Here is a 115343-nt window from a genome sequence, read left to right on the forward strand (position 1 = left end):
ATGAGTGAATGGGATTATAAGATTTTTTGGGATGAGGCCGTCAATCAGTTTAAAGAAGAGCTGTCCTTTCCGGTATTTTCAATGTGGTTTATACCTGCAAAATATGAAAAATCGACGGAAAATTCGGTAGTTTTAACCGTACCGTCTCAGTTTTTTAGAGATCAACTCGTTACAAAGCACAAAAAAGCTATAGAAAAGAAACTTTTTGAACTGTCCGGTAAAAAATTGTCCATAGAATTTAATATCAATAAAGAAAATACTGCAAATCACGATGAAACGGAAGAAAATGCAGCTGTTTCCGGTCCCATATCAACCGAAAAAGAAACAAAAAAAAGGCAAAAGCCGGCCAAAACTGAGGATAATGGGAGGGGACAGCATCCGGACCTAAAAGCTGAATATAGTTTTGATGATTTTGTTGTCGGGCCGAACAACTCCTTTGCCGTAAATGCGGGGATTGCAGTTTCAACAAATCCCGGAACGGCTTATAATCCGATGTTGATTTATGGAGGCGTAGGTTTGGGAAAAACCCATCTTATGCAGGCAATCGGAAATAAAATATGGAATAATACGAATTTAAAAGTTATCTATGTAACGGCAGAAAATTTTACAAATGAATTTGTTGAGTGTATTAAAAAAGGAAAGATGTCCTCATTTAAAAATAAATACCGAAATGCCGACGTTCTTCTTATAGATGACATTCACTTTTTTCAGGGAAAGGTAGAAACTCAAGAAGAACTTTTTCATACATTTAATGAACTCTACGAAAAAAATAAGCAAATCGTGTTCACATGCGACCGTCCGCCTTCAGAGCTTAAAAATCTTTCACAGCGTTTAAAATCCAGATTTGAGAGGGGATTAAATGTTGACCTTCAGACACCTTCTTATGAAGTCCGCTATGCGATTCTTTTAAAGAAAATGGAAAAGCACAGTATAAAAATTCCTAATGAAGTTATCAACATGGTTGCAAAAAATATTTCTTCAAATGTCCGTGACTTGGAAGCGGCCTTAACAAAACTCATAGCCTATAAGGAGCTTACAAAAAAAACAATGGACGAGGCTACGGCAAAGAACGTTTTACGGGATATTTTCGGATCTACCCGCCAAAGGAATGTTACTATCGATCTTATTCAAAAAACCGTTGCCGATTATTTTAGTATTTCAATTTCAGACATTAAAGGCAAAAAGCGCACCAAGAGCTTTTCTTTCCCGCGTCAAATCGCCATGTTCCTTTGCAGGGAAATGACGGAGTGTTCTACAACCGAACTGGGTAATGACTTCGGAGGCCGCGATCATACTACTATTTTGCATGGCTGTAACAAGATTGAAGAACAAATTACTGCTGACCCCAGCATCGAAAAAGTTATTCACGAGCTTATGAATACTATAAAAGAAAATACGAATAAATAATTTATGAGATAAGAAACTTTTTTGTTGTAGATATTCTTTATTATAAAAATTATACTCTTTAATCGAAATATAAATTTGATTCCCTATCGACTTTTTCTTATCTTTTATGTATTATAGTAAAATAGGATAGACAATATTAGGAGAATGTATGAGTAAAAATAACGACGATAAAAACCAAAACGATCCGTTTAACTTTTTTAACTTCGGGCCGGATTCCGATGGAGATGATAAAAAAACTCCCAAGAAGCCGTTTTTTTCTTTATGGCTTTTAGCGCCGCTTTTAGTTATAATTTTTATCTTAATTAACCAAGTAATGATTCTCAACAGTTCCGCCTTAATTCCGTTTTCGGAATTTAAGGATAGGATTACTTCAGGGCAAATAAAAAAAGTTGTTTTAGGTCCCGTTTATTTTACAGGTTATACCAGTGTGCAAGATGATACTTCTTCAAACACTTCTTTATTTTCATTTTTGTCGGTGCAAAAAAATACTAATGAATATACGACTGTCGGGATATATACTTCGGAATTTTTACAGCTTTTGGATGAACATCATGTGGTTTATCATATAAAGCCCAAGGAAAGAAGTTATATTGTTGAGCTTCTTTTACAGTGGGTACTTCCCTTCCTTTTGATATTCCTTGTTTGGCGTGCCATTATGAGGAGGATGACGAAGGGAATGGGCGGTTTAGGAGGAAGTATTTTTTCTCCAGGGCAAGCCAGAAGTGCGGCAATAGACGAGGGAAAGGTTGAAACCCGTTTTAAGGATGTTGCAGGTGTCGATGAGGCTAAAGAAGAATTAATGGAAGTTGTTGACTTCTTAAAATATCCTCAAAAATATACCGAGATAGGCGGAAAAATTCCGCGAGGTGTTCTTTTGGTAGGCCCTCCCGGAACGGGAAAAACTCTTCTTGCAAGGGCTGTTGCAGGTGAAGCAGGAGTTCCTTTCTTTAGAATAAGCGGTTCCGACTTTGTTGAAATGTTTGTCGGCGTGGGAGCTTCCCGCGTGCGTGACCTATTCAGACAGGCCCGTGAAAAAGCCCCGTGTATTATCTTTATAGATGAATTGGATGCTATAGGAAAGTCCCGTCATAATTCTTATAGTTCAAATGATGAAAGAGAACAAACCTTGAACCAGCTTTTAGTTGAAATGGACGGTTTTGATAATAAGACGGGCTTGATTCTTTTGGCTGCTACCAACCGCCCGGATGTCTTGGATCCGGCATTGCTAAGACCCGGCCGCTTTGACCGGCAGGTCGTAGTTGACCGCCCCGATGTTAAGGGAAGAGAACAGATTCTCAAGCTCCATGCAGAAAGTGTTAAGCTGGATGCTTCAGCCGATTTGGCTGCGATAGCCCGTATTACGGCGGGATGTTCCGGTGCTGACCTTGCAAATATTATAAATGAGGCAGCTCTTTTAGCCGTCCGAGGCAAAAGAAAGACCGTAATTATGACGGATTTGGATGAGGCTGTTGAAAAGGCAATGATAGGCTTGCAGAAAAAGTCCCGCGTAATCCGCGAAGAAGAAAGAAGGGTAATAGCTTATCATGAAACAGGTCATGCCATCGTGGGCAGTTTTACCGATGGAGCCGATAAGGTACATAAGGTAACTATCGTTCCCCGCGGAACCTCAACCTTAGGTTATACCTTCCATATTCCCGAAGACGATAAGCACATTGTTACAGAAAAACAACTTTTAGCCGAGATAGATGTTCTTTTAGGCGGCCGTGCCGCTGAACAGGTAAAGTTCAATATGGTTTCTACCGGAGCGGCGAATGATTTAACCCGAGCTACCGATATTGCCCGAAGCCTTATAACCGATTACGGTATGAGCTCTAAATTTAAAAACGTAGCCTTGAGCAAGCGTGGTGCCGGATATCTTGGCGATAATGAACCTAGAATGGTGCGTGAATATGCCGAAACAACTCAGCAATACATTGATGAAGAAATAGCAAAAATAATCAATACACGCTATGAAGGTGTTGTGAAAATGCTGAATGAAAAAAAGCATCTTTTAGAAAAAATTGCTACAACTCTTTTAGAAAAAGAAACTATCGAAAACGAAGAATTTGATGCTATAATCGCAGAAGAAAAGGCTCCTAAACTTTTTGAAAAAGAGAATGAAGAGACGGCAGTATCCTAAAAAGCAGCTCGAGCTATGAACATACGTCTTATGCATTTGTCCGACTACGAAGCCGTGTACGGTTTATGGATATCTTGTGCGGGTATGGGACTTAACAATTTTGACGATTCAAAAGAGGGGATTGCCGCATTTTTAAAACGCAATCCGGAAACTTGTTTTGTTGCCAAAAGCGAAAACCCGAAAGAAATTGCGGGCGTTATATTGGCGGGAAACGACGGACGGAGGGGCTATATCTATCATACCGCCGTTCATCCGAATTACCGTAAGCGAGGGATCGGCTCCCGTTTGGTTGCCTCTGCACTGGACGCTTTAAAAAAGCTCGGCATACATAAGGCTGCTCTGGTTGTATTTGAAAAAAACAAAGACGGAAACGCTTTTTGGGAACAGCAGGGCTTTTCCGTTCGGGACGATTTGGTATACCGCAACAAAGCTCTTTCGGCAATAAAAAGAATAGATACTTAAGCCTGTCTAAAAACTGAAGTTTTTGTACAGGCTTTTGAGGTTGTTATCCTTTGTATTTAAAAATTTTTGAGAGATAAAAAACATCCGTATTGTAAATATAATAAAAAAATGGTAAAATACGCCCTACAAAGATAGGATTATTGGAGGTATGATATGACCAAATGGGGAGCTTTTGCACTCGGTGTTGCTGCAGGAGGAGCCGCGGTTCTCTTAGCCAAAAATGCCGGTTTTAAAAAGGCTTGTGCTAAAGTAGTAGGAGCAGGCCTAAAATTAAAAGAAGATGCCGCCGCCTTTGTCGAAACAGTAAAAGAAGACGCTCAGGATATAGTGGCGGAAGCTGCATATAACAAAGAAGCTGCAGAAGCAAAATAGATTTACCTATAAAATCTTTATGAATTTTTATATTGCTCACCGCCTTCCGGGACGTTTGCGTTTAAGATATAAACGGAAAGGCTTAAGCCGTAAACAAGCCGTTCTTGTAGAGACCCTTGTGTCTTTGCAAGAAGGCATAAGGTCTATAAGTGTAAATCCCGTTTCGGGAAGCATCTTACTTGAATACTCTGGGATAAGTGAAGACGAGTCTCTTTCGTACATCAAGGCTTTAAATTCCGCCTATCTTGAAAATGAAGAACTATTGTCAAGCGTCGAAGAACCTGTTGTAACGGAGAGCTTGGCGGTTTCTCTGATAAGCCTGCTTGCGGAATTCTTTATCCGAAGGCTATTACCTCTTCCCGTCCGCAGAATATTGGCTCTCTATACGATTATGCCCCGTGTAAAAGGCGGAATAAGAGCTTTAGCAGGCGGAAGACCCTTTTGTGCCGAAACCTTGGATGCGGCCGCGCTTTCTCTTTCTTATGGTACGGGAGATTTAAACACTGCCGGTACCATCGCAATGATGCTTGAAATGGGCGAAATATTGGAAGAATATACCAGACGGAAGTCTTATGAAAATTTAGCCCTCAGTTTTTTAAACACAAAAGAAACGGTTCACGTCCTAAGGAACGGAAACGAAACGGAAATATCCGCTAATCTTCTTCAAGCAGGCGATACGGTTATTCTTAGAATAGGTTCGGTTATTCCCGCAGACGGAACGGTTGTTTCAGGGGAGGCTTCCGTCAATCAGGCTTCGATGACGGGGGAAGGGCTTCCCATTCACAAGATACCGGGCGATACCGTCTTTGCTTCAACCATTGTTGAAGAAGGAGAAATCCGTGTCTGTGTAAAGGCTTGCGGCAGGGAAACGCGGGTCAGCAAGATAGCCGATATGATAGACCGCTCGCAATCGCTTAAGGCGGCTTCGCAGATAAAATCTGAGCGGACGGCGGACAAACTGGTGTTTTATAATTTTTTACTCGCAGGCTTAACCTATGCCTTTACCCGTAACTTTGCAAAGTCCGCCTCGACCCTTCTTGTCGACTATTCTTGTGCAATGAAGTTATCTGCCCCCGTCTGCGTGCTTTCAGCTATGAAAAACTGCGCCGAGCACGGCATTACCGTAAAGGGCGGCAAGTTTTTGGAAGACTTTGCCCGTGCGGACACAATCGTGTTCGATAAGACGGGAACACTGACGGAATCCCAGCCCTCGGTTAAAAAGATAATCACCTTCGGCGGCCGAGCCGAAAGAAACATATTGAAAATAGCAGCCTGTCTTGAAGAGCATTTTCCGCATTCGCTTGCACGGGCCGTGGTGCGGGAGGCCGAAAAAAGGGGCATTAAACACCGGGAAGAACATACAAAGGTTTCTTACATTTTAGCCCATGGCCTTGCTTCTACCCTAAAAGGGGAGGAGCTGAGAATAGGAAGCGCTCATTTTATATTCGATGATGAGGGCATTCCTAAAACGGAAGAAGCCGAAAAAGCTATTAAAGATTTGTCGAAAAGCGGCTGTTCTCAGTTATATTTATCGATAGGAAAAGAACTTGCCGGTATCATTGCGATAGAAGATCCGGTGCGGCCTGAGGCAAAAGAAGTTGTTTCAGAACTTCACAAACTCGGAATAAAAAATGTAATTATGCTTACCGGGGACGGCCCCCAAACCGCCCGCAGCATAGCTGAAAGGACGGGGATTGACCGCTATTATGCGCAGGCCCTGCCTGACACAAAGGCCGATTTTATAAAGACATTGAAAAAAGAAGGAAAAACCGTTGTAATGATAGGCGACGGGATAAATGATTCTCCTGCCCTTTCGGAAGCGGATGTGGGCATTGCAATGGGGCAGGCCTCTTCGATAGCGGGAGAAACGGCCGACATTCTTCTGCCAGATGATGGGCTAAGAGCCTTACCCATTTTAAGGCGTATAGCAACAGGCTTAATCAAAAGAATCAAGTCAAACAATGGGGCTATTATCGGTATTAACTCAGCCCTTATTGCAGGGGAACTTGCAGGCTCCATTCCTCCGGCTACGGCCGCTTTTATTCATAACGGATCGACGGTTGCCATAGGTATGTCTGCAATGAGAAGCTATGAGCCGCCTCTTTCATAAAAATTTTTATCGGAGATACGATAAACAGTTCGGCTGAAATTCAGCCTCACTGTTTATCTTCGAGTTTTGTGCTTCTCACAAAACATCGTTTATTCTATGTGCTTTTTCACTTCGTTGCAAAAGCACTACTAAAAACTTTTTTCGGAAGCTGATTCACTATCCGCTTTAGCGGATACGATGAAAAATTTCATTACAGAACAGAGCCGAAAGGCTCTGAGGCTTCCTGCAAAAAGTTTTTATTGGAGAAAGTAATGACTGTTTCAAGTTTTTTTCCCGGGCATATAAGGCTGCGGGGCGAGCTTATAAAAGATGACGATATTTTTAAAGCCTTTGAAAGGGCGGCTTCTTCTCATAAGGCTGTCCGCAAAATTGAAAGGAATGCGAGGATAGGAAGTCTTTGCATAGAGTATGATGCAGATGCCCTGCCTTTATCAAAGTTTGAAATCTTTAGAGAAGATTTACCCGAGCTAAAAAAACTTTCCGATGCTTATATTTTGGGCAAGGTAGAAAAGGAAGCACTTATCAAAAAAATCGCCGAGCTTTGGGAAAAGTTAAACACCGTATGAAAAGCACTTTTATGAAAAGCAACTTTTAGGAAAAGCCGTTGATGTTTTTTATATTTTGGAGTATAATAGTAGGTATGAAAGAAAAATCTTATCTAGGCTTAAAATTCAATTTTTCTCATTATAATTTTTTGTGTGCCGATTATGTGCCGAAAAATGTTAGCCTAAGCTACCCCTCCCATTTTCTCTATTAGGTAAAATATCTCTAATCAAAGCTAGTAATACTTATTTTTCTCATATAGGTCAATTCTTTTTTGAAAATAAACCGTTAAAGAATATATACCATTATATTCTATTTGATTTCACAAAGACAGTTTGTGTTTTTACTTCTTATTTATCAAAGCTAAAATATCTTAATTTAATATAAAAGGAAATTTATTTTATGGAAGTAGTATCTTTTTCGGTTGAAAATTTTAGAAGCATCACAAAGAAAAGTGTAATACCATTAAAAAAACTTTCTATTTTAATCGGTAAAAACAATGAGGGTAAGTCGAACCTCTTAAAGGCTCTTGGGCTTGCAATGGATATTATAAGTTCAGGCCGGTTTATAAAGAGACCTATTAGCAGCAGCCGATTGATATTTTCACGGACTAAGAATTATGACTGGGAAAGGGATTTTCCAATATCCCTCCAAGATGGTATAGGTGGAGAAACAAGACTTGGTCTTGAATTTGAGTTATCTCAGACAGAAAAGGAAGAATTTAATAAGAGGTTTAAAACTAAACTTTCATCCACTATTGTATTTGAAATAAGTATAGATTCAAATGCTAAGGGAGAGCTTGAGATAAGTGAACAAAACAAAAAGAACAAAAAAATAGTTGGAGATCAAAAACATGAGATATGTGAATTCGTAAAAGAAAAAATATATTTCAATTATATTCCTGCAGTCCGAACCGAGGAAGATGCTGCAAAAATTGTCTATGAGCTTATAAGCAATGAATTATTAGGAATCAAAGAAGATAAGAAATATAAACAAGCTTTGGAATCTATCAAAAAACTGGAAGCCCCTGTTTTAAAAAAGATTAGCAAGACCATTAAAGATTCGATAGTACAGCTTGTTCCTAATGTAAAGGATGTAATAATTGCAAACAACAGTGAGCCCTCATATATGAGCAGACATTTGTATTCAGGTCGTGAATATATCGAAATAGATGACGGCACAAAAACAGGTCTTGAGTTAAAGGGTGACGGAGTAAAAAGTTTGGTTACAATGGCCTTGTTAAAGGATATGACATTAAAAAAAGACCAAATTTCTTTTGTGGCAATAGAAGAACCTGAAAGTCATCTACATCCTGAAGCCGTACATCTTTTAAAAAATAAGATATATGAGATAGCCGAAAAAAATCAAGTAATCATCTCTACACATAGTCCTATCTTTGTAGATCGTGAAAATATAGATTCAAACATCATTATAAATGACGGTAAGGCAGCCCCTGCCGGAAATTTAAAAGTTATAAGAGAGGTTTTAGGTATAAAAACATCGGATAACTTAAAAAATGCCGAGCAAGTTTTGGTTGTTGAAGGAGAAAGCGACTTCATTATTTTGCAAGCTGTACTTCCCCTATTAAGTAAGGTATTAAAAGAAAAATTAAAGGAAAATTTTTTAATTATAGAAGAACTACGAGGTAGTTCAAAAATAAAATACAGAATAGGGGAGTTAAAATCTTCCTTTTGTTCTTATCATATTTTGCTTGATAATGATGAAGCAGGACGCAGAGCAAAGACTGATAACGAAATACCGGATAAGGATATTACCTTTGTAACTTGTAAAGGTATGAAGGAATCTGAGCAGGAGATACAACTGTAAAGGTCGATTTTGATTATGAGTTAAAGCTAAAAACACTTACAATTTTTGATGAAGATGCATCCCCCGGCAGTATGATTGTTAAAGGCAAAGAAAAAGTTACTCCTTCTGATGTAGTTGCAAAATTCGATTACGGATCACAGACCGATAAACAAATTCTCGTAACAGTAACAAACGGGACACTTAAATTTGGAGAAAATACGGTAAGCTTGTCGGTTGAAGGATCTGTAGGAAACTATGCAGGTTGGAGTAAGGATATTAAGGTTATAATAAAAGAATATATAACCTATGATATTGCAGGAGTCGAATTTACCATGAAAGGTATAGCCGCTGTGGATGCCCAGTTGGGCGATAATGATTACAATAATAATAGTTTCGATAAGAATCAGCCTCATACCGTAAGTTTAAGTGCCTATCTTATAGGGGAGACTGAGGTAACTCAGGAACTATGGGAAAAGGTGATGGGCAATAATCCCAGCGAGTTTGATGGAAGCTCCGGCAAAGAACCTGTTGCAGGCGAAACACAGGTAAAGCGTCCTGTAGAACGGGTAAACTGGTATCATGCAATAGCTTTTTGTAATAAACTCAGTATAAAACTAAATCTTGAACCCTGCTATACGGTAAATGTTGGAGGAACCCCCGTTGATTTTAAAACTCTTAGCTTTGCCGCAATCCCTACTACTGATAATGCAGATTGGAATAAGGCAGAGCTTGATATGAATAAAAGCGGTTTTAGACTTCCAACGGAGGCGGAATGGGAATGGGCAGCGAAGGGAGGAACTGATTATAAATGGGCAGGAACAAATACCGAGGCTGAACTTAAAAACTATGCTTGGTACACTTTAAACAGCGGAAGTAAAACTCATGAAGTAAAGAAAAAGTCTCCTAACGGCTACGGTTTATATGACATGACGGGAAATGTGAAGGAATTGTGCTGGGATTGGTATGGCTCTATACCGGCTTCTCCGGGGGCGGACTATGCGGGGCCTGCGTCAGGCCCGTACCGTGTTACTCGCGGTGGCGGCTGGACCTGGATGAGTGACGCGACGTACTGCCGTGTAGCCAGGCGGGGTACCTGCTTTACTCACGACGGGGACGAATCTATTGGCTTCCGCTTGGCTTGCCGGCCTTGAGCTCACACATTTTGCCGGAGAGGTACTCAAAATCGGACATCCGTGTCCGATTTTGAGCTTCGAGTTTTGCCTTTTCGGCAAAACATCGCAAGAATGTAACCACCGCTATTCATGGCGGTGAGCGGTAAAAAAAACGGTATGGATCTTATAAGGTACCGCGTCAGGCGCTAGGGAAAGGTAACAACCAACGAAGTTTCTAGATCAAGAAATCTTTTATCCGAAAAAGTTTCTTAGCCTCGAAGCTTCGCCGGCTGTACTTCCCCTAATCTACAGTTTTTCAATTTCGGATTCGGAAAGTCCCGTTATTTCTTTAATTAAAGCTATATCAAAGTTTTTTTGTTTCATAAGTTTAGCTGTTTCTATGGCTTTGCGGTAAATCCCTTTTTCTATAGCATCCATCTCAAAAGTGGACATTAATCTATATTCTTGCCTTGCTTGTTCGTTTTGTTTTACTGTTTGTATCATTTCTTCTATCCTCCTTGTAAATTCACTCTTTGTTTTACCTGTTTTAAGATATTCTAAAAATTCTTTTAATTCTTTGTTTTCAGTACTATTAAAAGCCTCTGAGTTTATTATAATCTTTTTTGTTCCATCTTGTAAAGATGTGTTTTTATCTTCAATACAGATGTTTTCAAAGGTATAAACAGATTTGTTTTTACCGATAGCATCAAAAGTGCAAATAAAAATTATAAAGCTATCGTTTAAATCGTTATAGAAATTCCCCTTATCCAAGAACGAAATATCTATGGCTGCTTGGTAAAACCTCATTCTTTTAGGTATGTTTTTCTCGTTGCTCACCTGCATTTCAACATCGTAAAATTTACCGTTTTCTGTTTGCACTAAAACATCAAATCTTACGGATTTGGCTTGTTCATAGGTGCTAATATTGTGCTGTACCGAAATATATGCAATTTTGCCTATTGTATCAGATAATATCATTTCAATAAGTGCTTTACATAAACCTTCATTTTGCATTCCGCCACGGATGGCGGTGGTTATAGCTGTGAGAGTTTTGCATCAGCAAAACTCTAAGATAAAAAATGTACAGGACGTACATTTTTTATTAGTCGTCCTGCAATGTTAAATCTTCAAACTTCTTAATCATTTGTTTTATCCTTGATTTTTTCACATTTCTCCTCTTCATTATATTTATAGGAATCATTTAAAAAAAATAGTAAATTATAAAAAGATTTTTATCATTCTCCTCTATTTTGTAAGCCCAAGCTCCTCACCCGCCCTTAACCTTGTTCTCATATTTTGAATTTTTGCATCCATAATTTCAAGGTCGGCGAGAATTGCTTTTTCTTTTTTTGAGGTTTCAATAACAGCGGCTATTCCTCCGTTTTTGATAACTATTCGCTTGTCTGCATAGAGGGCAAGGGCGGGGTCATGTGTGGCCATTAAAACAATCTTTTCCTTAGAAACCAAGAGCTCCAAAGCCTTTTTGCGGTCAATGCCTGCGTTTTCTATTTCGTCTATGAGGACGATGGGAGAAGAGCTTAGAATAGCCGTGTCTGCAATCATAAGTGCCCTCGACTGTCCTCCGCTCAAGGCCGTTATTGGCGTATCTAAGTTAAATTTTTCGCCTGCAAGATTGTTTGCCGCTTCTATGATATTTTTTACCGCACCTTCTTTGCCTTGGATAAGCCGGCATTCCGCATGAAGCTCGATAAATTCTTTTACGGATAAATCCATTACAAAGTTCATATTTTGTGAGAGCTGAGCTACAAGTTTATTGTTTACCGAAAAACGGATTGTCTTATCGGGTGTTTTGCCGTTGATCAAAATGCTGCGGTTTGTGGGCGTATCCTTTTGGGCTGTCCATTCGATGTCGGCAAGGAGCCTTGATTTTCCCGAACCTGTCGGGCCTACAATCGAAATAATTTGAGAGGTATAAAGGGTAAGCTCATCAAAGTTTTCGGTTTCGCCGGACTTGTTTGTTCCGGGAAGAATTGTAAGACTGTGGACATCGTTTGCATTTTCCAAATTAAGGAAGGCCTTCATTTGGATTATGTATTCAAAAAATGCAGAGTAGAGTTCTTCTTTGTTAATTGCTTTTTCTTCGCAAACTTCATCGGAAAGCGATTGTAAAAAATCTTTTAAAGTTTTCTCTTTGTTATTTAAAATACCTATTTCAATCAGACGGTTTTCAGTAATAAAATCCTCGATAAAAGGGTACTCGCTTAAAAGATTTTGAATTGATTTTTCAGAAAGTTTTTTAACTTCCGTATTTTCATCATTTAAATAAAATTCATTTTTCATTTTTTTATTCCTTGTTCTTCGGCAATTTTCATTTTGCGGATATTTCCCATTTGGAAATTTTCTCCTATTCTTGTTTCACCCAAACAATAAGAACAAAGAGCTGCCGGCATGGGAAAGCGGAGTTCCATTCCTTGCACCGTAGAAATATCTTCGGCTCTATCGGTTAAAAGGGTGCTGAGCTCAAATGCTCCTTGACCCGTAAGACCGTTTACATGCATGATAACTGCCCTAGGATTTACGGCGTTTACCCTTGCCGCAAAAACTTCGCGTTCGGCCTGAGAAACGATGTCTCCCTTTGTGATAACTACAATGTCGGCGGATTTTAAAAGGGGGCCTATCTTTTTTGGAGTATTTATTCCCGACAGGTTATCGATTACGCAGATGCCTAAAATATTTTTTATATAGGGGGAACAGCGGTTACAAAGCCCAGCTGATTCGCTTACCAAAATGTCAAGTCCTTCCTTGATTCCCCATTGCACGGCTTCTTCTATGTTTGACACAAAGAAGTGGTCGGGACATAGGGAACCGGAGATTCCTTTTTGTACCGGAACACCGGCCTTTTGATATAGAAGGTCATCATCAGTATAGAGGCAGTCGAATTTTACCGCTCCCGTTTTTATATTTTGCCTTTTTAAGGCATCTATCGTTTTTAAGATTACACTTGTTTTGCCCGACGACGGCGGGCCTGAAAATATTATTAAGTTCATAAATATAATATACCAAATCTATGGGAAAAAATCTGTAACGGATGTTACGCAGATATAAAATTTTTCCGGTCTATAACTTTTATAGTTTTTATAAATTCATCAAAGGATGAGCGTTATATGAACGGTCTATGAGAATCCTATGGACGGTGTATCTTCTTGTAAGTTTCTAATTTTTGTAGTACTATAATCTTTCTTTAATTAAAGAAGAACTTAACCTATGAAAGAACAGCAAGAAGAAAATAAAGACTTTCTTACTACACAGATAATCACGTATCTCGGCAATAAAAGGTCTTTAATATACAAAATAGAAGATGAAGTAAAATCAATTCGGAAAAATTTAAACAAAGAAAAACTTATCTGTGCAGACCTTTTTTCGGGTTCAGGTATAGTTGCCCGAATGTTAAAAAAATATTCTTCAAAAATAATTGTTAATGATTTGGAAAATTATTCTTATGTAATAAACGGCTGCTATCTTACAAATAAGGAAGAATATCCTAAAAAACTTTGTAATGAATTGAGAAATGAAATTATATCCTCTTGTTTAAAGGAAAAAATCCCCGGCATAATTACCAAAAACTATGCTCCTAAGGATGACAATAAAATCCAAAGAGGAGAAAGGGTTTTTTATACACATAAGAACGCTCTTTTAATCGACACATACAGAAATTTTATAGATAAAATTATATCGGAAGAAAATTTAAAAAGATTTTTTTTAGCTCCCTTAATTACCGAAGCTTCAATCCATGTAAATACGAGCGGAGTATTTAAAGGATTTTATAAAAATGAAAATACCGGAATAGGCTGCTTCGGTGCCAGCGGTAAAAATGCCCTAACAAGAATATTGGGAGAGGTGGAATTAAAAGAGCCTGTCTTTAGTAATTTTAATTCAGAGCTTGAAATTTTTACAAAAGATGCAGTTCTTCTTTCAAAAGAAATAAAGAATGTTGATATGGTTTATATCGACCCTCCTTATAATCAGCACCCCTACGGTTCAAATTATTTTATGCTTAATTTGATTCTTAAAAATAGACTGGATGTTCCTATAAGCCCCGTCAGTGGAATTACCCAAGGATGGAAACGCTCTGTTTTTAATAAAAGGCATTCGGCCTTAAAATCCCTTGAAGAAATAATATCGTCTCTCGATTCAAAGTACGCCATTATTTCGTACAATTCGGAAGGCTTTATTTCTTTTGAAGAGATGAGCAGTATGCTGCAAAAATACGGAGAGTTAAAAACCTCCAAAATAAAATATAACACTTTTCGAGGAAGCCGTAACCTTAACAATAGAAGTATACATGTTTCGGAATACTTGTTTGTTTTAAAAAAATAGATTAAAATAATACCGATGGAAGAACAATTATCTAATTTTAGAATAAAACAGGGCCGCAGTGTTTTTAATGCGTATAACGGAATCAATTCTTTTTCGTTTGCCCTTGTTACAGGAAATACAATTACTCTTTATGCCCTTGCTTTAAAAGCTAACAGCACCGTTATAGGCTTGCTTACAGCCTTTATGTACATGTGTTATTTTACCATTCCATTAGGGAAACTTATGGCACGGCGGTTTACGATTGTAAAAACTTTTGCCTATACTTGGTTTTTGCGCAATGCCTCTCTTTTACCTATTTTGTTTATTCCGTTTTTTTATTTTAGGGGAGAAAATGAAGCCGCTATCTTTATGCTTTTACTTGCGGTTGCCCTTTTTAATTTTTTTAGAGGAGCAGGGATAGTGGCTAACAATCCTGTCATAAGTCTTTTGGCTCCCGGCAGGGATAGAAATTCTTATATAGTTAAAATATCTTTAACAAATAATTCGGCCGCCCTTGCCGCCATAATATTTTTAACCGTTTTTTTATGGTTTTCTCCAAAGCTAGGAATCGATATAGTTTCTACATATAACATAACTGCAATTATAGGTATTATTACAGGTTTTGCAGCCTCGGCTCTTTTGCTTAAACTTCCGGATCCCGATTTTGAAAAAAGAATGGAAGCGGTGAAAGAGGCTAGAGCTGAAGGAAAAAGCCGAAAAGAAATAAGAAAACTAAAAAAAGGAAATCAAAGTCTTCAAAAAAGTTCTTTTTTTGATGCAGCTAAGGTAACTCTTGCAGATAAAAATTTTAGGCTTTATATTTTTTCGTTTTTTATAATTCAATTCGGAATAAGTTTAGCCCGCCCCTTTATAATTGTTTACGGTAAGGCCGTTTATTCTATCCCCGATAATTTGGTTATTATCTTTTCTCTTGCTTCAACCATGGGCTCTCTTTTGGTGGGGCTTTTAATGCGCCTTTTAATAGACAGGATGGGGGCAAAACCCATGTATGTTATTTTTACGGCTCTCAGTGTTGCGGCTCTTATTCCTGCAATTATAGCTCCGGCCAGAGAAATGCATTTGATTGCTTTTATCTTTTTGATTTTATTTTCGATCCTGACAAATATGGGATTTTCTGCGCAAATGGATGCATCGCAAGCCTACTTCTTCGGAATAGTTCCATCAAATTTTTTGATGGATTTAAGTATGCTTAACTTTTTTGTAATGGGAATTACCGGTGCTCTCGGTTCAATCTTAGGAGGCCGTATTTTGGATATTCTACAATTGGCAGGATTTTCCAATTTAAGCATGTACCGTTTATTTTTTTCGGGAGTTATAATCTGCATCCTGTTTGGAATGATTTTTCAGGTTAAGCTTTTAAACCTTGGAGGCAGATTGGTAAAAGATGCTCTTGCCGTTATTTTTTCGCCGAGAGACATGAAGGCATTAAACCTTTTATATAAGTTGGATTCAAGTGAAAACCTTCAAACGGAAGAAAAAATTTTGCATGAGCTTACGGCAACAGCTTCGCAAGAATCTGCCGACAAGTTAAATCAATATATGAAGTCGCCAAGGTTTTCAATAAGGTATTCTGCAATGCAGTCTTTAAATTCTTTAGAAAAACTTTCTGCAAAAAACAGGGAATCTCTTTTAGAAGAATTGAATAAGGGAGAATTTACTACGGCCGCTCTTGCTGCAAAAACTCTTGCGCATTTTAATATACATCAAGCTGTTGAACCTTTGAGAAATGCTCTTGAAAGTAAAGATTATCTTTTGGCCGCAGAAGCTATGGTTGCCCTTGCTCATTTTAAAGATGAGGCTTCTCAATTTAAAATTTCTCAAATCTTATCCGGAACACAAAACCCTAAAATATTGCTTGCAGGTATAAAAGCAATGGAGACTTATAAGTCGGTAAATTCCATTCCGTTTATAATCGATTTACTCCGCAGGGAAAGCCTTCCTTCCTTGGTAGAAGATGAGGCTTATTTAAGTTTAGCTTCGATGATGAAGGTTGAAGGCGGCTTTTATTTTGCTTATGATAGGTTTAAAAATGAGGCAAGGGATACAGGAGCAATTTTTACCGATATGCTCGATGAAGCTTTTGCAAAAAGAAAACATTCGGATATTGAATTTAAAAAGATAATTTTAACTTTTATAAGCGAAGCTTCAAATGATACTGAATTTATAAAATGGTTTTTGGACTTGGCTGAAGAATTTTTAGGAGTAAACACAGCTCTTCTTTTGAGTGTTATAATGGATGTTGATATGGTTACAAATAAATCTTTTAGATTTTTCTTGTGCTATTGGGCTGTCTCTATTTTTATGGAACCAAAGTTAGCTGCAATTTAAGATTTTATGGAGGTTAGATATGAATGAAATTATTCAAAACATGCTCACCCGTGTGAGCGTCCGTAAGTTTACGGCAGAGAGGGTCGAAGATGAAAAGCTTAAGACAATTGTAGAATGTGCTAAGGCTTCTCCGACGGGTAAAAACAGACAGATGAGGAAATTTACTGTTGTGCATAATCGGGAAAAAATACAGGAACTTGCAAGGGCTGTTTCTTCCGTACTTGATATTCCGAATTACCGAATCTATGACTGTGATGCTTTGATACTCATCAGCTTTGAAGAAGATGACCGATTCGGTTACTGCGATTCTTCGGTTGCAATTGAGAACATCTATCTTGCAGCTCATGCTCTGGGCTTGGGTTCCGTTTGGATAAACCAGTTGAGAGAAAAATGCAATTCGCCTGAGATAAGACGGGTTTTAGATTCTTTTAATATTCCTAAAAATCACGTAGTATGCGGAATATCGGCAATCGGTTATCCTGCAGAACACCCCGAACCTAAAAAACGCACAGAGCCTGTCGAGTTTATAAATTAAGTTTTATAGGCAGTTTTAAAAATTTCCTGCCGGTTTTACGTAAGGAAGATAATCGCCGTAACCCTCTTGTTCCATTTTATCGTAAGGGATAAAACGCAAGGCGGCTCCGTTAATGCAATAGCGTAAGCCGCCTGCATCGGCAGGTCCGTCGTCAAACACATGGCCGAGATGAGCTCCCCCCGTTTTTGAAACGACTTCAGTCCTATTCATGCCGTGGCTTTTATCCTCCAAGTATTGAAGAGCCTGAGTTGTAATAGCCTTTGTAAATGATGGCCAGCCGCAGCCTGCATCGTACTTATTTAATGAAGAAAAAAGAGGTTTCCCTGTAGTTATGTCAACATAAATTCCTTCAGAGTCGAATTTATCGTACTCGCTTGTAAATGGCCTTTCCGTTGCCTTTTCTTGTGTAACCGAAAACTGGATCGGTTTTAAGGATTTTTTTAATTCTTCTTTTGAAAGTACTTTAAATTTACTTTCATCATAGAGAGGCTTTAAAGCAAGGGTTAAGTCTATGTGGCAATATCCTCCCGGATTTTTTTGAAGATAGTCTTGATGATAGTCTTCTGCAAGGATAAAATGTCTAAGTTTTTCTACCTCAACAACAATGGGCCGCGAATATTTTTTTTGCATAAATTTTACAAAACTCTGTATTTCTTTAACCATAGAATCGTCTACATAATAAATACCTGTTCTGTATTGGCGGCCTGCATCGTTTCCTTGTTTGTTTAAAGATGTAGGATCGATTATTCTAAAATAATGGGCCAATAATTCTTGTAAACTTACTTTGGAAGCGTCATAAACTATCTTCACAGTTTCGGCATGGTCGCTATGATGCAAGCCTTTGTAGTTTGCAGAATCGCCTTTCCCGTTTGCATAACCTGTGTCCGTTTCTTTTACGCCCGGTATCTGTCTAAAATATCCTTCAACGCCCCAAAAGCAGCCGCCTGCAAGATATATTTCTTTAATCATTCCGTTTCCTCCAATGGGTAATTTTTGTTCTGCCTGAGCCTTTGTACATGATAGAAATAAAACTACCATCAGTAAAAAACTCAAGTGTACTAAAATGTTTTTATTTTTCATATCTAATTCCTCTCAAAAAAATATACATCTTTTTTTTATAAAAAACAAGGGGCTTTATCCTTAACTCATGATTTTTAGAACTTATTAATGCTTTATTTAATGATTCATGTACCCATTCAATAATTTCATAATTTTATCTTTTTGATTTATTGAAAGTAAAAATTTTGATTTATAGTAAAGTAAAATGTTTAAAATGTTGTTATTAAATTTTGTCATAAAAAAATATATGCTAAACAGTTCAGTTGATTTTTGAAAGCTTAATAATATCAGTTGCAATCTCATCATAAATTTCATTATGAGTTATCATTAAAATTAACTTTTTAGTCTTTAAGTCTTTCAGTATGTCAAACAAAGAACTGGCCGTTTCAGAATCCATAGCATTTTCTATTTCATCAAATAAAATAACTTCTGCATTTTGAATCAAGCATCGTGCCAATGCTAACCTTTGCATTTGTCCCTGTGATAGGAGTATATTTTTGCCGAGTTTCGTATTTAATCCATGTGGAAGGCTTTTTATAACTTTATCTAGTTTTGTTTGTATTAATACTTGGTATAGTTTTTGTTCGTTTATGTTCTGCAAAAAACTTATGTTTTCTAAAATTGTAGCTGAAAAAATAAAAGGTTTTTGTGTAACAAAACCAATTTTTTTATTTAAATTTATAAAACAAATGCTGCCGGTAAGGTGCATCCCATCAGTTTTAGTTAAATCTTTGGCGAGAATATTAAATAAAGTAGTTTTTCCACTTCCATTATCGCCTTTTATTAAATATAAGCCAGGATATGAAAAGTTTATATTTAAGGTTTCAAAAATCTTACTACCATTTGAATATGTAAAGCTTAAATCTTCAATAATTATTTCTTTGTTTGCATTATCTTTATCTTTATAGAAAACTATTGACATTTTATACTTTCTTGCATTAAATGAATCTTCTAAACGCTTTATTGAAACCTTAGAAATGATAATTTGCTTATATACTGATAAAATTGATGAAACAAGTGTACGAAATTTTTGTGAGTACATCAATGAAGCAGTAATTATACCAACAGTGTTTTTACCATCAAAAACACTTAAACCAACAATTATAAAAAACGAAATATTAATGATAAAATTTGATGCAAAAGCAGCAGTTGAGGATTTCATACCAACAAGCGTTATTTTCTTATAAATATTGTAGATGTTTTGAATTAAATGTTTAAATTTTTTCATAAAAAATTTTCTTGCAGAATAATTTTTTATTTCTTGCAAGCCTGAAATACTTTCATTTAAAAACTCCATATATGCATCTTCTTGTTGGTATTGTATTTTTGTTATTTTTGCTTGTTTCTTACCAAAAATTTTTGCCAATATAATTGGAATAACAGAAACTATTATTGTTAAAACAAAAAGCAAGCAGTCTATTTTTAATAATCTAAAAGTAATTACAAATATAATGACAATAGAATTTAAAATTGAAGGAACTTGTAAAGTATAGACGCTTATCAAAACAGAAAGATCTTGCTTAAATAGATTTAATAAAAAACCTTTGTTTTTGTCGGTATATGTTTTTGTCGGTAGATATAAAAAATTTAAATATAAGCATGATAAACAATATGTTCCAATTTTACGATTCAACAAAAATTGAAACCATGAAATTAACAGAGAAAAAATAAAACCTATAATTTGCAATATGATGAAAAAATTTATAAATTGGAAAAAGAGAGCTTTGTTTTGTTTCGTTAATGCATCGATGATTTTTCCTGTAAAAAAAGGTTCAAATGTTGAAATATAATTTGCAAGTAAAGAAAATAAAAAAATTAAAAAAATGCTTAGAAAAAACGGCTTCATAAATTTTATGCTCCATTTTTTTGTGTAGTTTTTCATTTTAAACCCTCATATAACCGGACATTGCAGTGCATTTTCTACTTCTTTGTCGATTTCAAAATATTTGACTATATACTTATCTAAATTACATTTTATATTGCCTAAAAATGGAACGCAGTTAAGCATCCTTCGAGATAAAGCCTTTATGGTTATTTCCCGTTGTTGAGCTGAAATATTTAGTAAACCAATTTCTATATCGTTAAATTCTTTTTGAATTTCTATTTTTTTTATTGGCTTTAATGTATTTATATTTATTTTTTCTATAGTCATTGACAAATTAAGAAAGTATTTTTTAAATTCAGGCGTTTTAAAATCTATAAAAAAAGATTTGTTTAATAAATGTTGCATAATTGCTTCTTCTATTGCTGATTTTAGTGCATTTACTGAATTCTTATCACCGGAAATACCGGAGCCAACGATTTGTTTTTTCGAATCAAAAATAAAAAAAGCGATCGTATGAATATTACTTATGTTTTGACTATAAAAAATTTCAACGGCATTAGTCTGTAGTCCATATTGAGTAATAATATCTTTAACAAGCTTAGTTTTAATTAGTTTTTTACAATATTTTTTATACCACATTAACATTAGCTCATTTTTTTCAATTAATTCCATAATTGCTTTTTCAATTATAAACGCTGACCTCAAACCGGAAGCTGTGCCGGTCGTATCTTTTTTACCATACGCCTTATCAATATCATAACCTAACATTGAACGGTTAATCTGCCTTGGTTTTAAGTTTTGCAATGAAATTAATTGAGTTTCTTGAGTATATCGTGAATTAGCTGACATTTTGAATCTTTCCAGGTATTCACTGTATAGTTTTCCTAATACAACCTGCTTGTTTTTACCGGCAGAAGTATGACCGTAAGGAAATATGGCTTTTTTATCTTTGGTCTTTTCAACTTTAAAAACAGCCATACTAATGATAGGATCATTTAAAAAAACGGTTTTATGTAAAAAAAATGATTTTTCTAAATAGTCAAACATATCTATTCCTTTATGTCAATTTGTGCAATTGCAAGTTGTTGTGTTTTATCGATGTCAAGCTCAAAGGCGATTTTGTTAAAATCTTTTATTTTTTTCAAACAATATTTTGACATGTGCTTACATAAATTTTCAACCTCTTTTATAATTCCTCCAATTTTTAATATCGATTGAATATATCCACTACTACCATACTTTGCAATACAGTTATTCAAGGAAACAAAAAAAGAGATTGAAAAAGAATACTCCCTATTTTTATTTTTTATTTCCATGTATTTCACTAATTTTTTTCCAGTAAAGTCATAGGCATAGTTACCATTTTTCAAGTATTTATCATTATAAAATGAATAAATAACAAAATATAAACATTTTTCGTTAGTTATATTATTTATAATTTTATCAAGTTCAATAATAAATTTATCTGTTTTTAGTACTTCATATTCTTCTAGTGAAATTTTTGAATAGTTTTCAATATTTTTTTGAAGCAAAACCTGATCAATATCTGCAGAAACATAATATTCTCTTATAGGGTTGCTTAATTGATGAAATTTTTTAATATAGTCTAAAAATAACTTATTCATTACAATCGCATATATCCCAGTGAGTTGCAACATCATAGTCCAGCTTATAAGTACTCATATTGAAGCACCGTATCAGCTTTATTCTATATTCATCCAAATCTTGTATATCATTGCTAATTTCATTTATTAGTTTTAAAGCTTTATAGTTGTTTAATATAATTTCTGTATTAAAATATGTAGTTTTTGCATAAATTAGATCAATTAATCCTTGGAAAGATTGCCTGGAATTTAGCTTTGCCTCCGAACGCAACGAACCTTCTAAATGAGAAAAAAAGCAGAGCGGGCAAGGATTATGCCACTCTTTTTTAAAATAATTTGTAAAATAAAAACAGTAATTATAATAAAATACAAATTTATGTATGATGTTTTTTTCTCGCAGTAGATTTGCAAGTTTTTGAAATGCAATATAATTAAACGAAGTTAAAACAATATAACAAATATCGTTTATTTCTACAGAATCAAATAATGCCATATTAATATCGTTATAGTTAAATTCATTTATATAAAAATTAGTTGAACTGCCTTGCATATTAAATTTCAATGATTTTATCAGCAAGGGAGAATCTATAAAAAAATAAATTTTATTTATTTTTGTATTTTTTTTTATATTTTCGCTAGCAAGTTTATTTTTTAATAAAAATTCTAACCAAAAATCAGCTTTATCATCATACAATTCAACTAAATCATTGAACGAAAATGACAGATCATATATACCATCATACTTGCCAAAAAAGTCAATTAATTTTTCATCCAGTAAAACAACAGTAACTTGCTCATTTTGAACAATAGTCATTTCTTCATCATGATATAACAAAAATGGGATTAGCTTATACTTCTTATTTTTTTTCTTTCGCATCATACTCTCGAATTGCTTCCATACACGCCTGCATAGGAACCTGTCCGTCTTTGACATGAATATCAGGTGCCGTACCAAATTCTGTATTTGACATTCCTTCCGTATTAAGCGCATAAGTGGAATCAAATAAAATTAAAGCTCCGCTTTTTGGAAGCGGTATCGGTAGCGGACCAATTACAGACATTCCTGCGCCTGCGGTGTTTTCTCCTACCACCGTTGCAAAACCGGTTTGACGGCAAAAACCGGCAAACTGATCTGCGGCAGAATGTGACTTACTGCTTACTAAAAGCCATATTTTTCGTTCATCTATCGAATTAGTAATGCCGTCTATTTTTTTTATGGTTTCACGTATTTTGCAGCCATTTTTATGTGCTGTGTTTGTATTTTTCACATTTGGAATTTTATCTTTATTTATTATTTCTATATTACCGATCTTAAATATGTATTCGAGCAGTTCTTTTGTATATTTGTTTTCGGTATACAAACCATACCTATAAAACGCTGCATTATCTTTTAAAAGAAGACCGGTAATGTACATCCAAAAATACCTATCGCCGCCGCCGTTTCTTGTAATGTCAATAATTAAATGCTTATGATCTTTTGTTTTTTCTAAAAAAACTTTTACATCATTTAAGAATTTTTTTCTTTTTTCTTGATCAGTAATCGAAAATGAATCAATTCTAAGACATGCTATTTTACCCTCTTCAACTATATATGTTGTAATACCTTCAATTCGCTGAACATCATTCCAGATAGTACGAACCCAAGCTCCTGACGGTTGGGCAGAATAAAAATCTTTAATGAGTTCATTTTCCGTGCCGTCTTTGTTCACACAGGGATAGTAAGTTTTGTACATTTTGTTATAGTATTGATAGTCAATGGGATACAAATGCCCTACGGGTTTATTTTGAGTTATTTCGGCACAAAGTTCACCGTAAAATGTTAAGTATTGGGATTTAGTTTCTATGTCTTTTAATTTCGGTTGCCATTCTTCTTTTATTTTTTTTAAATCAACCCCATTGCGTTCCAAGACTTCAGTAAATGGAAAACCTTCTTTTATAAAACCCCAAAAGAATTCGTAATCTTCATCTTTTTCTTTTTGGCTTAAATTTAATTTCTGAAGTTCATGAATGGTTTTAGGCTTTTCTTCTTTCTTGCAGGTCAAAAAAGTAAAAAGACAATACAAACATAATACACAAAAAACAATTTTCTTTCTCGTCATAAAAATACCTCACCATGATAGCAAAACACTGAGGAAACCATTGTTATAAAACTTTTTTAGTTTTCTTCAATTATATAACCGCTTCCCGCACCAGGTATGGGTATGCTTGGTGGTGGTGGAAAAATCCCCGGATTTGTTCCATTGTCATCCGGCATATCTGGCTTAGGCTCCGGTGCTCCATGAGGTGGTCTACTAGCGTCACCACCATCACCAGCTGCCATAATGTTAATGAGTCCTCCAAGAGGGGCTCCGTCCGAATCATTTCCATCTGTACTAAACCACTTATGTGTTTGATCATTAACCATATTTCTATTTCTCCTATTTAAAAAACATACGATCTTCCTCAGTTTTGATTATAGCATATAACATATTAGAGTTATTGTCAACTGTCGGGAAAATTATAGGGAATATAAAAATATTGTTTTTTAAAAGATACTCTTATTTTATCCTTTTTTACTGTTTGCTTTTTTCTTGACGGCTCTGATAAGGCGGGTTACCGATGCAGAAATAATTAAGCCTACGGATATCGCTATTGCGATAAAAGCGGCTTGAACACCCTCGCTCACCCCTTTTTCCAATTTGTCGGTAACAAAAAAAAGCATGGTCTTATAAACCTTAAATCCGGGAACTAAAGGAATCGTGCCTATAACGATAAAACATGTAACAGGTGTTTTTTGAAGTACTGCAAATAAATCCGCCAAGAGGCCTACGGCTAGAGCTCCGGCTAAGGTCGCAAATATATAATTTATACCGATGTTCTGAAAAAATATGAGGATTGTCCAAGAGACACTTCCGCACAGGCCGCTTAAACAGATGTTTCTTCTCGGAACCGAAAACAAAAAACAAAAACAAAAACTAGCAACAAAGGATGCGATTGTATGCACATAAAGCGGCATTATATTCCTCCTAAAAGAGAGTACCCGAAGAGAACCGATCCTATTCCGAAGGCTATTGCAATGGCTATCATAATAGCCTCACAGGTACGTGCAAGTCCCGAAACTAAATCTCCCAAAATAAAATCCCGTATACCTGAAGTAAAGGCTACCCCCGGCACAAGAGATAAAACTGCTCCTACTATTATCATGTCAAGATTTTTTACAAAACCTATATGGTAAAAAATAATGGTGGTTATACCGACTAAAAAGCCTGCTATAAAATTTCCTAAAAAGACTGTTTTTGAAAACTGTGCAATTTTATCATTTGAGAAAACGGCTACGAAGGTAGCAAGAAAAGTAACTATAAAATCATTTAATGTTCCGCCGAGCAAAATAGAAAAAAGTCCGCAGGCTATTCCGGAGGTAGTTAATACAAGCCAATACGGATAATTTTTTTCTGCATCAATATTTTTTAAAATATCGAGGGCATCACTTTCAGAAATTTTACCTTGAGTAAAGTTTCTTGAAAATTCGTTGACCAATGAAATTTTATGTATATTGCTGCCCCTGACTCTTATGTTTTTAATGTAAGTTGAGCCTTCCTTCTTGTCATTTCCTATTAATATTACTGTCGGAGTTATAAAAACGGCAATGCCTGTAATTCCGCGTGAGGCGCATATCCTTAAAATGGTTTCTTCCGTTCTGTGCATCTCGGCTCCGTTTTTTATTAGAAGCTCTCCTGCCGTCAGGGCTATCCTAAAAATTGATGAAGCATTTTTTTCTTCTTCCATTATTTTCCTCATTTAAGAATTATTTAAAATTCTAAAAAAGAATATAGCACAGGATATTTAAAAAAACAAGGTATCTAAGATATAACAAATTTGCAAGCAAGGATGACTACTTTATTTAATAAGATTTTTATGATACAATTAAATAAATATGGATTATTATGTAGTACAGGTTAGTACGGGCAAAGAAAAAAAATTTATTGAAGATGCCGAATTTAAAAATAAGTTTGATGAGATTCCTTATTCTATAGTTTTTCCTCAGAGAGTTTTAAAAATAAGAAAAGCCGGTAAAGTAACGGAAAAACAACTGGCTGTTTTTGCAGGTTATTTGTTTATAGGTACCGATGGAATTTCAAGAGAGCTGTATCAGCATATTAAAAAATGTAAGGGCTTCTATCGTTTTTTGCCTAATAATCAAGAGCCTAAATCTTTACAAGGAAGGGATCTGGAAATTCTTAATCAATTTATTTCATTCGGCGGTGTTGCAAAAATTTCACAAGTTATATTTGATGAAAATGATAGGATAAAGATTATTGAAGGCCCTTTAAGCGGACTGGAAGGTTATATTGTAAGAGTAAATAAGCGGAAGGAAAGGGCAACTATTTGTTTGGATATGTGCGAGACATCTTTTTCTATCGACTTAGGGTTTGAAGAAATATCAAAGGAGAAGAAAAAAAATGAGCCGTCCTATTAAACAAAAAGCTTCCATATACATAGTAGGAGCAGGCCTTGCCGGAACTATGATTGCACATGAAATTTCGGCAAAAAAAATATTCGGCAAGGTTGTCGCCTTTTTAGACGATGACTCTAAAAAAATCGGAACTAAGATTGACGGGATTCCGGTATTCGGGCCTATAAGTGAAACCGTTCATTTAATCAGAATAGATGCAGGGGATGAGGCTCTGATTGCAATTCCCAGCATACGCTCCGAGCGTTTACGTGAAATATATGAGCTTTTAAAATCGGCAGGGTTTTCAAAGATAAAACTTCTACCCGCAATTTCACAAATCATTGACGGTTCGGCTCATTTGGTTCAAGCCCGCGAAATAGACCCTCAGGATTTACTTACCCGCACCCCCGTTACAATTTCTTTAAAAAAAAGTTTGGCATATCTTCGCGGAAAGCGCGTTTTAGTTACGGGTGCCGGCGGTTCTATCGGGAGTGAACTTTGCCGTCAGCTTTTATCGGGCGGCGCCGAGCGTCTCTATCTTTTCGGCCATGGAGAGAATTCCATTTATCAAATTTACAAAGAGCTTAAAATATTACAGGCAGGAGGCGTCGGAGACAAGGCGACAATTGTTCCGGTTATAGGGGAATTAAAAGACCGCGAGTATATGCGCTACATTATTAAGCAATTAAAATGTGATGCCGTTTTTCATACGGCGGCTTATAAACATGTTCCCTTATATGGAGGAGAATCCTGTTGCCGTTATTGAAAACAATGTTTTCGGTACAAAAAATCTTTTGGATGCCTGTATTGAATTTAATGTAAAGCGTTTTGTTTTGATCTCGACCGATAAGGCTGTTGAGCCAGTTTCAGTTTACGGTGTTTCAAAACTATTAAGCGAAAAATTGGTATTGCAGGCTGCCGAAACCGTAAAAGAAAAAAAAGATTCAGCCTACATGTTTGTCCGTTTCGGAAATGTTCTGGGTTCACGAGGTTCTATCTTTCCTCTTTTTGTAGAACAGATACAAAACGGAGGACCTGTTACCGTAACCGATAAAAATATGATTCGTTTTTTTATGACAATTCCCGAAGCCTGTTCGCTGGTACTGCAAACCGGCGGTGTAGGCAAATCGGGTGAGTCCTATCTTCTCGATATGGGGGAACCTGTAAATATTTATGAAACTGCAAAACAGCTGATAAGCTATATGGGCTTTGAACCTGAAAAAGATATTAAGATAGAAATAATCGGCCCCAGAGAAGGAGAACGTTTGGAAGAACCTCTTTGGTCTTCAACCGAATATCTTGAAAAAACGGATTACGAAAAAATCATGTGTCTGCGCGATAAAAAAGAATTTGATTCTAAAAACTTAAACGAAATTTTAAATACTCTATATTCGTTTTGTTTTTATAATGAAGAAAAAAAAGATGATTTCCGCAATAAAGAGAAAATGCGTAATTTTTTGGAAGAAAACGATTTGTTAATTTATAAAAAGGAGTAATAAAAAAATACATAATTTATTGTTCATACATGAGATGATTAAAATAAGATTTCAGAAAAAGATAAAAAATATTAATATAAAAAAATTAATAATCGGTATTATAATATTTATTTTTATTTCAGTGTTTATTATAATGTCTATTTTTATCTCAAAAAAACATGATACAATATCCGGTTTTATTTCTGCCGAAGAAATGAAAGCCGACTATGAATATTTTTGGGATTTTATTTATAACGGGTACCCTTTTACCGAAGTATGTGAACGCAAAGGAATTGATTTAGAACAAATAAAACAGACAGGATATAGGTATTTATCGGATCCCATGATGCAACATGGATATTATTCTTTCTATAAGGATTTATGCAGAAAAATTACTATAAATAGGTACATAGGGCATCTTTATCCTTCAGATTATTTTGATTATTATTTTAATTATGAAAAGATATTTAAAAATGGTGCCCCTCAGACTTCATTAATTAAGAAGCGGGCTTTGATAGATAACTTTTATTTTCATATATATCAAGTAGAGGTTCTTAGTGATAAAAATATCGGCAGTTTTAGTAATAGAAATTCTTCATTAATAGGAACTCGTAAATATTCAAAGCCGTTTATACAGATTATTGAGACCGATCATATTGCATATATAGAAATCAAATCTTTTCTTACAACGAAAGCAGAAGAAAAACAAGAGTATCTAAAAGCCTTGGAAGATTTTTTTATTGAGACTGCAAATTATAAACACATAATAATAGATATACAAAATAACGGAGGCGGACATTCTGAAAATTACGAAGCAATAATATCTCCCAATATAAAACAAGATATGAATATAATTTCTTACGGACTTTATAACGAAAATAAATATACGAATACTTATTTGGATATGTTTTTTAAAAATTATAAATCAGAAAAAATAAATCGGCATGAAGTTCCTTATATAGAAAATTGCAGTACTGTAAAAAACGATAAGGCCTATAGATTGGAAGAGATAATTCAAGCTCGTCCTATTAACGGATACAAGCCTTGTGAAGATAAAAAATTTTGGCTTCTTGTAGATAGCGGCGTATATTTGGAAGCGGACAGGTTTGCTTATGTCTGTAAAAAAATCGGTTTTGCAACAGTTGTCGGGACTAATACGGGCGGTTCCGGAACAAACGGTAAATCGCCTATGTACATCGTTCTTCCCAACAGCGGCTTACTGATAAAGTTTGATTTTATGTACGGCCTAACCGAAGACGGATACTGTACTGATGAAACAGGTACTGCTCCTGATATTTATAATCTTCCCGGCAAAAGTGCCCTTGGAACCTGCTTGGAAATTATAAGAAAATTAGGGGAAAAGACAAATTAGGGGAAAAGACAAACTTTTGATGGAGCAAAAGTTTTTCTTCTCCCCTATAACCCCTCATCTTTTCAAAACGCCATTTAAGAGGGGAACATTTTTTAGCTCCCCCTCTTAAAAATCTCCCCTAATATAGCGGTATGGATTGTCATTAAGACAAACCTGCGGTTTTTCTTAATAATCTTTTCCCGTTGCGAAATTGAACGTTAGCTCAACGCTTGGCGTCCCTTGCGGTTATTAAAAATAAATAAAATTGTAAATTTATGTAAAAAAAATACTGTAAATCTTCCTTGACAAATAAGCAGGGCTGCCCTATACTTATAAGTGAAGCCGTAACAGTGTCATCACTTATTAACGGTAAGCATAAGCTTATCCGATTTTTAATATCATTATGGAGGAAATTTAATACCAACAAGAAAACAACTAATGAGGACGTGGGCTTTTTTTCTGTAGAAAACCCATCTATTATTGAACCGATTGCTTCGATTTGCAGCGGACGCCCAAATGATGCTCTTGCTCCGCCTCATGTAGACGGCGGCGGGAGCGGTGGAGGAGGAGGAGGAGGAGTTGATCCTTTCCCTTCGCCAGTAATAGAGCCATCTAAACCAAAAAATCGCCGCTGAGTTTAAAGACAGAACATACTAGTATGAAATTTTAATCAGTATCAAATGGTTCTCTGTTACGGCTGTTTTTTCTATGAGGAGTACTATTTTATGCCATATAACAAAAAGAAGGTTTTAGCTGTTTTTTATTGGTTTATATCGATTATAATTGAAGCCTTTATTGCATTTTTTATTCTTGATCTTATATATGTATATGTTTTTATGTATAAAGAAGAATACTGGTATATAATTCTGACTATTGTGTATACTGTACTGGGCATTGCAATCATAACATTTAAACGGTTTAAAGAAAACAAAAATCTTTTACAATTTAAGCCTTTTAAGTTTTCTACGGTTATAAAGATATACTTTATTGGTATCATTATAACTACACTTATAGCATGGATTTTTCGTGGTTTCGGTAATTTTAAAAATATGATAGAAAGTTCGGTTATTTATTTTTTAAACAGATTTACGGGAAAAGAAAGCTTTACCGTCCGTACCATATTTAATACTAATTTTATATACAAGCCATTAATTATTTATGAATTTATAGCGGCTCTTATCATAGCACCGATATATGAAGAACTTATATTTAGGGGAGTAATCTATGATGATACAAAAAAATTATTTAATGCAAAAATTGCCGCTCTTGTTTCTTCAATACTATTCGGCTTAATACATTTATATGGAGGCTATGCACAAGTGATTGGAGCCATTGTAAGCGGTTTACTATCAGCTTATTGTTATGAAAAAACAAAATCGCTTTATGCATGTATCTTTCTCCATTCTTTACACAATTTTATAGCCGTTGTTATGCGTAGATTATTAAATTGGCAAACATATGTTATACTTATCCTTATTTTTACGCCTGCCTGTGTAATTATGCTTATTGCCGAAGGGATTAGGTATTTCGGCAGAAGAAAGGCACTCATTATAAAGGAATGATTTTATGCCATATAACAAAAAGAAGAAAATAACGAAAGTCCTCTTATAAATCTAACCGGCTATTAGATTTTCTATAGGTTTTAATTACTAAACTATTAAATTAAGGAAAGAAAATGAAAGTTATTCAATCTAAAAAAATTATCACAAAAAAAATATTATCTATGAGTGTATTGATTTATATTTTTTGCTATGGTGATTTGCTTTTTGCTTTCGATTTTGCTCCCTCGTGGGATTTTGGACACATCAACATTGCAGGAAGTTTTTCAAAAGATTCACAAATTCTATATGGTTCTGGAACTTTATTTGATATAAATCTATCAGATGCTGACACAGGGGTAGCATTTTCTTTCTCGCCTTTAGAAATAGAATCAAATCAACAATTAGGGAAAACCAATCTGTTTTTTATAAATGCTGAATTTTCATATAACACATTTAATAATCTATATAAAATATTTCGCTTAGCAGTGTTTGCCAGGATAAATTGGCTTACAGAATCTAATATTTATAAATACGAAAAATCCGTCTTATTGCATAATTCTTAAAATTTTAGTATACTTTGACGTTAGTTTTATACAGCAAAGGACTAAGATGTATGCACGATGCTCAGGCAAAAAAAACAATTCCTTTTTTTACTCCTTCCTTTTCTGAAGAAGAAGAAAAAGCCTTGATAAGAATTTTACATTCCGGATGGCTTACTACGGGGAAGGAAACTCTTGAATTTGAAAAAGAATTTGCTGCTTTTACCGGATCTAAAACCGCTCTTGCCGTCAATTCGGCTTCGAGCGGGCTCATGCTTGCAATGGATGCCTGCGGCATAAAAAAAGGAACAAAAATCGTGACAAGTCCCTATACCTTTATTTCGACGGCAACCTCTGCCCTGCACTTAGGCGGCGATGTAGTTTATGCCGATATCGAAAAAAAATCTTACAGTATAGACCCCGAAAAAATCGAAACTATATTAAAAAAAGATAAGAGTGTAAGGGCTATTGTTCCGATTCATATTGCAGGAAATGTGTGTAATATGAAGGCTATAAATGACCTTGCAAAAAAATATTCCGTTGCCGTGATAGAAGATGCCGCCCATGCTTTTCCTTCAAGGACGGAAGAAGGTTATGCGGGAACTCTCGGCACCTGCGGTGTTTTTTCTTTTTATGCAACAAAAACAATTACTACAGGCGAGGGCGGAATGATTTGTACCAACGATGAGAAAATTGCAGAGCGTATAAAACTGATGCGTTCTCATGGTATAAACCGAACCATTTGGGATAGGTATACAGATACAAAGGCCTCATGGAAGTATGATGTTACGGCTGAGGGATGGAAGTGTAATCTTCCCGATATTCTTTCTGCAATAGGAAGGGTGCAGCTTAAAAAAGCTCAAACTTTTTTTGAGCATAGAAAAAAAATTGCCGAAAAATATAATGACGCATTTGCAGACAATGATTCTTTTATTCTTCCTCCGGACGGAGAAGGTAATGCTTGGCATCTTTATATTTTGCGGCTTAATCTTGAGTCTTTAAAAATAGGCCGAGATGAGTTTGCTCAAGCCTTACAGGAAAGGGGTCTTGGTATTTCGATGCACTTTATACCGCATTTTGAAATGACTTATATAAAAGAAAGATACGGTTTAGATAGTTCCGATTTTCCGGAATCGAATAAAAAATATTTGCAAAGTTTAAGTTTGCCCTTTTATCCTTCAATGAGTGAAGAGAATATAAATTATGTTATAGAAACGGTAATTAAACTTGCAGAACTTAATAGGCGTTAATTTATGGATAAAACTTTTGTTTCCGATTTGGAATTTAAAAATCAGGAATGGGCTCGGCTCATTCGGTGCACAGATGCCGGTGCTAAGATTATAGATATAGAGATTCCCGAACTTCCTGAAGGTTTTGCTTTTTTTTCCGCAAAAGATATTAGCGGCAAGAATTCAATAGATTTTTTAAAAATCGAAATGCCTGTTTTTGCTGATGAAAAAGCGGATTATACGGGGCAGGCTGTAGGCATTTTAACAGGACCCGATAAAAAAAAGCTTTTAGAGCTTTCATCTCTTTTTAAAATAAAAACTCAAGGACATTCCCGCCCTAAGGCTCAATTTACTTTTGAAGAGGAAGTGAAAAACTATTTCGATTATCCTATAATTGCGCATGAAAGTTTGAGTGCAGGAAATGCTGAAGAAGTTTTTGAGAAAAGTTCTAAGGTAGTTTATTCTACTTTTTCTTTTAACCAAAGATACCACTATCATGCAGAAACAGCCTGTGTTAAAACGAATTGGGTTGATGACAAACTTGAAATTCATCTTGCAACTCAGTGGCCTTATCAAGTTTTGAATTCCGTTTGTAATGTTTTAAATTTACCTAAAGAAAAAGTAAATGTTGTTTCACATGCAGAAGCGGAATCTCTTGACGGAAGGATATGGTTCCCTTCATTGCTTGCTGCTCAAGTTTCCATAGCCTCTTTTTTAACAAAGAAGAATATAACAATGGAATTTTCACGGCAAGAAGATTTTTTATATACGGCAAAGTCTCCTATTGTTTTAATTCAGCATAAAACAGCTGTTTCCGATTCAGGAAAAATTACTGCTATGAATGTTTCAATAATTGTGGATGCAGGTTCATTTAATCCTTTTATAGGTCAAATGCTTAAACAGATGGTTGTAACTGCCGCCGGTATTTATAATTTGCCTGTTTATATGATTAGTGCTGTTGCGATAAAAACTGAAAAAAGTTTGACAGGATTGTTTTCGGGTTGGGGCGATTCTTATGTAATATCCGCATTGGAAAAACATATTAATGAAATAGTAGATCAGCTTGATTTATGCCCAATTCAATTTAGACTTCAAAATAATTTGAAAGTAGGGCAAAAGACGATTACAGGAATAAAAAAAGAAGAAAACTTTATTTTTGAAAACATCTTAAAAGCTGTCTGCAATAATAGTGATTTTTATAGAAAATTTCATGCATATAGATTAATGAATAAGGGACGCACGAATCGTTATGATGGAAATTGGCGAGGGATAGGAATTGCCGTAGGATGTCAATATAACGGCTCCAACATTCTTGTAAAATCCGGGATGAATTATTCTGCCGAGATTACTATGACAAAGGATGATAAAGTTTTAGTCAAGGCTGAACCCACTTCAGAAGGATTGAAGCGTATTTTAAAAAAGCAAATCGCAAAAGAATTGGAAGTCGAAGAAAATCAAATTGTTTTTTTAGGAGCATCAACCGATGAGATGAGTCCTACAGGAGCTGCTACAGCTTCTTGCGGTATCAGCATATTACCTGATCTTATTGCAAAATGCTGCACAGGAATAAAAAATCAAAGGTTTAGAAAGCCTCTTCCTATTGCGATAACCAAAACCTATAAACTTTCCCGCTCTAAAGAGTGGGATAATGAATCCTTAATAGGACATCCTTTTATTTCCGAAACTCCCGGAGCTTGCGTTGTTGAACTTGAACTTGATCCGAGCACTTATCAAATTAATGTAAGAGGAATTTGGTTTGCATGTGATCCCGGAAAAATCTATTCAAAAAAAATGGTACATAGAAATATTCATAAAACCATTGCTAATGCTATTTCAAATATTTCGATTGAAGAAATAAAAGAAAATAATTTGCTCCCTTCTAATTATAAAATAATTGCAACCGGAGATATTCCTCCCATCAGAGATTTTATTTTAGAAAGTGAATTAAAAACTAGAGGACTTGGGGAATTAGCTGAAAGTATTGTTCCTGCAGCCTATATTTCTGCTTTAAATCAGATTATGCTTAATCATAAAAGGATCGATTTTTTGCCTGTTTTTACCGAAGATGTTTTTAATGCTGTTACAAAAAGTGAGGCTTTAGATGAAGATTAGTTTTAATTTAAATAAAACTGCGGTTCAAATTGAGGCTCCTGCAAATGAAAGACTTTTGTCGGTATTAAGGCGGGAGTTTAATCTTTTAAGTTTAAAGAGTTCTTGTTTAAGCGGTCAGTGCGGATCTTGCACTGTGTTAATGGATGATAAACCTGTTCCTGCATGTTTTATTCCCGTTTTTAAGGTTGAAGGCAAAAGTATAATAACCTTAGAGCATTTTAAAACAACAGAAGATTATAAAATAATTTCAACAGGTTTTGATCAAGCCGGAGTTGAAATGTGCGGATTTTGTGATGCAGGAAAAATATTTTTTACATATGCAATTTTAAATTCCCATCTCGATATTGAAGACCCTGATGCGGAACAAAAAATAAGAAAATATTATTCAAGCACTATGTGCCGATGTACAAGCTTTGAAGATTTATTTTCGGCTATTGAGAAAATAAATAAAAATCAACGGAGAAAATAAAACTTATGAGTGAATTGACAAAAAACAGTATTATTTATCGAGCTCGCCATATGCAGGAAATGCTGTCTATATTAAAAAACATTTCAAATGTAAGACCTATAGGAGGTTCAACAGGTTTTTTAAATTATCAAACCGATGAAATAGTTGATTTACCTGCGCATGTTTTGGATGTAAATTTTTTACCTGAGTTAAAAATTATTTCTAAAACCGAACGGTATTTTGAATTCGGAGCTGCAGTAACATTAAATGAAATTTTGGATTTAGGTAAAAAAAATATTCCGCCTTCCTTATATTATTCTATCGAAAAGATAGCAAACAATTCCATACGCTCACTTGCAACAATAGGCGGAAACATTGCGGCTGCCAATCCTCTTGCCGGAACGTTTTTACCGATGTTGGCTTTAGATGCAAAGCTGGAAATTAGGACAGCTGAAGATATTGAATGGGTTCCTTTTGCAAAGTACATTGATAAAAGTTATGCCGAAAAAAGAGCAGGGCAATATATTATAAGCCGCATAAGAATTCCGAATGAAACATGGACAAAAAGTTTCTATACAAGACTGGGCACTCCGGGATATATAGATAGTGATACGGCTTCATTTTTATTTTTAATTTTGGTTCAAAAAGATATCTTGTCTGATATGAGGCTGTTTTTTGCATCAGATAAGTTGGTTCGTAATAAAGAATTTGATAATTTACTTTTGGGTAGAACTCTTCCTATTTCACATGGAGAGGTTCCGTTAATAATGCAAAAAGCAAAACAGTTTTTTACACGAGAAGAATTTTCATCAGATTTTCATAACTCTTGTTTTTACAATTTACTTGAAGATAATTTATATAAACTAACCTAAGTTTTAAATATGTTCAAAGGAGTATTGTTCTATTTTTTTTCCTGATTTACAAATTATTTCATAAAGACATATTTCCATAGCTATGTTTTGAAGACCGGTGCCTAAAGACCTTAATTCTAAATCGGTTTCCGATAAGAGTGCTATTATTTTTACACACTGAATCTCATTCCATAGTTTTGCGGCTCTTCTATATTGTGCCAATGCAGTTTTTCCTGAAAAACCGAAACGCTTCAAAGCAAAATCATCCAAATATTCGTTTTCTCTGTGTATTTTGTGCCAATCTTGTAATCGTCTGAAACAATAAGTTAAGCCTGCGATGGTTTGTACCGGAGATGAGTTTTTAGAAAGTATTATTTTTTGATTTATAGATAGGGCTGTTTCTAATCCGCCTAATGTTAAAGCATTGAACAGAGTAAAAGGTGTTTCTTCCTTATTATGTGCAAAAAGTTTTTCGATATTCTCTTGACCGATATGTGAACCTTTTTGAAAATAGAGCACTAAATGTGAACAGGCTGTTTTTAAAGCCTCAGTATTGTTTTCAACCAATTCCAAAAGCTCATCGACTGCTTCATCTTCAATCTCAATGCCCTCTCTAAAAAGAAATGAACGTACCCATTCCTGTTTTTTGTTTTCAAAAAGTTCCCAAAATATTTTTTGTTGAGTTTTAGGAACGGTATCGCTTATTTTTTTTGCGACGGATGTTTCATCTGAAATTAAAATTAAAAAAGAGCTGCCTGCGTTATTTTTTGAAACCGATTGAATCCAGCCGGTAAGCAAATCTATGTCTTCTTTTTTTTTGATAAGCTCTGCGGATTTTAATATAAGTAGTTTTGCAGAAGAAAAAAGAGATGCATTTTGCAAGAGAGAAATTATATCTCCCATGCCGGTATCGCCTGCATATACCGTATGTGTTTCAATATCTCCGTATTGTTTTGAAAGAGTTTTTACTACTGTATCAATGGCTGAATTTCTTTCCCCTATTTCAGGTCCCATAAAAAGCCAAACAGGATTTTCCAATTGTTTCTCCTTAAAAAAACTCGTCGGGCATCTCTAAAAATCTAACAAAGTTTTTAGAAGATGCCAATTAGTATACAATAAATATAGAACTTTGTCAGCTGCTCTATTCGACGCATTCACTAAAGGCTAAGGCTATCGCCTTTGCTATAGCAACTGAGGCAGATCTTTGAGCATCGCTTTCGCTAAAACCTGCACCGCGTTTACTTATATTTTTTTTATAAAGGATTTCGTTTGTGCTTAGATTTTTTATTTCTATATCTGCGTTAAGTCTTACCAAAAATCCGTCAGCAGCTTTTAATACTTCATCTGTTTCTATCCTTGCATGAACAAAAAAGCCTTCAGATGAGTCTTCATTTTTTGTAAATAGTATTTTAAAATTCATGCTTTCTAAAATATCAAAAATTTTTTCTTCAATATTTGAGTTTTTTGGCTTGTCATGTTCTATAAAAAACGAAACGGTTCCTCTTTTTTCTTTTTTTATTTTATTTTCCGGTTTTGTAAATTCAAAATTTATGACTTGTTTAAAAACAATTTGCTGAAGTTCTTTAATAGCTTCTCGATATTCGTTAAAATCTTTTGATCCTAACATTTGTTTGATTTCGGAAATATCCAATTCTATTCTTACACGGCCTTCGGTTTCAATTTTTTCATCATTCAAAATAAAATTTGCGGTGCCGCTTTTGTCTGTTTCAATGCCTTCGATTATTATGGAGGTATTATTTTTTATTTTTGTTTTGTAGCTTATTAGTAAGGGAACATTTTCTTCAGATGTTCCAATGCTTACGGAAATTAAATGCCCGTTTAAAGAATCTTTAAGCTCTTCTTTTTCCAATTTCGGTTTAATTTTTTTTAAGCTTTCTTTTGCATTTGAAATATTTTGTCTAAATTTTATATCCCCGTTTTCGATTCCGGAACTCAAGGCTGCGGACGCTGCTTTAATGTAATTAAGGGCAGCAGAATAATATTTTTCGCCTGCAAAAAAAGCGTCTGCCTTTTTTTCGGGTTCACTCACCGATAAAATTTTTTCTTCTGCAATTTTTAATAAGCGGTTTCTTTCTTTGCGGAGTTCTTGTTTATCATATTCCGCTAAAAGATAAACGGTAACACTGTCTTTATTTTTTTCGGTATAGCGGTTTTTTATTTTTAATTTTTTTATATTAGCAGCCGAAGACTGAGAAATTTCCGATTTTAATATTTTTTCAAGGTTTTCGACGGAACCTAAAGCGGTTGTTGTCGTTTCGGTTTTTATTGAAACTCCTAAATACCGTATGATTTCGTTTATAAGATTATTTTTTGCATCCGCCTCTGCAAGAGTAAAATTTTTATTTGTTCCTGAGGCTGTAAAGTATTCGTAGTCTGCATCGCCGGCGGGCACATTTTCTATCCAAGCAGGCAGATCTTCCTCAGGGTTACTTTTATAACTTGCACATGAGAATAAGGTTAAGGTTAAAATCAATAATAGTAATTTTTTTAATAGTTGTTTTTTTTTCAGCATAGTATTTGTTTTTTATTATAGATGATTTTTAAGCGATAACGGAAGAAAGAAAATTTTATAACTTTTAATAAATGGCTTTCTTTCTTCCGTAGATTGAAAAGATTTATAAGCCTTCCGAAAGAGCTTCCTTTACTCTTTGACGGACAGCCTTCTCTTCTTCGCTCTTGGGCTTATCTTCATCTGCTCCGCTGATTGCATTCTGAATTAGTTTATCCAAGGTTTTTTTGGAGATGCTGTATAAGACTATGTATGTATAATCATCTCCCGTAGGATTTCCATCGGCATCGAAATATCTCATCTGAACCCAATAATCGGTTTCTTTTTTAAAGCCGGAAAGTTTTGTAGAGGTAATTGTTTTGACTATATCTTCAAGATAACCTTCAACCTTGTCCTTATCGCCTGCAGCGGCAGCAGCTGCCTTGCTTTCTACTCTTACCTTAACCATTCTGGCCATTTCGGAAGGGACCGAAAAATCTCTTGTCCATAACTCGGCGCCTTCCAAGCTCTTTGATCTGGGCGACTCGAATTTAAAAAGATAAACATCCTTGCCCTTATAATCATCAGTTTTTTCGATGACATTAGGCTCTTCTGCTACCCAGCCGGGAACAGGTCTATCCCATTTAAGGTTTTTGTGGTCGAGCATTTCAGGTTTTTTAATCTTGCTCGATACGGTTCCAAGCGGTTTTAATTTGTTTGCACAGCCCGATAGAATGAGGACTGCAACTGTTGCAAGGAACATAATTTTAATTGCTTTTTTCATATCTTGCCTCCTAAAATAATTGCAAATATATTTTTAAAATTAGGCGTAATCTACGTCCAATTAAAAGCCTGATTTAAATGTTAAAGTTTTACCTCTTAGCATTACCAGTTTTATATTTTCAAATCCCGGAACGGAATCTGAAGTTTCGTAAATAACGGCTTCAAGGTCATCAACCGTTCCGAAGAATGAGACGGCATATTTTGTTTGTGCCGAGGATTGATATAAAGTTTTTATATCATTGAGATTTTCGCTTAAAGCTTTTCTAAAACGCGCCATGCTCTTGCTGTCAGGAGTTTCGTTTATAATAATTTCATAGCGTATTCCGCGGGAATAGGCTTTAGCTAAAAGAATCTTTGCCTGATCGACAGCCATGGGCAGGGCCTTGTTTACTGCGGATTGAATTGCATTTGATTGAGCATCATAGCTGCTTACTCGGCTAAAAGTTTTTTGGCTTGTGTACGGAACAGAACCGAGTAACTCTCCTGTAGACGGATTGAATATCTTTAAGGTTATCTTTGCCGAACCGTAATAGCCGCTTGTTTCATAACCGCCTTCGGTTACCGCATCAATTTCCATATATACATCGGCGTTTAACTTTTGAGCTATCAACTGAATAGCCGACATTCCTTCATCGGTGCTTTCTTGGTAAATGAGGGCATTATCTTTTTTTAGCTTTTCGACCTCTTTTGAGTCTACGGCCCTATACCCCTGTTTTAAAAGAAAGGCATTTCCCGTTTCTACGGCAGCTTTAAGTAAAAATCTTTCGGTATCTGATTCTTCAGCATCAAAGACCATGTAGGTCATGTTTTCGATATAGTTATTTAAAAATTGAAGATTTTTTTTGCCTTCGGCAGAAGCTTGAGCTTCTTTTAAAATAAGGTCTGCATCTTTTGGTTTTTGTGCATCATTGAAACTTTCTTGAGTCTTGCCGTTTCCGAAAACTATATCATCCATTGATGTTCCGTTTGAGGGGTTACCGGAGCTTATACCTGCCGATGAAAGAGTTGTGGCTAGCTCATTCATTTTTACGGGGATTTTAATTTTAATTATGTATACTTCTCCGTTTTTGGATTTTTGTAGTACGTCTATTTTTTCGTTTACTACATATTCATTCGGATATTCGGTATCGTATATGATACTTTTAATTTTTTGGTAATTAGACTGTTCAGCTTGAAGGCCTATAATGTCGATAACTCCTTGCCGTATTGCTCCTACTTTTGCCTTATTTATGGCCTGCAAAAAAGAAGCATCCTCTCCCATAGAGGTATATTCTTTTGTTTCGGTATAAACCGGTTTTTTTACGTCTAATGCATCTTCAATACTCGCACAGGAAAAAAAGAAGAAAGATGCAGATAAAAGCAAAAAGAGTGAAATCTTTTTCATCATATGTCTCCTAAAGTTATAATTTAATTGTAAAGCCGACTCCGGCAGTAAATCTTAAGATTCCTCTTATTCTATCATAAAAGGTTGAACCTATTTTTACGCCCACGTCGCCTCCTATTTTAAAATTCTTTGTTACAAGAAAACTTGTATGCACAAAGGCTCTAAGCCCGGCTCCCGCAGGAATCGGAAATTTTTCTTTAGAACCGATTATAATCATTGTATAATAAAATTGAATTGTAGGCAAGATTTGTAAACGCCTAAAATATGTATTTCCTATCTCGGTACCCCCGAATATGGTCATAGGTGTTCCTATAGAAAGAATTTTAGCGGTGTTAGAGTCAAATGTCATCTCTGCCCCAAAACAGGGTCTAAAGCGGTAAAACCCCCTTGTTCCTGAAACATTAATACCGAAGGTTCCGCCTCCGTCATATAAACCTCTTTCGGCAACGAAAAAACCGAACTCGCCTAAGGCATAAACTCTGTATTCAAATGGCCCGTGAGGAACCTCTTTAATAGGATCTCCTAAATTTAAGCGCTTTTTTGAATAAAGTATTAATCCTTTGGAAAAATCGCTTTCCGTTTCGGTAACAACAATTAAGCCGGTTTCTTTCTTGCCGTCTTCATTTAAAACAACATATTCATCTCCAAGTTTCACGCCCATTTTTTTTCCAAGCTCAAAATGAACGGTGCCTTTTTCTGCCTTGATTATACCTGTTTTTATGGTAAAGGCTTCTATCTTACGCAGCTCAAGATCAAGTTTTTCCGATAGATTTTTAAGCGCTCTGCTGTATATTTTTTCATAGGTTTTGTCCACAGAGCTTATTTTTATATCAATTTTTTCTTTTAAATCTTCTTTTGAAGAATATATGTAGAATTCCAAAGCAATTTCTACCCTATATCCATCCGTTTCTCCCAAAAATAGATCATTGTATCGTTCCGTTGAAATTGAATAATCCGTAATTACAGGCATTACTACATAATAAGAATTGACCGTTTTTTCCCAGTCTGCTTTTGTAAAGGCTTCTAAACCCATTAAAACGGATTCGGGCAGTTCTGTGTTTTCTTCTCTTGATTGTTTTATAAGCTCGATAAATATGTCTACATCCGTTGAGGCAAGCCTGTATTCCAAGCCTATTATATTAAAACGTTCAAGGTTAAAAAAAACATTCATAACCGCTTCATCAATTCTATCAACTAATTCGTTTGGAATATGCCGGCCGTAATAGGAAGTTACAAAGACGGCAATATCCTTTTTTTCGCTGACCTTTTGAGCAAAAGAAATAGAGCAAAAAAATACAAGAAAAATAATATATAAAAACTTTCCTCTCACTTTGTTCATCGCCGTTTTTCTATTCTAAAATTGAGGTCAGTATATACCATTTGACTTAGATTTTCAAGTAACCCGATATGGACGGTTGCAGGGCTTACGCATGAGTGGTTGCGTTAAATAACATGTTGAACCTAAAGGAATCATCAAATGTACAAATTCATTTCCCTCCGGTCAGAGCTTGCTTTTTGCTTAAACACACCGCAAAAAGGGTTTGGCTGGAAGTTCGGCTTTGCCTCACTGCATGTAACGCTTCAATCGCTGTCCGAAAGAGATAGGTAGGATGTGAATAAATATAAAGTTTTGGGTTCATAAGTTTTATTTATGCCATATTTCAACTTCATCATTTCCAAAAAAGATTTTTTTTACATCATCAGAAATTTTTAGTTCATACAAAAATCTTCCTGTATCATTTTTTTTCTTAAAAATTGAAATTTTAATTTTTATTTTCAACTCATCATTTTTTTTCTGTAAATCAATTTTTTTGATTACATAATTACTGTGCATACACAGTCCTGATATTTTTATTGAAAGTTTATTACCATTTCTATATTCTGTTATTTCAAAATTATCAATATCATTATACTCTAAAACCATTTGTGATAAACAACTCCATAAGCAAATACTTAAAATAGTTAATAAGGTAAATCTAATTATTACTTTTTTCATAGTCATCTCCTCATTCTACTGATGAATCATAAATAGGATCCGATGATACATTAAATGTACTACCTACCCCATAATACTAAGAACCAGAACTTCTGCCAACAGAATTTGATCTCGTACTAGAAGCCCTGCTGCTTGAATTTGGAATTTCTAAAGTTCCATTAGCTTTAGTTATTGACTGTTTCAAAGTTTCGGGATTATTAATAATTATCCAAGTATTAGCATTTAGATATTCGCCTGTATCATAATCCCAAGCATCTTGTGTAAATTTTGAACATGGTCCAAACAATTTCCATACATCTTTACCTTTTTTTTATAATCATTAATTATTTTTAATAAAGCTCGTTCTTGGTTATCATTCAAGTGAACAGTTCTAGTTGCTTCGGCACCTCTATTTTGTTCAAGATTTTCAAATAAATCATTACCTTGTCCAGTAGGATTATTACCCCATGTTCCATATGTTGTCGTAACACCAGTACCATCTGGTGTATAAGAAATCCCAGCCTGCCCCCCATCAAAGAATTTCCAGTTGAATAAATAGTGAGTTTTCCACTCCTTCCATCTGGCTCGGTATATTTAATCGGATTATATAGCTCGAAGCTGCGCTGCATATACCCCGCGTAAATGATACACATGTAAGTTCACAACATTAAATACACCTCCCATTCCCGGCAGGTTTTCATTGTGTTTCTTTGCTTCATCATCTATCGGGGCTGCGTTTAGGGGAGGGAAGACACTTTTGGCAGATAAAAATTCGCCTTGAAGTTGCGCTGGCTGTACCTTTCCTTCCCTATAACCCTTCCTATCTTCAAAATAGCTGCTTAAGGGCTCCGCCCTTAAGAATCCTGAAGTCTCCTTATAGCTTTTAGTACTACACAAAATACAAAAATAAATAAGTACTAGCACCTCGCTTGCTTCGAAGCTGAGACTATCGGATCGCTGCACCAATATCCCTCCAATCGCTGCCCGAAAGATGAGATAGTCAGGCTGTGAATACAAATAAGGTTTTGTTTTCATAATATTTTTTATCTTTTAGTTATTATACTCTTATTTTAATAATATCACATTTCAGCCATTTATACAATTTAGTTTACGGGTTCCTTTTTTAAATATTGCATATACAGTATCAGTTTTTTGGGGAGGATAATCAATTCCACTATTTCCTATTCATATAGAAATCAATTTTGGAATAAAAAGCTTAAATCATATCTGCACTTTAAAAACTTTTTATAATAGTTTTTGTAAAAATAATCGATTTTTTTAAATTTTTTCTTGACATAATGAAATATGTGATTTATACTGTTAATAGAATGTTCTATTAACAGTATGTAATAGAAAAAAATAAAACTTATTAAAAAAAGGAGATTAAAATGGAATTCTTAAAATATGTTAAGAAAGAACCCTATCAGCTTTTTATTGATGGTAAGTATACTCCTTCTGAGGATGGTACTATTGTTGATGTAATTAACCCTGCCGATAACTTGCCTTTTGCTAAAGCCTATCGGGGTACAAAAACTGATTGCGAAAAAGCAATTGCTGCGGCAAGAAAAGCCTTTGATGAAGGCCCATACAGAAAAATGTCTGCAAAGGATCGTAGTAAATTATTATTAAAGGCTGCCCAAATTCTTGAAAGGCGTGCTGAAGAATTTGCAGTTATTGAAACACTTGAATGCGGTAAAAATTATAATGCATGCCGCTATTGGGAAGTTCCAATGGCCGTTGATTCCTTTGAATTTTTTGCAGGAAAGGCCAGGTGTTTGGATGGTAAGGTGGTGCCGAGTGAATATGGGACTCTTAATTATGTAACATGGAACCCTTGCGGAGTAGTAGGAGAAATTCTTCCATGGAACGGGCCATTTCTTATGGGATGTCAAAAAGTAAATGCAATTTTGGCAGCAGGCAATACCGTTATAATTAAGCCTCCAAGTTGGGGTGTGTTGTCAATGATTCTTATGGCAAGTGTTTATGAAGAAGCCGGCTTTCCTCCCGGTGTTGTTAATGTTGTAACCGGCTCAGGCGCTGAAGTAGGAAACTGTCTTGTCGAGAGTGAGCTTGTGGATATGGTATCTATGACGGGCGGGGTAGAAACAGGCCGCGAGATAATTACTCATTCTGCAAAATTAGTAAAAGATATTGCTCTGGAACTGGGCGGCAAAAGCCCTAACATTTTTTTTGAAGATGTTGATATTGATCAAGCTGCTCGTTTTGCTGTTTATGGTTTTACAAATCATGCGGGGCAGATATGTGTATCAGGTACAAGAATTTTAGTACAACGCCGTATATATGAACCTTTTATAAAAGCAATGGCCGATGTTGCTTCTAAATTAAAGCCTGGAGACGGTTTTGATCCGTCTGCAACTATGAATACCCTAATATCCCGAGAACATGCCGATACGGTATGGGGATACATTGAAAAAGGAAAAAAACAAAATGCAAGACTCGTTTGCGGCGGAAACCCATATTCGGAAGCTCTCTTAAAGAAGGGAAATTTTATTCCTCCGACTATTTTTGCAGATGTTACACCTGAAATGGATATATTCCAAAATGAAATCTTTGGGCCGGTTGCTTGTGTTACACCTTTTGATACGGAAGAAGAAGCTATTGCTTTGGCGAATGCAACTAAGTATGGTCTAGCCGGAGGCGTATTTACAAAAGATATAAAGAGAGCAATTCGTGTGGCAGACAGAATAAATAGCGGGCAGATTTATATAAACAATTACTTCAGTAAAGGTATGATTGAATCACCCGGCACCGGATGGAAAGAAAGCGGTATAGGGATAGCAGGAATACATAAATATATGATTTCAAAAACCGTATTCGTTGAAACTATTGATAATGTGTTACCCCCTATTTGATAACACTATTAAAAGGCAGATATTATGGGAGAAGATATTAAACAAAAAGAATCGGTGAATATTTCCATCGGTTCTAAAATTCGTGCCCTTAGAAAAGTGCGCAGTATTTCGTTACAACAAATGGCAAAAGATCTCGGCATGAGTTATTCTTACCTTTCAGGGTTAGAGAATGATAAGTATTCCGTTTCCATCACAAATTTACAAAAACTTGCAAATTATTTTAAGGTTAATCTTGTTTCTTTTCTTACTCCAAGCGGCCCTGTACCAAGAGTGTTCCGCAAAAAGGACTTGTACAGCAATGTCAATACCTACGATAACATTGCATATAAAGTTATTACTCCGGAAAGTTATACCCATTTACAGGTTAGCTATGCATATTTGCCGCCTAACGAACCGTCTGAACGAAACATTCACAAGCATGGTAAGGGACAAGAAATGATTTTAGTTTTAGACGGCTGTGTTTGTGTGATGGTTGAAGCCGAGAAATTTAAAATTGAACAAGGTGATTGTATTATTTTTGATGCTGACGTTGAGCACTTAATTTACACTGAGGAACAACCTGCTACTTTGGTGATAGTATCAAGCCCTCCTTACGGACAGCAAATTTTGCCTGAAAAAAAATAATAAAGTGATAGGAGAGTTATAGATGATATATAAGGCTATTCATTATATAAATCAATTTTATGCCGGTATAGGCGGTGAATCATCGGCAGAATCCGGTTTTATTGTTTTAAAAGAAAAAAAAGGGCCTGCTATAGGTTTAGAAGATTTATGGCAGGGAGAGATGATTGTGACAAAAGTTATTTGTTGCGGAGATAATTATATAAATGTTGATAATAACTTTGAAGAAGTCTGTAGACAGTTAAAAAAGATTGTAGAAGAAGAAAAACCGGATGTTTTAATTGCAGGCCCGGCATTTAACGCCGGAAGATACGGTATGGCTTGTGCTAAAATATGCGACTATGCTCGGCACCGTCTGAACATTCCGTCTGTTACGGCTATGTGGCATGAAAATCCTGCCGTAAAAATATATGTTAAAAATAATTATATAATAAGCAGCACTGAGACTGCCGCGGGAATGCACAAAACATTAGAGAACTTAGCAAAGCTGGCTTTAAAACTTGCTAAAAGAGAAAAAATAGGACCTGCCCGTATTGAAGGATATTTACCGACAGGGCACCGTTATAATGAATACAATCAAAAAACAGGTGCCCAAAGAGTGGTAGATATGTTATTGGATAAGTTAAACGGCAGACCCTATCAAACTGAAGTTCCTCTACGGGGCTTTGAGAGAGTTCCTCCTGCTCCGCCTATTCGTGAAATGAACAAAACAACTATAGCCTTATTTACTACAGGCGGATTAGTTCCTATTGGGAACCCTGATAAACTTAAACAAGCCTTTGCTGAAGACTTTAAAGTTTATGATATTTCTAATCGAAAAACTTTGCCGCAAGGAGTGTATGAATCCATTCATGGAGGATATGATACCACTGCAGCAAGTGCGGATCCTCATAGGTTAATTCCTTTAGATGCTTTAAGACAATGTGAAGCAGAAGGTATTATTGGAGGAGTATATCCTTACTTTGGAACTACATGCGGTGTAGGTACAAATGTGGCGATTAGTGAGTCCATGGGTAAAGCGTGGGCAAATAAACTTAAAGAAGAACATGTAGGAGCTGTAATTTTAACCAGTACGTGAGGAACCTGTACTCGTTGCGGTGCAACGATTTGCAAAGAATTGGATCGTGCGGGTATCCCGAATGTACATATAAACGCCTTTACTTCCATATCCGAAAGTGTCGGAGCAAACCGAATTGTTTTTGGCGGAGGCTTTACCGCTCCTGCCGGTGATCCTCTGCTGCCTCTTGAACGTGAAACGGCATATAGACGTAAAATTATTGATAAAGCTTTAGAAGCCTTGCAGACAGAAGTCTTATCACCTACGATTTTTACTGTAGATCATGGTAAGGAGGGTTAAATATGGATGATATGATTTTAACACGTCAGTATTTTGATGTTAAAGATGTTAAGTTTGGGGATAAATGTTCATTCTCCAATGGAGTTTTAACGGTTTGTGAAAATGAATTGAAAGAAATTACCCGAGATTTATTTAATGCCGTTAAAGGGTTTAGATTGGAGATTACCCATCCCGGCGAAGACGCCCGTATAATTCATGTGTTGGATACTCTTGCATCTATGGTAAAACTTAAAGGCGAGGGACAGCAATATTCCGGCTTTTTTGGAAATCCTTTTACTGTAGGCCGAGGTATAACAAATATCTTTTCAGGTTTTTCTGTTATGGAGAGTGCTGCTCTTCCATGGGATGAGACTAATGCATCAAGCGGTTTGTTGTATCCTCGTGATGCTATAATTGAAATAATCGGTGAGTATGCTCAATATACCCCATTTTCCGAAACGCATAACCTAGTGATAGTATATGATTTAAATGAGGGAAAATCTGCAATGGAATATGACAATGATATCCGCCTGATAGCTATAAAAATATCTACATATCTTGCAGAGCTTACTCGAACTCTTAAACCTGACCGTACCGAAACATTTCAAACTTTACAAAATAATGACTCCCTTCCAAATGTTGTTTTGGTATGGCAATGCCAAAATCAGGGGCCATATGCCGATACTTTTTTATATGGGTTGCCTATTGATGATATTGTGCCCACTATCCTGCATCCTAATGAGATGCTTGACGGATGTATAGTAAGCGGAAATTATGTATGGCCTGCCTTTAAGGTACCGACATACTTGCATGTCAATCATCCTATTTTGTTGGACTTATACCGCCGTCATGGTAAGGAATTATGGTTTAAAGGTGTTATTCTATGTCGAAGTCATAACCCAAGCAACTGGCATAAACAAAGATGTGCAAGCCATTGTATTAAACTTGCGCAAATGCTTGAGGCGGATGGATTGGTGATGGCTTGGGAAGGCGGCGGAAATGCCTGTGTAGACGGGATGCTTACTATTCAAACAGCAGAAAACCATGGAATAAGGGCTTCGACAATTACTTTTGAATTCGGAGGAAAAGACGGAACTGAAGGTGTTTTGCTTGTTGATCACTTCCCTGAAGCGGATGCAGTTTGTACAGGAGGTTCTATTGAAAAGCCTGTATATCTCAAGCAAGTTAAGCGTGTTGTAGGAGGAGATACATTCCGGCTTAATAAGGAATCCGGAGGCTTTTTTCCTCCATCAAAAAACGAATTGGTTTTGGAAAATACAACACATCTTTATCTAGGCGGAAATCAGTGCGGCTACAGCAAAATATTTGCTGAGGCTTACTGATACTATATATTTTATTCAAATTCATCTTTAAGATGAAAGGAGAGCTTATGAAGCGAAGAATGAACAATATTTTTCGAAGTGACGGAAAGGCTTTTGTGCTTGCGTTAGACCATGCTGCAATGATGCCGTCTCCGGATTTGCATGATGCCGGCCATGTTATACGGGAAGCTGTGGCCGGAGGTGCTGATGCTTTTTTGACGACTTATGGTATGATAAAAAATTTCCAAAAAGAGTTTGGAAACACCGGTCTTATCATGAGGGCTGATGGAGGCATTTCTTCATTACGGAAGCCGATGGAACGGCTTGATTTATTGTATTCGGCAGAAGACGCTGTAAGGGTTGGAGCAGATGCTATGTTATGTATGGGCTATCCGGGCTCTACTGATAATGAGCATACTCTCAAATACCTTGCAAAACTTTGTGCCGATGGAGAACGATTAGGGCTGCCCATAGGAGCTGAAATGCTTCCGTTTGGGTTTGAAAAACACGAAGGAGTTGATACTCGTTCAGTTGACAATATAAAGTTCGCTTGCCGCCAAGGAGCAGAACTTGGGGCCGACTTTATCAAAACAGAATTTGTAGGTAAGGATGATTTTATTGGAGTTACCGAAAGCTGCTTTGCACCTATTTTGGTGCTTGGAGGAAGTAAGGCAAAATCCGAAGAAGAGATCTTTTTGGATATTAAGTCTGCATTGGACGCAGGAGCAAAAGGCATAATTATGGGACGGAATATATACCGTAATCCCAATATTGCCCGTTTTTGTGAAGCAATATCGGCTGTGATACATGACAATGCTTCCGTTGCTCAAGCTCTTTCCATACTTAAATAGGAGGATATGGTATGTCAATAAAAATTAGAACTGCCGCAGTTACAGGCTCGCATAAAATAGAAATCTTAGAACTGAATACGCCTGATCTTAGAAGAGGCGAGGTACTTATCAAAGTGCACGCAGTTGCTCTTTGTACTTTGGAGCAGCGGATTTTCCGAGGTGAAATTCATATGCCTCTGCCTTGTACCGGCGGCCATGAGGTTTCAGGTGAAATAGTTTCCTTCGGCGATGGGGTAAATACAAAAAAATGGGCTGTAGGAGATAGGGTGGCTGTCCGCTTGCTTTATAATTGCGGTGAGTGCCATTACTGTCATAGCGGACATAATAATTTATGCGAGCGCGCACAAAAAAAACCTGTAAGAGAAAATTTATTGGTAGGCCCCGGCGGTTTATGTGATTACATCATTGTCAATACTTCCGATCTTTTCCCTTTTTCGGACAGACTCAGCTACGAGGAAGCTTGTCTTACAGAACCCTTAGCTTGCTGTGTTCACAGTATAGAAAGAGCAAATCTCCAACTGAGCGAAGATGTTGTTGTAATAGGAGGCGGCATCATGGGGCAATATCATATAATGTTGGCTAAATGCCGCGGGTGCAGGGTTATTTTAAGCGAAGTTGATCCGGAAAGACGTAAATTAGGAGAACAGTTGGGAGCGGACATAGTCTTTAATCCCTTGGAGAATGACCCTGTTACATTTGTACAGGGTGTAACAAATGGACGGGGAGCGGATGCCGTATTTAATACAACACCGATACCTGAAGTTGTTCCTCAAGCAATAGCAATGACCGGTAAATGCGGCAGAATGATCCAATACAGTTCAATGCATCCTGATTCTCCCACTCTTGTTAGTCCCCAAATGCTGCATGGAAGTGAAATTGTTTTAACCGGAGCAATCAGTCCCGATGAAAAAAACTTTTATACCGCAAATAGATTATTGTCTTCAGGTATTATTAATTGCAAACCCCTGATAGCTAAAAAATTTCCTTTTGAAGAAGCTCAAAAGGCTTTTGAAGCGGCTATTGTTCCGGGTACATTTCGTGTAATTATTACAGATTAAAAATTTTATTTTTATGGAGGTTTATATGAAAATAAAAGAAAATGAAAAATTGGGTTTAGGCTCATGTGTAACTATTCTTGTTGGAGGCTGTATCGGAAGCGCTATTTTTTCTCTTTCCGGAATGACTATGTATTATGCGGGTCCTGCAGCTCTGATTACATGGTTTGTTGCTGCCTTGATTTTAGGCTTGTATGGGATTCAGGTTGCTGAACTATCAATTCGATATCCTAAATCGGGAGGTGTATTTGTATTTCCTGCAAAAGCAATGGGTAAAAATGAGCGGGAAGGAAAAGTATGGGGATTTATTTCTGCTTGGGGCTATATTATTGCGAATATAATTGCAGTAGCTTTTGCTGCTATTTATGTATCTGTATACTTATCCGTCGGTTTTCAAGCTCTAGCCGGATTTAGAATTCCATTGGCAATTATTTCTATTGTTATATGTACGGCTCTTAACTTAATAAAAATTACAAGTGCAGGAAAGTACAATAATGTGTTGGTAGCTTTACTTGTGATAACCATGCTTATTTTTGCAAGCATTGCTCTGTTTGCCGGTAAATGGAATCCTCAAAACATGGTTCCATTTTTTACACAAGGTGCTAAAGGAGTAGCCGGTTTTATTCAAGCTATTCCTAATGCTATGGTTGGGTATGGCTCTGTAGTGGCTATCGCCTTCATGGTTGGAGAAGTAGAGAATCCGAATCGAACTGTTCCTAAATCATTGGCTATTTCTCTTATTCTTGTTGTTCTCTTGTATCAGCTTATGATTTTAGGGACTATGGGAAATATTACCGCAGAATTTTTAATTAAGAATCCCGGTATGAGATTTATACCTATGTTTGCTGCGGCTTTTACATCTCTTAATATGTTCCCATGGCTCTCAAAACTGATTTCTATTTCGGCCACGCTTGCCTTATTGACGACCATGCTTGTTGTCGGGTTCTTAAATGCCCGTGCCGTATGTTCAATGGCAAATGCAAAAATGCTGCCGGCATTTTTCGGTAAAGTCAATAAAAATGGGGTTCCATCCACAGCCTGTCTTACCTTGTCAGCATGTACAATTGTCCTAAGTTGTTTTCCAAGCATTACAGAGTTATTGATAAATCTGGGATCAATTTCGGCAGCAATCACTATAGTTATTGTGTGTTTTTCTTTAATAGCCTCTCGAAAAAAACTACCCCATGTAGAAGGTAATTATGCAGCTCCCGGAGGAAATATTGTTTCAGCATTGACGATTATTCTAATATTAGTTTGTTATATTCCGTCTATTTTTAATGGCAGTGTATATATGTGGTTATTCACGGTTATTTTATATGCTATCGGCGGAATTATTATGTTTATAATGATGAAACAAAATAAGGTCGATTAAGCCTTAAATTTGAAGCAGCGGTTTTCCGCTGCTTCTTTGACAGAGATTTGTCTGTTTTTTGTAGGAGGAAATAATGAAAATTACGGATAAGTTACAACCTATCACTAATGGAGCAAGCTGTGTTGCCATCGGTTTTTTTGATGGACTCCATATTGGACACAAGGCTGTTATTAATAAACTTTGTAAATGCGAGAATCTAAAGCCTGTATTAATTAGCTTGTTTAATAATGCCGGTTCTGTTATTTATACTGAAGAAGAAAAGTCCTATTTATTACAAAACAGTAAACTGGATACTATGTTCTCTCTATCTGAAGACCTAATTAAAAATATGACGGCTGAATCTTTTGCACATGATGTGTTGAATAAGATGCTAAATGCAAAAACCGTTGTAGCCGGAGAGAATGCCTTGTTTGGGTCTGATAAGATAGACGTAAATCACTTTCGTCCAATTGGAAAAAAATACGGTTTTATTGTCGAAACTGTTCCAATGGAATGTATCGGCGGGATTGAAGTTAGTTCCGATGTTATCAAACAAACAATTCAAGAAGGTGATTTTTCTAAGGTATCCTCAATGCTTGGTGCTCCTTACCTTCTACATGGTACTGTAGTTCACGGAAAGGGGGCCGGACATAAATTCGGTATGCCTACGGCAAACCTCTCAGTTGCACCGAATAAACTTTTTCCGCCCCACGGGGTCTATGGATCAATAAGCCATTTTCAAGGCCAAAATCATTTTGGAATGACAAATATAGGTTTACGGCCATCGGATGATAATATTCCAATTCCAACTATTGAAACTTTTTTATTGAATTTTGACCGTGATATATATGGGCAAAAAGTTTTTCTTGAATTATTGGTTTACATTAGAGGTATTCGTAAATTTGAAGGGGGACTTGCTGAAGTAAGACAACAAATAGACAAAGATATTCAGCAAATACATAGTTATATTGAAGAAACAAAAAAGAACCTTTAGTTTTATCCGAATTTCTTTGTACGCCTGATAGTTGCCAATCCTCCCGTTTTCTACTATAATGAATATAGTATGAAAAAACTTAACGGACTCATAGCCTCCGACGGTTTAGCCGCCGGACCGCTGTATTGTATAATTGACCAGCCCGAAACGGTGATTCCTTCTTATTCCATATCTGAAAATGAAATTGATTCGCAAAAATCAAGATTGACAGGGGCAGTGGAAAAGGCAAAAACCGAACTTTCGGAATTAATTTCTTCATCATCTGATGCGGAAAAAAATGAAAACGGCAAAACCGGAGAAGATATTATATCCACCCACATTCTCATGCTCTCGGATACGGCTTTTTTGGATTCCGTTTTTGCCGATATCGAAAAAACAAGGATGAATGCCGAGTTTGTTTTAAAACAAAAATTGGACGAGACCGTTGCAATGTTACAAACAGCCGGAGATGAATACCTTAGCGCAAGAGCTGTAGATATTCAGGATGCCTTTGAATCCGTTTTTGTTCATCTCCTTAAACAGGGAGCAAGGGATTCCCGATTTACAAAGGTTCCTAAGGGCGCAATTATTGCGGCTAAACTGATAAAACCCTCCGAAGCTCTATTGGTAAAAAATGCGGGAGTGAGCGGAATAATTATGGAAGAGGGCGGCGTTACCAGCCATATTTCGATTATGGCCCGTGCTTGGGATATTCCCATGCTTGTAGGTGTAAAAAACTGTATGGATTTTGCCCGAACCAATATGCCGGCTGCTCTCGATGCGGATGGGGGCTTTGTTTTATTTAACCCTCCCAAGCCCCTTATAAAAGAGTATGAGGAACGAATAAAAAAAAGAAATGCTGAAATTAAGGAACTTTTAGAAGCTCAAAAAAATTATACGGAACGTCTTTCAATTACAACAAAGGATGGAATTAAAGTTTCGGTAAATGCGAATATTGCCTTCCCTGAAGAAATTGAAAATAAATTCGTTACAGTATCAAACGGTATAGGCCTCTTCCGCTCCGAGTTTTTATTTTTAGAGGACGGTAAAATTCCGGATGAAGATACTCAGTTTGAAGCCTATAAAAAAGTTGTCGAAGCTATGGGCAAAAAGCCTGTAGTTATCCGAACCTTCGATGTGGGTGCCGACAAGATGATTGATGAGCAGGAAAATTTGCGTGAAAAAAATCCCTTGCTCGGCTGGAGGGCTGTCCGCTATTGCATAGAAAGAAAAGAAATTTTTAAAACTCAAATCAATGCTATCTTACGGGCAGGAGTATTCGGAAACGTTTTTCTTTTAATTCCGATGATTTCAAACGTTGAAGAGATTATCGAAGTTAAAAAAATAATTGAAGAATGTAAACTTGAATGTAATGCTGCCGGTAAAAAAATAATTGAAGAGGTTAATGTCGGAATTATGGTTGAAGTACCCTCGGCGGCTGTAGCAGCCGATCTCTATGCTCCGTATTTGGATTTCTTTTCTATCGGAACAAATGATCTTATTCAATACACGATGGCGGCAGACAGAGAAAACACAAAGGTTGCTTATCTTGCAAATTATTTTGAACCGGCCGTTTTGCGTCTTATCAAAAATGTTATCGATGCACAAAAGTTTATAAAAGAGCAGGAAGGCCATTTGGTTTCAATGTGCGGAGAAATGGCCTCGCATGAAGATGCTGCCTTTTTGCTTTTGGGAATGGGTTTGAGACATTTCAGTATGCCTGCCGGAAAAATTTTAAAAATGCAAAAATTTATGCAGTCCGTAAAAGTCAAGGATGCGGAAGTCTTATACGAAAAAATTAAAAAGTTAAATTCCGCATCGCAAATAAAAGCAGAGGTACAAAAAACATTGGAGCCCTATTATGCCGAAAAATAAAGAAGAAATTATTGATGAAGAAAATATAGATTCAGTGAACTCGGAATTTTCTCATCAAAAAAAATACCAAAATATTCCTTTGATAGCTATCGTAGGCCGCCCCAATGTCGGTAAGTCTACATTGTTTAACCGCTTTTTAAGAAAACGCCGTTCCATTACCGATCCGACTCCCGGCGTAACCCGCGATCCTGTTGAAGCTCAGGCAATTATAAACGGCCTTCCCGTTATGCTTGTAGATACGGGCGGCTTTAAACTTACGAGGAGCGGTGATAAGGCAGAAGATACTATAGATGAGCTTGTTATGGAAAAAACTATTTCCACTCTAAAAAAAGCCGACAGGATTTTACTTCTTCTCGATGCAGGTCTTGCAACTGCTGAGGACGAAGAGTTTATTCAATTTTTACGGCCATATTTTAATAAGCTGGTTGTTGCCGTAAATAAAACTGAGGGCGGAAGACTCATGGCAGAGGCTTGCAACTATTACTCTTACGGCTTTAAATCTTTGACCTGTATAAGTGCCGAACACGGAGACAATATTTCGGTCTTGGCTCAAGAATTGACAGCCGGTCTTGATTTTAGCAATATAAAAGAACTTGAAGAAGATGATACAATAAGAATAACGATTGTCGGTAAACCCAATACGGGAAAGTCAACTTTGGCAAACTATCTTACAGGTTCTTCCGCTTCGATAATTTCAAATGTTGCAGGCACTACCCGCGATATTGTTGAAGGAGAATTTTCTTATAAAAATAAAAAATTCGTTATTCAAGATACGGCGGGAATAAGGCGCAAAGCAAAGGTTAACGAAGATATAGAATATTATTCAGTAGTGCGTGCAATTAAAAGCATGGACAATGCCGATATAGTTTTTCATCTGATAGATGTTCAAGAAGGTTTAACCGAACAGGATAAAAAAATTATAGTGCAGGCAACTAACCGCGGACTCGGCGTTATCTTTGTTTTAAATAAATGGGATTTGATGGAGCAAACAAAAAAAGCTTTTAAGGACGAAGAAGAAAGAATAAAGGTTATGTTCGGCAAAATGGATTATGCCCCCGTACTCGCCATTTCGGCAAATGAAGGAACGGGCATCAAAGAGCTTTTAAATACGGCTATTAAAATGTTCGAGCAGCTAAATAAAAAAATAGAAACCTCGGCTCTAAACATTGCATTAAAAGATTGGCTTCAAGCCGCACCCCCTCCGCAAGGCCGTCAAACAGCTTTTACCTTTAAATACATTGTGCAGACAGGTTCCCGCCCGCCTGAGTTTTTGTTGTTTTCAAACAGACCCGACTATGTAACCGAATCTTATATGAGGTATATTCAAAATAAAATCAGAAGCGATTTAGGTTTTGAAATGATTCCTATCTTGCTCAAGGTTAAGGGAAGCCGAAAACGCTGGGAAGAAAGGCTTTAGGAATGAAAGGTTTTTCAATAGGTGAAGTTGAAAAAATTACAGGGATAAAATCTCATACTTTAAGATATTGGGAAGAAAATGTTCCTATCTTGCAGCCTAAAAAAGATTTAGGCGGAAGGAGAATTTATACCTCGCATGATGTGGGTATCATTTATCGGCTGGACTATTTAATAAATAAAAAGAAATACACGGTTGAAGGAGCGGCTGCCGAAATAATAAATCAAAGCGCCGCTCAGGGTTCCCTTACGGCTAAAATATCCGAACTTAGGGATCAACTTTTAAATATTTACGGAATTATACGGGAAGAAAAAAATGACGGAACAAAATAAACCATTCTATGAAAAATTTGTAAAGAAGAACGAAATAAAAATTCACCATCAAAAAAATAAAGAAAAAGAATTTGATGGAAATCTGAATAAAGAAAAAAATACCGAAAACAAAAATAATCGGCAAAAAATTCAGATAAAGAGTGTAAAGACAAAAAATACAGGAAAAAATATTTTTAAGGAAAATGATGAGGCTGCAAAGATTCTTTTAAATTCCTTTGACCTTATTATAAAAGATGCTTTAAAACTTTCTTCAAAACAGTCAGCCTCGGTTCCAAAGGATATCCGTATCTTATTCCATGAACTTACAAATGAAAGAGGCTCGCGAAAAGTAAATTACCTAAATAATCCCGTAAAATTAACGGCCTATATTTACCACTATATGTGGTGGAACTTGGTGCGTATTTCAAAATTGATAGGCAATCTTGATTTTGATTTAAAGGACGGAGATACGATTGCGGACTTCGGCTGCGGGCCTATGACCCTTATGTGTGCTTTTTGGATTGCTAAACCGGAATTGCGTTCAAAAAAACTTCATTGGTATTGTGCCGATATTTCAGGAAAGGCTTTGGCGGCAGGAGAGGCTTTGTTTAATTCTCTTTTTGCTTTTACAAATCAAAATGCCGGAATAGAGCAAGCACCGAATTGGAAACTTACAAAATTAAACGGCAGCTTCGGTCTTCCGTTAAAAGAAAAGGTAGATCTTTTTGTAAGTGCAAATATGTTCAATGAAATATTTTGGGATTCTTCAATTAAGATTGACGGAGAAGCTGAAAGAGCTGCAAAAACAATTCAGCATTATCTTCAAGAGGACGGTGCAGCTTTAATAATTGAACCTGGCATACCCCTTGCGGGGGAATTTGTTTCAGCCTTGCGTAAAAACTTTATCCAAAAAAAATATGAGATTATCTCGCCTTGCCCTCATATGGGAATCTGTCCAATCCCCGGAAAAAAAATAACTGAACCGAGAGATGTGAAATATCCGGTAGCTTCCGGTAAGTGGTGTCATTTTTATTTTTATGCCGATGATGCTCCTCCAAAACTTGTTGAGCTTTCTGAAGCTGCAAGGCTTGAAAAAACCAGAGCAAGTCTTTCTTTTATATATTGCAGAGGAGAAAAAAAACAAAAAGGGGTTGAGACTGAAAAGAAAAAAGAATTCCTTGCACGTATCAGTTCTGAAATAATAAAACTTTCCGACGGTCAAATAGGCCGCTATGCTTGCTCCGAAAAAGGCTTTTTGCTCTTAACCGAAAAAAAAGGAGCACGGTCAAAACTTAAAGAATATGTGGACGGCTCTCTTATAAAGATTGAAACCGAAAAAATAAACCGATTCTTCCATGACAGAAAAACCGGTGCTTTGATTGTTCAAGTTTAATTAGACCTTAAACTTATTAACTTCTGCCGACAGCTGGCTGATACTGTTTTTATTTTTTTGAGAAATATCGCTTACTTCTTTACTTGAGTCATTTATCTCGGAAGCGGCTGCCGACATTTCATTCATACTGTTGTTAATATTTTTGGTAAGCATATCAAGTTTTTGCATTTCTTCCGAAACCTTAATACCTCCGGAAAGCATTTCAATAGATCTGGTCTTTACTTCGTCTGTTATTGTAGTTATATTTTTTATCGCCTGTAAAACTTCATTGCTTCCGTTTTCTTGTTCTTTCATAGCCGCTACTATAAGCTCCTCTTGCTCTGAAATTTGATTTACCAATTCGTAAACGGTAATAAAAGATTTTTCGGCAGCATCTCCTACGACTGAAAGTTTTTCGATAATCTGGGTAGATTTTTTCATAACTTCGCCTATCTGCTTGCCCTGCATATTTGATTCCTCTGAAAGCTTTCTGATTTCGTCGGCTACAACGGCAAAGCCTTTTCCGCTCTCGCCTGCATGGGCCGCCTCAATTGCTGCATTCATAGCCAAAAGATTTGTCTGACTTGCAATATTTTGAATAATCTCACTCGTTTCAAGAAGAGATGCAGAAAGAGATGCTATTTGAGCAACGACATCATTTGCCGACTTTGCTCCGTCCTTACCGTTTTTTGTCTGTTCATATACCGTTTTAATTAGGGTATTATTTTTTTCAAGGTTTTTTGTGACCGAAGCGATATTTGCCGTCATTTGTTCAACCGCTGCAGAGGACTGCTCAATGCTTGAAGCCTGTACTTCAATATCGCTGTCCAATTCTCCAAGCCTGCTGATAACCTGTTCGATTGTTGCAGATGTTTCGGTTACACTGGAGCTCTGATTTTCTGTTTGGGCCTTTACTGATTCTATATTCTGGGTGATTTGATGTATTGCACTTACTCTTTCTGCTATGTTGTTTGCAAGGGCCTCACCGACCTCGCTCATTTCTTGTGAATTCATTAAAACCGCTTTTATCATATAGCTTATTTTTGCAATCGTGTCGGCAAAATATCCTGTCAGCTTTCCAATTTCATTGTTACCCGTTGCAGGAAGAGCAACCCGTAAGTCTCCTTCCGAAATGCTTTTAAGAGAGTCGATAACTTTATTAACAGGACGTATGATAATAAATTTTGTAAAAATTATAATTGTCAAAACAAATAGGATAAATATAAAAACTAAAACAGCTGTTGTCTTTACAAAAAAGTTTGTTTGACTTTTTTGAATTGCTTCAATAGAATATACAAATTTTGAGTATCCTATTATATTTCCTGAAAAATCATACATAGGATAATAAGCCGCTGCGTTGGTTCCATTAATTTTGATAAGATTCTCTTTGTTTCCTAATTCTTCCATAAGCGCAGCAGAGTCTTCGGAATTATCATTTTCAAAATTGGAGCCCATTATTTTATAAGTATTGTCTAAAGTGCGGGCACATATGCTTATATTTAAACCGCCTTCCAATACTTCCTGAGAACAGCTCTTAAGAAAATTTTGTATAAAGTCGCTGTTAACATCGCCCCCATATTCTACCGAACCTATGTGTTTATTGTTTTGATCAAAAAGAGGTTTTACTACTCTAAAACCCAAATCGCTTACTCCTACTTCAAGACCGTGTATTTCTTTTTTTTCGGAATTTGCTTGCAAAATTGTTTTTCTAAATCCTGAAAGATCATCATCGAATTTTTTAGGATTTTGAACGCGCAAAAATGAAATTGCAGGCGGTATATGAAAATGGAATTGTTTAGCTTTATAATTCTTTTTCATTTTATCAAAAAGGGGTAATGTAAGTTCGGTAAGAGTTTCTCTGTCTCTTTCGGCAAAGGCTTTGATTATTTTATCATCTTTTGAGATATTATCCAATATTATTTTCCCCATAATCTCATAAGTATTTAACTCATGGTTGAAGGCCGAATGTTTTAGATCCGCCATCATCTTTATTTGTTTTTCAGAAAATTTTCTAAGGCTTCGCCAATCCTTATATCCGATTATCAGATATTGTATTAAAAGCAGTATAACGGTAAAAATTAAAAGTTTACTACCTATGGAATGAAACCTCGTCTTTGCCGTCCGGGAAGTAATAGCTGAGGTACCTTTTGTTTCTGACATAAAAAATCTCCTTAGATCTAAATATAAATTTTTTGAAATATTACTTTTGTTTTCTTGCTTCAATCTTTACAGGGTCATAAAAGCCTTCTTTCCAGTTAAACCGTGAAGTATCTTCTATGAAGCTTCCATTTCTGCATGAACTTACAATGTATCTGTACTCACTACGCTCTATTTCCGTGTGAGAAAAATCAAGAAGGAATTTATCGAATCCTTTTTTTTCGAGAGCTCCAATGCGGTCGGTTATCGAAAACGGTTTTTCCGGCAGAACAAATGAAGCCGACGGTGTTGAAAAAGTTTTAAACGCCTCTCCTTGTTTATCGGAAAAATATAAGAAATCATAAGTTTTAGGGAGCGTAAATCTCATCCTAAATAGGGCAGGATAGGCAAAAACGGGAATCAGTACCTGTTTTCTCATGCCGGGAGTGTAAACCTCTTCAAGATTTTTTTGAGAGTTTTCGATGGGAGATATAAACTTTAAAATATTATTTTCTTGAAGCCATTTTACCGCCCATCGGTTAAAGCTGTAAAGATAGGGGCCGGCAACAAGGTTTAAATTTTTATTTTTCAGCATTGTAATATGAGCAGGATTGTTTATTACAAATTGAGTATATCCTTTTTCTATGAGGCCGAAAAGATATAGTTCAAGCTCATCGCTTTCTGCCTGCCCCATAAAAGGATCGAGGGAAATAAAGATTTCCCGCTTTGAGAAAGGAAGAGGTTTGCCGTTTTTTTGAGTACCGGCTAAGGCATCCTTTGTATCCTCGTTTAGGTTTATAATTACCCGCACAGGTTTATCGGAAAGAATTGTGTGGAGGCTGTTTACGGAGGACACTTGAACATAGAAACCGTCCGGGAAAATATCTATATTGGATTTAGTCAAAATATTCTTGCTCCGCTTATCCTCATGTCTTTTTTTGACTCCTGTTTTGGCAGAGGCTTTTGTATTCTCCTCAATGTTCCCGGCCGGATTTCCTTCGGGATAGAGCTTAAGCTCGGGAAGTTTGTCATCGCCGGGCCTTTTTCTAAATGGGCTTAGAGTTTTGGGAAGCACCGGAGGATAACGCTTGCTCATGCTTTTAGTCTGCAAAAGGTAAACGCTGTCTCCTATGCCGAAATCGGCAGGAACTTGAATCCATACTTTTTCAGCTGAACCTGCTTTTTGTGCGGCCGATTTTTCAACTCGGATATCTTGAATTTTCCAACTCTCTCTTCCGCGGTCATCCTTTGTATGGAGCCGAATCGAATCTCCGAAATCGGGAGTATAGGAGCCGCCCTTTAAAAGCACATAGTGAACCTTTCTCATTGGGTCTTCTTTTGTTTTTCCTTCAACTTCTTTAATCTTAAATTGGGCAGTTTTGTCTATAGTTCCTAAAAAAATACCCGTGCCCCCTGCCTGATTCGGGCTTAATATTTCCTCAGCCTTTGAAGAAACAAATAAAAAACTCGTCTTTTTTCGGGCAAAGTCTCCGGCTAAAATGCGGCGGCCTGTTTCGACGGCTTCTTTTTTATTCTTTTCCCAGTTATCGATTACATGGCGGTAGGCTGAAACTACCGTCCCTACATATTCCGCACTCTTCATTCTTCCTTCAATTTTAAAAGAGGAGACCCCTGCTCTTATAAGGTCGGGAACATAATCGATGAGCTGCAAGTCATGGGGTGAAAAATAATAGCCGTCCTTATCCCCTTGAGGTGTGTGGGCTGTGTACAGTCTTCGGCAGGCTTGGGCACACATTCCGCGGTTTGCCGATTTTCCTCCGAGGTATGAAGAAAACATACAAAGCCCCGATTGGCAGACGCAGAGAGCTCCGTGCACAAAAACCTCAAGCTCGCAGGAGGTGTTTAAGTTGACCGCTTCAATTTCTTTTAGTGAAAGCTCTCTGGCTAAAACGACCCTTGATATTCCGAACCGGCTTAAAGCATTTGCAGCCTTGGCCGAGGCTATATTCATCTGGGTTGAAGCGTGGAGCCTCAATCCCGGAAAATAGGTTTTAGCCATTTGGACTATACCTAAATCTTGGACAATGATTCCGTCAGGAGAAACGGAAGCAAGGTATTTTAAAAAGCGGTACATCTTTTCGGTTTCTTCTTCGGTTAAAACCGTATTAACGGTAACATAGACCTTTTTATTCCGCTTGTGAAGACTGTCTACGGCTGCTTCAAATTGGTTCCATGCAAAATTGGAGGAACGCATACGCGCATTAAAAGTTTTTAAGCCTAAATATACGGCATCTGCTCCTTCGTTTACGGCAGCATCAAGGGCCTCGGTATTCCCTGCCGGAGCTAAAAGTTCTACGTTCATTGTTTATACCTCATATTTAATTGTATCATATTTTACAAAAAAAATCAAAAAAATCCGGTAAGAAGGAATAAAAGATTTGTGATGTCAGAATGATAACTGTTCTTATTTTTAATTTAAGAGTTAATATACATTTCTGCTTGACTTGAATAAAGTTCATTGTAATAAGGACAGGTATTCATCAAGTCCTTGTGCGCCCCCTGGCCAACTAAAGAGCCTTCCTTTAATACTAAAATACGGTTAGCTTTGCGTATACTGCCGAGTCTGTGAGTTACTAAAATTGTCATTTCTTTTTTAGAAAGAAGAGTTTCATAAAGGTCTCTTTCTTGTATCGGGTCTATGGCCGCTGTAGGTTCATCAACCAATAAAAGAGAGTGGGGCTTATTTAAGCCGCGTGCAATTGCAAGCCTTTGCCATTGGCCTCCTGAAAGCTCAAGGCCTCCAAAAAAAGTTCCGACAAGAGTTTTCTCTTTATCGGGAAAAGAATCAATAAAATCTAAGCCGGCTTGATTAATAAGGTCTTTATTTTTATCTAAGTCACCTTTTAGCAAAATATTTTCAGCGGCAGATATATGGTACTTAACATAATCTTGAAATACGGCTGATATTGCTTTTTGATATTCATTTAAATCAAAATCTTTTAGGTCTACTCCGTTTACTAAAATAGAACCTTCATTAGGGTCGTAAAAACGGGCTATCAGTTTAATGATTGTAGTTTTTCCGGCACCGTTTTCACCGACGATGGCGGTAATATCGTCAGAGTTTAATTTAAAAGAAACCTTCTTTAAAACAAAATCTTTAGAATTATAAGAAAAACTTACATTTTTAAATTCTATCGACTCTATTTTTCCGGCAAAAACTTTCGGATTTTTACTCAGTACAAGTTTGTCTTTCATATCGAAAAAGGTAAAAAGCCTATCAAAAAATGCAATTGCCGAATCTTGATAAGCCCAAAATTCTATAATTGTAAGCATAGCTGAGGAAAAAGCAAAAACAGACTGAAGAAACATTGCCAAAAGTCCTGGGCTTAAAGTTCCATCAGATGCTTTTTGAGAAAGAATGAACATGATAACAGCAACCGCAATTATTCTTACACCTGTTCCGGCAAAATCAATAGCGGCAATTTTTCCTCTAAATTTGGAATTTTTTAAAATAAGTTCTTTTGATTTTGCTTTAAATTTTGAGTAGAATAAGTTTCCAAAATCAAATAACTTGATTTCTCGTGCCGTAGACGGGGCAATCAAAATGTTTCGATAGTAACCTGCTTCACGTTCAATATCATGGATAGTATCTTCCTGTTCAACTTGAATTTTTGCAATTTTTTTTGCCGCAAAAATACCGGGAATGATTGAAATAAATATTGCAAGCGGAATCCAGAATTCAAAATTTAAAAATAAAATAAATATCGATACAAATTCCACAATACTTTTAAACCAATATCTAAAATTATTTACAAAATTTTCAATCCGGTATTGAGAATCCGAAATGCGCTCATATATTGTTTGAAATTTAAGCTCTTCAAAAACAGCTACCCCGGCAAATTGAAGCCTTTTTTCAATTATTTTTTTACCTATCCTGTAAGAAGTTTTTACATTATAGGTATCTATCGAAAGGCGCAAAAATGTCGAAATAGCCTGCTGTATTACCATTGCAGCCATCCACATTGCAATTAATTTTGCAAAAAAATCTACCCCGCCAGATATTCCGCCTGTTACTGCATCGACTAAATTTCTCATAATTAATGCCAAAACGGCGGGTACTGCACCTTCAAGTAAGGTTAAACATACAAGAAAAAAAGTAGACAATGGACTTTGTTTAAAAATAAACCGAAATGCCGCAAAAAAAGTCTTTAATTTTTTCATAGACTTACCTCTGCAAACAAAAGAATATAAATTATATTACAAGATTTGTAAAAAAAATAAAAGCTCTTAAACTAAAACCATAGCTTTTATCTTATTTGTATCAGCTCTTAGTTTTTTTAAAGCCCGCAGTTGGGTTTGGCGGATGGATTCTGCAGAAATTGAATGTTTTTTTCCTAAGACTGCAAAAGTGGTCGAGGTCATAGTACCGTCAAGACCGTATCTGTGTTTTAAAACATCTTTTTCACGGTCATTAAGAATTTCCAAACACTTATTTAATTTTTGTTTGAATTCATTATCTATAAATTCTTCTTCAGGATTATAGGTATTACATGGAATAAAATCATATAGGTTTGTTGAACTTTCATTATCAATCGGGTCATCTAAACTACATATATCCGTATAATTGAAGGCCTTTATCTGAGCGATAACATCTACTTTTTCTTTTAGTATTTCTGCAAGCTGCCTATAAGAAGGTGAAATTCCGTATTTGATTCTATACTTTTCTTCTTCTTGGTGTACTTGCCTGATTAAAGCTTCTTTTCTTACAGGGATTTTTATAACTTTGTCGGACGAATTTAAGTATCTTATAAAAGATTGTTTTATCCACCAAGCTGCATAACTTGAAAAACGAACCTTAAACGATTTTGAAAATTTAGAGGCTGCCTTCATAAGCCCCATATTGCCTTCTTGAATGAGCTCCAAAATTTGGTTTTCATTTGAACTGAACTTTTTTGCCATTTTTATTACAAGCCTCAAGTTTGATGTAATAAGAGTCTCTATTGCCTTTTTATTACCTTTTTTTACTTCATCGGCTAATTCTGCTTCTTCTTGGGCTGATAGGAGAGGATATTTTTTAGTATCATGTATGTAGTGTAAAAGCAAATTTTCTGTCATAGTTTATACCTCATAATCTTTTAAGCAAAAACCGTGCTAAAATATGCTTCTTTTTTGTAAAATTTGTAAGAAGAATTGATTATTTTATCTATGTTTATTTATTTTTATAAGATAATAATAGAGTTATTAAAGCCTATAGATATTTTAAATTGCGTGTTCTAATTCTTAACAAGATATTGTATACTTTTGTATACATTAATATGTATACTTATGTATAATACCGTCCATACCAAGGGCTCTAAAACTTGAATCTTCTTTTTGCTCGATTATTTTTTTAGAATAAATCAATGCCGAAAGAGAAAATTTTCCTCCCCCTTCAGGCAGGTCTGCAGCAAATTGAGGACGGGATAGTCCCGAAAGTTTCGGTTCTACTTTTTCCCAAAGTTTTAGGGCTTTTTTTAAGGGAACACGGAAGTGAGAGGTTCCGGCTGCCGGATCTAATTGAAAAAGATAGCCGGGTTTTATGCCCATACAGGCAAGGCTATGAAAAAGTTTAATCAGAGTGTTTTCATCATCATTTACACCTTTTAGAAGAACAGTCTGGCTTTGAATGGGTATACCTGCCTCAATACAGGCCTTTAAGGCTCTTCTTTGCTCCTTTCCGAGCTCTGCAGGATGGTTTATGTGGGGAATCAGCCATAGCGGTTTTGTTTTTTTTAGCAGGTGCAAAAGTTCTTTAGTAAAAAGCTCGGGAGCAAAGATAGGGGCTCGTGTACAAAGCCTTATTAAAAGGTCATCCTTTATCGCCCTCAGGTTTTCTAAAACATTTTTAAGTTTTTCAAAACCTCCGCTTAAAGGATCGCCCCCTGAAACAAGAATTTCGGTAATGCACGGGTTCTTTTCTATATAGTCTATAACCGTTTTTAGCTCTTTATCGCTGATAAAATCTTGAGATCGGGCTATAAGCCCCCGCCTAAAACAATAGCGGCAATATGAAAGGCATTTCCCCGTAGTTATAAGAAGTACTCTGTTTTCGTATTGATGCACAAGATAATGGGTAATACAGTATTTTTTTTCTCCGAGAGGGTCGGAGGTTTCATAAGAAAATACGGTTTTTTCATCCGCTGAAGGTTCAACTTGCAGACGGAGAGCCTTTGAGTCTTCGGGCTCTGCTTCTTCTATCAGTTTTTGAAAGGCGGAGGAAATTAAGACGGGCTGCTTAAAATCCGCCGTTTCCTTAGCCGAAAATTCCCTCCAGTTTTTTTCATCCATATCTAATGTTTAAAGTTTTAAATATTTTCGACGCCGAACATCATGGCTGCCATAACCTTTGCATCGCTTATGATATTTTTTATAAAAGCATATTCGTTGGGCTGGTGGCAGCTTTCATCAAGGGAGCTCCAAACTACCGCGTTAAAGCCCTTAGAACGTAAACATGCTGCGACCGTTCCTCCTCCTATACCGATAACCGATGATTCAATTCCTTTTACCTTTTTTAGTGCGGATGAAAGGAGCTTTACAATTTTTGCATCTTTAGGTGTTGCAGGAGAGGTCTCCGGTTCGTCATATTCCAGTTTAATGCCGACCCCGTATTTTTTTTCAACCTCGCAGGCTCTTTTTTGCATTTCTTTTAAAACCTCGTTTACATCATAGGTGGGAAGAATGCGGCAGTCTACATAAAAAATGTCATCTCCCGGAATTGTGTTTACATTCGGTACGTTGGCTTCTTTTTTAGTCGGCTGAAAGGTTGAATAATCGGGCGAAAATAAATTGTCTTTTTTATTAAAATGGTTTTCCAAATCGTTTAAGCGGAGGGCAAGGTCGCAGGCTGCAACAAAGGCATTTTTGCCCGTGTTCGGCATTGAAGCATGGGTTTGAACACCCTTTGTAATAACCTTAAGCCAAAGGCTTGTTTTTTCGGCTATTTCTATAGTTTTTCCTTCAGGGTCGCCTCCATCGGGTACAAGAATCAAATCTTCTTTTGTAAAAAGATTGTGTTTATTAATGAGGTAAATTATACCGTATTGAGAGCCGACTTCTTCATCTGCAACAAATAAAAGCTTGATAGTGTGTTCGGGGGTGATTCCCAACTTGATAAAGGCCAAGGCTGCAAAAACCGAAGAAACAAGACCCTGCTGGTTGTCTTCAACCCCGCGTCCTATAAGTTTTCCGTCCTTTTCGATTACTGTCCAAGGATCGTTTTCCCACTTAGATAAGTCTCCAGGCGGAACAACGTCCAGATGGCTCATAATCCAGAGCCTTTCCTTATCGTTTTTACCGGAAATTGTAACTATCAGATTCGGACGTATTTTTGATGAAACCCGCTCATCAGGGGCATCAAGCCTTTCAAAATTGCTAAACCCTGCTTCTTTTAGATATTTTTCCAGGGCTTCGCATTTTTTTAATTCACCGTCACCCTCCGATTCCGGTGCCATTGCGGGAATTGAGCTTAAAAGCCTCTCCAATTCTATAATATTTTCCGTTTCGGATTCGATAAAATCCGTAATTTTTTTAAAGGTGCTCATTTGTTTATTTTATCAAAAAAGGGATAAAAATACAATCGGAAAAAAATAATTATATAAGTATTTTAGGCAAGTAGGTTGACAATTCGACTTTTTCAAAATATACTATAAGTGTATATTGTGTGTATTTTTAAGTGCACAAAGATATAAGAGGTTAAAACTTGTTACAACTGTCATTTTTGAATTTTAAAAAAGGCTCATATATTCTTATAGAAGGAAAGTCGGATACCGATCATTTTTATATTATACAAAGCGGAAAAGTGCAGGTTGCAAAAGAAGATGAGGTTGTTGTTGAAGAAGGAGGTAATGTCCTCGGCCCGGGAGATTTTTTAGGTGTTGTCTCCTGTATGTCGGGTCATAATCAAATTGAAACGGCTATTGCCTTAACGGATGCCCTTTTGATTTCCGTTCCCTATGATCAGTTTCCCCAGCTAATAGAAAAGAATACATCCGTTGCAATGAAGATTATCTATTCTTTTTCAAAAAAAATGCGTTATTTGGATGAGGCTTTAACCCGCATTACCTTAAAAAGGAATGTTGTAACGAGTATATCTCACCTTTTTACAATAGGCGAATATTACCTGAGGATGTCAAAGTTTGATTTAGCCCTCTATGCATATTATCATTATTTGAAAGCTCAGCCTAAGGGAGAATTCGCCGATGCAGCTCAAAAAAGAGTTATGGCTATCAAAGCAATGGGTGTAAAGCTTCCTATGGAAGTGCTTGAACCTCCTACAAATCAGATGATAAGAATCTATGATAAGGAGCACATGGTTTTCTGCGAGTGCCAATCCGGAACCGAGCTCTATATTATTCAAAAAGGCCATGTAAAAATAACAAAGATTTTAGATAATAACGAAGTTTTGTTAGCCGTATTAAAAGAGGGAGATATGTTCGGCGAAATGGCCCTTTTGGAAAATAAGCCCCGATCTGCCAGTGCGATTGTTACCGACGAGGGCTGTCAGCTTTTAGCCGTAAACCGCCAAAACTTTAATCAAATGGTTTCTACCCAGCCTCAACTGATTGCCCGTCTTACGACTACCTTTGCGGATAGAATTTGGGCAATGTACAAACAGCTTGCAAATACCCTTATAAAAGATCATGTCGAAAAAATGTACGATATGCTTGCAATTCAATTGGAAAAATTAAGGATTAAACCTGTAAAGGGCAAGTACCACACCTTTAACTTCGGTCCCGTCGAGTTGGCAAATATGTGCGGCATCCCTAAAGAAGAAGTATCCGAAGCCGTTACAAGATTTTTAAAGCAGCCCATAGTAAGATGTGACGGATCAAAGATTTCCATAACAGATGAGTTGGAGCTTTCAAAACAGGCTGCCTACTTTAAGAAAATGCAGGAAATTGAAAAGTCCCGTATGAATGCCCGTGCAAAAAGCGGCGGATATTGGTAGAACGGAAACGGATTATGAAAAGGCTGTTTTTTTGTGTGGTTTTTATTCTTATAGGTCTTACTTTTTGTGAAGAAGCCGAATCCGGTCAAGAAACGCCCAAAAATACCGGGGCCGAAAAAGCGGAAGAAAATTCTCCCGTATTTGCCGATCTTCCTGCCGGTTACAGAGACATAAACCTCGGAATGAATATGGAGGCCGTTAAAGAAGCTCTTTTAAAAGATTCCACATTCGGGTATCGGGGAGAAAGAGATATTTCTCTTTTACCCGGAAAAAACCGCAGTCTTATTGAAACAAATGGTTCAAGCAATATTAAAAGAGCTTGGTTTCAATTTTATGAAGAAAATTTATATATCATAATTATTCAGATGGATACGGACAGAATAGATTATTATTCGATGTATTCTGCTCTGACTTTAAAATACGGCGAACCTTTAAGTATAGACCCTAAAAGAGCTATTTGGAAAAGTGAAACCGTCTCAATGATTTTGGAGCGGCCTTTGGCAATAAAATATATTGACTTAAAAGTATTTAATGAGCTTTTGGAAAAAAGTCAAACCGATAAGGCCTATAGTGATATTTTGAGGGAGGAATTTATAAATGATTTTTAAAAATGGCTTGATTTTACTTTTTATGCTTTGTTTTTTTTCATGTTCTTCTCAAATTAAAATGGAAACGGAAGAAATTTTTATAGAAAAAATCTCAAATGAAGAGACTGCCGAAGACACAAAAACCGGTGATTCCGCTAAAAAAAATATCGAAAAAATAACCGTAGAGCTTGCAATTACGCCTTTACAGCAGCAAAAAGGATTTATGGAGCGTAAGGTAATTCCTGAAGGTACGGGAATGATTTTTTTATATAAAGAAGATACTAAATTACGATTTTGGATGAAAAACACTCCTCATCCTCTTTCAATAGCCTTTATTGACAGCTCCGGTATAATTAAGGAGATTTATGATATGACGCCTTACAGTCTGGAAACCATAGAAAGTACCTATTCCGTACGCTATGCTCTTGAGGTTCCTCAAGGTATGTTTAAAAGAATGGATATAAAAGAGGGCGATAAATTAACGCAAGAAACAATTTTTCTTTTAAAGAGAAAAATTCAATAAAAAGTAGGAGGTTATTATGAAAAAACCGGATTTTTCTATTAGTTCATTAGGAGAATGTAAAATACAGTCTCCGATTATGCTCTCCGAAACACACGGAGATTTGATTGCAAACTATGTTACGGATTCCGAATTTATAAGGTACAATTTATATGCTTCTTTGGGAGAAACGGGAGAGCCTTTAACCCACTCCGATATCATTGAAAAGGCAGGGCCGCGTCAAAAGATATATTTTAGTCCCAATTATGTGCATGCGGCAATCGCAACATGCGGGGGGCTATGTCCCGGTATAAATGATGTTATAAGGGCTATAGTCCGCTGCCTTTGGACGAGATACGGTGTCCGCCGAATCAGCGGAATAAAATTCGGGTATAAAGGATTTATCTCCGAATACGGATTTTCTCCGGTTACGTTGACACCTGAAGTTGTAAACGGAATACATAAGACAGGCGGGTCTTTCTTGGGCACTTCCCGCGGAGGGGGAACTAGAGTTTCGGAAATAGTAGACGGAATTGAACAGATGAATATCAATATGGTCTTTTTTATCGGGGGAGACGGAACCCAAAAAGGCTCTCTTGAGGTTTCAAAAGAGATTGAAAAACGTAAATTAAAGATTTCAGTAATAGGTATCCCTAAAACTATAGATAATGATCTTTCCTTTATACAAAAATCTTTCGGCTTTGATACGGCCATTGCAAAGGCTACCGAATCGGTAGCTGCCGCCAATATGGAAGCCAGCTCTCAAATTAACGGTATAGGTTTGGTAAAACTCATGGGAAGGGAATCAGGATTTATAGCAACCCATACGGCTATTGCCTGCCATGAAGCTCACTTTGTTCTTATTCCCGAAGTCCGCTTTGAATTAAAAGGCGAAAACGGCTTTTTAAAGCTTTTGGAAAAAAAGCTTATTGAAAACGGTTACGCCCTAATTGTTGCAGCCGAAGGTGCCGGACAGCATTTAATGAATATTGAAGAAGGCACTGATGCCTCCGGAAACAAAAAACTTGCGGATATAGGCTTGTTTTTAAAAAAAGAAATAACCGACTATTTTGAAAAGATAGGCATGCACATAAACTTAAAATACATCGACCCCAGTTATCAGATTCGCTCTTCAATTGCAGCTCCAATAGACTCGGTTTATTGTGAACGTTTAGGAAACAATGCCGTTCATGCTGCTATGGCAGGAAAAACCAGAACCCTAATCGGTCTTGTAAACAATAAATTCGTACACTTACCGATTGAACAAATTGTCGCAGAAAGAAAGCATGTAAACCCTGAAAGTTCATTGTGGCGTGATGCTCTGGACGCTACGGGGCAGCCTACAACTATGGTATAATGAAAAAACGAATTTTTAAAAGGTAAATAACCTTAAGAAAAAGCTCGAAAAGCTGAAGTTTTTCGAGCTTTTTTATTCTTTTTTGATAAAAAGCTGCATTAACATGATAAAGTCGTAGATTTTTTTGTAGGCTTCGACCAGCCATTCTCTTATGGGCCTTTCCGAATGCTGTTCAATTTCTTTCCAGTTTTGTATCAATTCGCGGCGGGGCTTGTCGTAATCGGCTATGATTGTCTTAAAGTTGTTGCCTATGACTATTATATGTTTTAATGAAATATTTATAAGTTTTAGAGCGGTTTCGTTTACATCGTTTAAAAGTTTTGCAGCTTGTCTTCCGGCTTCCTTTTCTCTTTCCATTCTGGAAAGGAGGGTTCTGAATTTTACGCCTATATCCGAGACTTCGGAAAGTTTATCATCAAATTCCACTGTTTTTGAGGCAACCTGTATAATTGCATGAAAGCTGTTTGAGAAGTCGGCTGTAGTTCCTGCAAAGCCGCCCCAGTTTCCTCTTACTAAAAAAAGATCGCACAGTGCCCGAATATCCGTCTTTACATATTCTATTAAAAAAGATTTTAGATAGCTCATTTCTTCGGCATAAATATATCCGGACAGGCCCCTTTTTAAAAAAGCCGTGTTTGCATCGATGGTGTAGTTTTTCATTCCTGAAATGACTTGCTCTCCGAATATTTTGGCTATTAAAACTGCAACCTTTGAAGACCGCTGCTCCTCTATGAGTTTTTTTATAACATTTTGAGTGTTTGCTTTAATTTGCGAAACATAGGTATCGGTTACTTTTTCGGTGAAAGGGGTTGTTTCAACCGTGTAAATTATGTCCTCAGTAATATGCTGAATAATATACTCGAGGGCTTTTGAACGGCGAAGATCGCCTAAGACCCCTAACAGTTTTTTCCATTGACCTGGGTGAACCGGCTGAATGTTTTTATAAGTTTTTATTATCTCAAAGATAATGTTCCAATCGGTATCTATACTTAGTTGGTAAAAAACCGATGCAAAATCTTTTAAGTCTTCGGCAATATATTCTCCTCTTATTGCCTGAAAATTGGGAGTATAGTTAAAATTATTTTCAATAAAGTTGGAATCGAATTTTCTAAGTAAAAAATAATAGTCAAAAAGCACAAAGTGAATAAAGGCATCAAGATGCTGGTAAATTAAATCTATTTTTTGTGTCTGATTGGAATCAAATTCCCCTATAAAGGTTTTCAGTTCATTTTTTACCTTTTCGGCAAGGGCATCCGCATTTGAGCTTTTTGATTGTTCTATGATTGACTCTTCGGAAAGATGTTCAAGAAGTTTTTTTTGTTTGTCCGAAAGAGAATTTTCTACGGTAACATTTTTTAGAACTTTTGAGGACGCCGCTCCTGCTAAAAGCGGACGGGCAGGGCCTACGACCTTATATATATTGTAAAAAAATTGTGCTGCCTGAGGCAGTACTTCTTGAGAGCCTGATTTATACCATTTACTGTATCTGGTTTTTCCTATTTGTTTTGCAATATCCTTTAGCTTGCGCCTTTTTAAGGCTTCAGGACTCTCCGAGGATATAAACAAACCTATTATTTTTTGGAAAAAACTCTCTTTTTTATCGGCCATGCTAATAATATGTGATAAATTCGTTAATTTGTCAACCGGTATAGAGATTCATGGACTAAAAAATAAGCTAAGCAAAAAATAACGGCCTGTGCAGAGCTCAGCACAGGCCATTCTTTAAAGCTCTTTAACCTGTTACTCTTCGTCGCTTTCCATTAAAAGCTTTATGACGGCTTTTTCATTTGCAGCACGTAAGAGTTCTTCTCTTTTTTCTGCACTTTTAAATAATAAGCTGATCTGTGCAAGGAACTGCAAGTGAGGACCTGTTTTATCAAGAGGAGAAAGAGTCATAATAAATATTCGGGCAGGTTCTTGATCCAAAGAATCAAAGTCTACGGGATTATCTGCAATACCTATGCAGGCTACGAGATCGCTTACAGAATCCGTCTTTCCGTGAGGTATAGCTATTCCGTGCTTCATACCGGTAGACATCTTACGTTCCCTATCTAAAACACAAGCCTTGGTAGCAACCTTGTCCTTTACTTTTCCGGCTTTTACAAGCGTATCAAGTAACTCGTCAATAATAGCTTCTTTTGTAGTCCCTTTTAAGTGCAGATTTATGGTTTCAGGAGTGATAACATCCTTTAAATCTACAGAATCGGGTTTTAATGCATCTTTAAATTCCATGCATACATTCTAAGCCTCTTTTGATTAAAAGTCAAGTTTTTTTTAACTTTTTTTCAAATTTATTTTTATTTCCCAAATAAAAGGCTTTTTCCTCAAAATACGCTTAACAATCTCCTAAAAATATGCTATAATTAGGCGAAAGAAAAAGAGGTAGGCGAATGAGAAGATTTAATTATGAAAATTTCGAAAGAGAAACATGGGATATTGAAATTATAAATCTTTTAACACAAATCCATGAGCATAAGGGAAAACAGGAGCTTTTTTTGAAACGCAAGCCCGCAGTTTTGGATAAATTAGTAGAAATTGCTAAAATTCAAAGTGTAGAAGACTCCAACAAAATAGAAGGGATTGTTACTACAGCCGTTAGGATAAAGGAGCTCATGAATCAAAAAACGGCACCTAAAAATAGAGATGAAGAAGAAATATTAGGTTATAGGGATGTGCTAAATACGATTCATGAAAGTTATGAATATATCTCCATAAACCATAATTACATTTTACAACTGCATCGAGATTTATATAAATATAGCGAAAAAGGAATTGGCGGCCGGTATAAAAATACACAAAACTCTATTGTGGAAAAGGATGAATTTGGGAATGTTGTAGAAAGATTTAAGCCTTTATCCCCATATGAAACTCCTGAAGCTGTTTTGCAAATTTGTGCTGAATTAAATAATGCCCTTGATAAAAAAGCGGTGGACGCCTTACTTTTAATTCCAATTTTTATCCATGATTTTCTTTGTATCCATCCTTTTAATGATGGGAACGGGAGAATGAGCCGATTATTAACCACTCTTTTACTATACAGACAAGGTTATGTCATTGGGAGATATATCAGTCTGGAAAGCAAAATAGAAAAAAATAAAGAGAGTTACTATATAGCTTTAGAAAAAAGCGGGATTGGTTGGCATGAAAACAAAGAAAATCCGGTACCGTTTATAAAATATCTTCTTAGAACAATATTAGCTGCATATATTGATTTTGAGGAACGAGTAGATTATGTAGATGAAAAGATGCCGACTCTTGAATTGGTAAGGGGTGCAGTAGACAGAAAAATAGGTAAATTTACAAAAAAAGAGATGACGGAATTAGTCCCAAGTGTCGGTAAGGCTACAATTGAAAATATGCTTAAACGATTAATAGAGGAGGGGTATATTGAGCGGTATGGAAAAGGTAAAGCGACTTTTTATGTAAGAAAATAGTAGATATACAAAAAATGCACAAGTTCAAGCAGAGATAGAAAGCTCTCCCATCTTGACAAGCAGTAATAGGAGAAGCCTCTAAAAATTTTTACACGTTTTTCCGATAAAAGAGTATGAATTCGCCCGGTTTTTTTTATGTTATAAAAAATGTTTTACTTTCGCCTACGGTCATCGGTGTAACCATTGTTTGCGGTCTTATCTTAAGTTTTATTTTTTATGTGATGAGTTATAAGAAAAAGCCTAGAAGTTTTAAAATAAAAAAGGAAAAATCTAAGCCTCAAAAAGATAAAACGCCGCCTCCTAAAGAAGAGGCTGAAGGTGAGGAAAGCGACGCTCAATAAGTTTTCCCTAAGTTTTTAATCTCTATGAGTGAGATAACTGCCTAAATGCTTAACAATCTCCTAAAAATATACTATAATTAGGAGAAAGAAAAAAAGTTTGACGATGGTTTTGTCTTATATGAGTTCGGATATAAGATTAAACTGTAAATATTCTTATAAATTTATGGTGGTAATAAAATGAAGCAATTACGAAAGCTGACCTTTCCGGCCATAATGTTTTTTACATTTGAGATAATAGCTGTTACGTTGTGGTTGGCAAAGGATAATATTTTTTACTTGATTAACTTTAGCTATATAGGTATATCAATTTCTCTGGGGCTTCTCCTAATGGCAGTTAAGTACAAATATGCAAGGAATATTGTTCAATTACTTGTGGGATTGTATATGCTTATCTATCTAGGGCTGCTATGTAATGAAAATATGCAGATTGAAGGATTTTGGTATTATCTTTTTACAGGGGTATTTGAAGCGGCAACGATTCATTATGCCGTAGCTAAGATATTCGGCCCGTTGATATTCGGGCGCGGCTGGTGTGGATATGCTTGTTGGACAGCAATGGTCTTAGATTTCCTACCATATAAAACACCTCGAGGAGCAAGAAAAAAAATAGAATGGATAAGGTATATAGTATTTATCTTATCTTTTATATTCGTATCACTACTATTCCTTGCGAAAGCGGGGAATATAGAGCGCATTATGTTTTGGGCTTTTATTGCCGGCAATGTGCTTTATTACTCCTTAGGAATTGCTCTTGCTTTTGCTTTTAAGGATAATCGTGCATTTTGCAAATACATTTGTCCGATAACAGTATTTTTGAAGCCAATGAGCTATTTTTCTCTCGTTAGAATAAAATGTAAAAAGGACAAATGTGTATCCTGTGATAAATGCAAACGAGTGTGTCCGATGGATGTTGATGTAACGGACAATTCAAGGAAGAGAAAAAATGGAACCGAGTGTATTTTGTGTATGGAATGTGTTAAAAACTGCCCAACGAATGCTCTTTGAAAAATCCGCAAATATCCTTATAAAGCCTTGATATTTCAGCCTTATCTTCTATAAAATAGCGGTGAACATCGGGGATTGTTTTAAAAAAGGTTTCTTGACGCTTGGCGTAGTGCTTGGTATTCCTTTTTATAAGGGCTGAGACTTCCTCCAAGTCCGATTCGGGTTTTAAGTGGTTATTTTCATCGAAAAATTCCCTGTAGCCTATGGCTTTAAGTCCGGAGCTTTCGCTTGTATATCCCATCTCATAAAGTTTTTTTACTTCATTATATAGGCCGTCTTCAAACATAGCATCGACCCTCTTTTCGATTCTTTCGTATAAGAGAGAGCGGGGTCTTTCTATGCTTAAGATAAAAAACTCGTATTGTTCTCTTGGGTTTTCGGGGAGGGTAAAAGAGCTTAAAGGCTTCCCTGAGGCGGCAAAAACTTCGTGAGCCCTTATTATTCTATATTCGTCATGGACATGGAGCCTTCCCGCCGTCTGGGGGTCTATTTTTTTTAGCTCTTCCAAAAGAACGCCGGCTCCTTCTTCTTTTGCCCGCGTTTGAAAATGCTCACGGATTTTAGGGTCGGCTGTGGGCGTAACGGGAAGGCCGTATAGAAAATTCTTTAAGAAAAAGGCCGTACCCCCCATTAAAACAGGAAGTTTTCCACGATTATATATTTCGGGGCAAAGTTTATCGGCCGACTTTACAAAATCGGCTGCAGAGAATTCTTCGGAAGGCTCTTTTATAGCGATCAAGTGATGAGGAAGGTCTTCCAATTCTTCTTTGGAAGGAGAAGCCGAGCCGATATGCAGGTGTTTATACACCTGAACCGAGTCGGCACTTATAATTTCGGCACAAGCTGAAAGAGCCGAAATTCCGCCTTCTTTTGAGAAATTCTTTGAATGTTTATAAGAAAATATTTCGGAGGCTAAGCTTGTCTTTCCCGAAGCCGTCGCTCCGAAAAAAATCAATACGGAAACCACGCAAACTTTTGAAGCAGAAATTTTAGTTGAATTCGGGGTGACGCTCTATCTGATAGTTTACTTCACCGGTAAAAATTTGCCTTGCTCCGGCCGAAACAACCTTATCTCCGCTTTTTTCGGCATTAGGCTCTTGGATTTTAGCCAGCTGATAGGCCCTTCTTGTCGATGCGCATGTAATCTCGTAAATATTGTCATCAAACTCGATGAGTTCTTCTAATGGAAATATCATAGACTCATTCTACTATTATTTAAGAAAAAAGTCAATCATTCGAATTGACATCATTCGAATTATAAGTTTTTTATCCGTTTACTAAAACTTTTAGTGCGAAAACTGGACAAGAGGCTTTTTTTGTGGTATTATTTTTAAAAGGGAGGTTTTATGAAAAAATCTACTATAATATGTTTGCTTATGTTTTTTGCGGTTTTTGGAATATTGACAGCCGAAAAGTCTTCTAAAAAAATGTATGTGAATATAAAAGAAACTTGGATAAAATCGGATGCAGGTTTTTTTGCTAAAAATGTTATGATGGTAAGGTATGGGGAACAAGTATATCTTTTAGAAGAAAAAGGAAAGTGGATGAAAGTTTCTCCCGTTTCAAACCCTGACCTTGTAGGATGGCTTCCAACGGCAAATCTTACAAGGAAAAAAATAGTAGGGTCTTTTGATAAAAAAACTTCGGCTGAAGCAAAGGAATTGGCTCTTGCAGGAAAGGGCTTGACTGAAGGCTCGGGTTCCGAATTTTCGGCATCAGGTAAAAAAAATTATGAGGCAGTTGACAGCGTTGAAGCTATAAAGATAAGCCAAAATGATTTGCAATTGTTTATTAAGGAAGGTTTATTGAAGGACGGTGAATAATGAAAAAGAAATTCGAATTATTTTTAATTATAAGTTTAATAACGGTAACGGTTCTATCTTGTGCCCTATTGGGAAGTCTAAATGATCCTGTTGCTTTTACAAAAAATGTTGTTGATGCTGCAGCCCCGATTGTAGAAGCCTCAAAACCTATTCAAAATGAAGAGGAATATTATATAGGCCGTGAAGTAGCTTCTATAATATTAAGCAACTATAAACTTTACAGAAATAAACAGCTGGAAAAATATCTTAACTTGATTTGTATGACCTTGGTTTTGAATTCCGATGTGCCTGAATCCTATAACGGCTATCATGTTGCGATATTGGATACGGACGAAATAAACGCCTTTGCAACGCCCGGCGGGCATATTCTGATTACCAAGGGGCTCTTGTCTTGTACGGATTCTGAAGATGCCCTTGCAGGTGTAATAGCCCATGAGCTTGGACACATTCAGTTAAAGCACGGTATAGGAGCCATTAAGACTAATAGAATTACTGCTGCCGCTGTAGAAAGTTCGGCAACAATGGCCGTAGGTGTCGAAAAAAAAGCAGACCTTAAATTCTTAGAAGATGCTTCAAAAGAAATCGTAACAACCTTGGTAAATTCAGGTTATTCTAAAAGTCAAGAATATGATGCTGACCGTTTTGCCGTAAACCTAATGGCAAAGGCCGGATATGATCCCAATGCTATGACCGAAATGCTTAGAATGATGAGTGAAAAACAAAAGAATGACCACAGAGGTTTTGGAAAAACTCATCCTTCAGCTGTTTCCCGTATAAAATCCGTAGGAAAGGAATCAAAAAAGCTTGCAGGCGACTATAACCGTTCCGAGAGGCTTAACCGTTATAAAAAAAATAAACTAAATTAAGCAAAAAGAAGAAATTTATGAAGAAAATACAAAGATTCTTTTTTATTTCCATTCCGATTTTTTTCATTTTACTTTTTTTTATTTATTTAGGAGTTTTTAAACAGGCAGAATATTTTTTTTATGATGATAGAATGAATAGGACTGCTTCTTATTTTTCTCCTTCCGATGAAATTGTTTTAGTTTTAGTAGATCAAAAAGGTTTAAACTATGCCGCTTCAGAAAGGGGCTGGAAGTGGCCTTGGCCGCGTGAAGCCTATGCCGAGATAGTCGATTTTTTTTCCAGCGGGGGAGCAAGGTCGGTAGCCTTTGATATGCTTTTTACCGAACCTTCTTCTTATGGGGCTGATGATGATAAAAAATTTGCAGACTCTTCAAAAGAAAGCGGCATAGTTATTCAAACCGTTTTTTTTGATAGCGTTCAAGGAAATACCGAAGACTGGCCTGGCGCTGCTCCTAAACCGGAACCGATAGATGAAACTTTTTTTAATAAAAGCGGATTCGCTTCTTCTGAGGACTTGCCAGGTATTTTTCCTATAGACGAAATTGCTTCATCTGCCGGCCTTATAGGAAATGTAAACAGTCTTCCCGATTCCGACGGAACTATCAGGCGGGCACGGCTCTTTTATCCATGGAAGAATTATAAGATCCCTACTTTGGGAGTTGCTTCTTATTTTGTAGGAGGGAATGAAGATGCGGAATTCCCTGCAACGCTTAATCTCCGCTTTACAAAAAGTATTGATGATTATATTCCATATAGTGCCGGAGATATTTTAAAGGCTCAAGCCGATATAAGGGCAGGAAGGGAAAGTGAATTAGATCCGGAAGACTTTAAAGACATGTATGTTTTTTTCGGACTCTATGCTCCGGGGCTTTTCGATATTTGTCAAACGCCGGTTTCAGCTTCCTATCCCGGGGTAGGTGTTCATATAACTCTTTTAGATAATATTCTTTCGGGTCAAACGATTATAGAAACATCTTATCCGATTAATATTTTAATTATTTTTATTTGTATTATTCTTGCCGCATTATTCGGGATTTTTGCAGAAAAAATAAAATCGAGAACTATTTCGATAATTGTGAATGCTGTGAGCTTTTTGCTTTTTGTTGCCCTCTATCTTTTTATCTCATATTATTTATTCCGTTTTGGAATTGCTATACCTATAGCCTCGGTGCTTACAGGTATTTCATTATCCTTTGTTGCCTCCCTTGCAGTAAGTTATATTGTCGAGGGAAAACAAAGACGTTATTTAAAAAACGCTTTTAAGCAATATTTAAGCCCTGCCGTTATTGAGCAGCTGATAGCAGACCCGTCTCAATTAAAGCTCGGCGGGGAGCGTAAAGAAATATCAATCTTTTTTTCGGATTTGCAAGGTTTTACTTCAATCTCGGAGAACTTAAGCCCCGAAGCCCTGACCGAACTTTTAAACGATTATCTTTCGGATATGAGTAAAATTATTTTGGATTCTGGCGGGACAATCGACAAGTATGAAGGGGATGCTATCATCGCTTTTTGGAATGCTCCTGCACGAGTGGAGTATCATGCCCGTTCTGCCTTAGAAGCGGCTTGGGCTTGTCAAAAGAAACTTGAAGAAAGGCGTGCCGATTTTGAAAAGAGGGCTCAAGGCAGACCGTTTAAAATGAGAATAGGGCTTAATACGGGGTTTGCTATCGTCGGCAACATGGGCTCGGTAAGCCGTTTCGATTATACAATGCTGGGTGATTCCGTAAACTTGGCCGCCCGTTTGGAAGGTTTAAATAAGCAATTCGGTTCTTACACAATGTGCGCGGAGGCAGCAAAAAAACAAGCCGAAGAAAGCGGCACTGTTCTAAAATTTAGAGAGCTTGCCCGTGCGGCAGTTGTAGGAAAATCCGAACCCGTAGTTGTTTATGAAGTCATGGACGAAAAAACTTATAACGAAAAAAAAGCCTTTATTGATTCCTTTGACAGGGGCTTAAAAGAATTCTATGCCGGAAATTTTAAAGAAGCTTTAAATATTTTTTCTCAAACGGAAGATTTAGATCCGCCTTCAAAGCACTATGCAGAAAAATGTAAGAGTCTTATTTTACAAAAACCGGAAGGTGAATGGACAGGCATTTGGAAGGCTGATACAAAATAAATTTTTAATTGGAATACAAAAATGATAACAGTGAATACTAAATCCAGCTCTGTTAAAGGCTTTAACGAATGGAAAGCAGAGATATACACATTTGTATGGAGTGAGGAGTTAAAAGAATATATTCTTTTTAAAAGGATATATGAATATAAAAAATACTAATTGAATATTTATTTAAATTTCAGTTAGAATATTTTAAGTTTATTATACGGAGGAAAAAATTGAACAGAAACAAACTAAAGTTACTGGCAGGCTTAATTTTTTTAGCTTTTTTATTTTCATGTAATAGCGAGAATACACAAAAACAAAAAAATTTTGCTAAGAATAAAACAACAGAAAGTGCATCTAAGGCAAAAGTTATACTGCCTGAACTTGAAAAAACGCCTGAGCAAATTATCGAAGAAAAAAAACAAAGCGAAATTAAAATTCATCAAGAAAAAATTGATAAGCTTATAGAAGAAATATATAATAAAAGAGAATCAATTTGGCCTAACCGTAATGTTAATATATTTTCTAATATAAAAATTGAGGATAATTTTTTTGACAAAGCTGGAATTGTTAATATAACATTCGACGAAGAAAAAAGGGAAGGTGAGATATATTATAAGAAAAAAGATACAAAAATACTTGAATATAAAATTACTTATAAAGAAGATCAGGCGGGGCATGCTTATTATGTTTCAGAAATTGAACTTATAAGTCAAGTCAATATCGGCAATGTAGATAAAGAAATAATAGAAAAACAAATTATTGGGAATCTAACAGATATTTACAGTTACGGTAGCATAGCTGATTATTTTGTAGAATATGAAGCTGAAAATCATCCCTTAGAATATGATGATTTATGGTCTACCGTCTTGTTCTGTGCGGAAGGTAATTTTACGGATTCCGGTAGTGACGAGTATTTGGTGCTATTTCATCTCGAAGATGGAGACAGTACGACTTTTGGCACTTATATAAGTGAAGTAAAAATATTTATAGTGCCTAAGTATAGGATAGCTAAAGAATATATTTTACATGTTAAAGATATTTATTTCTCTCCCAAGTTTAAAGCAGAAAATTTCGGATTTAGTATTGGCTCAGGTTATCCATGGTGTTGCTGCCGGGTTGCTGACTTTAATCAAAACGGAGTAAATGAAATATATTTTTTCTGTGAGTATGGTTATTATGATGAGAATAATAAATATAAAGATCATAATTTTTTATTATTTGTGGAATTTGATAAAGATGGTTTTAAAACCAATTATGTTTGCCCGGATAGTTATAATCTGAGTTATGTAGATTGGGAACAAAAAAGAATTTATATGAAATCAAAGAACTATGAAAATGAAAATGTAGATTCCGATAAATTTGTTTCAGTTTTTTCCTGGGATGAAGATTTACAAAAATATGTGCTCTTGAAAAAAACATATGAGCTATGGAGAATGCCTTAATGCAAAGTAACAAATTAAAACTTATTTTTATCTTAATATTAGCGGCTTTTATCTTTTCGTGTTCTAAAGATGTTAAAGAACCTGCGGAAGAAAAAAAGTCTGTAGAGACAAAATCAGAAACAGTTGTAAAAATTGAACCAAAAGAAAATGAATTTTTATCAAAGCCCGAATATAACACGCACGTGAAGAGTCCTGAACAAATTAAGGAATTAGAAGAAAAATATGAAAAAAGTGAAGCATATGAAGAAACGCTCAAGCAGCTTAGAACTGAACTTGATAAGAAAGAAAAAATCCTAGACTATAAATTCCCTACAGGTATTACTATTGATGAATTGGCACAGCAAAAGGCTCCGGTATTGTATAGTCCGGCAGATAACCTTGAGTTTATTCATTTTTATGAGATAAAAAAAGATGGTGAATTTTGCTATTGTAAATATAAAGCGCCTACTCAAAACGGAGGAACTCTTGATTATCAGGTTACCTATAAGTGGTACAACATTGAACAGATGTATCTTCCTCTCTCTTATAATCTTTTAAGTGAGAACAACATGGGAAGAATAAATGAAGAGCTTATAGAAAACCAAGTACACGGTTCTGTATATAGTATGGAAAACGATGAAAAAAAAGATGAAATGATAAAACTGTTTGAAGATTACGAAAACACACAATATCCTTTATTTAAGGAAGTTGTCCATACAGATTGGGATACGGGAGTCAAAACTATAGGATATAAACAGTATGATATGAAAATCCTTGATTATGTAAAGGGGAACTTTACAAACTCAGGATATGATGAATACTTTGTTATGTTTTATGAAGATGATCCTGATCCGGAAATATATGATCAATTTATAAAAAGAGTGAGATGTTTTGTAGTTTCTGAAGGCAAGATAATAAGTGACTACTATATTAGTAATTCCGGCGGTTTTTTTTATCCGGGTCTTAGTAATGATAAACTTTCTGAAGTGAAAGATTTCGGGTTTAAATTTTCACAAGGGTGGATAGCCGACTTTAATCAAAATGGAATAAATGAAATATATATTGCTGCTTTTTTTAGTATAGAAGGCGGCGGGCTATTAATGGTTGAATATAATGATGGATCTTTTGTTACTGATTATGTATATGGTGATCGTTACGATATAGTATCTGTTGATTGGTATAAAAAAATGATTATAATAAAAGATAAGTCGGGGAATGGTGAATGGATAGATGATTATCAATGGAATGATGCTTTAAAAGAGTTCATTTTATTAAAGAGCAAATATTAGGAGGGATTAAAAAATCGGCTAGAGCTTTTTCGCCTTCATGTACATAATAATACATTTCTCCGCGATTTAGATAGGCTTCGACATAAGCCGGGTCTGCTTCAATGGCTTTTGTATAATAGTATATAGCCCTTGTACCGTTTTTTTTGCCCTGTTTCCTGCTATGTTAAAATATTCTGCCTGACTGTAGTTTTGTTTTTTATCTGTATCTGTCGTTTTACAGCTACAAATTAAGATTAGGATAAATAAGAATGAGATTGTTATAAAATATATTTTTTTATTTCTCATTATCGTTTCCATTAATATTCCATTCTTACATTGCAGCACTAAATTTAATAATTTCTTATACGCTCATCCATTTGTCCCAAAAAGCCGAACTCACTCTTACCTTGGGTCTATAAATACTTGTGATATTGATTTCACGGATTTCGTTATTTACTTTATACTCAAAAACAGTAATGAATTTTACTTCTTTTATCTTCCTAAAACGTTTTAAATCTTTTTCTTTGTTTATAGTGTCAGGTAGAAATTTCCCAAGTAAAAACCTGCTTGACCATCCATATTTTGTGCCGGGTCTATCGTCATAAATATTTAGCGGAGTATTTTTATATACCGTCCGATCAAAGTTCTCTTTAAAATTTATATACCCCGGCTTACTTTCTAAAATATTTTCAGAATGTAGTTCCACTCCAATGTCTTCAATTATTAGTGTCCAATGTTTGATATGTATAGCTTCTATATCATCTCGATCTGTAAAAACTTTTATTAAGATCATTGAAGGAGATTCCATTTCAAAATAATAAAGCTCTATTGCGTGTTTTAAATCACAAAAAAATAAAAAACCGTCTTTTGTATATTTTTCAAGAACAGCTGCTTTTTCTCCTGTCTCTATAAACTGTTTAAATTCTTTATAATATTCATGAATAAAGTCTACACTGACATTTGTTTTATGCCATAATACTATATTAAATAAAATGATCAGTACCAGTAAAAATATAAAAAAAGATTTCATTTAATATCTCCTACTTGCGGGAATTACCTAAAATTCAATAAGGCACGATATCTACTACAGTATGCACTATCCCTCTTGCGGCATACTCAGTCCACCTGGGTACATCATACCAATTTTCGGGAGGAGCTCCAGGATCAATATAGTTATAGGTTCCACGTATTTTATCATCGGTAACTACTCTTGGATTTTGGTCTGCAAGCGATTTTCCATCATAAACAACTTCCCATCCGTTCGGATGACAATATTTCCTTTCTTTTGGCTCAATACCATCTTGATGAAATATGTCACGGGTTTCTCTCCTCCATTCCATTTGTTCATCTAAAATAATCTTATGCGTGTATATTGAAGTATCATATTTATTTAATTTATCACGCATTTCATAATGCCACTCTGTGGCACCATACCATATTGTTTGAGGAATATTTTCCAATGTTTCTGATAACATATTATGTTGTCTACTGTGAATATCATTAGCCGCGGCTCTGCGAATCATAAGACGCCTCTCGTATTCAGGCGGATTAAAAATTTTTAAAAGCATATTCTCAAATATTCCGCCTGTTTTTTCATGTATATTTGACTTTGCAAAATTTTGTTTACCATCTATTTTGTTTTTTTTATTATGTGATTGATTATCCACAGTGCCTATAGTTTTAGTGCTGACATTTTTATTTTCTTTTTTTTTATCATGACCATATTTTATACTTTTTTCATCCTCATATATTGTATCTTCTTGTCTGTCATAGTTATCGCTTGCTTCCTTATCTTTGCTTTGAGTTTGTTCCTTCGGCCGTTTATCATATATAGTTCTTCAATGGTTAATATTCTGATTTTTGATTTTTTATGTTTGAATTGTTTTTCATCATAAAGCCTCCCTAATAATATGATAAAATATGAATCTTTTTTTGTCAATATAAAGTTTTTTATTTTTCTCCCATTTCAGCTAGAGCTTCGTATGCTTGTTTTTTGTATTCGATGGCATCTTGTTTTTCTGTATTTTGGCTTTCTAAAGCAAATTTAATAGCCATATCAAAGTCCTCTATTGCCTTTTTATATTCTTTGAGATCAAAATAAATTTTTCCTCGAATATTGTATAGAGAGGCATTTTGGGGATACATTCTTATCCCGGTATTACAGTCTTCTACAGCTTCTTTATACTGGCCTCGAAATGAAAATAAGAGGCCTCGTATTCCATATAATATACCTATCCATGAAGGCTTCATTTTTATCATCTTATTGACAATTTCAAATGCTTCATTATGTTTCTTTGTTTCTATATATATAAAAAGGAGCCCATTGTATGGCCATATATCATTAGGATCCAATTTAATAGCTATTTTAAAGTCGTTTATTGCATCATCAGTTCTTTCAAAATGTTCGTGCAATCTCCCTCTTAAATTGTATAGTTTTGCAGATTTCTGATTTAATTTAATTGCGGTATTTATATCCTCAAAAGCTTTTTCATATTCATTGATTTGTTCATAAGCAGTACTTCTGGTTTCGTAATATTCATAATCTTTATCGTTTAAGCTTATCGCAGTATTTAAGTTTTCAATAGCATTATTATAGTTACCGTCATCATTAAGCAATAGGCCTTTAAAATAATAAGCTTTATCTTCTTTCGGATTAAGCTCAATTACCTTATCAAAGTCAGCTAGAGCCTTTTCGTGTTCATTTACGTAATAATACATTTCTCCTCGGTTTAGATAGGCTTCAATATAAGCCGGGTCTGTTTCAATTGCTTTTGTATAATAGTATATAGCCCTTGTTCCGTCTTTTTTTTCTTTTGCAGTGTTCCCTGCAATGTTAAAATACTCGGCTTGACTGTAGCTTTGATTTTTACTTGTATCGGTTGTTTTACAGCCGTAGATTAAGATTAATAAAAATATAATGGTGATAAAAAATTTATTTTTAGATTGCATTTTTAAAGTTACCTTTTATTTTTTTTCTCCCATTTCAGCCAAGGCTTCGTAGGCTTTTGGTTTGTATTCGATGGCATCTTGTTTAACTTTATCGATATTGTCCGGATCCAATTCAATAGCTCTATCAAAGTCTTCTATAGCTTTTTTGTATTCTTTGAGTACCAGATAACATTGTCCTCTAATATTATAGACAACAGCATTATCGGAATTTATTTTTATACTGGCGTTGCAGTCTTCAATAGCTTCTTTATACCGGCCTTGTAATGAAAATAAGCTGGCACGAAATCGATATAACATATCTATGTATGGAGGTTTTAGTTTAATTGTCTTGTTTATGGCTGTAAATGCTTCATCATATTTATTTGCAAACATATAGGCCAAGATTAGTCCATAATATGCCTGCATATAGTTAGAATCTAATGAAATGGCTATTTTAGCATCTTTTATTGCGTCATCATATCGTTTTAGCTCTATGTAAAATGATCCGCGTAAATCATATAGTTTTGCAGATTTCGAATTTAATTTAATTGCGGTATTTATATCTTCAAGAGATTTTTCATATTCATGGACTTGCTTATAAGCATTGCTTCTGACTACGTAATAATCATCATCCGGAGCCAATTTAATAGCCTTATCAAAATCTTCTATTGCTTTTTTGTATTCTTTTAGAGCCAAATAAGATTCTCCTCTGATATAGTAGACTGCGGCATTATGAGAATTTATTTTTATACTGGCGTTACAGTCTTCAATAGCTTCTTTATATTGGTTTCTCAATAAAAATATGTTTGCACGGAATCCGTATAACATATCTATGTATGGAGGTTTTAGTTTAATTGTTTCATTGATAGCTTTAAATGCTTCATTATGTTTATCTGCAAACATATAGGCTAAAATCAATCCATGATATGCCTGCAAATAGTTAGAATCTAATGCAATGGCTGTTTTGGCATCATTTATTGCATCATCATAGCGTTTTAGCTCTATGTAAAATGATCCGCGCAAATCATATAGTTCTGCAGATTTCGGATTTAATTTAATTGCGGCATTTACATTTTCAAGAGCTTTTTCAAATTCATTAAAGTGTATATATAACCTGCTTCTGGTTTCGTAATATTTATAGTTTTTATCATTAAGTTCTATTGATTTATTTAAATTTTCAAGAGCTTTATTCTCTTGCTTTGAGTATACAAAAAAGACGGCTTTCCAATAATAGGCTTTATCTGATTGAGGATTAAGCTCAATTGCCTTATCAAAATCGGCTAGGGCTTTTTCGTGTTCACCCAGATAAACATATGCTTCTCCGCGGTTTAGATAGGCTTCAATATAAGCCGGGTCTGTTTCAATGGCTTTTGTATAATAATATATAGCCCTTGTTCCGTCTTTTTTTTCTTTTGCAGTGTTCCCTGCAATGTTAAAATACTCGGCTTGACTATAGTTTTGATTTTTACTTGTATCGGTTGTATTGTTATCTGTTGTTTTACAGCCGTAGATTAAGATTAATAAAAATATGATTGTAATAAAAAGTCTATTTTTAGATTTCATTTGCGCCTCTCCGGTTATTTTTTTCCTTCCATTTCAGCCAAGGCTTCGTATGCTTGTTTTTTGTATTCTATGGCATCTTCTTTAATTTTATCAATATTGTCCGGATCCAATTTGATAGCCATATCAAAGTCTTCAATTGCTTTTTTATATTCTTTTAGAGCTAAGTAAGCCGTTCTTCTAATATTGTATACAATCGCATTATGTAAATTTATTTTTATACTGGTATTGCAGTCTTCAATAGCTTCTTTATATCGGCCTTGTAGTGAAAATAAGCTGGCTCTAAACCCATATAACATATCTATGTATGGAGGCTTTAGTTTAATTGTTTCATTGATAGCTTCAAATGCTTCATTATGTTTATTTGCAGACATATAGGCTAAAATTAGTCCATAATATGCTTGCATATAGTTAGGATCTAATGAAATGGCCTCGTTCGCAGAATTTATTGCATCATTATAGCGTTTTAGCTCTATGTAAAATGATCCGCGCAAATCATATAGTTCTGCAGATTTCGGATTTAATTTAATTGCGGCATTTACATTTTCAAGAGCCTTTTCAAATTCATTAAAGTGTATATATAACCTGCTTCTGGTTTCATAATATTTATAGTTTTTATCATTAAGTTCTATTGATTTATTTAAATTTTCAAGAGCTTTATTCTCTTGCTTTGAGTATACAAAAAAGACGGCTTTCCAATAATAGGCTTTATCTGATTGAGGATTAAGCTCAATTGCCTTATCAAAATCGGCTAGGGCTTTTTCGTGTTCACCCAGATAAACATATGCTTCTCCTCTGTTTAGATAGGCTTCGGCATAAATAGGATCTGCCTCAATAGCCTTTGTGTAATAGGTTACTGCTCTTGGTATATCTTTTTTTTCTTTTGCACTGTTTCCTGCAATGTTAAAATATTCGGCTTGGCTGTAATTTTGTTTTTTACTTGTATCGCTATTTGTTGTTTTACAGCCGTAGATTAAGATTAATAAAAATAGGATTGTGATAAAATGCCTGTTTTTAGATTTCATCTTTTAACTCTCCGTTTATTTCTTTTCTCCCATTTCAATCAAAGCTTCATAGGCTTGCTGTTTATACTTTATGGCATCTTCTCGTATTTGGAGTGTATCTTCGATAGAGAATTTAATAGCCATATCAAATTCAGCTATTGCTTTTTTATATAATTTAAGTTCAAGATAAGTTAGTCCGCGTGCATAATATGAGAGAACGTCAGAAGGATTTAAAGTGATAGCTCTATTATAATCAGCCATAGCTTTTTCATATTCTTTAAGATTAAAAAAAATCCAACCTCTAGTTCTATATAGAATTTCATCCGGTTTAATTTTTATTACTTTATTAAGTAGACTAAAAGTTTTATCGTTATCTTCCAGAATTCCATATATAAATATTAAACCTTTATAAGACAGTACATAATTAGGATCGATTTGAATTGATTTCTCATATTCTTTTATAGCCTCAGTATATTTATTAATATTGCAATATAATAATCCTTTTTGCATATATAAACTTGCACTATTGGAATTTAATTTAATTGCAGCGTTTATATTATCAAGAGCTTTATCATATATTTTAAGATATCCATAAATTTTACTTCTGGTTTCGTAATATTCATAATCTTTATCGTTTAAGCTTATCGCAGTATTTAAGTTTTCAATAGCATTATTATAGTTACCGTCATCATTAAGCAATAGGCCTTTAAAATAATAAGCTTTATCTTCTTTCGGATTAAGCTCAATTACCTTATCAAAGTCAGCTAGAGCCTTTTCGTGTTCATTTACGTAATAATACATTTCTCCTCGGTTTAGATAGGCTTCAATATAATCAGGATTTGCTTCAATGGCTTTTGTATAATAGTATATAGCTCTTGTTCCGTCTTTTTTTTCTTTTGCAGTGTTCCCTGCCATGTTAAAATACTCGGCTTGACTATAGTTTTGATTTTTATTTGTATCGGTTGTATTGTTATCTGTTGTTTTACAGCCGTAGATTAAGATTAATAAAAATATAATGGTGATAAAAAATTTATTTTTAGATTGCATTTGCGGCTCCTTGACTAATATTCCATTCTTACACCTATACTGCATTTCAGACTTGACAAAGGATTGTTGTCTTTTTCTGTCCAGCTTGGAAAGCCGTTTATTTTAGTCGAATATACATTCAAAGCAGCTTCGGCTCTACATTCTATATAAATATTGCCTGCTCCGATATTGGATTTAACAGGTGTTTTTATGTCTATTCCAATTCGAGGTTGTAAATAATACAAAGTTCCACCGTCTTTTGCTGTATTTATTCCAGGGGATAAACCGAATGACAAATTTGTATTTTCATCTAAGGGCTTGATAATTTTACCTTTTGTATCTACCAGATAATCAACCATATTCCTCATTTTTTCATTGCCTAGATATAAAGCTCCCCCCATGATACCTGCCCATGTCAGTATAGGAAGTATTTCATGGTGCTTAGTTACAGAATCGGTTATAAAATTGGATGTAGATACCAGATCTATGTCTTTTAAAATATTGTCATTGTAGTCATAGTCATTATTCTTTTTCTTATATGTTTGTTTTTCAATATCTTGCTTTATTAGCTGGAAAAATTTAGATTGATTATTAAATTTTTCTGAAGTATCTATGGTTTTATCATTATCTATTTTTTTTAATTTATTATCTTGTTTAAAAAAGTCTTTTTTTGTTTTAATATCTGCGATAGAAATCCCAAATGCCAGATTTTGTTTGTTTGAGTTTTTCTCGTCTGATGAATGTTGCCCATTTCCGGTTACTTGCCCTTCTTTAGCAGCTGATGTTTCCTGAGCCGCAGATGTTTCCTGTTTATTTGGAGTATTCTCCGTCATATCCGGTTCGGTATCTCCTCTTTCCGAATAATCGGGCTCATCCCAGTATTCTTCGTTTGAAGTTCTCGAAGAAGAATCCGTTTTAGGCCGTGACGGTTCACTTGGAGTAGAGGAAGACGAAGATACGCTGCTTTCTTTATCACCAAAGACTATTTTTTGCCCCGGCCGTATTAAGTCAGGGTTTTCTATACCGCTGTTTTTTGCAATTTCTTTAATTTTTTCGGATAGTTCCTTAGTGCTTGCATCAGGATAGTGTTCTCTTGCTATCTTACTTAAAGTGTCTCCTTGTTTTACCGTATAATCTCCTTCATTCTCATCTTTAGATGTCTGTTTACCGCCGTGTATCATATACAGCTCTTCAATGGTTAATATTCTGATTTTTGATTTTTTTATGTTTGAATTTTCTTTCATGCTAAATCCTCCTTAATGTATGATAAAATATGAATATTTTTTTGTCAATATAATAAAATTTTTTACTTTTCTCCCATTTCAGCCAAGGCTTCGTATGCTTGTTTTTTGTATTCGATGGCTTCTTGTTTAACTTTATCAATATTGTCCGGATCCAATTCAATAGCCCTATTAAAGTCTTCTATAGCTTTTTTGTATTCTTTTAGGGCAAAGTAAATTGTCCCGCGTGTATGATAAGAAATTGCACTGGAATGATTTAATTTTATTGAATTATTACAATCTTCAATGGCTTTTTCATATTCATTAAGTTTTAAAAAAAATTCTGCACGTACATTGTATGTCGTCCACTCCGGTTTTAGTTCTAATGCCTTAGTTGCAGCATCAATGGCTTTATAATTTTTATCCGTTATCCCATATATATATAATAATCCTTTATAGGATGTTAGATTGTTTGGATCAATATTAATAGCTTCATTATAATTTTCTATAGCACTATCATATTTTTCTAAAATTTGATATACAATGCCTCTTGTTTCATATAAACTGGGTATATTGGGATTTAACTCAATTGCAATATTTATATCATTAAGAGTATGTATATATTGTTCCATTCTATAGTATACTTTAGCACGTATATAGTAATAATAGTAATTTTTATTGTTTAATTTTATTGCAGTATTTAAATTATTAATAGCAATATTATGATTGCTAAGTTTAGTAAAAACTAATCCTTTCCAATAATAAGCTCTATCTTCTTTCGGATTAAGCTCAATTACCTTATCAAAGTCAGCTAGAGCTTTTTCGTGTTCATTTACGTAATAATACATCTTTCCGCGGTTTAGATAGGCTTCAATATAAGTAGAATCCGCTTCAATTGCTTTTGTATAATAATATATAGCCCTTGTTCCGTCTTTTTTCTCTTTTGCAGTGTTCCCTGCAATGTGAAAATATTCTGCCTGACTGTAGTTTTGTTTTTTTTCTGTATCGCTATTTGTTGTTTTACAGCCATATAGTAAGATTAGGATAAATAAAAATATGATTGTGATAAAACGCTTATTTTTAGATTTCATTTTTTAAGCCTCCTTTTAAGAATATTATAATAGACAAAGTTTGTATTGTCAATTATTTTTCTTGCCCTCTTTTACTCTTTTAAAAATAGAGTTATACTAAAATATAGGCTTTTGTTTTTAAAGAATGAGTTTTTACTCTGTGCCCCTTTTTAAGAACATTAGTCAATTTTATACTAATAGGAGAAGAGTATGCAATCATTAAAAGGAACAAAGACCGAACAGAATATTCTTTCGGCTTTTATCGGAGAGTCTCAAGCTCGTAATAAGTACACATTTTGGGCAAGCACAGCCGAAAAAGAAGGCTTTGTGCAAATTGCAAGGATTTTTATTGAAACGGCAGAGCAGGAAAGAGAACATGCAAAACGCCTCTTTAACTTTTTAGAAGGTGGAGAGGTTACCGTTTCGGCTACGGCGCCTGCAGGCGTGGTTGGTACAACTTTGGAAAATCTAAGGCAGGCTGCCGCCGATGAAAATCATGAATGGCAGCACATGTATCCGGAGTTTGCTAAAACTGCAAGGGAAGAAGGTTTTCCTTTAATCGCTGCCGTTATGGACAGCATCGCTGTTGCCGAAAAATACCATGCAGAAAGGTATGAGGCCTTTATCAAAAGGCTCGAAGAGAATTCTATGTGGGTACAAGAAAGTCCGACAACATGGAAGTGTTTAAACTGCGGCTTTATCGTGGTCAGTAAAAACGCTCCCGAAAAATGTCCTGCCTGTGCTTATCCCAAAGCTTACTTTGCCCGTTTAGAAGAAAGTTTTTAAACTTATCAAATTTTAAACTTAATCTAAACACTAAGCTTATCCTTCCAAAGAGGGGTTTTCAATTTTTTGATAAGCCCCTCTTCGAGCAGCTCAGCACTTAAACGCTTTACGTCCCCTGCTTCCCAAAATGTTTTCTTTGAAGAAAAAAAATCGATAGCTTCATTTTGAGTAAAACTTCTTTTATTTGCTTTTATAAGTTTTATAAAAAGCTTTTCGTCCTCGGGATATTGAACCGCCGTTTTATTACAAATATCGCAGCCCGAACAGGCGATTACTTCTTCATCGGGATTAGAAGCTTCTGCCCTTGTTTCACCGAGGGCCTTTAATAAAACTGCCCTGCGGCACTTTCCGCTTTCGGCAAAGTCTTTAAGAACACCGGCCCTAAGACGCTGTTTTTCGGGCAAAAGCTCTATCCTCTTTTTATCGGCAGGAGACCATAGCAGAACTGCTTCGGCAATGCTCCCGTCTCGCCCGCCCCTTCCTGCTTCTTGAATATAGGCTTCTGCAGTAGGAGAAGGATCCATGTGAATTACAGTTTTAACATCCTTCTTATCGACACCCATCCCCCATGCACAAGTACATATCAGTATACCGCTTTTATGTTCATGGAACCATTTTTCTGTTTCGGCTTTTTCTTCTCTTTCGAGGCCTGCATGATAAAATCTTATATTTTCATCATTTAAGCGGAGACGCAAAAATGAAGCTGTCTGTTCCGTTCCCTTTCGGCTGGAACAAAAAATAACCATAGGTCTTTTTCTTTTTTGAACCTCTTCAAGAAGGGCAGGATTTTTTACCCTGCAATGCTTTACAAAATAAATTATATTTGTTCTATCCGATTCGCCTCGAACCAAATGAGCCCTGCCCTCAAAAAGAATTTCGGCTATACGCTGTAAAACCGGAGGACTCGCCGTTGCCGTAAAAGCTGAAACGGCGAATGGATGAAGCTTTTTGATTATGTTTGTAAGCTCAAGATAGGCAGGTCTAAAACTGTCTCCCCATTCGGTAACGCAGTGTGCCTCGTCTATCGCCAAGTGAACCACATTGCATGCAGCAATCCTATCTATAAGAGTTCCGCCTGAAAGAACTTCTGGGTTTGCAATTATGAGCTTTGCAGGAGGCTTGCCGTCACTCCCTTCCATGCGTGCAAGCTGGGCATCTCTTTCTTCTTTAGTTTGCCCGCCCTTAAAGATGACAGGCTCAAGCCCTCCCTCCGCCATTCGCCTAAACTGATCGCTCATAAGGGCTAGTAGGGGATAAATGATTACTGTAGGCCCGTCCAGCAGGAGGGCCGGAACTTGAAAGCACAAAGATTTTCCGGCTCCTGTGGGAAGGAGAATAATTTGCCTGCCACGCATAATTCCGTCCTCATCATAAAGGGATGTTATTTTTTCTTCTTCGGTGTTTGAGTTAATTTTTTGAAGCAATTTTGTTTTTGTAGCTTTGTCCGAATCTTCCCCGTCTTTATTTTTAAGTTCGGTTTGTTCGGCTTCAATGCGGGCTTCCACTGCGTGAACCGCATCTAAGATATTGGCTATTGCAAGCCTCTGCCAAGGATAGAGCGACGGAATACCGAAAACATTTTTTGCACAGACGGCAACGGCATCTTCGGTTTTTTCTAAGCTGTATTCTGGATTATCGGTTTCGCAAACAAAGGGGCAGCAAAGGTCGTCCGGCGTATCATCCCATATGTACGGCTCATCGGCTTCTTGTAAATTTTGATTTTTCATTTTCACCTCTCAATATTATTGTACGAGATAGATGAAAAAAATCGTAATTTTTTAAAAAGAAATTATAACAAACACAAATGCAACGTATTTTTTTACGTTTCATTTACGTTTGAAACGTATTTTTCTTTCGTTTTATTTGCGTTTGCAAAATGAGTTTAAAATTTACTGAATTACAACAGAAAATCACAGGATTCGAGGGTTTTAAAATTTGAACCTGCGGCAGCTCTTATAAGATAGAATAAAAAATCTTTTAATTCGGCGTAGCCTTGATCAGAGAGGTTTAATTCTCTTGAAATTTTGGGGATAAGATTTTGAACTGCAAAGAGGTATAAAAGGCTTTCCCGTGAAAGCGGAAAGGCCGATTCATGTTTATCCAGACAGGAACTGCACACGCAAGAATCCTCATGCGGAACGAAAAAAAAGTTTTTTTCGGCGTAAGAAAAGGCTGAAACACTTTTATTAAGGCAATCCGTTTCCGGTATGTTGCTTGAAATCCTTATTCCGCAGCGGCAGCAATGTTCCATATCGGGAGCAAGCCCCGATAAGGAGATTACCCTCCACAAAAAACGGAGCAAGGCTGTTCGGCATTCGCCCTCGGAAGAAACGGCACTTCCCGTTAAAAAGGAATTTATGATTTGCCAATCGATGTTTCCTTTAAGTTTTACGGCTAATTCGGCTGCAAAGGCGGCGCACCAAATACGGGTCAGGTTATCGCTTAGGCCTATTCGGTAGTCGCTTACCTTAAAGTCGCTTATCTTGTTTGAATTTTTTATGGGATTGGAATAAATCCAAACTTCTCCTGTGTGATAAGGAATTACCATGCTTCGCAGTTTGCTTTTAGGCCCTCCGAATAGGGCTGCATCTATCAGCTTGCAGGAGTGTTCCGTATCGGGCAAGAGGAGGAGGGCGTTTCTGTGCCCCTCCCCGAATGTCTTCAATGAAAGGACAAGGGCTTCGGAAGACCAAGAGCGGTTTGCCATTTTTATTTAGTGCCTGTCTGACCTGCTTGGGACTCCGGAACCTTGTCATCGGTTTTACTTTGTGTAGAACCCGTCTGTAAGAGGTCTTTAGCCCTTCGGCTTAAAGCTCCGTTTTTTTCGTCTTCGGCAATTAAGGAAACAAGTGGTATCAGTTCAGGGTATTTATTTCGTTTGAACATATCAAGCCCTATGCTCTTAAAAGCGGGGTCATTATGGTTTAGATAGGCCTCAGCTATCGGGGCTGTTCCTTTGTTTTCGACTTTTGAAATAACCTTGCCGATCTCTGCGGAAAATTTATTTTGCTTTTTGTCCGAAATAGCTTTTAGTGATGCCGTTTTTACGTCCTCGAAAATTACATCAAAGTTATTCTTTAAAAGGTTTTCGGCAATTTTTAAACGGAGGGATAGTCCTGTTCTTTCTTCATTAAAAGAATCTATAAGCCATTCGTTTGCTTCCGCATTGTTAAAATGGGAAAGAGCTTCGACGGCAGTCAGCTTTACAACATTTTCAGGGTCTTTTTTTGCCCGGTATAAAATAAAGGGAACGGCATCTTCTGCTTTTTCTTCTTTTGCGGACTGAACGGCTTGAAGTCTTACTTTATAATAGGAATCTTTGAAAGCTTGCATTAAAATATTTTTTGCCTCCGGTACTTTAAAACCTGCAATTCCTTTGATCGCCGCCGTTCTTAAAACCGGATCTTTATTTTCAAAAAGTTCCGATAAAACCGGAACGGCTCTTTCGTCGCCTATTTTTCCAAGTGCCGAAGCCGCACTTCCTCTTATGATGGAATTTTCATCGGAATCTTCAACAACTCTAATTAAAAAATCCCATATTTCGGGTGTGTGTAATTCTTCCAATGCAAACATTATGTTTTGTTTTATTATCAGTGATTTTTTTTCGTCATCGGAGCTTTCAGAATCAAAAAGTTCCGTAAGAAAAACGGCATCTTCCGGTTTTCCTATTTTTCCTATTGCCGAAATACAGATGTCTCTATACTCGTCCTCCTCATCTTTTAAGATTTTACGCAAGGCTTCTATTCCTTCGTATATTTTAAGTTCACTGATATAGGAAATTGCAGAGCGGACGGTTTCTTGGGGGGCATCTTCTTTATTTTCTAAGATAATGAGAGCATCGGTCTTTAAGCAATCGTTCTTTTTTTCGGCAAAGTAAGCAAATAAGGCTTCTCTGATTGCAGGAATTTTGGTTTCGGCAAATATTTTCTGCAAATCGGTATCAAAGCGGTCATCTTCATCGGCTTTTAGTTTTTTTATAAGCTCCAAGATATCGTCGCCGATGCCGTAAAGAATCGTATCTCTTTTTTCTTCAAATTCCGAAACTTCTTTTTTCTTTTTTTCATCAGCTTTAGCTGCCTGATTTTCTGAAGGAGCTTGAGCAGTTTCTTGGGATGCAAGCTGAACTGTTAAGCTAAAAACAAAGAGGCTTAATAAGACCGATTTTAAAAAAAAGTTTAATTCTTTTTTTAGATTTTTCATAAATTATCCTCCGTGATACAAGTTTTTGCCTTACAAAACACTAACGGCTTTAAGGCATACAAAACGCTAACGGTTTTCATATTTCTTTAAAAAGTTTTTATAATAATCGTTAAAAGAATCGTTTTGAATCGCTTCCCTTATGTCCTGTATCATACTATATAAAAAAACCAAGTTATGATAAGTTGCAAGCATTGAGTATAAAATTTCTTTTGTTCTAAATAAATGTCTCAAATAGGCCCTTGTATATTGTCGGCAAACCTTGCACTTGCATTGAGAATCGATGGGGTTAAAGTCGAACTCGTATTCTTTGCGCTTAATTGAAATGGCTCCTTCATGGGTAAAGAGGTTTCCGTTTCGGGCATTGCGTGAAGGCAGCACGCAGTCGAAAATGTCGACTCCGTTTTTTACGGCTTCAAGGATGTAGTCGGGGGTTCCTATTCCCATTACATAGATGGGCTTATTTTTAGGGATCTGCTTTGCCGTAAAGCTCAAATATTCTTGATAGAGGTCTTTAGGTTCTCCTATGGAAAGGCCGCCTATGGCAATTCCCCTAGGTTCATGCTTTAAGATAGCTTCAAGACTTTGAAGTCTTAGGTCTTCAAAAAAACCGCCCTGCACAATAGGAAAGAGGGCTCCGTCATATTCATCGGGGGTATTGTGCCAAGCTGCAAAGGCCCTGTCGAGCCAGTTCATAGTTATTTTAAGGTCGGCAAGGGTTTGGGTTTTGCTTATCCCAAAAGAAGAGCAGATGTCCAGCTGCATTTGAATGTCGCTGTTAAAGCCCGTCTGCAATTCTACCGCAATTTCAGGGCTTAAAAATTGACGGCTTCCGTCTATGTGGCTCTGAAATTTTACACCTTCTTCGGTAATTTTTCTTAATTGTGAAAGCGAAAAAACTTGAAAGCCCCCGGAATCGGTTAAAAAGTTTTTTTTCCAGCCTGAAAAGCCGTGTAAGCCTCCTGCCGCTTTTATAACTTCAATTCCCGGCCGTAAAAAAAGATGGTACGTATTGGCTAAGATAATTTCAAAACCTATTTCGTCTAAGTCATCCTTTGTCATCGCCTTTACGGTAGCCGCCGTTCCCACAGGCATAAAGGCCGGAGTAAGCACCTTTCCATGAGGCAGCTCCAAAACTCCCGTCCTTGCAGGAGAAGCCGCATCTTGATGTAAAAGTGTAAAAATTTCTTTTTTTTCTTTCATTAAATGTTCAATCCTTTAACTATTTGAAAGTTTATCACAAAGACGGTAAAAAATCAATTAAAGGGGAGGTTGCCGGTAGGGACAGCTGGGGTTCGGTATTTAACCGCAACGAGGTTTGTCCGTATATCGGTTGCGAACCCATGTTAGACTTATTATCGCTCAGAAGTAAAAATAATAATGTTATCACTATATCATTTATAGATTTTATGATATAATATCAGAGAGGTGACTAAATGAAAACTGAATTGATTTTAAAAATAGATAAAAATATTGCTGAATCGATGAGAGATTATGCGGTCAAAAATAAAAAAAGTATGTCAAAATTTGTTGAAGATCTTTTTAATAATTCACTGGGTATAACTCAAAGGATAGAAGAAATATCTCCGCTTGTCAAAGAATTGAGCGGCATTATAAAAGAGCAGGATTTAGAAAATATAAGTTATATGAGTTATTTGGAAAAAAAATATGAGTAAAAAAATATTTGTTGATTCAGATGTAATTTTAGATATTTTATGCCAACGTGAACCCCATTATGAATATGCTGCTTATGTATTTTCATTGAGTGATACAAAAAAAATTGTTTTATATACAACATCGTTGGTATTTTCAAATGTATATTATATACTTAGAAAGTTATTAGGCATACAAAAATCAAAAGAAGCATTACGAAAACTGAGGTTGCTTGTTAAAGTAATATCGGTAGAAGAAAAAGAAGTAGATTTAGCTTTGAATTCAAAGTTCTCAGATTTCGAAGATGCTTTACAATATTATACAGCAATGAGGTATGGAATAAAAATATTATTAACACGAAATATAAAAGATTATAAAGAAAGGGAAATAATAGTACAAACACCTAAAGAATTTATAAGCGATAATAAAAAAATTAAAGTCTAACACCCGTTTCAACCTGACATTGCGAACAGCTGAGACTCGGTATTTAACCGCAAGGGGAGAGAAAAGGGCAAAAGTGCCCCAAACCTAATGACTTTAGCCGATGTACGGCTTACTCCATTTTGTTTAATGTAAGCCGAACTAAGCAGTTCTAAGGTTGAAGTGGTTGGTAGGAATTATAATTAACACTTTCAGTGAAGATTACAAGCTGACGCTATCATTGAATATAAACTTTGTGCCGTTTCTCGCGTCATAAAACTAATATCTTTAGCACCAAATGTTCCACTGATATTTACACTATAAAATTTTGTAATTTTATTGTCTGAACTTATATTAACATCAAAATTCAATGATGCTCCAATAATTTCATCTAAACTAACAGTTTTTTGCTGTAATTTAGCAAAAGGTTTAAAAAGTGCTATAAAATAATCAGGTTTAAACTTTATCACTCTTTCATTTAAGTCCAAAACAGTTCCTTGTTTCTCTATTCTCCACCAAATAAAGTTAAGAAAAACAACTATAGGTATTCCTATAGACCAAAGCGGAGTGTGTATTACTTCATTGAAATACCTTATGTAAATAAACAAAGAAGCAATAATAACTCCAGCTGAAAGCAATAAACCTTGCGAAGTAAATTTAATTACATTTTCTCGACATCTCTTTACGCCCATAATTAACCTCCAGATTAAACTGTCTTTATAATATTTATTATTTCATAATAGTAAATGTTGATGTAAGATCCACATTAGAGTTTCCCCAAGCGATTAGCTTGTCAACATAACTATATTTATAATTATATCATACTATATTTAATTGTGTCAATACTATATTTAGTTAAAATATTACGAATGAGTGTGTTTTTAAGAGAACAACAAAATCTTGTTATCGGCAGACTTCGTAAAGAAAGAGAAAAAGCAGGTTTATCCCAGTTAGAATTGGCTTTGCGGGCAGACCTTTCCCAAAATATGATCAATTATATTGAAACAGGTAAAAGAACCCCAAGCCTTGATACTCTTTTAAAAATTTGTCATGCTCTGAATATCAATCCGGCTGTTCTTTTTTCCGATACGGAAGAAGAAAAGGCAGAAGCAAAAAAGCAAGTTCTTGATATGATACAAAGATGGATGTAGGCTTTTATTTAAATTAGTCCGTCTAAATTCCCAACAAGTTTTTCTAAGCGATTACCGGGAGGGGGTCTTAAATTTTAAATACCTCGATATTTGGAAAATCTTTTACATCATAATACGGTTCTTCATTTTCCCATAATTGATGAAATCTTACTATAATATGATCGTTAAAATCACAATCCAAATAAACATAAAAATTTTTATTTGGAAAACTTGTTTTTAAATTTTCAATTAAATTTTTCGTAATTAATTTTGCGGAAGTTACGGCTATATGTTGAGCTCGTTTTTTAACTTTACCACAAATATGAATATGATTTTCATATGCCTCTAATTGTGTTTTATCAGATACTTTATCCAATGAATTTATCATTGAATCTTGAGTTTTTAAAAATATATATTCATTATTTTCAGAATCCATTGCTGTATAAAATTTGGGGAAGAGAATATCTTGTAATTCGATAATAGTTTTAAAACAATTCATATCTTTTTATATTACCTCGCACCCCAGCGTTGAAGCGGGTGTTATGGAATTTTATTTTTACTATTCCAATCAATTTCTATTGTTTGGAATAAAATTAAAAAAATAATACAATATTATTTTTGGATTGCTTTTCTTATTGTATCAATCACTATGAAATAAGATAGCTCCTCATCCATGAATTTTTGAAACCCGTAATGTTCATAAAAGCTTTTTGAAGTTTCTTTCGCATCTACTATTATCAAATATAGGCCTGTTATCTCTGCGACTTGAATAGTCTTTATAAAAACTTGTGAAAGAAGCCATCCTCCTACTCCTTTCCCCTGTAATTCTTTATCAACAGCAAGCCTTGCAATTCTTAATGCAGGAATTGGATATTTCGGCAATTTATCTCTATATTCATCTGGGATTTTTTGATAAGCCACTTGAGCTGTCGCTAATGTAAAATAGCCTGAAACGAAGTTATTGTGATTCAAAGCAACAAAAGTTCTACCTATACCTAACTCATCATTCTTTATTGCATATTGTGATAAAAATTCATTTAACACTTCAATATCACAATCAAATTTTCTAAGTATCGATTTTTGTTGTATTTCTTTGATTGAAACTAATCTATAACTGCTAATCATTGAAATAATTTTTTCAAAGCCTCATTTGGTTCCGGCGGATTATCTAAAGCCATCATCACTAAATCTCTATCACGATTAGAAAGTACAAGAGTGTCATTTTCCGTTAAATCTATTTGTGCTTGTTTTAATGAAGTTGAAAGAATATATGAAGAGAGAGAAATATGTTTAAGTTCAGCAGCTTTCTCAAGTGTAAATTTTTGCTGAATACTAGCTCTCAAGTCAATTTTTACATCTTTTAATGCAACTGCCATTTTTATTACCTCCATAGTAAGTATATCATAAGATGTATAATTTGTACATACAATATATAGATATTTTCAAAAACTTCATACACAAGCCGATGCTGCATGTTGATTCTTCTTTACAACTTTCCTGTTAAATCACCTATTAATTTTTCATAAGGCGGCGGATTTCATAATGAGTCCACATTACCAATCCGGTTCCTTTATGCTTTCTTCCAAAGATTCTTTACCCGTTTCAAGAATAGATTCTCTCATTCCCGGAATAGAACATAAATATAATGTTTTATGATTTGAACACATCCTCATAATTAAAGCGTACTGTATATGGTACGCCTTGTCAAGGTCTGTTTTTTATTTATAAGCATATTTTCGAGCTTCTATGTCAATAATAAATACTATAACTTTTTCTTCTGACACTTTATAAAAAATACGGAAGGCTCCTAATCTAAAGCGATATATCTCTTTGTAAATGCCTTTTAATTTTTTTATGTTAGGTCCGAAATGCGGATTTTTTCTTAATATGGGATATACATAACTTTTTATTTTTTGATATATAAATTCGTACTTTTTTGATTTTATTTTTTTCTCAAAAGCCGCTGTTTCTGCAATTTTATAGTTAGTCAATTACTTTATACCTTCCTGCAGATATATCCGATAGGCCTTTTTTTAAGTCTTTTTCGAATTCGAGTATTTCCTGCATTTCTTCATCATCAACGATAGATTCATTGATGGTATAGTTTAATGCTGCATATTCCATATAATTTGAAATAGTGCGTTTTTGTCCTTCGGCTGCTTTTTTAAATATATCGTATATAGTATTGTCTATGCGTATGGTAATGGTTTTTTGCACTTGTTTTCCTCCTCTTCAAATATATTCAATTTTATTCAATTTGTCAAGATTTTTCTATCACGTAAAATCAATTTTACTCGATAAGCATTTTATAGCCTCCATTGAATAAGATATAAATTTATGCTATACTCGAGCCGATTAAAATAAAGCGATTTAATAGGCCAATACAACGAGGAATGATATGCGGAATTTTTTTACTAATATTAAAGAAAAGTTTTCAGGTATAAACAAAAATTATTCTGAAAATGTTTTAAATTCATATACTGCTAAATTGGTTCAAGTGCTGCAATCTATTGATAATCATATAGAGTATGAAATTGAGCTTGCGAATAATGTAGGCTTAAAACAGGATATATTGGATAAATATGATCCTGTTAAATACATCATTGAACTTGATACTCAAATATTGAAGAAAATCAAAAATTCGGAAAAAACTTTTTACGGCTTTTACAAAAAAGCAATTTTTTTGGATTTAACAGGATTTAAACATGTAAATGAAAAGATATACAGCGAACTTTTGTATAGAATGTTCGAAATGTCGGCAAGTAATAAAAACATGGATGTAAATAAATTTATAAGAGAATTCTATGCCTATTGCAACAAGAATTACTTTGCCTATTCCGGAGAAGAAATTATTAACCGGTTAAAAAAATATCTACAGCTGGCTGAACCCTATATAATAAAAACAAAATATGAGGATAGCTCACAAGAAGATTTTAGAAGCAATTCCGGTCAGCAAGAAAATACAGACTTTTTTGCCGAAACAAAAGAAGATGCTTACGGAGTTAAATTGATTATAGACCTGCTGTTTCAATACAATATAGAAGATATAAAATCATTAAATAAAATGCTAAAAAAAGCAGGCGGCTTCCATTTTTTTGTATGGATTATTCTTCCTATTGTGATAATTTTTTTAGGTGGTATTGCTCGCTCGAATGGGGACATTTCTGATGATATTTTTTGTTGGATTCTTGTTGCATGTTTAATAATTGCCGTAATCAACCTGAGCTTATTTATTTACAGGGCCGCAAAAATAAAATATCTTAAAAAATCCATCATGAAAATTGCAATTGCCGCAAAGATAGGCGAAAATTATATCTATTCTTCTTTAAAAGACCGATACGGAAAAAAAATAAAAAAGCTTTTAAAGTGGAAGTAATCTAAATACAATAGGATTTTTAATCCTTTAAAAACTATTACAGGAGTTTATTATGAAAAAACCGCTTATAGGAATTACGGGCAGCTGCCTTTATGAAACCTCGCAAAACCTCTTTGCAGGTTATGAAAGAATGTACACCAATGCCGACTATGTGAATTCGGTACTTGCCTCAGGCGGGGTACCTTTAATGCTTCCTATAATCGATGACGAAGAAGCTATTCAAAGACAGCTTGAAAACCTTTCAGGGATTATAATTATGGGCGGGCATGATGTAGAGCCTCATTTTTTTAATGAGGAGCCTCTTTCCTGTCTTGGCGAAATTCTACCTAAGCGGGATGTTTACGAACTGAGCCTTATCAAAGCGGCTAAGACTTTAAAAAAGCCTATTTTGGGAATTTGCAGGGGCATGCAGATTTTAAATGTTGCCTTCGGCGGATCGCTTTATCAAGACCTTTCACTCATAAAAAGAGATATTCAAATACAGCATCTACAAAAAGCCCGCCCTCAAGAGCGCACTCATTCTATCAAGACCGAAGATAATTCTATTATGCAAAAAATTTTCGGAAAAGAAAATATGGTTAATTCCTATCATCATCAGGCGGTAAAAGACCTTGCAAAGGACTTTAAAATTACGGCTTATGCTCCTGACGGCATAGTTGAAGCCATCGAATACACAGGAGAAGGCTTTATGATGGGTGTTCAGTTTCACCCTGAAATGACAGCGGCTGTTTATAAGGCTTCATTGGACCTGTTTAAAGAATTTATAAGTCATTGCTAATTTTTTGCTAAAAATAAATAAAAAGATATTCTTGATGTACAAGGCTTTTTTGCCGATAATAGGTGCAGATTATGTGTAAATTTAAACTAAATTTGCGAAAAAGCTCCTTATTGAGCTTTGTACTTTTTACTATTCTCTTAAATTCCGCTTTTTCCGAAGATGCAGTGATAAATTTCGGAGGAACATTCGGGTGGAACAATCTTATCTATTCTAATAATATAGAACAAAGAAACGGGAAATTTGGATTGAAATCCTTAGGTCTATCATCAGCTCCTCAAAATATTACCGAAAGTACGGATATGTATCTCAGTTTCGATTTTAAGGAGACGGTTGAAGAAACCGGAAATTATACTGTGGAGAAAGCTTCTCTTATCCATATTGAAGCTCAAAAAGCAAAGTATGGAGAAGGGGCTGCCCTATGTTATGATAATCCGGGCAAAGAGAGTCTGATTTTAAAACCGTCGAAAGGGGCTTTTTTTTCGGGGACTAAAATAGTAAAATCTTTTACAATAGAATTCTGGCTATGCCCTCAGACAACAGAAAGCGGGAGTACTATTTTACGCTGGTGGACTTCTCTGGTTGACGGAAACAAAACAATGTACCAAAATATAGCGGCCGGTATTTTTCACAATAAGCTGGAATGGTCATTTTTAAATATTTGGCAGGATAAAAATAACAAAGGCCTTGATATAAAACTTACAGGAAAGTCAAACATAATACCTGAAATTTGGAGTCATCATCTTATTACCTATGATGAAAATACAGGGCTCTTGGAATATAGAATGAACGGAAAGACCGAAGCCATTACATATATGACCGATACGGGAAGAGAGAGCCGGCAGGTGCTGCATTCCGTTCTAGGAACCTCATCCGATGTTCTTATCGGTTTAAACTATTCCGGTCTAATAGATGAACTTAAAGTAACAAACTTTTTTTCCAAATTCGGAATGCCTTGGGAAATATCTTCCTTGTTTGAAAAATATCCCCAAGACGGAGGCCGTATCGAAACAAATATAATCGATACCGGAGGGAATAAATCCCGGCCTCTCATATTAAAAGCCTTATATGAAACCCCGGAACAAACCGATGCGGAATTTTTTATCAGAACTGCCGATAGCCCTTTTAATTGGAATGGAACCTACCCTGAATGGAAAAGTATTAAACCGAATGAAGAGATAAAAAATATTTCCGGCCGTTTTTTTCAGATTGCTTGTAATATTTATTCCGATTCGGAAGGGCTTAAATCGCCGATTATTCATTCATTTTCTTTAGAGTATGAAAAAGATAATCTTCCTCTTCCTCCTGCGAAGATTATTGCAAGGGCAGGAGATTCATCCGTTTACTTATCTTGGCCGCCTTCAATAGATACGGATGTAAAGGGGTATTTAATTTATTTTGGAAATAAAAAGGGTGAATACTTTGATGAATTATCGCCTATAGATGCGGGAAATGTAACAAATTATAAAATAGAAAATTTAAAAAACGGCAAATTGTACTTTTTTGCGATAGCTGCTTATGATGAAGAAAACGGAGAACATGCCGATGATACATCAAAAGAGGTGTGGGCTAGGCCTCTGCAAAGTAAAAAGGAAGGAAAGAATGTCGAGTAATTTGAACATTATAATTGAGCAGGCTAATTCAGCTATTTTATCTCGTGATTATGACTTTGCTGAAAAAGTTTTGTTAAATCAGCTGAAAAAGGAAAAAAAAACACCCGATGAGTATTACCTGTTAAAAAGTATTTTGGGAAAACTGTATATCCGATCAGGCGATATAAAAAAAGGTTTAGAAGTCTATAAAGAATTAAATTCTCTTGATGCAAATAATGTAGATATTTTAAATAATATGGGAGTAATATATCGCCGTCTTAATATGCTTAACGAATCGGTAGTTATATTGGAAAAAGCGAAGGCTATTGACAGTAAAAACGAAACTACTATTTATAATTTGGGAAACACATATAAACAAAAGGGCGATTATCAACACGCTATACAATGTTTTATGGACGTGCTGGAAATAAAGCCCGATGATGCCCTTGCTTATAATCATTTGGCAAGTGTGTATTTTTTATGCAAAGATTATTCAAAAGCTCTTGAAGTTTATAAGATGGGCTTAAAAGTTGATCCTAATCATCCTTTTTTAAATTTTAATCTTGCAGATGTTTATAAGGCACAAAAGCTTTATAAAGAAGCCGTCAATTCATACCAAACTGCTTTAAAGACAAAACCTAATTGGCCTGAAGCTTTAAAAGCCATAGCTGATTGTTATGTCGAAATGGGAGATTTGCAAAAAGCAATTGAAACATATAAAATTATTATAGAATCAAACGGTTCTTCTGAAGAAAATTTTACCGGCTTGGCCGGACTTTACCAAAAGAAGCATCAAGATAAACTTGCTGAAGATTTTTATAAAAAAGCTATCTCTATAAATGATAATTTTTTACCTGCAGTGTTGGAATATTCCAATATGCTTAAAACTCAAAAAAGATACTTTGACGCTTATAGTATTTTGATAAACGCTAAAGAAAAAAATCCCGATAATAAAGACTTGCTATTGAGTACGGCAGATGTATGCTTGATGCTTGAAGATTATGCAAAAGCGAAAGAAATCTTAAATCATTTAAGTAAACAAATTAAGGGTGATAAAGATATTCTTAAAATGCAGGGTAAACTTTATTCCGTATTAGGAGACACTAAAAAGGCAGAGCTTATTTTTGAACACCTGTTGCAGATATCTCCAAGTGAAATAAATATGCGTGCAGAACTGGCTGACCTTTATTTTCATAACGATAAATATAAAGAGGCTGCCGGTGAGCTGATTAAATATCTAAATGAAAGACCCCAAGAAATTTCTGCACGTCTAAAACTAGGAAAGGCCTATGAACAAATGCAAAAATATGATTTAGCCAAGCATGAATATAACAAGATAATAAAAAACGATTCAAAAAATACTGAAGCTCTTGCAGCAATTTTGGAGCTAAATAAAAAAGAAGGAAATACAGCTGAAGCCGTCCGGCTTGCAAATGAAATTGTTGATATTCGAACGGATAGTATCGAAGACGATGATATAAATGGCTTATCCGAGTCGGTTCAATTATATGAAGACGCTGTCAGCTCTTATGGGGATGATGGAATTCTTAATAAAAACCTTGATAAACTTAAGTTTCCGGAAGAAGAGCTTGATATAAGTCTCGAACAAGAACTAAAAGAGGTAGGAGATGTAAACTTTGAAGATGACGATGAAATTACCCTTAGTGAAAGTTTTGAAGATATGCCGGATTTGGAAATGCCTTTTGATGATTTGATGGAATTGGCCGATGATGAAGATCTTAACAAAGAAGAAGATGAAGACTCTTTAGAAAATTTAGTTTATGTTGATGCTCCGATTGATGATAGCCCCGAAATGATTGATGGATATGATTCTCCTGATTTTAGCAATTCAGGTTTAGGAAAAAATCACAAAAATGATATGCCTGAGGAAGAATTTCAACTTCAAGATACTTCAAAACAAAAAGATGCTGCAGAAGAAATGCAAATCCCTCAATCTCCGCCGTCTCAAATTCCTCCAAACGAAAATATTAAGCCTTCACAACCTCAATCAAGTTCTGCTATGCAGCAACCTGAATATTCTGCCGGAGTTAGCCCTACAGCAAAGCCGAATGCAGCTAGCAACTTTGATTCGGAAGATGAAGAAATTGAAATGGGACCGGAATTGAAAACCGCACCTCAACCGAAAGCAGAATCTCAACCGAAAGCTCCGCCTCAATCGAAAGCTGTACCTCAATCGCAAGACGTTTCCAGTCCCTTATCTGAAATACCGGCAGAAAAAAACTCACCTAAAACTTCCGGCGAGCCTAAACTTGATGAAAAGGATCTAAGTGCTGAAGATTTTTTAAGCAATGAAGATAAATTAAATAATGAAAACGGGATAGTGGATGGCCTTCCTGTCAGCTCCGATGATGCTCTTTTGGACACTGCCGATACGGCTTCCAATTCTCTTCTCCCATCTTCAGTCGATAATGATTTGGAATTATCCAAAATACTTGATGAAGATACTAATATGATTTCTAAAAATCCGCATAAGGGAATTCTGCCTCATAATTTAAAAAATTCTCCTCAATTTGAAGAAGAGTTGAATATAATCGAAAGTTATGAAATTGTCAAACTCTTTGTATATTTGCGTGATTTGTTGGATAACCTTCCTGCCATAGAATTGAAAGACTTTCTTATAAGTAATGAGCGAATTCAAATGGAATATGTTATAAATAAACTATCGGGCGATGTGGGATTAAAACGCAGAATGATTCTCTTAAATGTAAGAGGTGCTTTGAAAAAAACAATCGAACCTAAGACTTCCACAGATAAAACTTTAAAAGATGTTTTAGGCTACCTGCGGATAGTTGCATCCCAGCTGCCTGACAAAGGGTTTGCATCCGCTTGCATAGGAAAAATCAATAATCTGATAAAACAAATCGAATAAAGTTTTGATAGGTTAATAACTGGACAAAAAACAAAATATATATTATTCTTGCTAGACAGGAGTTTAAATATGGAATTAAATAAATATATAGATCATACCCTTCTTAAACCTACGGCTTCCGAAAAGGATATAATTAAAATTTGTGATGAAGCAAAGAAATATCATTTTGCTTCCGTTTGTGTAAATCCGTGTAATGTTTTATTGGTGAGTAGGGAGCTTAAAGGTTCCGATGTAAAGGTATGCAGCGTTATTTCTTTTCCCTTTGGAACTTCTTCAACAGAGGTAAAAGTAGAAGAGGCTAAAAAAGCAATTGAAGCCGGAGCGGAAGAGATAGACATGGTTATAAATGTCGGAAAACTTTTAGAGGGAGATTTGAAATATACTCAGAATGAAATAAATGCTGTTACAAAGGCTTGCCATGAAAAGGATGTTCTTCTTAAAGTAATTGTCGAAACTTGTTATCTTGAAGAAAAAAATATTGCAGATATTTGTGCCGTTATCGAAAAAGCGGGAGCGGATTTTATAAAGACTTCGACAGGCTATGGAAGCCGAGGTGCTTCGGTTGAAGATATAAAACTGTTTAAAAAGTATTTAAAAAAAGATACAAAGATAAAGGCTTCAGGCGGAATACGTACCCGTGAAGATGCTGAAACCTATATCGGTTTGGGCTGTTCAAGGATAGGAGCCAGCAGCGGCATATCAATAGTTACCGACAAGTAAATTGTTATAAAGTAACCTCTAAAAAACTGAAGTTTTTAGAGGTCACCCTTAGATTTAAGCTCTCTTGCCGAGTTCTTTATCCAGAATCATAAGGCCCGTATTGCCGTCAATGTACTTAAACTTATCAAGGATAGCTGTAGCATTGGCTTCCTCTTCAACCTGTTCATTGATAAACCAAGTTAAGAAACTTTGAGTTTTATAATCTTTTTCGGCAATGGCCAGCTCGTAAAGATTTGTAATTGAAGCGGTTACAAATTTTTCGTGTTCTAAAACCTTTTTGATTACATCTACCGGTTTTCCGTATTCGGTACTTTGGGCACCGATAGCTCCTAAAACCGGCTTTGCTCCTATTTCAAACAAATATTTGTATATTTTAAGAGCATGTTCCATTTCTTCCTTAGCTTGAAGCTGCATCCAATGGGCAAACCCCAAAAGAGCCTCAGCTTCAAAATGTACAGCCATACCTAAATATAAATAAGCCGATTCCATTTCCTTGTTAATCTGCTCGTTTAAAGCCTTAGTAATTTTTTCGTTCATAATATTTACCGCCTTTTGTATGTTAATATATTAAAGGTAACACTATTTTTATCTATAGTCAAGTAAGAAATTCCATTATTTTCTGCTATAAAATTTGAGAAAATGCTAAAAACAACATTTTACAGAAGAATTATGGACTGTGATTGCCTAAAAATTGATTTTCGTGTTTTTGTACAATACTTAAATAAGCCTTGATTTTATTTAATATATAAGATACACTTATTCAATATTAAAAAATAAGGGATTGATTAAACTTATGTCCTTGGAACAAATTATCTATGCAGAATCGCTTTCCAAAAAATATAAGATGAGGGAAGATTACGCTGTTGAAGACTTTTCGTTAAAGCTGAATTGCGGCGAAATATTAGGGCTTCTCGGCCCCAATGGGGCCGGCAAAAGTACGATTATAAAAATGCTCTTAGGGATTATAAAACCCACAAGCGGAGAAGTCAAGGTTTTTAATAAAAATCCTCTTAAATTTTCTTATCAAGATAAAAAGAAACTTGGTGTTTTTCTCGGAGGTAAATCCAACCTGATTTATCATCTTCCTGTAATTGAAACAATAAAACTTTTTAAGACAATGTATAAAATACCCAATGATATTTATCAAGATAATATAAAAAAATTTTCAAACATTTTAGGGTGTAAAGATTTTCTAAATAATAAAACAGCGACTCTTTCTTTGGGACAAAAAATTCGTGCCGAACTTTTATGTATTTTAATTTATGAGCCGTCCCTGCTTATTTTGGATGAACCTTCTTTAGGTTTGGATATAGAAGGTAAAAGGACGCTGCGGAATATTCTTCAAAATCTGGCATTAAATAAAAATATTTCAATCATAATTACTACTCACGATATTTTGGACATGCAAAAACTATGCAGCAAAATTATTTTAATTGCCAACGGTAAAAAGCTTTTTGAAATGAACCGTCTTCAGTTGGATGCGTATCTTGACAAATATACAAGTTTGACTACAAATGTTGAATTGGATTGTAAACTATTTGATATTAAAAAAACCGATGAAACTCTAACAGGCGATAGGCGTTATTTATTAAAAAGAAATCAAGCCGATTCCGTAAGTAAAACACTTGCAGAGCTTAATGCAAATATAAAGTATGAAGAGCCTAATTTAGAGGATTTGCTTTATGAATATTATAAATAGATTTTTTTTAATTTCCTTAAAAAAGAATTTTGCCTATCCCGCAAATTGTTTTTTTATTATACTTGATGATCTCTTCGATCTTGCCGGAATATGGATTTTTTGGAATTCTCTTTTTGCGTTGGGGTTAAAGGCAGCAAGTTGGAATTACAATAGTTTGACCGTATTTATGGGATTTAGTTTTATATGCACGGCAATTTCTGCATTATTTATCGGAACATATTTTATTGAATATTATATTTTAAACGGAAGTTTGGATCTATGTTTGGTAAAACCCATAAATCCTATCCTTTATATTTTATTGGAACGGGCTAACTTTTTTAGAATTTCATTCAGATTTTTGTTGGGCTTAGGATTTGTTCTATACGGCTTGATAAAATTACAAGCTCTAAAAGTTCTCATACCGGCTCTTATAATTTGTACAGCCGCAACCGTTGCTATAGAAAACATTCGTCTAACCGTTTCTTTTTTAGGTTTCAAAATAGGGAAGGCATATGAATTGCTTGAGTTAAGTTTTTCTTTTTTAGAAATAAAAAAATACCCTCTTAATTTTTTTCCTGCCGTACTGCAAAAAATTTTTACCTATGTAATTCCGGTTATGTTTACTGCTACAGCGCCAGCACGGTTATATTCTTTTTCCGGCGGAAAGAATTATTTTCAACTATTTATTTGGATGATAGTTTTAAGCATACAGTTTTTTCTATCTTATATTCTTTGTAATACCGCATTAAAAAAAGGATTAAGCCTATATGAATCTGCCGTTTAAAAAATATTTAATGTTTTCGATTGCAAAGATTAAGGAAGAAAATCAATTTAAAATAGATTTTATATTATCTTTTTTTTCAATCTTCATAAGTTCAATTATTTTTTTACTTCTTTTTAAAAATATTTTTTTTAATTCTAAGACTGTAAACTTTAAGTATATAACCGGTTACTATATAACGGTAAATATAATTTTTTATTCCGTTTCTTCTGCAATGTATATTGCATATAATTTGATGGAAAATATAAATTCAGGATCAATAGTTCCTCTTTTGATGCAGCCTGTAAATTATATTTTTAGAATTTATATGGAGGCTTTCGGTTTGTTTTTTATCCGCTTAATTATAAATATAATTTTTATTGCAGCCGTTAAAATATTTTTGTTAAATTCTTTTAGTTTGTCTTCAATTTTAATAGGTTTATTTGCTTCAATCCTAGGTTTTTCTATTTTATTTTTTATTCAAGCAATTATCGGCTGCTTTACGGTTTGGTTTACGGATATTACCAGATTTAGAGACTGCATGTATTCTGTTTTACTTATTTTAGGAGGAAAATTTTTTCCTGTAGAATATCTGTATGGAAATTTAAAACATACGGTAAAATATACTCCCATTCCCTATGTTTTTGATACGCCTGCCCGGTGCTTTTTAGAAAAGATAAGTTTTTCGGAATTACAGGCGCAAGGTTTATGGTTTATAATTTTATTTTCAATTTTATTTTTGCTTTTTAATTTAAAAGTAAAACATAATATTGAAATGGGCAGCTAAAAATCTTCTGCCTATGTTTTTAGAGACCCCATAAGTTAAAATTTATTCATTATGCGCACAAAAAAACTGAGTGTCCGTTTAAACTCGTCTAAGCGTATTCTTTCGTCATTGCCGTGAATCAGCCCCCGTTCCTCTTTTGTTAAGTGCATTGCAGAAAATCTATAAACCTTATCTGAGATTCTTGAATAATGCCGGGAGTCGGAGCAGGCCATCATAAGGTAGGGGCTTACAAGGGCATCTTCCCATGTCTGTCTTACGGCATCGCTTAAAAGCTCAAATTCGGGGCAATCTATTTTTGAATACCGGCTGGGTTCTTCATCGTATTTGACTTCAATCTTTACGGCCTCATTTTTTATTATCTTTTTAAAATGCGAAATAATGTTTTCTTTTCCATCCTCAGCTAAGTAGCGGATGTTTATGCCTATGCTGGCCTTAGGGGGAATAACATTAAAGGCATCGGAACCGGCCATCTTTGTTACGGCTGTAGTGCTGCGGAGCATGGCATTTAATTCCCCGCCTGTTTTTTTTGTGAGCATGTTAAAGAGGGGATAAAAAACTTTCAAATTTGCAAAGACCAATCTCATTCCAAGTCCTGCGTGACGGCCGAGAACATCGAACATAGCCGAAACAGGGGGTGTTACGTGCATGGGGAGGGGATGGTTTTCGATGTTGCAGACAGCCTGAGCAAGTTCTCCGGCAATTGTGTGTCTTGGAGGAGTTGAAGCGTGCCCGCCCTTACTTTCCATCGAAAGCTCCACATCCATCTGACCTTTTTCTCCTATACCTATTACTGCAAACCTTTCTTTTATGCCGGGGAAAATGCCTTCAACTACGGCTCCTCCTTCGTCAAGAACAAAGCCGACATTTATATTTTCTTTTTTAAGCTCTTCGACTATTGCAGGACAGCTTGGGCCGTGCGGCTCCTCATCTCCCGAAAATGAAAGATAAATGTCGTGTTCGGGTACAAAGCCTTTTGAAAGAAGGTACTCGGCAGCTTCCATTACACCGCATAGGGTACACTTCGTATCCAAGGTGCCGCGGCCCCATAGTACATTATCTATAATTTCCGCCCCGAATGGATCTCTGCTCCAGCCATCCCTGTTCACGGGAACTACATCATAATGAGCCATAAAAACGGAGGCCTTTTCGGAACTCTTTCCTTTCCAGTGATACAAAAGCCCCTTGGGTCCTAAAATTCGGCGGGGGCAAGTTTCGGTTACCAGAGGATAGGCCTCATTAAGATAGTCTTGGAATTTCTTAAAAACGGTTGGGTCTTCAAGGCTGACATCGGCATGGGAGACTGTGGGAATCTTTATCATACCGGCAAACCGGCTTATGGATTTATCAAAGTCCATATCTACATCTTCGATTATAGGTTTATTCGGCTTTTTAGGTTTAAATGTGAGAGCCCTTAGCAGCAAAACTAAAGGAAATACAAGAAGCAATAACAGCAGGTATAAGTAATTCATAAGTTTCCTCCATAAAAACTTTCTACTTCGTATTATATCATAAAAAACAGATATTTACAAATACCAAATTATGAGTGAAAGCTAGATTTTTTCTTAAAAATATGATACACTGCCGGCATTATCGTTCGGAGGATATCTTATGGAATTGAAAGAAAACAAGTTTGAACAAATAAAATATTTATTATCCGAAAAACGGTATATTGAAGTACAGAGGACATTGGCCGAGTTAAACGAGGTCGATATAGCCGAATTCCTTGAAAGCGAATCCGCACAAAATGCCATTCTAATGTTCCGAATGCTGCCTAAAAGCATGGCAGCCGAAGTTTTTACTCTTTTACCCAAAGAACAGCAAAGCCGTTTTATAGCCGCCGCTACCGATAAAGAGCTGGTTTCAATATTGGATGAAATCTTTTTGGACGATATGGTTGACATTGTTGAAGAAATGCCTGCAAACGTCGTTAAAAAGATACTAAAAAATACCGGCAGTGAAGAGCGTATGCTTATCAATCAGTTCTTAAAATATCCTAAGGACTCGGCGGGAAGTCTTATGACTATTGAGTACGTAGACTTAAAAAAAGATATGACAGTAAAACAGGCTCTTGATTATATCCGGAAGATAGGTTTGGAAAGCGAAACCATTTACACCTGCTATGTTACCGACAAAAATAGAGTTCTTGAAGGCTTTATTTCTCTTAAAGAATTGGTGCTTGCCGATGAAGATAAAAAGATTGAGCAGATTTTTAATAAAGAGTATATATGTGTAAACACCCATGATGATCAGGAAAAGGTTGCCTTCACTTTTAAGAAGTACGGCTTTTTGGCTCTCCCCGTTGTCGATAATGAAAATCGCCTAATAGGCATTATTACTGTTGATGACATAATGGATGTT

At 35.6% G+C, this 115343-nt stretch carries 106 protein-coding genes and 3 pseudogenes (1 of these 109 running past the window's edge); 58 read left to right on the forward strand and 51 right to left on the reverse strand.

Translation table 11 applies throughout. The annotated features are described in order from the left end of the window. From dnaA to E4N74_RS00040, 8 genes are all read left to right on the forward strand, one after another. Positions 1-1407, forward strand: coding sequence for a chromosomal replication initiator protein DnaA (gene dnaA, locus E4N74_RS00005; protein WP_044978501.1), 1407 nt, complete (start codon positions 1-3; stop codon positions 1405-1407). Between the two features lie 148 nt (positions 1408-1555). Then, entirely contained in the window at positions 1556-3547 is a 1992-nt protein-coding gene (ftsH, locus tag E4N74_RS00010) for an ATP-dependent zinc metalloprotease FtsH (RefSeq protein ID WP_044978502.1), read from the forward strand. A gap of 15 nt (positions 3548-3562) precedes the next feature. Beyond that, entirely contained in the window at positions 3563-4009 is a 447-nt protein-coding gene (locus E4N74_RS00015; RefSeq protein ID WP_255818138.1) for a GNAT family N-acetyltransferase, read from the forward strand. 153 nt (positions 4010-4162) lie between these two features. Next, positions 4163-4381: a DUF6110 family protein gene (locus tag E4N74_RS00020; protein ID WP_044978504.1), complete on the forward strand. Its 219-nt coding sequence runs from the start codon at positions 4163-4165 to the stop codon at positions 4379-4381. A 19-nt stretch (positions 4382-4400) separates the two neighbouring features. Beyond that, on the forward strand, positions 4401-6491 hold the full coding sequence (locus E4N74_RS00025) for a heavy metal translocating P-type ATPase (protein ID WP_255818147.1): 2091 nt from the start codon (positions 4401-4403) through the stop codon (positions 6489-6491). Positions 6492-6742: 251 nt separating this feature from the next. Continuing rightward, positions 6743-7057, forward strand: a complete 315-nt coding sequence (locus E4N74_RS00030; protein ID WP_255805536.1) for a hypothetical protein — start codon at positions 6743-6745, stop codon at positions 7055-7057. Between the two features lie 379 nt (positions 7058-7436). Beyond that, on the forward strand, positions 7437-8861 hold the full coding sequence (locus E4N74_RS00035) for an ATP-dependent nuclease (protein ID WP_255818149.1): 1425 nt from the start codon (positions 7437-7439) through the stop codon (positions 8859-8861). 71 nt (positions 8862-8932) lie between these two features. Next, positions 8933-9991 carry a formylglycine-generating enzyme family protein gene (locus E4N74_RS00040; protein WP_255818151.1) on the forward strand — a complete coding sequence of 353 codons (1059 nt, stop codon included), beginning with the start codon at positions 8933-8935 and terminating at the stop codon, positions 9989-9991. Between the two features lie 267 nt (positions 9992-10258). Here the strand turns inward: E4N74_RS00040 and E4N74_RS00045 are convergent, their stop codons facing one another. From E4N74_RS00045 to E4N74_RS00055, 3 genes are all read right to left on the reverse strand, one after another. After that, positions 10259-10966 carry an Rpn family recombination-promoting nuclease/putative transposase gene (locus E4N74_RS00045; protein WP_255805580.1) on the reverse strand — a complete coding sequence of 236 codons (708 nt, stop codon included), beginning with the start codon at positions 10964-10966 and terminating at the stop codon, positions 10259-10261. Between the two features lie 231 nt (positions 10967-11197). Next, positions 11198-12253 (reverse strand): ATP-binding cassette domain-containing protein, encoded by a 1056-nt coding sequence (locus E4N74_RS00050; RefSeq protein WP_255805701.1) that lies wholly within the window; start codon positions 12251-12253, stop codon positions 11198-11200. After that, the gene (locus tag E4N74_RS00055) at positions 12250-12960 is read right to left on the reverse strand and encodes a GTP-binding protein (RefSeq protein ID WP_255805703.1); all 711 of its coding nucleotides are present in this window, start codon (positions 12958-12960) and stop codon (positions 12250-12252) included. The genes E4N74_RS00050 and E4N74_RS00055 overlap by 4 nt, the downstream gene beginning before the upstream one ends. Positions 12961-13177: 217 nt before the next feature. Here E4N74_RS00055 and E4N74_RS00060 point away from each other — a divergent pair, with 217 nt between their 5' ends. The 3 genes from E4N74_RS00060 to E4N74_RS00070 are packed head-to-tail and all read left to right on the forward strand — an operon-like array spanning position 13178 to position 17153. Beyond that, positions 13178-14290, forward strand: coding sequence for a DNA adenine methylase (locus tag E4N74_RS00060; protein ID WP_255818153.1), 1113 nt, complete (start codon positions 13178-13180; stop codon positions 14288-14290). A gap of 15 nt (positions 14291-14305) precedes the next feature. After that, positions 14306-16618, forward strand: a complete 2313-nt coding sequence (locus E4N74_RS00065) for an MFS transporter (protein ID WP_255805706.1) — start codon at positions 14306-14308, stop codon at positions 16616-16618. A gap of 19 nt (positions 16619-16637) precedes the next feature. Further along, complete coding sequence (locus E4N74_RS00070) at positions 16638-17153, forward strand: nitroreductase family protein (RefSeq protein ID WP_044978516.1); 516 nt, start codon at positions 16638-16640, stop codon at positions 17151-17153. A gap of 15 nt (positions 17154-17168) precedes the next feature. On the opposite strand, the gene msrB is transcribed toward E4N74_RS00070, so the two are convergent. From msrB to E4N74_RS00115, 9 genes are all read right to left on the reverse strand, one after another. Beyond that, positions 17169-18233 (reverse strand): peptide-methionine (R)-S-oxide reductase MsrB, encoded by a 1065-nt coding sequence (gene msrB, locus E4N74_RS00075; RefSeq protein ID WP_255818154.1) that lies wholly within the window; start codon positions 18231-18233, stop codon positions 17169-17171. Positions 18234-18471: 238 nt separating this feature from the next. Further along, on the reverse strand, positions 18472-20094 hold the full coding sequence (locus tag E4N74_RS00080; RefSeq protein ID WP_255805709.1) for an ABC transporter transmembrane domain-containing protein: 1623 nt from the start codon (positions 20092-20094) through the stop codon (positions 18472-18474). 9 nt (positions 20095-20103) lie between these two features. Next, positions 20104-21084, reverse strand: coding sequence for a YcaO-like family protein (locus E4N74_RS00085; protein ID WP_255805710.1), 981 nt, complete (start codon positions 21082-21084; stop codon positions 20104-20106). A gap of 2 nt (positions 21085-21086) precedes the next feature. Further along, complete coding sequence (locus E4N74_RS00090) at positions 21087-21662, reverse strand: hypothetical protein (protein ID WP_255805711.1); 576 nt, start codon at positions 21660-21662, stop codon at positions 21087-21089. Then, positions 21655-22518: an McbB family protein gene (locus E4N74_RS00095; RefSeq protein ID WP_010692418.1), complete on the reverse strand. Its 864-nt coding sequence runs from the start codon at positions 22516-22518 to the stop codon at positions 21655-21657. The genes E4N74_RS00090 and E4N74_RS00095 overlap by 8 nt, the downstream gene beginning before the upstream one ends. Then, entirely contained in the window at positions 22499-23740 is a 1242-nt protein-coding gene (locus E4N74_RS00100) for a S41 family peptidase (protein WP_255805712.1), read from the reverse strand. Before E4N74_RS00100 ends, E4N74_RS00095 begins: the two co-directional genes overlap by 20 nt. Positions 23741-23796: 56 nt before the next feature. Beyond that, complete coding sequence (locus E4N74_RS00105) at positions 23797-24045, reverse strand: hypothetical protein (protein ID WP_255805713.1); 249 nt, start codon at positions 24043-24045, stop codon at positions 23797-23799. A 138-nt stretch (positions 24046-24183) separates the two neighbouring features. Further along, positions 24184-24636: a threonine/serine exporter family protein gene (locus E4N74_RS00110; protein WP_255818157.1), complete on the reverse strand. Its 453-nt coding sequence runs from the start codon at positions 24634-24636 to the stop codon at positions 24184-24186. After that, positions 24636-25406 (reverse strand): threonine/serine exporter family protein, encoded by a 771-nt coding sequence (locus tag E4N74_RS00115; protein ID WP_044978519.1) that lies wholly within the window; start codon positions 25404-25406, stop codon positions 24636-24638. The genes E4N74_RS00110 and E4N74_RS00115 overlap by 1 nt, the downstream gene beginning before the upstream one ends. 148 nt (positions 25407-25554) lie before the next feature. Between E4N74_RS00115 and loaP the strand changes: the two genes are divergently transcribed. From loaP to E4N74_RS00165, 10 genes and pseudogenes are all read left to right on the forward strand, one after another. After that, positions 25555-26097, forward strand: a complete 543-nt coding sequence (gene loaP / locus E4N74_RS00120) for an antiterminator LoaP (protein WP_044978520.1) — start codon at positions 25555-25557, stop codon at positions 26095-26097. Then, a pseudogene (locus tag E4N74_RS00125) lies at positions 26081-27569 on the forward strand (polysaccharide biosynthesis protein). The gene loaP and the pseudogene E4N74_RS00125 overlap by 17 nt, the downstream one beginning before the upstream one ends. Before the next feature lie 7 nt (positions 27570-27576). Then, on the forward strand, positions 27577-28920 hold the full coding sequence (locus E4N74_RS00130; RefSeq protein ID WP_255819338.1) for a S41 family peptidase: 1344 nt from the start codon (positions 27577-27579) through the stop codon (positions 28918-28920). A gap of 281 nt (positions 28921-29201) precedes the next feature. Further along, a complete protein-coding gene (locus tag E4N74_RS00135; RefSeq protein ID WP_255818160.1) occupies positions 29202-29534 on the forward strand; it encodes a hypothetical protein in 333 nt (110 codons plus the stop codon). 90 nt (positions 29535-29624) lie between these two features. After that, positions 29625-30461: a CPBP family intramembrane glutamic endopeptidase gene (locus E4N74_RS00140; RefSeq protein ID WP_044978524.1), complete on the forward strand. Its 837-nt coding sequence runs from the start codon at positions 29625-29627 to the stop codon at positions 30459-30461. Between the two features lie 113 nt (positions 30462-30574). Further along, positions 30575-31003, forward strand: a complete 429-nt coding sequence (locus tag E4N74_RS00145; RefSeq protein ID WP_255818163.1) for a hypothetical protein — start codon at positions 30575-30577, stop codon at positions 31001-31003. 50 nt (positions 31004-31053) lie between these two features. Beyond that, positions 31054-32229 carry a DegT/DnrJ/EryC1/StrS family aminotransferase gene (locus tag E4N74_RS00150; protein ID WP_255818165.1) on the forward strand — a complete coding sequence of 392 codons (1176 nt, stop codon included), beginning with the start codon at positions 31054-31056 and terminating at the stop codon, positions 32227-32229. A gap of 3 nt (positions 32230-32232) precedes the next feature. Continuing rightward, on the forward strand, positions 32233-34320 hold the full coding sequence (locus tag E4N74_RS00155; RefSeq protein WP_255818167.1) for a xanthine dehydrogenase family protein molybdopterin-binding subunit: 2088 nt from the start codon (positions 32233-32235) through the stop codon (positions 34318-34320). Next, a complete protein-coding gene (locus tag E4N74_RS00160) occupies positions 34310-34789 on the forward strand; it encodes a (2Fe-2S)-binding protein (RefSeq protein ID WP_255818169.1) in 480 nt (159 codons plus the stop codon). The genes E4N74_RS00155 and E4N74_RS00160 overlap by 11 nt, the downstream gene beginning before the upstream one ends. A 5-nt stretch (positions 34790-34794) precedes the next feature. Further along, a complete protein-coding gene (locus tag E4N74_RS00165) occupies positions 34795-35640 on the forward strand; it encodes an FAD binding domain-containing protein (RefSeq protein ID WP_044978528.1) in 846 nt (281 codons plus the stop codon). 3 nt (positions 35641-35643) lie between these two features. Here E4N74_RS00165 and holA read toward each other — a convergent pair whose 3' ends face one another. From holA to E4N74_RS00200, 7 genes are all read right to left on the reverse strand, one after another. Further along, positions 35644-36657: a DNA polymerase III subunit delta gene (gene holA, locus E4N74_RS00170; protein ID WP_044978529.1), complete on the reverse strand. Its 1014-nt coding sequence runs from the start codon at positions 36655-36657 to the stop codon at positions 35644-35646. A 103-nt stretch (positions 36658-36760) separates the two neighbouring features. Continuing rightward, the gene (locus E4N74_RS00175; protein ID WP_255819339.1) at positions 36761-38149 is read right to left on the reverse strand and encodes an LPP20 family lipoprotein; all 1389 of its coding nucleotides are present in this window, start codon (positions 38147-38149) and stop codon (positions 36761-36763) included. Positions 38150-38255: 106 nt separating this feature from the next. Further along, positions 38256-38912 carry a hypothetical protein gene (locus tag E4N74_RS00180; RefSeq protein ID WP_255805727.1) on the reverse strand — a complete coding sequence of 219 codons (657 nt, stop codon included), beginning with the start codon at positions 38910-38912 and terminating at the stop codon, positions 38256-38258. A gap of 60 nt (positions 38913-38972) precedes the next feature. Then, entirely contained in the window at positions 38973-40295 is a 1323-nt protein-coding gene (locus tag E4N74_RS00185) for an aldehyde dehydrogenase family protein (RefSeq protein ID WP_255805729.1), read from the reverse strand. A gap of 16 nt (positions 40296-40311) precedes the next feature. Then, positions 40312-41634, reverse strand: coding sequence for a hypothetical protein (locus E4N74_RS00190; protein WP_255818171.1), 1323 nt, complete (start codon positions 41632-41634; stop codon positions 40312-40314). A 306-nt stretch (positions 41635-41940) separates the two neighbouring features. Beyond that, the gene (locus tag E4N74_RS00195) at positions 41941-42291 is read right to left on the reverse strand and encodes a hypothetical protein (protein ID WP_255818173.1); all 351 of its coding nucleotides are present in this window, start codon (positions 42289-42291) and stop codon (positions 41941-41943) included. 582 nt (positions 42292-42873) lie between these two features. Continuing rightward, positions 42874-43305 carry a hypothetical protein gene (locus E4N74_RS00200; RefSeq protein WP_255818175.1) on the reverse strand — a complete coding sequence of 144 codons (432 nt, stop codon included), beginning with the start codon at positions 43303-43305 and terminating at the stop codon, positions 42874-42876. A gap of 353 nt (positions 43306-43658) precedes the next feature. Between E4N74_RS00200 and E4N74_RS00205 the strand changes: the two genes are divergently transcribed. From E4N74_RS00205 to E4N74_RS00260, 12 genes are all read left to right on the forward strand, one after another. Further along, positions 43659-45143, forward strand: coding sequence for an aldehyde dehydrogenase family protein (locus tag E4N74_RS00205; RefSeq protein ID WP_044978534.1), 1485 nt, complete (start codon positions 43659-43661; stop codon positions 45141-45143). A gap of 24 nt (positions 45144-45167) precedes the next feature. Further along, complete coding sequence (locus E4N74_RS00210) at positions 45168-45767, forward strand: helix-turn-helix domain-containing protein (protein ID WP_044978535.1); 600 nt, start codon at positions 45168-45170, stop codon at positions 45765-45767. 22 nt (positions 45768-45789) lie between these two features. Further along, positions 45790-47121, forward strand: a complete 1332-nt coding sequence (locus E4N74_RS00215; RefSeq protein WP_144242249.1) for a glycine/betaine/sarcosine/D-proline family reductase selenoprotein B — start codon at positions 45790-45792, stop codon at positions 47119-47121. A gap of 2 nt (positions 47122-47123) precedes the next feature. After that, on the forward strand, positions 47124-48443 hold the full coding sequence (locus E4N74_RS00220) for a glycine/sarcosine/betaine reductase component B subunit (protein ID WP_255818184.1): 1320 nt from the start codon (positions 47124-47126) through the stop codon (positions 48441-48443). Between the two features lie 47 nt (positions 48444-48490). After that, positions 48491-49273 (forward strand): class I fructose-bisphosphate aldolase, encoded by a 783-nt coding sequence (locus E4N74_RS00225; RefSeq protein ID WP_255805734.1) that lies wholly within the window; start codon positions 48491-48493, stop codon positions 49271-49273. Between the two features lie 11 nt (positions 49274-49284). Next, positions 49285-50331, forward strand: coding sequence for a zinc-dependent alcohol dehydrogenase (locus tag E4N74_RS00230; protein ID WP_044978540.1), 1047 nt, complete (start codon positions 49285-49287; stop codon positions 50329-50331). Between the two features lie 25 nt (positions 50332-50356). After that, complete coding sequence (locus tag E4N74_RS00235; protein ID WP_255818187.1) at positions 50357-51700, forward strand: APC family permease; 1344 nt, start codon at positions 50357-50359, stop codon at positions 51698-51700. A gap of 73 nt (positions 51701-51773) precedes the next feature. Then, entirely contained in the window at positions 51774-52673 is a 900-nt protein-coding gene (locus E4N74_RS00240) for a riboflavin kinase (RefSeq protein ID WP_255818189.1), read from the forward strand. A 69-nt stretch (positions 52674-52742) separates the two neighbouring features. Continuing rightward, complete coding sequence (ptsP, locus tag E4N74_RS00245; RefSeq protein ID WP_255805739.1) at positions 52743-54527, forward strand: phosphoenolpyruvate--protein phosphotransferase; 1785 nt, start codon at positions 52743-52745, stop codon at positions 54525-54527. Next, entirely contained in the window at positions 54514-55944 is a 1431-nt protein-coding gene (gene der / locus E4N74_RS00250; protein ID WP_255818196.1) for a ribosome biogenesis GTPase Der, read from the forward strand. The genes ptsP and der overlap by 14 nt, the downstream gene beginning before the upstream one ends. A gap of 2 nt (positions 55945-55946) precedes the next feature. Next, complete coding sequence (locus E4N74_RS00255) at positions 55947-56273, forward strand: MerR family transcriptional regulator (protein WP_255805741.1); 327 nt, start codon at positions 55947-55949, stop codon at positions 56271-56273. Continuing rightward, positions 56257-57645, forward strand: coding sequence for a small ribosomal subunit Rsm22 family protein (locus tag E4N74_RS00260; protein WP_044978546.1), 1389 nt, complete (start codon positions 56257-56259; stop codon positions 57643-57645). Before E4N74_RS00255 ends, E4N74_RS00260 begins: the two co-directional genes overlap by 17 nt. Here the strand turns inward: E4N74_RS00260 and E4N74_RS00265 are convergent, their stop codons facing one another. From E4N74_RS00265 to E4N74_RS00290, 6 genes are all read right to left on the reverse strand, one after another. Further along, a complete protein-coding gene (locus E4N74_RS00265) occupies positions 57646-59784 on the reverse strand; it encodes a methyl-accepting chemotaxis protein (RefSeq protein ID WP_255818197.1) in 2139 nt (712 codons plus the stop codon). A gap of 40 nt (positions 59785-59824) precedes the next feature. Continuing rightward, entirely contained in the window at positions 59825-62083 is a 2259-nt protein-coding gene (locus tag E4N74_RS00270) for a peptidase U32 family protein (RefSeq protein WP_044978548.1), read from the reverse strand. 113 nt (positions 62084-62196) lie between these two features. Next, complete coding sequence (locus tag E4N74_RS00275) at positions 62197-63942, reverse strand: ABC transporter ATP-binding protein (RefSeq protein WP_255818198.1); 1746 nt, start codon at positions 63940-63942, stop codon at positions 62197-62199. A gap of 66 nt (positions 63943-64008) precedes the next feature. Then, positions 64009-64836: a sigma-70 family RNA polymerase sigma factor gene (locus E4N74_RS00280; RefSeq protein WP_255818199.1), complete on the reverse strand. Its 828-nt coding sequence runs from the start codon at positions 64834-64836 to the stop codon at positions 64009-64011. Positions 64837-65031: 195 nt separating this feature from the next. Then, positions 65032-66048, reverse strand: a complete 1017-nt coding sequence (locus tag E4N74_RS00285; RefSeq protein ID WP_255818200.1) for a KamA family radical SAM protein — start codon at positions 66046-66048, stop codon at positions 65032-65034. A 17-nt stretch (positions 66049-66065) separates the two neighbouring features. Continuing rightward, a complete protein-coding gene (locus E4N74_RS00290; protein WP_255805746.1) occupies positions 66066-67301 on the reverse strand; it encodes a M20 family metallo-hydrolase in 1236 nt (411 codons plus the stop codon). 158 nt (positions 67302-67459) lie between these two features. Here E4N74_RS00290 and E4N74_RS00295 point away from each other — a divergent pair, with 158 nt between their 5' ends. The 4 genes from E4N74_RS00295 to E4N74_RS00310 are packed head-to-tail and all read left to right on the forward strand — an operon-like array spanning position 67460 to position 71150. Continuing rightward, entirely contained in the window at positions 67460-68707 is a 1248-nt protein-coding gene (locus tag E4N74_RS00295; RefSeq protein ID WP_044978553.1) for a Crp/Fnr family transcriptional regulator, read from the forward strand. Positions 68708-68721: 14 nt separating this feature from the next. Continuing rightward, a complete protein-coding gene (locus tag E4N74_RS00300) occupies positions 68722-69315 on the forward strand; it encodes a hypothetical protein (protein ID WP_255818201.1) in 594 nt (197 codons plus the stop codon). Further along, positions 69305-69817, forward strand: a complete 513-nt coding sequence (locus E4N74_RS00305) for a DUF192 domain-containing protein (protein ID WP_255818203.1) — start codon at positions 69305-69307, stop codon at positions 69815-69817. Before E4N74_RS00300 ends, E4N74_RS00305 begins: the two co-directional genes overlap by 11 nt. Positions 69818-69833: 16 nt before the next feature. Continuing rightward, entirely contained in the window at positions 69834-71150 is a 1317-nt protein-coding gene (locus tag E4N74_RS00310; RefSeq protein ID WP_255818204.1) for an ATP-dependent 6-phosphofructokinase, read from the forward strand. A gap of 72 nt (positions 71151-71222) precedes the next feature. Here the strand turns inward: E4N74_RS00310 and E4N74_RS00315 are convergent, their stop codons facing one another. Together E4N74_RS00315 and E4N74_RS00320 are read right to left on the reverse strand one after the other, a co-directional pair. Continuing rightward, positions 71223-72710, reverse strand: coding sequence for a DUF5312 family protein (locus E4N74_RS00315; RefSeq protein WP_338113400.1), 1488 nt, complete (start codon positions 72708-72710; stop codon positions 71223-71225). A gap of 180 nt (positions 72711-72890) precedes the next feature. Then, entirely contained in the window at positions 72891-73382 is a 492-nt protein-coding gene (locus E4N74_RS00320; RefSeq protein ID WP_044978558.1) for a PTS sugar transporter subunit IIA, read from the reverse strand. Positions 73383-73540: 158 nt separating this feature from the next. On the opposite strand from E4N74_RS00320, the gene E4N74_RS00325 reads away from it, so the two are divergent. The 3 genes from E4N74_RS00325 (at position 73541) to E4N74_RS00335 (ending at position 75930) form a co-directional block, all read left to right on the forward strand. Next, entirely contained in the window at positions 73541-74584 is a 1044-nt protein-coding gene (locus E4N74_RS00325) for a Fic family protein (RefSeq protein WP_255818208.1), read from the forward strand. Positions 74585-74697: 113 nt separating this feature from the next. Next, positions 74698-74925 carry an OadG family protein gene (locus tag E4N74_RS00330; RefSeq protein WP_255818209.1) on the forward strand — a complete coding sequence of 76 codons (228 nt, stop codon included), beginning with the start codon at positions 74698-74700 and terminating at the stop codon, positions 74923-74925. A gap of 177 nt (positions 74926-75102) precedes the next feature. Continuing rightward, positions 75103-75930 (forward strand): 4Fe-4S binding protein, encoded by an 828-nt coding sequence (locus E4N74_RS00335; protein WP_255818211.1) that lies wholly within the window; start codon positions 75103-75105, stop codon positions 75928-75930. Here E4N74_RS00335 and miaA read toward each other — a convergent pair. After that, on the reverse strand, positions 75902-76897 hold the full coding sequence (miaA, locus tag E4N74_RS00340; RefSeq protein ID WP_338113371.1) for a tRNA (adenosine(37)-N6)-dimethylallyltransferase MiaA: 996 nt from the start codon (positions 76895-76897) through the stop codon (positions 75902-75904). The two genes, E4N74_RS00335 and miaA, sit on opposite strands and share 29 nt — an antisense overlap. A 22-nt stretch (positions 76898-76919) precedes the next feature. Next, positions 76920-77126, reverse strand: a complete 207-nt coding sequence (locus E4N74_RS00345) for a DNA-directed RNA polymerase subunit omega (protein ID WP_255805762.1) — start codon at positions 77124-77126, stop codon at positions 76920-76922. A 150-nt stretch (positions 77127-77276) separates the two neighbouring features. On the opposite strand from E4N74_RS00345, the gene E4N74_RS00350 reads away from it, so the two are divergent. The 5 genes from E4N74_RS00350 (at position 77277) to E4N74_RS00370 (ending at position 83434) form a co-directional block, all read left to right on the forward strand. Then, positions 77277-77753 (forward strand): hypothetical protein, encoded by a 477-nt coding sequence (locus tag E4N74_RS00350; RefSeq protein WP_044978562.1) that lies wholly within the window; start codon positions 77277-77279, stop codon positions 77751-77753. Further along, positions 77753-78619, forward strand: coding sequence for a M48 family metalloprotease (locus E4N74_RS00355; RefSeq protein WP_255818216.1), 867 nt, complete (start codon positions 77753-77755; stop codon positions 78617-78619). The genes E4N74_RS00350 and E4N74_RS00355 overlap by 1 nt, the downstream gene beginning before the upstream one ends. A gap of 17 nt (positions 78620-78636) precedes the next feature. Continuing rightward, positions 78637-80736: a CHASE2 domain-containing protein gene (locus E4N74_RS00360; RefSeq protein ID WP_255818218.1), complete on the forward strand. Its 2100-nt coding sequence runs from the start codon at positions 78637-78639 to the stop codon at positions 80734-80736. A 218-nt stretch (positions 80737-80954) separates the two neighbouring features. Then, positions 80955-82166: a hypothetical protein gene (locus E4N74_RS00365; RefSeq protein WP_044978565.1), complete on the forward strand. Its 1212-nt coding sequence runs from the start codon at positions 80955-80957 to the stop codon at positions 82164-82166. Further along, positions 82166-83434 (forward strand): clustered-type lipoprotein, encoded by a 1269-nt coding sequence (locus E4N74_RS00370; protein ID WP_255818220.1) that lies wholly within the window; start codon positions 82166-82168, stop codon positions 83432-83434. Before E4N74_RS00365 ends, E4N74_RS00370 begins: the two co-directional genes overlap by 1 nt. Before the next feature lie 10 nt (positions 83435-83444). Here the strand turns inward: E4N74_RS00370 and E4N74_RS00375 are convergent. The 10 genes and pseudogenes from E4N74_RS00375 to E4N74_RS00415 all read right to left on the reverse strand — a co-directional run. Then, positions 83445-83719 (reverse strand): annotated as a pseudogene (locus tag E4N74_RS00375) (tetratricopeptide repeat protein); the annotation flags it as partial. A 55-nt stretch (positions 83720-83774) separates the two neighbouring features. After that, positions 83775-84443, reverse strand: a complete 669-nt coding sequence (locus E4N74_RS00380; protein ID WP_255818222.1) for a hypothetical protein — start codon at positions 84441-84443, stop codon at positions 83775-83777. Between the two features lie 34 nt (positions 84444-84477). After that, on the reverse strand, positions 84478-85080 hold the full coding sequence (locus E4N74_RS00385; protein ID WP_255818224.1) for a hypothetical protein: 603 nt from the start codon (positions 85078-85080) through the stop codon (positions 84478-84480). Between the two features lie 283 nt (positions 85081-85363). Beyond that, on the reverse strand, positions 85364-86362 hold the full coding sequence (locus E4N74_RS00390) for a tetratricopeptide repeat protein (RefSeq protein ID WP_255805772.1): 999 nt from the start codon (positions 86360-86362) through the stop codon (positions 85364-85366). Between the two features lie 15 nt (positions 86363-86377). Then, the gene (locus E4N74_RS12865) at positions 86378-86902 is read right to left on the reverse strand and encodes a tetratricopeptide repeat protein (RefSeq protein WP_420832871.1); all 525 of its coding nucleotides are present in this window, start codon (positions 86900-86902) and stop codon (positions 86378-86380) included. 12 nt (positions 86903-86914) lie between these two features. Next, positions 86915-87904 (reverse strand): annotated as a pseudogene (locus E4N74_RS12870) (tetratricopeptide repeat protein); the annotation flags it as partial. Positions 87905-87918: 14 nt separating this feature from the next. Beyond that, the gene (locus tag E4N74_RS00400) at positions 87919-88926 is read right to left on the reverse strand and encodes a tetratricopeptide repeat protein (protein WP_255818228.1); all 1008 of its coding nucleotides are present in this window, start codon (positions 88924-88926) and stop codon (positions 87919-87921) included. Between the two features lie 15 nt (positions 88927-88941). After that, entirely contained in the window at positions 88942-89952 is a 1011-nt protein-coding gene (locus E4N74_RS00405; protein ID WP_255818245.1) for a tetratricopeptide repeat protein, read from the reverse strand. Between the two features lie 14 nt (positions 89953-89966). Further along, complete coding sequence (locus tag E4N74_RS00410) at positions 89967-91175, reverse strand: LysM peptidoglycan-binding domain-containing protein (RefSeq protein ID WP_255818247.1); 1209 nt, start codon at positions 91173-91175, stop codon at positions 89967-89969. 62 nt (positions 91176-91237) lie between these two features. After that, positions 91238-92242 carry a tetratricopeptide repeat protein gene (locus E4N74_RS00415; protein ID WP_255818249.1) on the reverse strand — a complete coding sequence of 335 codons (1005 nt, stop codon included), beginning with the start codon at positions 92240-92242 and terminating at the stop codon, positions 91238-91240. A gap of 189 nt (positions 92243-92431) precedes the next feature. On the opposite strand from E4N74_RS00415, the gene rbr reads away from it, so the two are divergent. Continuing rightward, on the forward strand, positions 92432-93007 hold the full coding sequence (gene rbr, locus E4N74_RS00420) for a rubrerythrin (protein WP_255818251.1): 576 nt from the start codon (positions 92432-92434) through the stop codon (positions 93005-93007). A gap of 23 nt (positions 93008-93030) precedes the next feature. Here rbr and E4N74_RS00425 read toward each other — a convergent pair whose 3' ends face one another. The 4 genes from E4N74_RS00425 to tgt form a co-directional block, all read right to left on the reverse strand. Further along, on the reverse strand, positions 93031-94734 hold the full coding sequence (locus E4N74_RS00425) for a RecQ family ATP-dependent DNA helicase (RefSeq protein ID WP_255818253.1): 1704 nt from the start codon (positions 94732-94734) through the stop codon (positions 93031-93033). 170 nt (positions 94735-94904) lie between these two features. Next, positions 94905-95714, reverse strand: coding sequence for a DNA repair protein RecO (recO, locus tag E4N74_RS00430; protein WP_255805780.1), 810 nt, complete (start codon positions 95712-95714; stop codon positions 94905-94907). Between the two features lie 2 nt (positions 95715-95716). Then, complete coding sequence (locus E4N74_RS00435) at positions 95717-97207, reverse strand: HEAT repeat domain-containing protein (RefSeq protein ID WP_255818255.1); 1491 nt, start codon at positions 97205-97207, stop codon at positions 95717-95719. A gap of 66 nt (positions 97208-97273) precedes the next feature. Next, a complete protein-coding gene (gene tgt / locus E4N74_RS00440) occupies positions 97274-98407 on the reverse strand; it encodes a tRNA guanosine(34) transglycosylase Tgt (RefSeq protein WP_255818257.1) in 1134 nt (377 codons plus the stop codon). Between the two features lie 233 nt (positions 98408-98640). On the opposite strand from tgt, the gene E4N74_RS00445 reads away from it, so the two are divergent. Next, the gene (locus E4N74_RS00445) at positions 98641-98880 is read left to right on the forward strand and encodes a DUF6364 family protein (protein WP_255818259.1); all 240 of its coding nucleotides are present in this window, start codon (positions 98641-98643) and stop codon (positions 98878-98880) included. Then, on the forward strand, positions 98873-99301 hold the full coding sequence (locus tag E4N74_RS00450) for a type II toxin-antitoxin system VapC family toxin (protein ID WP_255818261.1): 429 nt from the start codon (positions 98873-98875) through the stop codon (positions 99299-99301). Before E4N74_RS00445 ends, E4N74_RS00450 begins: the two co-directional genes overlap by 8 nt. A 188-nt stretch (positions 99302-99489) precedes the next feature. On the opposite strand, the gene E4N74_RS00455 is transcribed toward E4N74_RS00450, so the two are convergent. Beyond that, on the reverse strand, positions 99490-99969 hold the full coding sequence (locus E4N74_RS00455) for a hypothetical protein (RefSeq protein ID WP_255805784.1): 480 nt from the start codon (positions 99967-99969) through the stop codon (positions 99490-99492). A 177-nt stretch (positions 99970-100146) separates the two neighbouring features. Between E4N74_RS00455 and E4N74_RS00460 the strand changes: the two genes are divergently transcribed. Next, positions 100147-100428 carry a helix-turn-helix domain-containing protein gene (locus tag E4N74_RS00460; protein WP_255805785.1) on the forward strand — a complete coding sequence of 94 codons (282 nt, stop codon included), beginning with the start codon at positions 100147-100149 and terminating at the stop codon, positions 100426-100428. 67 nt (positions 100429-100495) lie between these two features. Here the strand turns inward: E4N74_RS00460 and E4N74_RS00465 are convergent, their stop codons facing one another. The 5 genes from E4N74_RS00465 to E4N74_RS00485 form a co-directional block, all read right to left on the reverse strand. Continuing rightward, the gene (locus E4N74_RS00465; RefSeq protein WP_255818262.1) at positions 100496-100906 is read right to left on the reverse strand and encodes a hypothetical protein; all 411 of its coding nucleotides are present in this window, start codon (positions 100904-100906) and stop codon (positions 100496-100498) included. Positions 100907-101019: 113 nt separating this feature from the next. After that, on the reverse strand, positions 101020-101532 hold the full coding sequence (locus E4N74_RS00470; RefSeq protein ID WP_253688725.1) for a GNAT family N-acetyltransferase: 513 nt from the start codon (positions 101530-101532) through the stop codon (positions 101020-101022). Next, complete coding sequence (locus E4N74_RS00475; RefSeq protein ID WP_253688724.1) at positions 101529-101783, reverse strand: type II toxin-antitoxin system TacA family antitoxin; 255 nt, start codon at positions 101781-101783, stop codon at positions 101529-101531. Before E4N74_RS00475 ends, E4N74_RS00470 begins: the two co-directional genes overlap by 4 nt. A gap of 342 nt (positions 101784-102125) precedes the next feature. Continuing rightward, positions 102126-102398 carry a type II toxin-antitoxin system RelE family toxin gene (locus E4N74_RS00480; protein WP_255805787.1) on the reverse strand — a complete coding sequence of 91 codons (273 nt, stop codon included), beginning with the start codon at positions 102396-102398 and terminating at the stop codon, positions 102126-102128. Further along, positions 102391-102624: a hypothetical protein gene (locus tag E4N74_RS00485; protein WP_002692434.1), complete on the reverse strand. Its 234-nt coding sequence runs from the start codon at positions 102622-102624 to the stop codon at positions 102391-102393. The genes E4N74_RS00480 and E4N74_RS00485 overlap by 8 nt, the downstream gene beginning before the upstream one ends. Before the next feature lie 181 nt (positions 102625-102805). Between E4N74_RS00485 and E4N74_RS00490 the strand changes: the two genes are divergently transcribed. From E4N74_RS00490 to deoC, 5 genes are all read left to right on the forward strand, one after another. Then, the gene (locus tag E4N74_RS00490) at positions 102806-103783 is read left to right on the forward strand and encodes a hypothetical protein (protein ID WP_255818273.1); all 978 of its coding nucleotides are present in this window, start codon (positions 102806-102808) and stop codon (positions 103781-103783) included. 52 nt (positions 103784-103835) lie between these two features. Beyond that, on the forward strand, positions 103836-104561 hold the full coding sequence (locus E4N74_RS00495) for a gamma-glutamyl-gamma-aminobutyrate hydrolase family protein (protein WP_145475228.1): 726 nt from the start codon (positions 103836-103838) through the stop codon (positions 104559-104561). 62 nt (positions 104562-104623) lie between these two features. Then, complete coding sequence (locus tag E4N74_RS00500) at positions 104624-106171, forward strand: fibronectin type III domain-containing protein (protein WP_255818275.1); 1548 nt, start codon at positions 104624-104626, stop codon at positions 106169-106171. Then, complete coding sequence (locus tag E4N74_RS00505; protein ID WP_044978585.1) at positions 106161-109040, forward strand: tetratricopeptide repeat protein; 2880 nt, start codon at positions 106161-106163, stop codon at positions 109038-109040. Before E4N74_RS00500 ends, E4N74_RS00505 begins: the two co-directional genes overlap by 11 nt. Positions 109041-109109: 69 nt before the next feature. Further along, a complete protein-coding gene (gene deoC / locus E4N74_RS00510; RefSeq protein ID WP_044978586.1) occupies positions 109110-109760 on the forward strand; it encodes a deoxyribose-phosphate aldolase in 651 nt (216 codons plus the stop codon). Between the two features lie 54 nt (positions 109761-109814). Here the strand turns inward: deoC and E4N74_RS00515 are convergent, their stop codons facing one another. Beyond that, positions 109815-110297, reverse strand: coding sequence for a ferritin (locus E4N74_RS00515; protein ID WP_044978587.1), 483 nt, complete (start codon positions 110295-110297; stop codon positions 109815-109817). Between the two features lie 256 nt (positions 110298-110553). On the opposite strand from E4N74_RS00515, the gene E4N74_RS00520 reads away from it, so the two are divergent. Genes E4N74_RS00520 through E4N74_RS00530 form a run of 3 tightly spaced genes read left to right on the forward strand, consistent with a single transcriptional unit; the run spans position 110554 to position 112985 of the window. Continuing rightward, entirely contained in the window at positions 110554-111459 is a 906-nt protein-coding gene (locus E4N74_RS00520; RefSeq protein WP_044978588.1) for an ATP-binding cassette domain-containing protein, read from the forward strand. Further along, positions 111443-112222, forward strand: coding sequence for an ABC-2 family transporter protein (locus E4N74_RS00525; protein WP_255805790.1), 780 nt, complete (start codon positions 111443-111445; stop codon positions 112220-112222). Before E4N74_RS00520 ends, E4N74_RS00525 begins: the two co-directional genes overlap by 17 nt. Then, positions 112206-112985, forward strand: a complete 780-nt coding sequence (locus E4N74_RS00530; RefSeq protein WP_255805791.1) for an ABC-2 family transporter protein — start codon at positions 112206-112208, stop codon at positions 112983-112985. Before E4N74_RS00525 ends, E4N74_RS00530 begins: the two co-directional genes overlap by 17 nt. 35 nt (positions 112986-113020) lie before the next feature. On the opposite strand, the gene E4N74_RS00535 is transcribed toward E4N74_RS00530, so the two are convergent. After that, entirely contained in the window at positions 113021-114454 is a 1434-nt protein-coding gene (locus E4N74_RS00535; RefSeq protein ID WP_255805792.1) for a M20 family peptidase, read from the reverse strand. Between the two features lie 139 nt (positions 114455-114593). On the opposite strand from E4N74_RS00535, the gene mgtE reads away from it, so the two are divergent. Further along, on the forward strand, positions 114594-115343 hold the 5' portion of the coding sequence (gene mgtE / locus E4N74_RS00540) for a magnesium transporter (protein ID WP_044978593.1). The gene runs 609 nt beyond the window's last position; 750 of the gene's 1359 nt are visible here — the first part of the coding sequence; the start codon lies at positions 114594-114596; the stop codon falls past the right edge of the window.

Origin of the sequence: Treponema putidum (genome assembly GCF_024401155.1) — a bacterium.
In the GTDB taxonomy this organism is placed as follows: Bacteria; Spirochaetota; Spirochaetia; order Treponematales; family Treponemataceae; genus Treponema_B; species Treponema_B putidum.

Coding starts and splice junctions, on each gene's coding strand:
- dnaA (WP_044978501.1), top strand. CDS start 1: ATGAGTGAATGGGATTATAAGATTTTTTGGGATGAGGCCGTCAATCAG.
- ftsH (WP_044978502.1), top strand. CDS start 1,556: ATGAGTAAAAATAACGACGATAAAAACCAAAACGATCCGTTTAACTTT.
- E4N74_RS00015 (WP_255818138.1), top strand. CDS start 3,563: ATGAACATACGTCTTATGCATTTGTCCGACTACGAAGCCGTGTACGGT.
- E4N74_RS00020 (WP_044978504.1), top strand. CDS start 4,163: ATGACCAAATGGGGAGCTTTTGCACTCGGTGTTGCTGCAGGAGGAGCC.
- E4N74_RS00025 (WP_255818147.1), top strand. CDS start 4,401: ATGAATTTTTATATTGCTCACCGCCTTCCGGGACGTTTGCGTTTAAGA.
- E4N74_RS00030 (WP_255805536.1), top strand. CDS start 6,743: ATGACTGTTTCAAGTTTTTTTCCCGGGCATATAAGGCTGCGGGGCGAG.
- E4N74_RS00035 (WP_255818149.1), top strand. CDS start 7,437: ATGGAAGTAGTATCTTTTTCGGTTGAAAATTTTAGAAGCATCACAAAG.
- E4N74_RS00040 (WP_255818151.1), top strand. CDS start 8,933: ATGATTGTTAAAGGCAAAGAAAAAGTTACTCCTTCTGATGTAGTTGCA.
- E4N74_RS00045 (WP_255805580.1), bottom strand. CDS start 10,966: ATGCAAAATGAAGGTTTATGTAAAGCACTTATTGAAATGATATTATCT.
- E4N74_RS00050 (WP_255805701.1), bottom strand. CDS start 12,253: ATGAAAAATGAATTTTATTTAAATGATGAAAATACGGAAGTTAAAAAA.
- E4N74_RS00055 (WP_255805703.1), bottom strand. CDS start 12,960: ATGAACTTAATAATATTTTCAGGCCCGCCGTCGTCGGGCAAAACAAGT.
- E4N74_RS00060 (WP_255818153.1), top strand. CDS start 13,178: ATGAAAGAACAGCAAGAAGAAAATAAAGACTTTCTTACTACACAGATA.
- E4N74_RS00065 (WP_255805706.1), top strand. CDS start 14,306: ATGGAAGAACAATTATCTAATTTTAGAATAAAACAGGGCCGCAGTGTT.
- E4N74_RS00070 (WP_044978516.1), top strand. CDS start 16,638: ATGAATGAAATTATTCAAAACATGCTCACCCGTGTGAGCGTCCGTAAG.
- msrB (WP_255818154.1), bottom strand. CDS start 18,233: ATGAAAAATAAAAACATTTTAGTACACTTGAGTTTTTTACTGATGGTA.
- E4N74_RS00080 (WP_255805709.1), bottom strand. CDS start 20,094: ATGAAAAACTACACAAAAAAATGGAGCATAAAATTTATGAAGCCGTTT.
- E4N74_RS00085 (WP_255805710.1), bottom strand. CDS start 21,084: ATGTTTGACTATTTAGAAAAATCATTTTTTTTACATAAAACCGTTTTT.
- E4N74_RS00090 (WP_255805711.1), bottom strand. CDS start 21,662: ATGAATAAGTTATTTTTAGACTATATTAAAAAATTTCATCAATTAAGC.
- E4N74_RS00095 (WP_010692418.1), bottom strand. CDS start 22,518: ATGCGAAAGAAAAAAAATAAGAAGTATAAGCTAATCCCATTTTTGTTA.
- E4N74_RS00100 (WP_255805712.1), bottom strand. CDS start 23,740: ATGACGAGAAAGAAAATTGTTTTTTGTGTATTATGTTTGTATTGTCTT.
- E4N74_RS00105 (WP_255805713.1), bottom strand. CDS start 24,045: ATGGTTAATGATCAAACACATAAGTGGTTTAGTACAGATGGAAATGAT.
- E4N74_RS00110 (WP_255818157.1), bottom strand. CDS start 24,636: ATGCCGCTTTATGTGCATACAATCGCATCCTTTGTTGCTAGTTTTTGT.
- E4N74_RS00115 (WP_044978519.1), bottom strand. CDS start 25,406: ATGGAAGAAGAAAAAAATGCTTCATCAATTTTTAGGATAGCCCTGACG.
- loaP (WP_044978520.1), top strand. CDS start 25,555: ATGGATTATTATGTAGTACAGGTTAGTACGGGCAAAGAAAAAAAATTT.
- E4N74_RS00140 (WP_044978524.1), top strand. CDS start 29,625: ATGCCATATAACAAAAAGAAGGTTTTAGCTGTTTTTTATTGGTTTATA.
- E4N74_RS00145 (WP_255818163.1), top strand. CDS start 30,575: ATGAAAGTTATTCAATCTAAAAAAATTATCACAAAAAAAATATTATCT.
- E4N74_RS00150 (WP_255818165.1), top strand. CDS start 31,054: ATGCACGATGCTCAGGCAAAAAAAACAATTCCTTTTTTTACTCCTTCC.
- E4N74_RS00155 (WP_255818167.1), top strand. CDS start 32,233: ATGGATAAAACTTTTGTTTCCGATTTGGAATTTAAAAATCAGGAATGG.
- E4N74_RS00160 (WP_255818169.1), top strand. CDS start 34,310: ATGAAGATTAGTTTTAATTTAAATAAAACTGCGGTTCAAATTGAGGCT.
- E4N74_RS00165 (WP_044978528.1), top strand. CDS start 34,795: ATGAGTGAATTGACAAAAAACAGTATTATTTATCGAGCTCGCCATATG.
- E4N74_RS00180 (WP_255805727.1), bottom strand. CDS start 38,912: ATGAAAAAAGCAATTAAAATTATGTTCCTTGCAACAGTTGCAGTCCTC.
- E4N74_RS00185 (WP_255805729.1), bottom strand. CDS start 40,295: ATGAAAAAGATTTCACTCTTTTTGCTTTTATCTGCATCTTTCTTCTTT.
- E4N74_RS00190 (WP_255818171.1), bottom strand. CDS start 41,634: ATGAACAAAGTGAGAGGAAAGTTTTTATATATTATTTTTCTTGTATTT.
- E4N74_RS00195 (WP_255818173.1), bottom strand. CDS start 42,291: ATGAAAAAAGTAATAATTAGATTTACCTTATTAACTATTTTAAGTATT.
- E4N74_RS00200 (WP_255818175.1), bottom strand. CDS start 43,305: ATGAAAACAAAACCTTATTTGTATTCACAGCCTGACTATCTCATCTTT.
- E4N74_RS00205 (WP_044978534.1), top strand. CDS start 43,659: ATGGAATTCTTAAAATATGTTAAGAAAGAACCCTATCAGCTTTTTATT.
- E4N74_RS00210 (WP_044978535.1), top strand. CDS start 45,168: ATGGGAGAAGATATTAAACAAAAAGAATCGGTGAATATTTCCATCGGT.
- E4N74_RS00220 (WP_255818184.1), top strand. CDS start 47,124: ATGGATGATATGATTTTAACACGTCAGTATTTTGATGTTAAAGATGTT.
- E4N74_RS00225 (WP_255805734.1), top strand. CDS start 48,491: ATGAAGCGAAGAATGAACAATATTTTTCGAAGTGACGGAAAGGCTTTT.
- E4N74_RS00230 (WP_044978540.1), top strand. CDS start 49,285: ATGTCAATAAAAATTAGAACTGCCGCAGTTACAGGCTCGCATAAAATA.
- E4N74_RS00235 (WP_255818187.1), top strand. CDS start 50,357: ATGAAAATAAAAGAAAATGAAAAATTGGGTTTAGGCTCATGTGTAACT.
- E4N74_RS00240 (WP_255818189.1), top strand. CDS start 51,774: ATGAAAATTACGGATAAGTTACAACCTATCACTAATGGAGCAAGCTGT.
- ptsP (WP_255805739.1), top strand. CDS start 52,743: ATGAAAAAACTTAACGGACTCATAGCCTCCGACGGTTTAGCCGCCGGA.
- der (WP_255818196.1), top strand. CDS start 54,514: ATGCCGAAAAATAAAGAAGAAATTATTGATGAAGAAAATATAGATTCA.
- E4N74_RS00255 (WP_255805741.1), top strand. CDS start 55,947: ATGAAAGGTTTTTCAATAGGTGAAGTTGAAAAAATTACAGGGATAAAA.
- E4N74_RS00260 (WP_044978546.1), top strand. CDS start 56,257: ATGACGGAACAAAATAAACCATTCTATGAAAAATTTGTAAAGAAGAAC.
- E4N74_RS00265 (WP_255818197.1), bottom strand. CDS start 59,784: ATGTCAGAAACAAAAGGTACCTCAGCTATTACTTCCCGGACGGCAAAG.
- E4N74_RS00270 (WP_044978548.1), bottom strand. CDS start 62,083: ATGAACGTAGAACTTTTAGCTCCGGCAGGGAATACCGAGGCCCTTGAT.
- E4N74_RS00275 (WP_255818198.1), bottom strand. CDS start 63,942: ATGAAAAAATTAAAGACTTTTTTTGCGGCATTTCGGTTTATTTTTAAA.
- E4N74_RS00280 (WP_255818199.1), bottom strand. CDS start 64,836: ATGACAGAAAATTTGCTTTTACACTACATACATGATACTAAAAAATAT.
- E4N74_RS00285 (WP_255818200.1), bottom strand. CDS start 66,048: ATGGATGAAAAAAACTGGAGGGAATTTTCGGCTAAGGAAACGGCGGAT.
- E4N74_RS00290 (WP_255805746.1), bottom strand. CDS start 67,301: ATGAGCACCTTTAAAAAAATTACGGATTTTATCGAATCCGAAACGGAA.
- E4N74_RS00300 (WP_255818201.1), top strand. CDS start 68,722: ATGAAAAGGCTGTTTTTTTGTGTGGTTTTTATTCTTATAGGTCTTACT.
- E4N74_RS00305 (WP_255818203.1), top strand. CDS start 69,305: ATGATTTTTAAAAATGGCTTGATTTTACTTTTTATGCTTTGTTTTTTT.
- E4N74_RS00310 (WP_255818204.1), top strand. CDS start 69,834: ATGAAAAAACCGGATTTTTCTATTAGTTCATTAGGAGAATGTAAAATA.
- E4N74_RS00320 (WP_044978558.1), bottom strand. CDS start 73,382: ATGGAATTTAAAGATGCATTAAAACCCGATTCTGTAGATTTAAAGGAT.
- E4N74_RS00325 (WP_255818208.1), top strand. CDS start 73,541: ATGAGAAGATTTAATTATGAAAATTTCGAAAGAGAAACATGGGATATT.
- E4N74_RS00330 (WP_255818209.1), top strand. CDS start 74,698: ATGAATTCGCCCGGTTTTTTTTATGTTATAAAAAATGTTTTACTTTCG.
- E4N74_RS00335 (WP_255818211.1), top strand. CDS start 75,103: ATGAAGCAATTACGAAAGCTGACCTTTCCGGCCATAATGTTTTTTACA.
- E4N74_RS00345 (WP_255805762.1), bottom strand. CDS start 77,126: ATGATATTTCCATTAGAAGAACTCATCGAGTTTGATGACAATATTTAC.
- E4N74_RS00350 (WP_044978562.1), top strand. CDS start 77,277: ATGAAAAAATCTACTATAATATGTTTGCTTATGTTTTTTGCGGTTTTT.
- E4N74_RS00355 (WP_255818216.1), top strand. CDS start 77,753: ATGAAAAAGAAATTCGAATTATTTTTAATTATAAGTTTAATAACGGTA.
- E4N74_RS00360 (WP_255818218.1), top strand. CDS start 78,637: ATGAAGAAAATACAAAGATTCTTTTTTATTTCCATTCCGATTTTTTTC.
- E4N74_RS00370 (WP_255818220.1), top strand. CDS start 82,166: ATGCAAAGTAACAAATTAAAACTTATTTTTATCTTAATATTAGCGGCT.
- E4N74_RS00380 (WP_255818222.1), bottom strand. CDS start 84,443: ATGAAATCTTTTTTTATATTTTTACTGGTACTGATCATTTTATTTAAT.
- E4N74_RS00390 (WP_255805772.1), bottom strand. CDS start 86,362: ATGCAATCTAAAAATAAATTTTTTATCACCATTATATTTTTATTAATC.
- E4N74_RS00400 (WP_255818228.1), bottom strand. CDS start 88,926: ATGAAATCTAAAAACAGGCATTTTATCACAATCCTATTTTTATTAATC.
- E4N74_RS00405 (WP_255818245.1), bottom strand. CDS start 89,952: ATGCAATCTAAAAATAAATTTTTTATCACCATTATATTTTTATTAATC.
- E4N74_RS00410 (WP_255818247.1), bottom strand. CDS start 91,175: ATGAAAGAAAATTCAAACATAAAAAAATCAAAAATCAGAATATTAACC.
- E4N74_RS00415 (WP_255818249.1), bottom strand. CDS start 92,242: ATGAAATCTAAAAATAAGCGTTTTATCACAATCATATTTTTATTTATC.
- rbr (WP_255818251.1), top strand. CDS start 92,432: ATGCAATCATTAAAAGGAACAAAGACCGAACAGAATATTCTTTCGGCT.
- E4N74_RS00425 (WP_255818253.1), bottom strand. CDS start 94,734: ATGAAAAATCAAAATTTACAAGAAGCCGATGAGCCGTACATATGGGAT.
- recO (WP_255805780.1), bottom strand. CDS start 95,714: ATGGCAAACCGCTCTTGGTCTTCCGAAGCCCTTGTCCTTTCATTGAAG.
- E4N74_RS00435 (WP_255818255.1), bottom strand. CDS start 97,207: ATGAAAAATCTAAAAAAAGAATTAAACTTTTTTTTAAAATCGGTCTTA.
- tgt (WP_255818257.1), bottom strand. CDS start 98,407: ATGAAAGAAAAAAAAGAAATTTTTACACTTTTACATCAAGATGCGGCT.
- E4N74_RS00445 (WP_255818259.1), top strand. CDS start 98,641: ATGAAAACTGAATTGATTTTAAAAATAGATAAAAATATTGCTGAATCG.
- E4N74_RS00450 (WP_255818261.1), top strand. CDS start 98,873: ATGAGTAAAAAAATATTTGTTGATTCAGATGTAATTTTAGATATTTTA.
- E4N74_RS00455 (WP_255805784.1), bottom strand. CDS start 99,969: ATGGGCGTAAAGAGATGTCGAGAAAATGTAATTAAATTTACTTCGCAA.
- E4N74_RS00460 (WP_255805785.1), top strand. CDS start 100,147: ATGAGTGTGTTTTTAAGAGAACAACAAAATCTTGTTATCGGCAGACTT.
- E4N74_RS00465 (WP_255818262.1), bottom strand. CDS start 100,906: ATGAATTGTTTTAAAACTATTATCGAATTACAAGATATTCTCTTCCCC.
- E4N74_RS00470 (WP_253688725.1), bottom strand. CDS start 101,532: ATGATTAGCAGTTATAGATTAGTTTCAATCAAAGAAATACAACAAAAA.
- E4N74_RS00475 (WP_253688724.1), bottom strand. CDS start 101,783: ATGGCAGTTGCATTAAAAGATGTAAAAATTGACTTGAGAGCTAGTATT.
- E4N74_RS00490 (WP_255818273.1), top strand. CDS start 102,806: ATGCGGAATTTTTTTACTAATATTAAAGAAAAGTTTTCAGGTATAAAC.
- E4N74_RS00495 (WP_145475228.1), top strand. CDS start 103,836: ATGAAAAAACCGCTTATAGGAATTACGGGCAGCTGCCTTTATGAAACC.
- E4N74_RS00505 (WP_044978585.1), top strand. CDS start 106,161: ATGTCGAGTAATTTGAACATTATAATTGAGCAGGCTAATTCAGCTATT.
- deoC (WP_044978586.1), top strand. CDS start 109,110: ATGGAATTAAATAAATATATAGATCATACCCTTCTTAAACCTACGGCT.
- E4N74_RS00515 (WP_044978587.1), bottom strand. CDS start 110,297: ATGAACGAAAAAATTACTAAGGCTTTAAACGAGCAGATTAACAAGGAA.
- E4N74_RS00520 (WP_044978588.1), top strand. CDS start 110,554: ATGTCCTTGGAACAAATTATCTATGCAGAATCGCTTTCCAAAAAATAT.
- E4N74_RS00525 (WP_255805790.1), top strand. CDS start 111,443: ATGAATATTATAAATAGATTTTTTTTAATTTCCTTAAAAAAGAATTTT.
- E4N74_RS00530 (WP_255805791.1), top strand. CDS start 112,206: ATGAATCTGCCGTTTAAAAAATATTTAATGTTTTCGATTGCAAAGATT.
- E4N74_RS00535 (WP_255805792.1), bottom strand. CDS start 114,454: ATGAATTACTTATACCTGCTGTTATTGCTTCTTGTATTTCCTTTAGTT.